Source organism: Bacillus sp. FSL W8-0102 (assembly GCF_038007225.1).
Classification (GTDB): domain Bacteria; phylum Bacillota; class Bacilli; order Bacillales; family DSM-4216; genus Bacillus_O; species Bacillus_O smithii.
The window spans coordinates 2,602,645-2,717,987 of record NZ_JBBOWT010000001.1; the positions used below are offsets into that span (position 1 = coordinate 2,602,645).

The window sequence follows — 115,343 nt, forward strand, 5'->3', positions numbered from 1 at the left end:
TTTTCGCTTATTAACACGCAACGAATTGGTGATTTTCACCGGAATCGAAAATTTATACATGAACTTTGCCTCTGGGTGGTATACAGTCCGTACGGAAGAAGTTGGATAATATTTTCTTCCATGAGGTCCAAGATAAGCCATTTTCCCTGATTGGATCAGGTCACACACATATTCATTCCCCAAAAGCTTCCTTGCCTGAAGCGGGTGAACTGGTATAAGAGAAAAACCATCTTTCTGACAATATTTTTCTTTAAAAGCTTTTGAAACCAAAGGATCATACAACAGTTCTTCTTTAATAAGAGTGGATGCCTTTTTTGCCAATACAGAATCTTCTTCCACCAGTTCATTCACAATTCGAAAATAATGAAGCTGAAAAGCTCCTTTTCGTTCAGGAGCAAAGATATGCTCTTCATCTTCATCGATTCCTTGTCGGCTTTTCGGCGTCGGATGGAGCTGGTGTCCGACGATCAATGACTGTTCCGATTGGAGGTAGGTTTTTTCTTTTTGATAGCATTCTTCTATATCCTTTCTTTCTGTAAGAATGGTTTTCATATTCTGATAGCTTAAAAGGATACGAAGGATCAGTTCGTCTGAATGAATGGGCTTGTCCGATTCGAGTCTGCATTCTTTTTGAATCAACAAAGCCAATGTGACATAGTCGAGTTCTTCCATTTCCCCATCTCTCAATTGATAATAAATAGGAGATGAATAGAGGTGGCGGCCTGTTGGCGACTTATACTGAACAGGAACATATACTGTAACAGACTGCTGACCAAAAGAAAGTACTAATACATAGGGAATATCTGGTATTTGGACTTGAACAGGAATGTCATCCGGATGCTTCCATTCCCCTCTTCCCGTCTCTTTTACATAACAATTAATTAAGTTTTGCATCGTAATGTGGCTCGTAATGAATGGAATATTCATGCCTTTTCTCTCCTTGCTCTTTCTCTATTTTTTCTCCCAATCTCTTCATCCGTTCTATATGTTGCTTCATATGATCGATCGTATTAAGCGGATTAAGCATCGTGCATTTTAAATATAGTTTTCCATTTTGTTTTGTTTTGGCTATAATCAACTCGCCGTTTTCGTAAAGGGCTTGCTGCATCTTACGGTTCATTTCATCCACATACTTTCGGTCTTCCATACGTTGTGACGGTAAATAGCGGAACAGAATGGCATTCATTTCCGGATGGACCGGTACTTCAAAACAAGGATCTTTTTTCATGAGCGATGCCGTTTCTTTCGCTAAATCAATCGTATAATCAATCATCTGCCCCAAGAGATCGGTCCCTAATAATTTGAAAGTCATCCATAATTTCAAAGCGTCGAAACGCCTCGTTGTCTGAACACTTTTTTCAACAAGGTGGATCATCCCTTTTTCCTGATCTTCCTCAGGATTCAAATAATCCGCATGATAAGCAATACGGTGAAAATCTTGCTTATTTTTCACAAAAAAAGCACCGCAGCTGATGGATTGATAGTATAACTTATGAAAATCGATGGTGATCGAATCAGCCAAATGCAATCCATCTAATAAAGACCGATATTGATGTGAAAAGAGAAGCGCTCCGCCATAGGCGGCATCGACATGAAGCCATAATCCTTCGTCCTTTGCCAATCGTGCCGTCTCACTTATACTATCAATGCTTCCAAAATCTGTTGTCCCTGCTGTCGCTACTATCATAAAAGGAATCAATCCTTCTCGACGAAGCTTTTTCAGTTTGTCCCTCGCATCATCTATGGACAGCTTCTGCTGATCATCTGTCGATACTGTCACTACGGCATTCGCTCCCAATCCAAGCTGTGCGGCCGACTGCTGCACAGTAAAATGAGCATGCTCCGAGCAAAGGATGCGCAGCTTATTTGCTTCATATGGCAAACCCTTTTGATGGGCATTCACCTTGAAGTACGTTTCACATGCTTTATTCCGAGCAAGCAGCAATCCCATATAATTAGATTGAGTGCCCCCGCTTGTAAACACACCATCAGCTTCATGAGAATAGCCAATTTTTTGAGTAAAAAATTTCACAAGCGCCTCTTCCACATAGGTAGCAGAGGGGCTTTGATCCCATGAATCCATCGACTGATTTAACGCTCCAATCATCGTTTCTGCCGCAATCGATGGAAGCAAAGGGGGACAATGCAGGTGTGCCATAGCGGAAGGATGGGAAATCCATAACGAATCTCCCACAATAACGTCTTGAATTTCCGCCATCACTTTCGCTACTTCTTGGCCGGCGATTGGAATGTGGAGCGCCTCCTTCACTTTTTCCTCTATCTCCAAACAGCTTGTCCCGGAAAACGGCTTTTTCGCCTTTTTCGTTTGTTCACATATTAATGTCATGATCTCATCCATGAGTAAGCGATAGGTTTTCTCGCTTTTACCGTCAGGATGAAGAAACCATTTTTGAAAATTGGAATTCATGCCCATCACCTTCTAGCGCAATCCAAAATAAGATTCAGCATTTATTACGGCTTCATAAAACCGCTGCAACACATCACCGATTTGTTCTTTTGAAATAATTAACGGCGGCAACAGTCGAATGACGGAGCTGAAACGACCCCCAACTTCCAAAATCAACCCGCGGTTAAAACATTCTTGCTGAATCTTCTTGGCAAGCTCTGGATTGGCAGGGTAACTTCCGATCGCATTTGGCTGTTTGGTCGGATCAATGATTTCAATCCCGATCATAAGACCCCTGCCTCTTACATCACCGATGGAAGAAACTTGTTTTTGCATTTGTTTTAATTGCCCCATGGCATATTGTCCTAATTCATGAGCATGCTCTGGCAAGTGATGTTCTTTCACAAACTGTATAGTGGCTTTTCCCGTTGCCATTGCCATTTGGTTTCCGCGAAACGTTCCAATATGGGCTCCCGGCTCCCATTGATCAAGACTTCTGTCATAAAGAACGACGGATAAAGGCAAACTTCCTCCGATGGCTTTGGATAAAACAAGAACGTCCGGTTCGATTCCTGCATGTTCAAAAGCAAACATTTTTCCCGTTCGACCGATCCCCGTTTGCACTTCATCAATGATAAGAGGAATATTACGTTCTTTAGTGATTCGTCGAAGTTCTCTGAGCCATTCGATCGGGGCTGGAATCGAACCTCCCTCTCCTTGAACCACTTCCACAATAATTCCTGCCGGAGAAACGATTCCACTCTCTGGATCGTCTAATAAATGTTCAATGTATGTGCTGCTGATACGGTGTCCTTCCGCTCCTATGCCAAACGGGCAGCGATATGCATACGGATACGGAAGAAAATGAGTATCAGGAACAAGCGCGTGAATCTTCTTTTTAGGATTTTTCGTTCCGGAGATACTCAACGTTCCATGAGTCGAACCGTGATACCCTCCTTGGAATGATAATATCGTTCGATTTCCCGTTGCTGTTTTCACAAGTTTCAAAGCAGCTTCGACTGCATCAGCTCCCGTTGGTCCACAAAAATGGATTTTTGACTTTTCAGCAAACGAAGAAGGTAAAGAAGCAAATAGTTCATCAATAAAGGCTTCTTTAATTGGTGTGGTTAGGTCAAGCGTATGTAATGGTACATACGCTTGCAGGACTTTTTCAATGGCTTCTCGAATCACTTCATGATTGTGACCCAATGCCAGCGTACCCGCACCTGCCAAACAATCAATGTACTGCTTGCCGTTCATATCTGTTATATAAATGCCTTCAGCTCTTTTAATCGCAAGAGGGAGTCTTCTTGGATATGACCTGGCATTCGATTCTCTTTTTTCTTGCATCGCCAATAGGTCTTGATTTCCTACATGTGTAAAAACAGGTGCTTTCATCCTTCACCACTCCTTTATTTTTCTCATTCTCCATTCATAACAGAAAGAGGGGGTTTCTATTCATATATTGAGAATGATTTTCATTATCGATTGCAAGTATTATCTTAATTGATAATGATTATCATAGTCAATATCTTTTTGAAAAAATGATAATTTTTTCCTTAATTAGAAAAAAGGGTATATTATTTAAAAAGGTTTTAAATCTTTTAATTTTTCCTAGTTTCTGTTGTTTTCAAGCTTCACTCTTAAAAATCAAATTCAAAACGGAAACCTAACCCCGTCATCCATTAATAGAATTGAATGACAAAGTACCTACTCTTGTCCTCTTCCAATAATGGAATGAGAAAATGAATTCCATATGATTGGGATAAAAGCCATAAAATAAGAAATGAATGATTCAAATTCGAATGTAAATCATCTAAAAACAATAAAGGGTAACCAAATATTGGCTACCCCTTAGCGAATTAAGCTTCCGGTCTAAATGTTTTACAATCTGTTTCTTCAGTACTCGATGCCTGTTTTCCTTTGTGACTGACCACATAAATAGTATCTGCACTGCATTTGTTTCCATTGCTCCAATATTTACAATTATGAACTTCACAAAGAACATCTTGAGCCATATTAGTATCCCTCCCTAATGGTTATGATTCGCCACTTTTCGGTTATCGATACTTATTTTTTGTCCTCATTATTTTGTGATGCATACAAGAAATGTCAAAAAGGCTTCCTTATCATATAAAAGGACTAGTTGAGTTTTTCTCCAATCCATGAGTAGGTGCTTATTTCGAATTTTACTAAAGTACTCCTTGCCCCAGAAACTATAAAGCATAACGGCTGAGAATGAAAATATCCACTTAAATTATCAAAATTTTCTAAAAATATATTGCGTATGGACCATTGTTTTTTTAAAATAAACTCATGGTTCTGATATATGTAAGCGATTTCAGAACTGAATCATTTATAAAGGAGTGACGAATATGGAAAACAAAGAGTTGCAATCATCATCCCCGCTGGAAAGCACAACGATCGACTACGAAAAAATCGCTGCCAGCGAACCATTTCAACATCTTGTTAAATCAAAAAGAAAATTTCTTGTACCACTCACAGTATTCTTTCTCGTTTTTTACTTTGCGCTTCCTTTTCTAACCTCATTTACTAAAATGTTAAACCACTATGCCATCGGCGATATTTCTTGGGCTTGGATTTTCGCCTTTGCCCAATTTATCATGACTTGGACGCTTTGTACGGTATATGTCAAAAAGGCAAACAAATTCGATGATATGGCAGGAAACATTTTGGAAGAATATAAAAACAAGGGGAGTAACGTATGAGTATAACGGCATTTATTTTATTTGTTATTATTGTAGGCATTACCCTTGTGATTACGTACTGGGCAGCGAAGAGAACCAAAACGGCTAGCGAGTTTTATACAGCCGGCGGCGGACTCAACGGCTGGCAAAACGGTTTGGCGATTGCGGGCGACTACTTGTCTGCCGCATCCTTTTTGGGAATTGCCGGAGCGATTGCCTTAAACGGATTTGACGGGTTTTTCTACAGTATTGGCTATCTTGTTGCCTATTTAGTTGTTCTGTACATCGTGGCGGAGCCATTGAGAAACCTTGGAAAATATACTTTGGCAGACATGATTACCGCTAGGTTCAACCAAAAGAAAATCCGCGCGGTTGCCGCCATCAACACTATTGCCATCGTGATCTTTTATATGATCGCCCAACTTGTCGGGGCGGGAGCACTCATCCAATTATTGCTCGGCATTGATTATTGGATCGCCGTTTTAATTGTCGGCATCATGATGACAATTTACGTGCTGTTCGGCGGAATGACCGCCACAAGCTGGGTGCAAATCATTAAAGCCGCCTTGTTAATGCTTGGAACGGTCATTATTTCTTTCTTAGTTTTAATGAAATTTCATTTTAACCTATTCAATATGTTTACTGAAGTAAAAAACGCTACACCTCATGGCGAAAACTTTTTGCATCCGGGAATTAAATATAAAGATCCGATCGATACGATTTCGATTACGCTGGCATTAGTACTTGGAACAGCAGGCCTTCCTCATATTTTAATGCGCTTCTTCACCGTAAAGGACGCAAAAACGGCCCGCAGTTCTGTCGCTGTGGCCACTTGGGTCGTGGGATTGTTTTACATTTTGACCATCTTTCTGGGCTTCGGCGCCGCTGCCTTTGTCGGGTCCGAAAAAATCATTCAAGCGAACGCAGCAGGGAATATGGCCGCTCCGTTACTGGCGCAAGTGTTGGGCGGAGACTTCCTCATGTCTTTCGTATCTGCCGTCGCTTTTGCAACGATTTTAGCGGTTGTAGCCGGGCTCGTTTTATCGGGGGCTTCCGCTTTTGCACATGATATTTACGGGCAGATTATCAAAAAAGGAAACATAACGGAAAAACAACAAGTGTCAGCTGCTCGTTATTCTTGTATTTCCGTCGCTGCATTATCCATCATTTTAGCTTTATTTGCTCAAAAAATGAATGTGGCCTTTCTTGTTTCATTAGCATTTTGCGTGGCAGCCAGCGCCAACTTGCCCGTCATTCTATTTACGATTTACTGGAAAAAGTTTAATACGGCAGGAGCCATTACAGGAATGCTTTCCGGTCTGGCTTCATCCCTTATACTCGTCATCATAAGTCCAAACGTGATCGCTCCGGAACCAGGCGCCGCGATTATAGTCGGAAAACCGCTTATTTCATTAACCAATCCTGCCATCATATCCGTGCCAATCGGATTTTTAGGAGCTTATTTAGGTACCGTTTTGTCGCCAAAACGAGATGACAAAAAATTCGCTGAAGTGACGGTCAAAGCCAATACAGGCTTAAAATAATTTTCTTTCATCTATAGGAAAGTCATCAATCCGTCACCAGAAGCTGTTCCCGTTTTGCGGCATTTCTTCCTTTGCTTTCGGAAAATCTATTTTCAAACGGATCTATATCTCGGTAAAAAGAAAACACGCAACCCTCTTCTTTTCTCTATACTTGAATCGACCTGAAGCAAGCAATAAAGAATGGGGTTGCGTGCAGTACGATTTTTACATGACTCTTCCCTGATTAAAAGATGGTCCAGTCATTTTGATAGAATGAACAAATTTCGGAGGATATACTTTCATTTCTGCGTTTCATACAAATAGTGCTTATGGACTCATCATTCCATGAAAAAAGCGGATTGATTTTACGATGAGGCTAAGTACTGAACAAAATAAGACAAAACAATGAGGAAGAAATTCGCTGCAGAGCACCTGTTGCCCATACCAACTCCTGAATGGTCTTATCATGATGTATAACACGGATTAGAATTTGAACCCAAAACCGCCATAACATGGAAAAATTATTCAATTTGCTTATATGTTTCGTAAACATAAGGATTTTTCGGTCGAGGAACAACGTGAATATCTTCTAACTTTAACTTAGGCAATATATTATTTTGATAATTCACTTTAGATAAAATACCGGTTACTTTGACCCATGTATCTTTTTTATAGTTGGCCAGATTGTCTCCCTCTACCAATAATCCATAGACAGAAGCATCGGCTATGCAGCAAGAAACAACAAACCGGGCAACTACTAATTGATTGGGACGAAATTGTTCTTCGCGATACACAAATCCTGTTATTTCCACTTTTCTCCCTACCATATGATCCAGGTTCTCATCGATCATACTGAGGGTGTCAACATAATGGGCATCATTTACAACGATTGTCCTTTTTCCTGCTGATCCATCGTTTGCAACGTTTAAATTTCCACTCTCGTTCTTTGCAGAATGGGCACTGCTGCTGCCGGAAAGATTTTTTGAATCATCTTTTTGCTTCACTAGGCTATATTGGATGCCTTTATTCTTCACAGCAGAGCTTTCCATAACATGGTTTGAAAAAACAAATCCTATAAGAAGAGGAAAAAACATCATGGAATACAGACCTATATTTTGGGCAAACGAAGAATTTTCTTGATGATCAATACCACACTGGCAATGATAATTTGTCTCCTCATCAGAAGTGCTTCGTACAATTTGAATAATGCCTAAAATCAAAAATAATAAAGTTGAACATGAGATTAAAGGTAACATTCTGGGAGAAATATAATTCAATATTTGATCGGTTAATAACAATTTCAGCCATAACAAAGCAAATCCTATTAAAATCAGCCCTCGAAGATAAGCATGAAATCTTTCGCTAAAAACGTTTTTCAAGCTCCTTCTCTCCCCTATAAATGCGCTGTTTGTAAATAAAGAACGGAAAGATAAACCACTGCAACCATAAACAGAATGAGAGTCAAAACAAACGGTGTTTTAAAGTAAGAAAATAACATAAGAGTATTCTTCAAATCTAACATCGGTCCAAATACTAAAAAGGCCAGAATCGAACTATAAGAAAATGTATTCACAAACGTTTTGGCTACAAAGGCATCAGACTCTGAACAAATAGAGAGAAGATAGGCCATTCCCATCATGATAATAGGAGACGCATGATCATGGTGACTTAACGATAACAGCCAATCTCTTTTCACAAAAGATTGAAAAATGACAACGCATAAAGATCCGATGATTACGTATTTGCTTGTTTCAAAAAACTCATCTATTGCGTGATATAGAAACTGTTTTCCTTTATTAGGATAATCCTCTATCTTTTCCTCTCCTTGTACGACTACCTCTCTCCTATTTCTTATAGGGTTGTAGCGGCGAAAACAGATAAACATCAAAATGCCAAGGACAATGGAAATGAAAAAAGCCAGTCCCATTCGGAGGTATACGATTTCTCGTTGACCTTGAAAAGCATAATAGGTAGAAAAGAAAACAATCGGATTTATAATAGGAACTGCCGTTAAAATCGTGACTCCGATATACGGCGGCATCCCCTTCTGAATGAATCGCCGAATGACCGGGATGATGGCACATTCGCATATTGGAAAAACTAGACCTAATAGTGCAGCCGGTAATAACATGAAAAGTCCTCGTTTATGAAATATCCTTTGGATGACCTTTTCAGGAATAAAAATTTGTATCAAAGCGGAAAAACAGACACCTATAAGAATAAAAGGAAAGGATTCCAACAAAATACTCAGAAAAATAGTCATTTGATTTTTGATAGAATCCGGCAAGGCAATGTCGATTTTGGATGGGTCATGAATAAACAAATAGATCAGACAAATAAATAGCAAAAAACCAATAATATTTCTTACGAAAGTGTACAAATAGGAAACGATCATTGTTTTTCCTCCGCCAATCTTGATCACTTTTTTAATAGTCTATGAAAAATCGGATAAAAAATGACCGAAACTAATAGAAGATTCCCTATCAAATCAAACATAGCTTTTCCCCAAGGAATAGAGCAAAAGCCGCATAACGATCAACCCATTTCAACGGACGGAAAAATCCCTTTAAATTTTATATATTGGTGTATGGAATTGTTTCCCTTGCCACCTCTCAAAAAAGACAAACCCAACTTGAGAAGATGAGTTTGTCGACATTTAGAAGAAAACCTTTTTAGGCAAAAGAAACCTCCAAATAGCTTCTCTCCCTATATGACAAAAAGTTATGGTCATGAAGAGAACTCATGTTCAAACTGTTCTTTTATTTTTTGAATAGCGAAATGTTCTCCAATGAAAATCATACTCGGAATCATATTTTGATTTCTTGTACGAATAGGGTACATTCTCACGTTTTTAGGTGCATATTGTACTTGATAGAAATCTTCTTTCCCCTCTAATCTGACAATTCCTTTGGCGCGATACAACTCATCGGGAAGAGAGTTCAGCCATTTCACCAACGTTTTTTTAGATGCAGCAGACACATTTTCAATTCTCACTGCTTCAATGAATGCATGATGATGAACGTATTCATGAACATCACCTTTTCTGTCATGAGACAAATGATTGATCGTAAAACGCTTCATAAATACTTCATTAATAGGAATTTTTCCAAAAGTAGTAAAGTGAATTGGAACTTCTTCTGACACCAATTGATGAAGCTTTTCTTCGATTTTATGAAGTTTATTTTTAGACACTTGGTCTAATTTATTCATAACAATATAAGTTGCACATTGAACTTGATCTTTCAGAAGCTGAATTAACTCTGAAGACGAGGAGAAAATGCTAAGATGGGATAAAAAGTTTCCTGCATCAATGACGCTAATAATGGAGAAAATGTCAAATACTTTACTATATGTTGGCTGTAACAGAACTTCCATTAATTCAATCGGATTTGCTACTCCTGTTCCTTCAATGAATAAAACATCAAACGTTTCCCGTTCTTTCATTAGCTGATCTAATGTTTCTTTAAAATTGGATTGAATGGTACAACAAATACATCCGTCTAATATTTCAATGACACGCTGATCTTCGAATAAATGGCTTTCGACATTGACCGACCCCAGTTCGTTCAGAATGATAGCCGGTTTTTGATTTCTTTTTTTGCATGCTTCCATTAGATTCAGAAGAACTGTAGTCTTTCCGCTTCCTAAAAATCCACTCATGATATAAACGGGTTTTTTCATTTTGCTGCTCCTTTTCCAATAAAGATTTAAATCGCATTTAGATTAGATGTTGATCGCAATACTTTCTTAAACTGAAAAAGTCTTCACCAAAGCAGTTTTAAATCGGAATGATTACTATTTACCAAACCTATTACTATATATATTCTTTTTTGCGGCTGACAGAACGAAAATAATCAATGAAAAACAATGTAAAGATTGAATGAAGAAAGCCATTTCTATATAAAATATTTTGTTTTTTCAGAAAATATTAAACAAGATTAAGTTAAACCTATCGGGCTTCTTCCATCCTTCTAATCAAACGGAGGCCTTGTTACCTGCATCTTTATAACTAATATCTTTCAAAAGAGATAGCCAGGCAGAATGCGAGCATAAAGTATAAAAGCTTAAGCAAGAGTTCTTGCTTAAGCTCCTTGACACATACAATACTTGATAAATCAAATATTTGAACAGAAAAAGTTGGAAAGAGCGTAATGAATTCATTTTGTTCTAGGAATATCAGGAATCCATATTTTTAGGTTGATGTGTTATGAATCTCTTCATTTGTAATAATAATTTTTGAATCACAAATCCAACCAATAAAATGACAACAAGCAATAATGTAATCGTCGCCCCGGGTGGAGTCCCCAGCTTATAGGATGAAATAAGTCCGGAAAAGATGCTGATTCCTGCTACTGCAATCGCTGTGATGAACACCATTTTAAATCCCTTTGCCATTCTGATAGCAAAAGCAGCGGGCAGAACCAATAGTGCTGAGACTAGAAGCACTCCAACCATGGGGATAATAATTGAAATGCACAATCCTGTCATGACGCTAAAAGACAGCGATAAAAGGTTCGTATTCACCCCACTGGTGAAAGCAGTATCTTCATCGAATGTAAGCAAATATAAAGGCCTTCTTAAAAAAAGAAAATAAAGCAACAAGAGTATTGTGACTCCTATCATTTCATATAACTGCCGATCCGTAATGGTCACAATCGAGCCAAACAAATATTGTTCAATATTTGTGGTCATTCCGCCTTCTGTCAAGCTTAACAGGAACAAAGCGAATGACAAACCTGCTGCCATTAAAATAGCGATGGATACTTCTGAGTAGGTTCGATACGCCCTCCTCATATATTCAATTCCAATGGCTCCTGCGATAACGACTAAAATACTGGACAGTATAATAGGCGAATGGATGAAATATCCAATGGCTACCCCGGCTAGAGAAATATGAGATAATGTATCAGCCATTAAAGCTTGTCTCCTTAAAACAAGGAAAACTCCGAGCATTGGAGCGATAATGGCAATTAATCCGCCAGCCCAAAACGCCCGTTGCATGAATTCCAGGTTAAACATTTCCATCCGCCTTGCTCTCCCCTTTCTAAATGGATGATTTTATCTAAATATGGTTCTACTTCATTCTGCTCATGAGTCACCATAATGACCGTGCGATGATGTTGTTTGACTTGGTGATGCATAAATTTATAAAAACCTTGCCGGCTTTCATAGTCCATTCCTGTTGTAGGTTCATCCAATACGAGTAAATCCGGATCAGATGCCAATACTCGTGCAATACAAATTTTTTGTTTTTGACCACCTGATAAATCCCCGATTTTATGATGGCGAAATTCCCACATTCCCACCATTTTTAACGCATTTTCTACTTTTTTATGATCGGTTTGACTCAATCTCTTTAACCACTTCCCGCGTCGAAACCTTCCCGATTGAACTAACTCTAATACGGTGCTTGGAAATCCAACATTAAATGAGGCGATTTGTTGAGGCACATATCCGATGGTTAATCGTTTTCCTTGAATATTTTGTTTGCTGATGGTAACCGTTCCTTTCCAAGGCTTTAGCAAGCCTAGCATCACACGCAGCATCGTTGATTTAGAAGCTCCATTTGGTCCTGTAATTCCTACAAATTCCCCACTATGAATCTCAAAGGACACTCCGTTTAAAACGGGAGTATGCGAATATCCAAAAACAACATGATCTAAAGATACTAATTTCAACAGCTTCTCCCCCTTTCCTATAGAACAAATAAAAAGTGGGCGCCTATTTTGAAAGACGCACACTTATAAAATTAATGACCTCTGCACAAAATTATGGATTCACTAATGATTTTTTCAAAGAGTCTAGATTTCTTTTCATGATTTTCACATAATTAAGACCTTTATCTTGCTCTTCTTTGGTTAAACCTTCTAAAGGACTTAATACCTCTGTTTTCGCACCTACCTCATTCGCCAAAGTCTGAGCTACTTTAGGTGAAGCAATCTCTTCAAAATAAATGATTTTCACCTGATGCTTCTGGGCAAATTTTTTGAGTTCCGCTAATCGTGCCGGACTAGGCTCTTGTTCAGGAGTAAGTCCCGAAATGGGAACTTGTTTCAGCCCATACTCTTTGGCTAAATAACTAAAAGCAGTATGTTGTGTAATAAATTCCTTTTTTGGTGCTTTTTCAAGTGTCGTGCGGTATAAATGATCAAGTTGTTTCAGTTGCTGAATGTATGCTTGACTGTTTTTTTCGTAATAGGCTTTATGTTCAGGATCTTTTGCCACAATGGCTTTCGTAATGTTTTCCACTTCTTTTTGAGCTAATACCGGATCCAGCCATACGTGAGGATCTAAATGAGATCCTTTATCTCCTTCTTCTTCCTCTTTAGCCCCTTTTATCAAAGAAATCCCTTTACTAGCATTCACAAATTTTACATTATTTATACTTTTTTGGAGATCAGGAGCCCATGTTTCCAGCTCAGGGCTGTTATAAATCAGCAGGTCTGATTTTTGAATTTTTTCGATATCTTTAGGAGATGGGTCCCAATCATGCGGCTCTACATTGGCAGGAATTAAAAGATCTACTTGCGCTTTGTCTTTTGTAATGTTTTTCGTAAATTCATACATAGGGTAGAATGTAGTCGCAATATGTAGCTTAGAATCTTTCGAACTAGATTGGCTTTCATTGTTGCTACATCCTGCAATCGCTAATGAACACATCAGCAATGCCAAGAAAACCTTGAATCGGAAGCGTTTCATCCTCTTTTCTCCTTTTTTATCGATTTATCTTAAATGGAATGGATATTCGCAAATCAAAATGATTACGATTTTGTCGTGTTAGAATAATACTATTAGAACTACAGTGTAGTCAAGTAAAAGTTCTATTCTTTATTCTTTTACTTTCTTGAAAAAGAAAAGAACACGATTATTCATTGCAAAAATGATTTCACTTCTAAATCTTAGTCCATTGAATCAAAGAAAATTACCAGCTTGATTTTTTCACGCCCGGAATCTGTCCTTTATGAGCATACTCACGAAAAGCAATGCGTGACATTTTAAATTTTCTTAAGTATCCACGTGGCCGCCCAGTTATTTCGCATCGATTTCTCAATCGCGTTGGAGATGAATCACGCGGTAACTTTCGCAATGCCTCATAATCTCCTTTTTCCTTTAATTCCTTGCGCAGGCCGGCATATTTCTCAACCATTTCTTGACGTTTTTTTTCTTTCACGATCTTTGATTTTTTAGCCATTTTTTTCATCCTTTTAAAAAATAAGTCTTTTCATCATCCAACATTCATTAATTGATAATTATAATCATTACGATTTACTAGATAGGCTGCTTACTTGCTTATTATGAAAATATACATACATAATGATCGTTTCAGAACCAGTACATTGAATCCCTCCTTTTTGTTATAAATCGTAATGATTACGATTTATAACGTATTATAAACGAACTTTGCTGCCATTACAATATATTCTCAAGAAAGATTTTTACGCATACAAACGCAAAGACAACAGAGAAAATGTCTTCCCTCTTATTATTGAAACGTCTTGGCTATTGAATAGCCTAATGGAAAACAACATCATGATTCTTACAAGGAAACAATGACACGTTTAAGATAAAACTTTTATTCATTGTGAATTAACCAATAATAAAAGGCTTGCAGACTGTCAAGCAATTTTGACTTTGTCGACAAGCCGTCATTTTAAAAACCAGATCGAATTCTGCTTTAAACTGTAAGTATTTTTTTAGTTTGAACCCTTTTCTTCTGAAAAAAATTGCTTCTTTAGAGGGCAATGTATAGCGTCTGACAAAAAAGCCGTTCAATATTCCCCTATAAAATGGTAAGAAATACACACCGATTGAACTCATCGTACCGTTAAATCAGCTCTAAATACTCCAGCCCATATCGAATACCCCCATCATTCACGTGCTTGGTCGTGAAATCAGCAAAAGGCTTTACCTCTTCATGGGCGTTTCCCATCGCAATGCCCGTTCCAACATAAGAAAGCATTTCTTTATCGTTTAAACCGTCTCCGAATGCTACCGCATCATCAGGGGATAGTTTCAAGTGCTGCAGCATAGCCGCAATCCCTTTTGCCTTCGATAAATCGGAAGGAAGCACATCCATCGACAACGGATGCCAACGAATAAAAGAAAGATCGTTAAATTTCTCAAGGTAATGAATCTCTTCATGTTCTTGGCAATAGAGCAATGCTTGATAGATACTAGTATCCTTCCAATAATGCGGTTGGAAACCAGGCGACTCCAGCTTGAGAAATTGAAAACTTTCGACTACATGGGGATGCTGTTTTTTGTTCGCATAGCATTCTTTATGGCTCAAATAAACGATGGGATGGTTGAACCGATGGGAATATTGCTCCAATTGTTCCAAACTGGCGGGATGAATCGGTTTTTCAAAGATGACTTTCCCTTTATATACAACATACGAACCGTTAAAGCTTACAAAAGAATCAATTCTTAATTCTTCAGCAATATGACGAAAATGAAATGGGGCTCTACCAGTCGCAAAAGACACTTCAATGTTTCGCTCTTTCAGCTTTCGAATGGCCTCTTTTGTGTCAAGAGGTATGGTCGAATCTTTATTGACTAATGTGCCGTCAATATCGAAAAAGACGATTTTATAAGACATAGTTTCTCTCCCTACGTATTTTTTGAAAATAGTATTTTTTCACCCAATCACGATTTATCTGACCATTTTCATAGCTTATTTCAATCATCCCGCGAACAGAAGCTCCTTCCATTCATTTTATAACAAGAACGCAGCAAGAATGTCCAAACACGACACAAAATTGCCCGTACAGGACTTGTATGTATGTAACCTTCCATTTTAAGCAGATGCCTATAAAAAGAGTTTAATAAATGCTTTATCATTTTGATGATGAGGAGGATTCAATGTCATTATACGCATGAAAAATGACTTGGGTAAGGTTCCTCTAAGCCTATCCAACATATTCGCCACTGTATTGAAGATCTCCTTCATATTTAAAACTTTTCTTTACCTATAAACCTCCCGCTTTTCCCGGGAGGCTGGAAATGGTTTGCTGAATGCGTTCTAAAACGAAAAAATCCTTTGAAACGTCAACTTTCATCAACACCAATCATCGTTCGGGATATCTATAGCTGTCATTTCAGCTATCATTTTCGGCATAATCCATAAAATTTTTTACACCATCTATTTCATATATAAAATAGTACTCATCGCACAGCGTGAGGGTTTTATGATATTCCGGCAAGTCGTCAGTACTTTATCATTCCCGTTCAGTTGGCCACATTTCCTCGTTGTAAGCCATCTCCCAAAACATGTATTCAAATCGAGTCGTGTTCAAGAAAATTTCTTCCAGTCTCGCAAGTTCTGATTCTTGTTTTCCTGCTGCAAGATCATCGAGAAGATGGATACACCATTGAGCGAGTTCTCCAAATTCCTCCGAGCTGTACATTTGAATCCATTCCCCATAAAGTTCATGATCACTTGCCCCCGGCAAACGGCTTAATTCTTTTCCAATCTCCCAATAGCTCCACATACAAGGAAGTATAGCGGATACAAGTTCCGCAAGCGTACCATTTTGGCCGACATGCAGCATATAATGCGTATATGCCAGCGTAGTGGAAGAAGGTTTGGCTTTTTCAAGCTCCTCTTCGCTAATGTTAAATCGTTTCGCATATTGGCGATGAAGAGACATCTCCTCATTGATGGTGGAGTGCAAAAGCGCTGAAAATTTCCCCATTGTTTCTACATCATCAGCCTTAACAGCACCCAATGCAAATAATTTGGAATATTGAATCAAGTATAGGTAATCTTGAATCATATAAAATCGAAATTTTCTTGGATCAAGAGAGCCATCCCCCATTTCCTGTACAAAGGGATGAGAATGATTCTTTCTCCAAATAGGTTGTATTTTTTCGTATAATCTTTTACTAAATTTCATCATAGCCACTCCTTTTGTCCATCGGATTTCGTATGACACCATTGATAAATAAAGGTCAACATGACTTTCGTATAATCGACCAATTGATCAATCGATAGATGTTCATTCACAGCATGAGCGTTGTGCAAATCACCCGGTCCATAAATCGCTGTAGAAATACCGGCTTCACCTAGCCATCCACCGTCAGTGACTGTTTGGGACACATCTATGATAGGATCGGTTTTACAAACGTCTCGGTGCGAACGGGCTAACAATTGTACTCCGGGATGCGTAGGATCCACTTCCAGCGATGGAAAAATTTCACCGCGATCTTCAATCATGGAAGTGCCTCCCCATTTAAAAGTGGGGGGATTTTCTCTTAACCACACATCTCCTTGAGCTACCATTTTTAGATGCTCCTCGATTTCTTTTGCAACCTCTTCATAAGATTCATTCGGATAATAATGGACCGTGATCCATAATCGGCATTCATCCGCAATAAAAGCGGCATGTCTTCCGCCCTCAATCACTGCCGGGTTAATGGTATTGGATCCCGGAGGGAATCCCGGATAACTTTTCGTTACGGCCCAATGACGTTCCAGCTCCTGTAACCCCTCTATTACTTTCATCATTTTTTCAATCGCGTTTGCACCAAACAATCTCCCACCGGCATGGATCATGTTTCTTCTCATTGCATCGTGAAACGTTTCTTTACTTTTAACAGTGATCCAGCCGGTAATAACACCGCCTTGTCCTTGAATATGTAAGTCGCTTGTATCTACAACAACTGCAAAATCAGCCTTGTACCCGCGTTTACAGCATTGCAGCGTTCCTGCTTCGCCTACTTCCTCCCCAATAACCGATTGAAAGATGAGATCCCCCGGCAATTCAATCTCTGCTTCACGAAGCAATTGAATAGCAAACAGTGCTCCGGCTAGCCCGCCCTTCATATCTGCAGCACCACGCCCCACTACTACTCCGTCTTTCACTACTGGTTTAAAAGGATTCACTTCCCAGTCCTCATTTTCATCCACTTCTGCGACGTCAATATGACCATTTACAATCAGACTCTTATAATTTTGGGAGTTCTTTCCTTTTAAAACTCCCACCACATTAGGATCACCGGGATAAACATCCCACATATCAATCTTAAAACCTAGGTTCTTCAAGAATTCTGCCACAAATGATTGCGCTTCTTTTGTATTTCTGGCCGGCGGGGCAGGAGTTCTAAAAGAAATAAGCTTTTTCAATAGATCAATCAATTCTGGTTTTCGTTGATCGACTTGTTCAACAATCCGATGTAAATTTTGGCTCACCGAATACTCTCCCCCTTATATGCATAAAAAAACCACTTCTTGTTCAAAGAAGTGGCGACGGCATCATCCAATCGAAAAACAAAGCATGTCTTTCGAAAAAGATGACGACAACACCGCTTCCCTACGCTAGTATTACCTAGTTCAGGTGATAAGGGTTAAGGCCATTATGCCTCTCTCAGCTTTTCAAAAGCACCCCTAGTGGTGTATAACGATTCGATTTTATAAAAATTTTCCCGAAAATCGTAATAATGACTATTTTTGTTCATTTTAACATATCAAGACTACTTGTTCAATTGCACAGGAGGATTAGTATGACCTAGCAGCCTCAAGATTTTTCCAATAAGCAAACTCTACTCTGATTTAGAATGAAATCCACACTGAAATGGATTATAGAAACCCTTCATCTTAAGAATTTTACGAGCTCACTTTCCCTTCAAAAACCAATTCTTTTAAAGGTTTTCTCGTATTTGGATTTTCACGCTTCTGCAAGTTTTCATCAAGTATTTCTTTTTCGCCTTGATAACCAATAGCAATCACGGCATGTAGATCAAAATTTTGCGGAATATTTAACAATCTGCGAGCCTCCTCTCGATCAAATCCTCCAATGGCATGTGTTACAAGACCGAGCAAAGTGGCCTGAATTGCTAAATATCCCCAAGCAGCGCCAGTGTCGAACGCATGTGCACCATTAGGATCACCATTCTCTCTTTGTTTGTTTGAAGCAACTAGAACAAGAACGGGAGCCTTTTCTGCCCAAGTTCGATTAAAAGGATGAAGAAATTGGTGGAAAGTTGTTAATTGCTCAGATGTTTTCGCCACAATAAAACGCCAAGGCTGGTCATTATAGGAAGAAGGAGCCCAATGAGCTGCTTCAAGTACACTATACAAATCTTCATCAGAAACTTTCCGATCGGAAAATGCGCGAGGAGACCAGCGATTTAAAAATAAAGGATTAACGGAATGCGCAGCTTTTCGAAATTCTTTCACTTCATTGTATAGCTGTTCGACAGGATTTACAGTTAAACTCATTTAATATACCCCTTTTCAAATTTAAATGATGATTACGAATCTTCGTTTCTGTTTTGTTCTAAAGCAGTTATAAACTGTCTATTCTTTCAGTTGGCCTATCTGCTGCTTAAAAGGCTTAAGGTTCGATAAAAAAATTTTTACCGGAATGATCTTTTAGAGGCTGATTTTTGAATATCAGTGACTCGATTTTTTGTAAGAGGAAATCTCTTTTTCTCCGTAATATCCAATTGGGTAATTTCTCCTTCATGTATCGTAATTAATATGGATCCATAATCTAAATTTTTAATAGCTACAAGAATTTCGTTTAGCTTTGAATCGTTATAAGTAGACATAAGTTTCCTCCTCATTCATTATAAATTCTATTATTCTTATTAATTAACTCGCCTTTAACGTAATAAAAGTGAAAACATTCTCTCTTAAGAATAAACCGTTATCGAATAACCAAAGTCTTGCGGGCGTTCTTTCGCAAATTCAATTGAGATAATAGAATCTTCTAACGATCGTTTGCTATAGGGAGTTTGAAAATGGGTCGTATAGCGGCTTCCACACTTCCGCAGGAAGAAAATAATTGAAATTTCCGTAAACGAAAGACATCTACGTTTTCACTTTTTAAAAAAGAAAACCCCCTATGTTGCCATTCTGATCCTTGCGGCAAATTATAGGAGGTTCTGGTTGTCCAGTCACCTATCAATAGAAAAAATGAAAATAATAAGGATGCTTTTCTGTTTATGACTTGAAATCGGCCAGTGATTTCTTTTTGAATATGCCAGGTGTCTTTATAATTCGTTTGAATTATTTAGTATGATTTACCCGAGTTCGACAGTTTTGAGGCCATTTTAGGCAAATGAAAATGGCCAAAATGCTGTTATATCAAAGATTTCGCGATGCGGATCCTAGAAAAAAACACTGAATTTCATAGGCACACGACTTGTTTATTTTAACTTTTAAAACAGCTGAATATCGGTTATAATATAGGCATGTACATACGGCGAGTAACACGCAAAAACAAAGATGGAACGACCGTGGCGTATCTCCAGCTTGCTCACAACGAATGGGATCCGAAGGCCAAATATGCGAAAGCGAAGGTGATTTATTCGTTTGGGCGCGAAGACGAGGTGGATCGCGCTGTCTTGGAGCGTCTGGCCAAAAGCATTTCGCGATTCCTTTCTCCTGAGCAGGCTTGGGAAATCGAGACGTTGACAGGAGAAGTGTCGGATGACTTTCAGTTTCAATCAAGCAAACGCCTTGGTGGCGCTTGGCTTTTGGATCAGCTCTGGAGACAACTGGGATTGGGAGAGATTCTCCACTCCTTGTTTGCCTCCCGACATCATCAGATTCCGTTGGAACGGCTGATTTTTGCCATGGTGGCGAATCGTGCCCTTCATCCGTCAAGCAAGTTGGCGATGGAGGAGTGGGTGGAGAAAGACGTGCATATCCCTCATCTTCCCCAAGTCGCCGGCCACCAGTTGTACCGGGCGATGGATGAGCTGCTGGCTGTGCAGCCGGAATTGGAACGCCAAGTGTTCCATGCCGTGGCCGATTTATTGAACCTGGAAGTCGATTTGATTTACTTTGATACGACTTCGTCGTACTTCGAAGTGGATCCATCCGAAACACCAGAAGGAGAATCGCTTCGAAAGCAGGGGTTTTCCAAAGATAAGCGTCCCGATTTGGTCCAAATCGTCATTGGACTGGCCGTTACCCGGGAAGGAGTCCCCATTCGCGCTTGGGTATGGCCTGGCAATACGATGGATATGACGGTCATCAAACAGGTGAAACAAGACTTGATTGGCTGGAAGCTTGGGCGTGTGATCAGCGTGATGGACCGCGGATTTTCGTCTGAAGAGAATTTGCGAATCTTGCAACAGGCCGGGGGACACTACATTGTCGGCGAAAAAATGCGGTCCGGCAAGGCCGCCGTCGAAGAGGCCCTAAACCGTCGCGGGCGCTACCAACAAGTTCGCGAGAACTTGCATATTAAAGAAATCATCGTGGGCGACGGAGAAGCGCGTCAGCGCTATGTTCTCGTGTACAATCCCAGCGAAGCCGAACGCCAACGCAAGGAACGGGAAAAGCTGCTCGAATCGCTGAAAGAGGAGTTGGAGGGGCTTCGCCAACTCCCCAATGAAGCTCATCATAAGGCCACCTGCCGGCTGCGTTCCCATCCGTCCTACGGAAAATACTTGCGTCAATTGAAGGATGGAACGCTTCGCATCGACAAGCAAGCGGTTCGTGAAGCGGAAAAGTACGATGGCAAATATCTCATCCGAACCTCCGATGACACCTTGTCTGCCGAGGATGTCGCGCTTGGGTATAAGCAACTGGTGGATATCGAGCAGGCCTTTCGGACGTTGAAATCAACACTCGAGCTGCGCCCCATGTATCATCGCTTGGAAGACCGTATCCGGGCGCATGTGCTGCTCAGTTGGCTGGCTCTCTTGCTGGTTCGGATCGTGGAGATCCGAACTCATGAATCGTGGCCGAAAGTAAGAGACGAATGCGAGCGTCTCATGCTTGGACATTTTTCTTCAAAAAACGGCGACCTTTATCAACGAACCGAACTGACGGCCAAACAAGCGCTATTCCTTGCGGCTCTAGGGCTGGAACCTCCTCCAAAGATTCTAGGCATCCACCCTCGCACCTAGATACACGCCCGAAGTGTGCCCAAATGCCTCCGATCCCTTTTGTATCAAGGGGCGAGAGGCATTTTGTTTGCCTAGTGACTGTCGAACTCGGGATTTAAATAAGTCAGTTGTTCCTCGAGAAGTCAAATTATTTTCTCGTTATTGGGAGAGGCATTAACCATAAAAGTCACCAATTTTCGCATATAAGTTAACGTTAGTATACCATAGCGAATGACAAAGCGGGATAAAAATATGCAAATTTAGAATACACCTTTTGGTGTTGGTTAATTGAATCAGCGTTGCTATATAAAATGAATAAAATATCACGGCTCTGTTGCTTGCTGTACAAAGTAACCCTTATGCAAATGGCGCCCGGGCTTGATGTAAAAAACTTAAGTTCATTTTATATAGTCCATCAATACCTTTCCGCATATCTGTTTTCCAGAAGTTTATATGAATGTTTTTCATGCTTGTGTTGTCCTATCTCATAGATTTTTCAAATCCTTCATGACCGTTTGAATGGTGTGCTTATCTACGTCGTTGAAGATGGAAATCTCTGCGATTGCCGTTTTGATCGTGCAAGCAGGCTTCGAGGACAGCACGGGCGGGGTTATTCCAGGAGTATTTTCATTTTCAGTTTGTAATGTTACGGGGACAATGGTTAGTTTTTGTTTTGGCAAAGAAAAGCACCTCCTTTAATTGATACGTTCATAGTACCAGGAGGTGCAGCCTCAAATTAATTTAGACAATATCCCAATTTATTGTGGCTAATCTCCATCCTATTAGTTAAAAAGTAATTTTGCGTTGATGGTTGAACAATATATTAGCCGAGTTCCTATAGGTTATTAGATTCCTAATTTAATCCATCTTTTTTTAGAAAGACTTAGGATAATAATATTTATAATAACAATAGAGGCTAAATATATCACAATAGACCAGATATCCTTGGTATCAAGTGTCATACTATCCCTTTGAAGCACCTTATCTATTCGTGCGTACATCGTGTTACCTGCTTCAAAGGGAGCGATAAATCCAAAAATTTTCGTACTTATGGCTACTAAAATAACGGACGTTATCCAATAAACAATACTTATGCCAATACTAATCAATATATTTGGGCTTAATATACTAAACGTTCCAATAATGACGATATATTGAAAAACAACAGCTGAAAATAAAAATAGCAACAAAGTAAAATGTGAAAAGTTGTGATATATTATTGATATCAAAAATAAGCCGAGCAATATAAACACAAAACATTCTATGAACAAAACCGCCACTTTTTTATAAAAGAAGGTAAAAATATTTTCCCCTATTAACTTATAAAATAAAATATTTTTATTAGTATACTCCCTGTTGATAAAGAAAGCTATAACGAATGAAAACAACATAAAACCAAACTCTGTAGCAACTGTATAGGAGCTAAAGAAGAATATATGATATGTAACTTTGCTAACCCTGTCTATTCCAATCGGTAGAAAATACCCGAGTAAAAAAACAAACAGAAACATAGATCCCAGTATAATTAAAACCTTGTTATTAATACTTTTTTTAAACTCCAGTTTCATCGTTGCCCTCCCACAATATACTTACTCATTTATATATACTTCGATCAACTTATCTATAGAATCATATTTTTGAATTGATTGATTATTGAATAAGTAATAATCTCCTGTAATGGCTTTCAAATCTGATAAGTTATGTGTAATATTTATAATAATTTTTTCCGGATTTTCGTGAATGTATTCATTCAGAAAACGATGTATTTCCATTACTGTTTTTTTGTCTAAGGCATTTGTTATTTCATCTAAAACGATAATTTTTTTATCTTCTAACAAAAAGCTAAGTAATTTTAGTTTTTGCTTTTGACCATCGCTAAGATTTTTAATTAGAACTTTTCCGTCAATATTTTCAAGGTTCAGTAAGACAGCAATTTTACTTATCAGTTTGGAATCAAATTTATTATTTAAAAAGTTTATTAAAAAGTCCTTGGAAACATCATTAGGTATATTAGATGAACTGGATATTAGAGAAATGTTCTGACTAATATCTTTTCCAATCCGTCCACTATTGTTTAATAGAAAGTCCTTGGCAAGTTGAGATTTTCCAACTCCGTTTTTTCCTAAGATGTGACTGATTCTTCCATTTGAGAAATGTAGGTTCGTGTTCTTAAGTAACGTCTTACCTTTTACTCTTAAAGTGTAGTTTGAAATGTTCATACACGAGCTCCTTTTAAACAAATAACTTTTTAAACAAAATGGGATGATTATTTCTTCTTTTCATTATTAATGATTGCTTTTATAAACACAATAAATTTTTTTGTTTATCTCTTTATCACTAGTTTGCAAAATACAATATCCAATGTACAATGGTGTTTGCTGCAATGCATACCCCAATAATTTGAATAGTAAGTACAAGCCAATGGTTTTTTTTAATACTATTATATTCGTCTAAATCAAGAAAGGCTAGAACAATTTTGTAACCATCAGAATTCAATACGGGGACTAAATTCCACAATAAAGTGCTTGAGAAAAACATATATGCTTTTGTTAAAGGTTCAAAAGAAAAAGTAAGTTGATTCACGGTCTCAACAATATTAACAAAAAGATAATTGATAAACAAACCGCTTGCATGAACAATAATCTTTTCATTCCTAGAAAGCATGTAAGTCTCATTCATTTGAACATAAAATGCAGGGAAAACGTAAAAATTCAGTTTAAATCCAAATTTATCAAACTTTTTCCCAAAGAATTTCAAAGACAAGATATGTCCCAGTTCATGAAAAAATATATTTACTATGAAATAACCGCCTATAACTATCCACATTTTCCAACCATAAATTAGAGGGGATAATTCATGTTGCAATTTCATTAAATGAGTATAATTAAATACAAATAATATAGCTATAACGCATAAAAAGGCGTAAAATAATTTTGTTGGTACTTTTTCTTTATAAGTCTTCAAGCGTGTTAATTGCTTCTCAGTAAGAGAGTCTAGCCTGTTTTTATAATATTCCCCACTTTTTTTGTCTTTTATAAAAACATGTTTTTGCACGAAAATTTCATAGTCTTCATCTTCAAATTTTAGCGGTTTCATGATCTTTATTTCCATAGTTTGCGTAGTAGTAATCTTCCATAAAATTATGAAAATAATTTATTTTGTCTTCGGAATTAAATAATGAAACACACAAACTGCAAATAGAAGAAAACTCATAGGGAATACCAAATTCCTCTATTTTTTTATTCTCTTTTAAAATATTTAAAAACCATTTAAATCCTTCTTTTCTTATAATAAACAGGAGTAGGTTAGACTGCAATTTTTCTACAGTTCTTTCATAAGTTTGACTATATTCCTCTCTTAAAGTTATTTTTGTTTCGAAAATAGCAGGGGAACAGCATGGATATATCTCTCCATCATGGTGATAAACAATTTCGTAGCCAGGGCATTGCAGAGAATCTTCATCATCAAGATTATAAAATTTATGTATATTTTCCTGGCTAATTCTATTTTTAGCAGCACCAACCGGGATCAATGGAAATTTTGTAATCTTAATTCCTAAGATTGAGTCACCCAATTCCTCCAAAATACGATTTGACATCTTATCTTTGGTGACTGCCATATTTAGAGAAACGTCAATATCTGGATATTTCCTACTGTGTTCAAATATTCTCTTGACACTGGATAATTTTACAAAAGGAGCATGGTACTCATCATAACTTATAGTTAATGCTACCACATTTAAAGAGTTCATGTCTTTAAAATATTCCTCAACTTTATTTTGGCTACCTCCCCAAAACCCGTTAGAAATCAATGTTATTTGTTTTTTGTAAGGCTTTATTATTTCCATTAATTCTTTTAAAAATTTATAATCTGAGCATTTTGCACATTTTTCAACCCAAGAGCCATAAGGTTTTCTAAAGCATAAAAAAGGACTTCACCCCTTATTTGTAGAATTTTGAAGTGACCAAACCACAAAAATCCACAAGGAGGAAGTCACTTTGTATATTCTACAAGAAAGTCTATTTTCCTTTGAAGAATTGCAAATTTTAGAGTCAAAAGAGAAATTACCGATCTTTTTTAGTGCTCTAGATTTGCGTCCTTATGCTAAACAATTGAAAAGTTCTTCACCCCAAGGGGCTGAAGGACATTCCAAAGAAGGGATATTAAGGGCTCTTATCGCTGCCCCATTAGAAGGTATTGATACTTTTACTTCTCTTCACAATCGATTGAAAAATGACCTGCGTTTTCGTTACCAATGTGGTTTAGATATTAGCAGGCCTGCACCATCCATCTCTACTCTTAGCCGAGTATTTTCTTCACTAACCAAAACTGGACTTGTGAAAAGAATCTTTCAAGATCTCGTCCAGTTAGCTCAAGAGGAAGGAGTAATTGATGGAAAACATCAGGCTATCGACAGTGCCGCCATTGATGCTTACGAAAAGAAGCAGCCTAAGAAGCGAAGTGAACAAACAGGCAACGCCAATTGGGGGGCAAAGTTTGATTCCTTCGGTAATAAAATTACTTGGTTTGGCTATAAGATGCATCTTTCCGTTGACACCAAAAGTGAATTACCAATGGCGATTGAAGTAACCCCTGCTCATATCAACGATGGGGATGTCGCACCACAATTAATTGAACAAGTAAAGAGTTGTACAAACTCTAAAATTGATTTCCTGATAATGGATGGTGGGTACGACCAGCTTAAAAACTACGAATCCGCCAAGAACATTGGGGCTCAAGCTATTATTCCACTCAATTTGCGTAATGAAAAGGAGCCTCCCGAAGGAATTGCCTCCAATGGAACCCCACGCTGTTCGATGGGGTACGAAATGACTTATTGGGGCGCCAATAAGGATCAGCTCAAATTCAGATGTCCACACGCAACCGGAAAAGTGGATTGCCCATTAGGAATGGCAGCCTGTTCATCCTCCAACTATGGAATGGTAGTAAAAATTAACGTGAATAAGGATCTTCGCCGGTACTCTAATCCACACCGCGATTCCAAACGTTGGAAAGAACTTTACAATGAGCGAACCAGTGTAGAACGGTGCAATTCAAGAATGAAAAGTTATCTTACAGCGAACTCCCTGCATGTGTGGGGAATCGATAAAGTAAAAACTCATATTTACTTGAACGCCATCGTATTACTGGTTTCAGCTCTCGCAATGGCAAAAGAGAGTAAAAAGCAACAAACCGCTTAAAAAATTTTTAAAGCGAAAAATTCTGCAAGTACGCCCAAAAAAGGACAAACAGAATATTTGTAAACCAAAGATACAAAATACCCCAATTTATTTGGGTTTCTTTTAAAACTCTTTTTAATAAAAATCTAATTTTGCAAAATGCTCAATCTAAAAAGATTTCCCCGCCTGTGAATGAAATTACCTCTATTGTTTTGCTTCTTGCAAATTCATTTACTAAATTCCTTATATAGTCTTTTTCCATTTTTACTTCAGAAGTTGGTGAGCTAGAAAAGCAGCAATGATCACAAGATGCATTACATTTTGAATCTAAATTAATTGCTACTGTCTTATTATACATTAAATATTCATCCCCTTTAATAGTCAAAAATTACTGACCATGTTAAGCTTAGAAAAACTAATCATTGTTTTCCTAAATTAGTCTTTGCACGAACAAAAAACAGCCGTTGTAAAAATATCAAATTTGTTGATAAGCCCCCGTGCCATAGACTCCAAATATCGTAAAAAAGCCTCATTCCTATTTAGAAGGAAACAGCTGCATAAAAATATGATTATACAGAATTGTTTTTTAGCTTTATGACGAATCCCATCAATTGAGTTTAATCGTTCTTCAATATGGATTGTTACAAGTGTGTATACTTTTAGTATCGAAAATATAAATAACTGTCTTTGCTTTAACAAAACAAAGATAGTCGGTATATAAAATTCCCGCTATATAATTTGAACTAAACATTACTACTCATGATGTGTAGCCAGAAGCAATGTCATCTGTCCTGACTATAACTGATTTTGACGCGAATAACTTAAGTTCGCTTTATATAGCAGAGTAAAGCTTCAAAATAAGATACTATTCGTCTTACTATGTTACTAGTGCTTTCATGTTTTGAGAATGACTTTTTTGTTATATAATTTGAACTAAATTTTGCCATTGCCTATGTATTGCCAGAAGTCAATATCTATCCGGGTCATGATTAATTTTGGCGCGAAAAACTTATCTAAATTTTATATTGTCATCTCTTCTTTTTGTGACAAAGATTCATAAGATACACTGGAGAATTTAGCTTAAAGCGATCTCGGATCCAATCGGACGATTTCCTCCTTATTCTTTGATTTAGACAGTGAAGTGTAGGAATCAAAATTAAAAACAAGTATGGCTCAGGGCTTTGATTTCTGCAAAGCCCTGGCCCTTTCTAAACTCATGATTTAAGAAAGAAATTTTTTGCTAGTTAAGTATAAGAGACAAAGTCTACTATATGTGACTTTTATCAATGTCCACTTCCAACTATCCAACGGTTCCCCTTTGATTTCACAAAGTACCAAAGATCGTTAACTTTGGCCAACTTTTGAGATTCTTCTACCAAGCTCTTAAATTCCAAATTTTCACATTACTATTTTGTGTATTTTCCTTACTCATTATCTATCACCTCCTTCTCTTATACTATAAATATTATCTCATTATATTCATTATTTCTGTGACTATAGTCACAGAAATAATATATTTTTCTAAACCTTATACTAAAGCAAAAATTTTCACAGAGAACTTTTTTCTCCAATAGAGAAATAGCTGCTTAATTGTTTGGACTTTAACAGATGGTGTTTTCTTTTTTAGCAATGTCTTTTACCACGTCTTCCAATGTCACTTGCTCCAAAACTTTCTCCATTGCAATCTGGGATGCTTCAAATATCGGTTCAATGGTGTTCTGAATATTTCTTCCCACAGGGCATTTCGGGTTCGAGTTACGGTGAATGCTGAATAACGCTTTATCCTGGACGACATTCACGGCCTTATAAACATCAAGGAGTGTAATATCGGACAGCGCTTTTGCCAGCTTTGCCCCTGCTTTTCCCGGATGGACTTCTATTAAGCCGGATTTTTTCAACATCCCCATGATTTTCCGGATGACAACAGGATTTGTATTCACACTCTCCGCTAAAAACTCGGAAGAACTCACGCCATCTTTATTCATTTCAATCAATGCCAATATATGGATTCCAACAGCAAAACGACTGCTGATCGACATTTCCAGTCACCATCCTCATGTAATTCATATAATTACAAGTATAGTATAACTCCTAAAGGAAATAAATATCATTGACATGCCTGCCATCTTGTAATTATAATAATTACATGTAATAAAGTTGATTACATATCACAGGAGGAATGCCATATGAAAATTGGAATTATTGGCGCTAGCGGGGAAGCCGGCAGCCTTATTCTCAAAGAAGCGGTTGACAGGGGCCACGAAGTGACGGCAATTGTACGGAATGCAGCGAAAATTCAAGACAAACGGGTTGATGTGGTGGAAAAAAATATTTTCGATATCAAATCCGGAGATCTTCAAAAATATGATGTGGTCGTCAATGCATTTGGTGCTGCTCCAGGAAAGGAACACCAGCATGTGGAAGCCGGCCGGGTTTTAATTGAAGCTTTAAAAGGGGCGCCCGGCACACGCCTCGTCGTTGTGGGGGGTGCCGGCAGCCTGTTTGCGGATGAATCAAAAACCGTTCGCGTCATGGACACACCCGATTTTCCCGCTGCATTCCTGCCAACTGCGAAAAGCCAGGCACAAAATTTAGAAGACCTGCAGCATTCCACCGGTATCCAATGGACTTTTGTAAGCCCGGCCGCGCTCTTTGATCCAGCAGGCAAACGAACCGGCTCCTACAAAAAAGGCGGGGATGTGCTGACGTTGAACTCAAAAGGGGAAAGCTACATCAGCTATGCAGATTTTGCGATTGCAATCCTGGATGAAATTGAAAATCCACAGCATAAAAACGAACGATTCTCTGTTGTCGGCGAAGCGGAATAACAACACTTGCTGTATAAAAAGACTATCACATTTGCGTGATTCTGACCTTCTACAGCCAATATCTTAGAAGAAAATCAAGTGAAGGCACTGAAAAAAGTGATCGTTTATTTTGATTTGTAAAAAAACGGTGAGACATGATGTCTCACCGTTTTTTGTTTTTGTGAGCTTTTCTGCTTATGAAAATTTTAGTTTTCCTGAGCGGATGTCATCGGCCATCGTTGCATAAGGTGCTTCTGAAATCACTTTTTCGTTGTTTATGCCTTCATTCTTAATGTAAGTGATATCCGCAAATTCCGGAACCACATATTTCGGGTAAGTTTCATATTTTTCACGGGATTCTTCCATTAAATCGATATGGTCATTTTGATAGCAGACCGTGATTTCCGGGTGTTCATGTACCCATTTCGGGAAAAAGATTACACCGTGCATCCGTTTATCATCCGGCATGAAGTTCAGGGAAACGTCTGTGCCTGTCGGTTCTGTCCAGGAAACTTTAAAAACGCCATCCGTGATCTTCACGATATCTGCTTTTTGGTCACGGACCCAGCGGCCGCCAACCATTCCGCTGTGGATACGATAATCAACGGTATCTTGATTTTTTATATAAAATTCATATTCCCAGCCATTTTCATAAGTATAGATCATGTGGGTGCCTAAAAATTCTTCTAATGTTTTCATCATAAACCTCCTGTATTTAACGAATCATTCAATATTAAACATGTCAATGTTTACATGTTTTATTTTATACCTATGCTATAATATTGTCAATAAAACGTGACGGAGGTTAGCCGATGGCAAAAAGAGTCCTTAAACACGCGATCTTGGGTTTGTTGAGAAAACAAGATATGAGCGGTTATGACATTACGTCCGAGTTTACAAAAGAAATTTCCCAATTTTGGAGTGCCAAACACAGCCAGATTTATACCGAATTAAAAAAATTGCTGGATGAAAAACTGATCGAACAGTATATTGAAATATCCGGCGTCAAATTGGAAAAAAAGATGTATACGCTGACAGAAGAAGGAAAGAAGGAACTGGCGCAGTGGCTGATGCATCCGGAACAAATTCCCGAGACGGAAAAAGACACGTTTGCTTTAAAAGTTTATTTTATCCAATACATTCCCGAAGAAAAAATTCTTCCGCTTTTCCAGGACCAATTGGATCAGCGGGAGCAAAAATTATCGGAGCTAAAATCCCGTTACCAGCTTATTTTTGCGCAAAGAGAAGAGGGGATTGGACTTGGATCGGATGAGTTAGGGCATTATCTTGTCCTGACAAAAGCGATCTCCCGGGAAGAAAGTTATGTAGACTGGCTGAAAAAAAGCATCCGGTTTATCAGGCAAAAAAAGTGAACGTTCCTTAGCCATAAGACAAACCGCAGTGAAGGCGGTATCCAAATTCAGCTGGCTATATTTTCAGGATAGGATCATTGAATCGTTGCCCCGGCTTGCGTAAAAAGGCATTTTGGTTTTCAAATAAGGCCCTGATTTCGTGAAAAATCTTTTCCGATTTCAGGGTCTTTTCGTTTGGGCTTGCCGGGTCAGCTCCGGAAAGAGAATATGCCGTTGACAGTACTGGAGGTGAAAAGGTGGAATTTAGCAGTTCTTTGCCCATTTATATACAGATCATGAATTTAATTAAGACAAAGGTGGTTTCCGGTGAAATCGATAGAGGGGAAAAACTGCCATCGGTCAGGGAATTATCAAAGGAATTGAGGGTCAATCCGAATACGATCCAAAGAGTTTATCAGGAACTGGAGCGGGAAGAGCTGGTGAAAACGCAAAGAGGAATGGGAACTTTTGTAACAGAGGACAGCCTTATCATCAGCCAGTTAAAACAAAGCATGGCTGCCGCGGTCATAGATCGTTTTTTCAGAGAAATGGAAAATTTGGGTTTCCAGCCCGATGAAATCAAAAAAATGATATCGGAAAGGTTTATGGAAGGGAATGAATAAAATGAAGAATATTGTAGAAATGAACGGGCTGACAAAGCATTATTTTCGTAAAAAAGCCCTCGATCAGTTGAATTTAACGATAGAGGAAGGAAAAGTCGTTGGAATATTAGGCCCGAATGGGAGCGGAAAAACAACGCTGATTAAAATTTTAACCGGCCTTTTACGGCAAACAGGCGGAGAAGTACGGATTGACGGACACAAAGTGGGCGTGGCAACAAAATCCATTGTTTCTTATTTGCCTGACCGTAATTTTCTGTATAAATGGATGCGGATCAAGGATGCTTTAAAATTATATCAGGATTTTTATGAGGATTTCGATGAAAAGAAGTTCGAAGCATTACTTGATTTTATGAAATTGGAAAAAGACATGAAAATTGATACGTTGTCAAAAGGCATGCATGAAAAACTGAACCTCTCGCTTGTCCTGGAAAGAAATGCAAAATTATATATTCTAGATGAGCCAATCGCCGGCGTCGACCCGGTTGCAAGAGACCAAATATTGGATGCGATTATCGGCAACTTTCGCGAAAACAGTTCGATGATCATTACGACGCATTTAGTCAGGGATATGGAAAGCATGCTGGATGAAGTGGTCTTTTTAAAAAATGGCCGAATTGTTTTGACGGGAAATGCAGAGCAATTACGGGAAGAAAAGGGCAAGCAAATCGACGGAATCTATAAAGAAGTATTCGGGGCATAGGAGGGAAACCGGATGTTGAAATATGTAAAGTATGAAATAAGAGGAACGTACAAGTTTATTTTGGGCATATTGGCTTTGGTGTTCATTCTTTTAACCAGCATGTATGCCTATTCTAATAAGGAAGGCTCGCTGTTTCATTCAGCGCAAATCTTTATGTCAATTGGTGTCATGCTATTATTTGGTGCGGCTCTCATTGCATTCCTCTACATCGTCGGCTCGTTTCGAAAAGAATTGTATGAAGACAGTGGCTACCTTACCTTTACATTGCCGTTGACAGGAAATCAAATTCTTGGATCTAAGAGCCTCTGCCAAAATAAAAATATACCCTTGAGCGAGGCTCTGGAAAATTAATTATCCCGATTTTTTTTGCCTTTTCATCCAGATTTTCAATTTACATCCAGATTTTTAATTCAATAGAAGTAAAACGGTCATTTTTCTTCAAAAAAAGGGCATACGTATCCCGCCTTCACAAAATGGTTTTTTTCACTACCCTTTGTGGAAAGAAAACGTTCATTTGAGTTATTCACATATCCACCTGTGAATAACTTAATTTGCTCTTTGCAGCCGATTGCGTGTCCATCCACAATTGGCCTTTCCTGTCTGATGGTACGCCATATTTGCCATGATATGCATAGATATCATGCATCGATCTACATGAGCTTCAACTGCCTGCTTCCCACGCTTGTGAACACGACGGAGACTGTATCCGTCTTTTAGAATGCCAAAGATTCTTTCGATGATCGTCCTGGCACTATATAACACTTCAAATGTGCGACCATGTTGCGGCAACTCGACATCTACTTGAGGCGTTTGATCAAAGTCTATCCTAAATACTCTTCCTTGTGCTGCCCCATTACAACATTCCGCGTGATTCGCTAGCGGGCAGGTGAGACCTTCTTGCTTGGCATTTGGATGAAATACAGGACAAGTGTAAATATATTGCCCCTTTTCCCGATCAGATCCTCTAAGTTCCATTTTATGTCCACTGATACAGATGGGAGTGCCGTACCGGTTGATTTTTTCAATCCCTCGGGCGGTAGTTGGTTTATCTTTACGGTTCCGTGGATTGATCGGTGCCACCAATTTCGCCTGTAATACATCCTTTGTCACTTTTTGATTTTCCGGCGTTTGGTAGATTCCATCTGCCAGGATAAAGCTCAACTGCTCAGCCATCTCGGGGTGCTCTGCCTTAAACGTTTCCAATGTCGGTTCTAATGTTTTCCCATCGGGTGTATTTCCTTTAAATACTTCCCGCGTCAAAGGCAAACCGGATCTCACCCCGCATACCATTGATAATTTATGCGCAATATAGGAGACTGCATTACTTTTACGCATTACCCCTACATTGTCGTCCGTAAGGACTCTGGGGCAATCGCAATTACCCTCACAAGAACACGTCTTCCTTGTTTTATTCAAGGTTGCTTCTGCCTCTATATGCGATGTATCCACGGCGGCTGCTTCCTCATTCGTTTCAACCACGCCTTCCCCTTTATTATATTCAACAACCAATAGCCGGGCTTTTTCCCAAAGACCATTTGTTGTCATGATTTGATCAAAACGAGCAAAGGAACGGTAGCTCGGAATTTTCTCCGTAAATCCACACATGGTGGCAAATAGCGGGTTTGATTTCACTTGCAAATAGACACTCTCCACCATCACTTCAATATACTGTAAAGAGGCCAGTTCAAAAGCACGAAAAAAGGGCATGAAAGGATGCGGTTTTCTCCCAGTGGAAGGGAGATGAAATAATGAAGACGCAGACTTGTCTTCTTCCTCCGTTATTGAAAATAGTGCCGGTTGTATTTCATTAGAAGGATCATGTGCTCTTTCATTTTTTAGGTGCAAATATAAAAGGGTGTAGTATTCTCGTTCAATCGGCTTAAAAATCTCCCATGGGAAACACATGGCTGGAATGACAAATGGTATATCGGCATAGTCTTGCCAATTGTGGGGAATCAAATTTTGTTGTATTGAAAAGTCTCTGGTTTGTGTTAGAATAGAAATAGTCATGAAATCACTCCCTGGATATTTGGGCGTACTTATATCTTAACAAAGGAGTGGCTTTCATGGCTCTTTTTTTTTCAAAAAAAATCATCCTTTTCCGTTTTACAATATTTACCACAGGAATGAGTAGCCTAATCTATTGAAACTCGCCCAAAGCCTCAAAAAGTGATAAAATTCTGGCACTTATAATAAGCAAATTTATCCTATTAAAATCAAAAACTCACAATTTCTTTTTATATTTGTCATAATGTTCCTACAAACGTCTTTTTTCTTTAGTGGAATAAATCAACGAACTTTAATTGTCTGACTGCTTACAGTTTCAGGGGATATAGCATTTTGGCAAGGGCTCTGAAAAAATTCAATCAATTTTTTTGTAAGTCCCCCATTTCCAAAACGGATAAATTTATGCTGCCCGGATCCATTTTCTGTCTCCCTGACAAATTTAAGAAAAGCTAATATATAGATTCGTCGAGAAATAATCTCTTCCAACCCATGTTCATAAAACCAGTGATCAATGGTGTTATAGACCCCTCTATTGATGCCGTATTGTTGATGGCACCAATGAAAAAAACTCAAATCCGGCATATTTAAATACTTGTTCTCCCTTAGGGAGTTTTTCTTTTCTTTTCGAACGGGTGGCTCCCAATAGATTAGATTATACCCGTGGTGCTAGATAAAACTCAGACAAGCATAAAAATAGCCCTTGCTGGCGGATCTCCAGTAGAATGAAAGTGTCACCCAACATTCGAAAGGAGAGATCCCCCATGCAAGAGCACTTTCATTTTACTACAGATCCAGCCAAACTTCAAAAACAATATGCCGCTATTTTCTGTTTTGTTTCTGCCCAACTGTCGTTGATTCAAATGTATCTTCATCGCCGCAACCGTCACTTGGTCAAGCAAGAAGACGAAGTGGTCATGGCGGTTCACCTTTTGGGGAAGCTGCTGGGCTTTTCTTCCGAACGAGCCTGGCATCGTTTTGTCACGGGAAATTTGTTCACAAACGGCTCGTTTCTTGAACGCTCCCGATACAACCGCCGCTGCCGAGCGCTTGGTTTCGCCATCAAATGGATCCGTCATGAGCTGGCGAAACGTGGCCAACACCATGCTTATGCGGTCGTCGACAGCTTGCCTCTTCCGTTGTGCCATCCCGCAAGAATGCAGCGCGTCAAGCGGTTTCGAGGGATCGCGGATATGGGGTATTGTGCTTCCAAAAAGCAATGGTACTACGGTTTCAAGCTGCATCTTCAAGTGACCAATCAAGGGCTGGCCATGGGCTATGTCGTGACGGAAGCGTCCTGCCACGACGTCAAAGCCGCTGAAACGGTGATGACTCAAATCCCTCATCCCTACAACTTTGGGGACAAAGGGTACATCAGCCACGCTCTTCGAGAAAAGCTGTACGAAGAACACCAAGCCGCGTTCTGGACACCGTCTCGACACAATCAAAAGCACGGCCCATCCAAGGCATGGGAAGAATGGATCAGGAAAAAACGCAAAGTCATCGAGACGGTGTTTTCGATTCTCGTAGACCAATACCGGATCACCGACATTCGAGCGAATTCCATTGCCGGGTTTGAAGTGGCACTCGATGGCATCTTGTTGGCTTATTCCTTGGTCACACTAGGGCTGGTTGAGCGCTGACACTCAACTAGCACCACGGGTTAGATTATTGTTTGGCATATAGATTTCCTCCCTAATGTAGTGATTAATAAGCTAAAGAGATTCAAATACGCCTTGTAAAAAGGAACTCAGATGTTATGCTGGAATACTATAATCAATACTATTCTTATCGGAATTAATTGATTTATTTTTCTAAATATTAGCAACAGACCATTTAAAAGTCAATACCTTAAAGTTTTATTTTCATTTTTTCCATTCTATATTAAAAACCAACTTGATTTATAGGAATAATGTGTTTAAAATAAATCTCAAACTTTATTGGAAAGGAGTAAGGAGATGAGTATTCGGGAATACAAGATTCATTCCAGACAGGATATTATTGACTTTGTCAATTCCAATCCCGTCACCCCAAAAGGAAAGAAAATTATTTTAGTCGCATTAGGAGGGATTTTTGTAGATGCCTATGATTTCACTAGTCTGGGCATTGGAACAGATCAATTAAAAGAGCAATTTCATCTCTCCCCCACGGAACTAGGGAGTCTTACGGCGATTATGGCTTTAGGTGCTTTGTTAGGCGCTACACTCGGAGGATATTATACAGATAAGTTTGGAAGAAATAAGATGTTTCTTATAGACTTGTTTTTTATGGTATTTTCTGCTTTAGGAGCAGCACTTTCCCCTAATTTATTCTGGCTCGCCATCTTCCGTTTTTTGATGGGGATAGGCGTCGGGTTAGATGTGCCAGTTGCTTTAAGCTTTATTGCTGAGTATAGCAATTTGAAGAAGAAAGGACAGTATGTAAACTTGTGGTGCCCGTTATGGTACTTAGCCGCCACCGTTACAGGCTTCGTTGTTTTCCCTTTTTATTTTTTTGAACAACAAGAAGACCTTTGGAGATGGTCGGTTGGTTTTGGAGCAGTAGCCGCTCTTATCGTCTTGATCACAAGATATCTGTTCATGAATGAAAGTCCGATGTGGGCAGCCTATCACTTGCCTCTAAAGGATGCAGCAAATGTTTTGGAGAAAACTTATAAAATAAAAGCTGTGATTGTTCCCAACAAGGACCAGAACCTTGAAATTCCTGCAAAAAAACGATCGTATAAAGCGATTTTCCATGGAAAATATAAAATTACGTACATTATTAGCCTCTGTAATAACTTGCACACAAAGCATGGAATATTTCGCTGTTGGTTTTTATATCCCTACCATTTCTTCTATGATTTTTGGAAAAGATTTGATTTACGCCATTATTGGAACGATATTTTTTAATATATTTGGGGTCATAGGGGGATTTACTCAATCATACCTTACAGAAAAATTAGGAATTCGAAGACTTGCGATTATAGGTTACGTTATCGCTGCGGGCAGTTTATTGACCTTAGGTATAACGGGTAATCAATTCTCTGTCATATTACCTACAATTTTTCTCGCTTTATTTATATTTGGTCACTCTTTTGGTCCAGGTTCACAAGGAATGGCGATGGCGACTCTTTCCTATCCTACGGAATTGCGTGGTTTAGGAACGGGCTGGGGACAAGGTACAACCCGTGTCGGAAGTATATTAGGGTTTTTTATATTTCCTGTCGTCCTGTCTTTGGTAGGTTTTCAAACTACCATCCTTTTCTTGACGATTATCCCCACGATTGGATTGATCGCAACCGTTTTAATAAAATGGGAACCTATCGGAAGAGATATCGAAAAGGAAGCAGTTGAAAACACAATCTTACCACTAAGTGAAGGGAAAGCTTTTTAAAGGAAGTATCAGTTTCCATAATACAAGCTGATTGGTATTATGTCGCTTACAGACAGATAATTAAGAATATTCCGTTTTTTAAGCGATATTATGATGACGCTCACTAGTGTTTGAGGTGCTGAGGCTGTATAACATTTGGGGAATGGAAGATTCACGTTTTAGATTTAGGATGGACATCAAGATATCCATTCCCCTTAGCGTAAAGTTTCTCATTTGCTTTATGACCATATTATTTCAAACAAAAAAATATATATAATCCCATGTTATTGGCTTATCCTTGTTTTTTACAATAAAAAAAGCATGTAGACAAAGCTGTAAGTGCTTCGCTTTGTCTGCATGCTGATCTGTCCGTCATATGGATGCATTTGTAGGACTAAAACTTCTTCTCATTTATTCGTCTTGCAAGAAAGCGTTTTTCTAAATTTGTCCCTATTCTTTTCTAATTGTTCTAATTCTCTTTTCGTTATATTGTTTTTAGATTCTTCCATGAATCTTTCATAAGAAACAAATTTTCTTAACAGCATAACTTCTCCTTTCTATTATTATATGAATATAAGAAAGAGTGAACCGATCATTGCTCATAAAATTCTATAAACTCCTGAATCCGTGATGAATTGAAATCGACTTTGATTTTGTTGTAATTTTGATGGATTGATAATCCATAAAACCCTTTTTATGCTTATGACCTATGTCATCTCTATTTCCGAAAATGGAACAAATCTCTTTTTTAGGTATACGAACCAAAAAAATAGACAAAAAAGCACAGGGAGTGACGTTGGACATTAGTGCCCGAACATTCGTTCGTTATCTTGCCTCTCTCCATTTCTGATAGACGTTCAGTAGGGGCTCGCTATAACCACTCCTTCGCGTCAGTTTCATCCAGATCTGTCGTGATCGACGGACGAGTCGCCCTGCCATCGTGATCACCGTCTGAATAATCGTCTTGATGCGGCGGCGTTTCACTTTGTGGTGCAACGGATGTCTCGGATCGCTTAATAGATCTTGTCCAATCAGACGAAGAAGATTGTAAACGAAGGCTCCCATGACCAACACGAGCGCATTCGTTTTCATCTTCCCAGATGGAAGCCGCTCTAAATCTAAGTCGCTCTTCAGTTCGCTATGAAACTGTTCGCATGTCGCATGGTCATGATACAACGCGAGCACATCGCTCATTCGAACATGCTCGTATCCTTTGAGCCGCACCCAATAGCTTTCCACTTCATAATCAGGAACGAGCATCAGCTGTCCATTGCGTTCCATCGTCCGTTCCGTTACTTGGGTGACTTGAACGTACGTATACGTGTTTCCATCGATCGCTGCCTTCTGTGGAAGGCATAGCTCATAGGTTTGTACTCCTTCGCTTTGTCCATCATCGACACGTTTGCCCTTTTGCGAAGCGATCTGGAACCAAAGCGCTTTCGATTCTCGGCGTAAGTTTCGCTTGATGACAAAGTCCACGTCTTCCTTTAGGCATACGTGCACATTCGCTTCTGCATCGTTTCCTGCATCCATGCGAACAAGCAGACGAGATGAAGTCAGTTGACGAGCTCGACGGATAGCGGTGACTAAAAACGAGGGCATGTTGTCTTGCACATGTTGTTTCCCTGGACGCAACTCGGCATGAACGAGATACCCTTCCTTCCCTGCATACGCAAACAACGGTGTAAAACCGTCAAATCCTTTATACGTTCGACTGACTCCTTCTTTTTTCGTATCGGAGTTGTCAAATGGGGAACCATCTATATCAAGGGGAAGCCATGTCGTCTTTCCTTTGGTCCAACAAGGGGACAAAGTGGCATGTCGTTGAATCAACAGACGTATGGACTCCTCCCAAAGAATCGTTTCGGTCATCGGAAGACAAGCGAGCTGATCGAGTCGTTGTCGCAAGGTTGGAGAGGAAGGCACGTGCTGAATCCCCATCGATGCCGAAAAGATATCGTCCTGACGATACGCTTCGATATGATCGAAATCCGTTTTTCCTGTGGCAAGCAAGCCAATCATCGAGCGAATGACATCGCTATGGGAAATGTGCACTTCTCGACGAACCGTTGGAAGCCGAAGTGCGTTTACCCGTTTATCCAGTTTCGTTCGATGGAGTAAGTAGCCAACGAGAGCAAGCCCAGCACTTGGGGTAATCGCTTCATCTGTCAATACAAACCGAATCGGGAAATCTTTCATCACATCACCTACTTGATGAAGAATCGTCAACGTCGTTTTTCCTTATCGTATCAACGGTTTGCGACCATTGTAAAGATGTTTTGTCACGGATTCAGGTAAACTGTCTATTTGGCAAAAAAACACATTCTTTTTATCGCTGCTGCAAATTCCAATGAAATGGATCTTCTAATGATTTCCAATCACGATCAAACTCATCAGGAGTTAGAAGGCATTTATCTAAATCTTCTATCAATTCAGGTGGATTTAAATCTCTACCTATGAAAACAAGTTTCGTATGTCTATCTCCAAACTGAGTATCCCAATCATCTAATAGTTGAGGCTCTTCTCTAAAAATCTGTTCTTGTTCCCGCTTAGGCAGGGAGGCTACCCAATAAGAAATAGGTTCTATGGATACAGAAGGACCCGCCTGCGACAGCAGCAATGCCAAATCATTTCGAGTTGCACACCAGGCAATCCCTTTCGCTCTCACGATATTTTTGGGCATAGAGTGGATCCAATTGTTAAATCGTTCTGAGTGGAAAGGAAGACGCCTTGCATATACAAAAGAAGAAATGCCATATTCCTCTGTTTCCGGTGTGTGATTTTGATGTCCACTTGTTAATTCTTTTATCCAACCAGCGGAAGAACTTGCTTTTTCAAAGTCAAATAGACCCGTATTTAATATCTCATTTGGTCTGATAACTCCATTGATCGTACGGATGATTTTAGCATCCGGTTGGAGAGTTTTCAGCACATTTTCAAGTATGTCCAAATCCTCTTTCGTCACAAGATCACATTTATTGATGATCAGAACATCACAAAATTCAATTTGATCAATCAGTAAGTCTGCGATTTCTCTCGTATCGTTTTCTCCTACCGCTTCCTTGCGATCCAGTAAACTGTCGCCTGATTGAAAATCGTGCCAAAAACGATAAGCGTCTACTACTGTTACCATAGTATCTAATCGGCAAAATTTAGTTAAATCAATTCCCATTTCTTCATCAATATAAGAGAAAGTTTGGGCAACTGGTACAGGCTCGCTAATCCCGGTAGACTCGATGAGAATATAGTCGATGTTTCCTTCGTTAGCGATTCTCTCAACCTCTATTAATAGATCTTCTCGAAGTGTACAACAAATACAGCCATTAGACATTTCAACAAGCTTCTCATCTGTTCGAGACAACCCTCCACCCTGCTTTACCAGATCTGCATCTACATTAATTTCGCTCATATCATTTACTATTACGGCAACTCTTAAGCCATCCCTATTGTTCAAAATATGATTGAGTATCGTGGTTTTGCCAGAACCTAAATACCCGCTCAATACTGTAACCGGTATTTTCTTTTTATTCATCATCATTCCTCCTGAACATTGAAAATGATTTGAAGCGTTCTTTTCGACCAATAAATTCAAAGAAACGAATACTTTATTTTCCATTTCGTCGCAAGAACTGTTTATTGATAAGGAGATCACCATTGTTGCCGTTTTAATTTATAAATGAAAACGCGGGATTTTTTCTAAACCACGAATCCGTTTATCATTATTTTTGAACGGTAATGGAAGCTATAGCATCATGCAGATGAATAGATTCCTCATTTCTGCATTCGATTGTAAACGATTCTATCCACTCTATTTCGTAAAGATCTGCCGCCACAAGACGTACCATATCTTCTACAAAACGAGGATTTTCATAAGCTTGTTCGGTTACTATCTTTTCATCTGTTCTCTTCAATACAGGATGAATACATGCACTCGCATTAGATTCTGCTACATGTAATAAAACTTTCTTCCAGTCCGTTTCATCTTGATAACGAGGTGAAAGTTGAACCTTCATGGTCACATATCCCCGCTGATTATGAGCTCCATACTCACTTATTTCTTTTGAACAAGGGCATAACGTTGTAATTCCGCAAGTTAATGCCACTTCATTTGTAAAGCCCGATTCCTGATGGTATTGAGTCACCATTTTTGCATGGGCATGGTTAAGACCTGTTAACTCCGAAGAAGGTCCTGTACGTTCATAAAACCACGGGAAATTCACTTCTATTTTCGTATCTTTTTGCTCTAATCGTTGTGACAACTCTCGTGCAAAATCATGTAAAGTAGAAAAATTCAACGTAAATCCTTTATGCCTGTATTGTTCTAACTGTTCCATAAACCGACTCATGTTGGTCCCTTTCTGGTTATGCGGGAGACTGGAAGTTAAAGAAAACGTCGCTATGGTCGTTTGTTGTTTCGGAGGCAGTAGACTATTTACGTTAACAGGCAGTTTTACGTTGCTGATTCCAACTTGATCGATAGAAAATAAGAAATGATTCTTTTGACTTTGTACATCTGCCATCTCGTGTTTTTGAGTTGGTTTTATTTTTGTACCTGGTGAGACAGATCCAAACAATCTATGCCTTTCTTTTTTTGGCGGAAGTTGAATATTCATGTTTTTCACCCTGTCTTGCGATGATTGTAAAGCGATGTCGTCTTTTCATATAATTCCCACATAAAGAAACATCCTAGCGATAAGAGAATCGATACTACGTTCATTTCTTGAAAAACTGAGTTTGACGTTATTTCGTTTCCCGATGCAATGTATATCTTTTTAAACGCGGTGAATACTTTCTTAATTCTAAACGCTCTGGATGTGTACGTTTATTTTTCGTAGTAATATAATTTCGATCTCCAGTTTCTGTGCAAGCTAATGTAATTTTGACTCTCATTTTCTCTCCTCCTTTAGGTTAATAAGATGCTAAAAATGGTGGAATTGGATCCTTAAATAAAGACCAATCTTGTTGACCCTCTTCTTCCGTTAGCAAACACTGACCCAACGATTGTTCAATGGCTGATTGGTTCATATGAATACCAATCATGACCAATTCCGTCATTCGATCACCTTATGTTTCACCCCAACTTATTTGAATACTTTCTCCATAATTGTCCCATCCACTACTTAGAAATACTCTTTTTGATAATCGAAATCATTACGATTTAATGATTGTCACGATATCCCCTGTTTGCTGAAAATACAGTTTTCCCTCCGGCTCTGTCAAATTCCCCTGCTAATCAAAAATTTTAAAAGAAACATCTCTTCGATCCGATAGTTCCTTATCTAAGTAAATGCGGCTTTCTGTTGCCTTTAGCTGTATGAATGAATTTTATCTATTTGAGACTCCCCCCTCTTTTTATCCAGCAACCATTCCCAGAATCACAGTAACGCCAAGTAAATGTTTATGTATTTGGGCACTCATTTTTTCAAAGCGATACTTCTATCTTTGGAATGTTTTCATTGGACTAACCTGTTTATTCCACCAATAGATAATCGATCCTTACTAGCACATTTTAAAACGTAATGATTACGATTTGCAAGATAAAAATGAAAAAATGTGAAAAATTTCATAAAAAGGTGTCATTCATCTATAAGATCGGTTCCACTTACATAAAAGATATGATCATTAAAAAATAAATTTCTTTCAACGAAAAGATAAGACTTCGATTCCGTGAATAAAATACTTTATTAAAGCATATAGTGTTCCATTTGTACTACTCCCAGATTCCTCTCTTTTCGAAGCAGTTGCTCACTTGCCTTATGAACAGAATGAATATAATTTTCCAAATTCACACTTTTAAGGCCTTCCCCTTCTAAATCATATGAAAAAAGGAAAAGATACTGCCAACATGTGAATGATCATTTCAAAAATGAGTGATTACTCACTTTACAAAATCCTCTTTTCCATGAACTATAAAAGTGAGTAATCACTCAAGAAAGGAAGGAGACTCTATGCCCGAAAAACCGTGTATTTCTTTGGAACACGTCTCTAAACGTTTTGGGAAAAAGAAAGTCATTGAAGATGTATCATTAGAAGTTTTCAGAGGGGAAATTTTTGGAATGCTTGGACTTTCTGGGGCTGGAAAAACGACAATTGTCAAAATGATCGCTGGAATCGATGAACCTACCGAGGGAACGATCGATGTGTTGAATACAAAAATGCCAAACCTTCATGTCATGAAACAAATTGGTTTTATGGCTCAGTCTGATGCCTTATACAATGAATTAACAGCCTTGAAAATTTACAGTTTTTCGCTTCTATTTATGGATTAAAAGGGAAAAAGCAAAAGCAGCGTATCAACGAAGTCATGCAGCTGGTGAATTTAACAGATCATTTAAAAAAGAGCGTCAGCCAATTTTCCGGTGGGATGAAGCGGCGTTTGTCACTTGCCGTTTCTTTATTACATGAGCCGGAAGTTTTAATCCTAGACGAGCCAACAGTCGGAATTGACCCATTGCTTCGCCAAGCCATTTGGGATGAACTGGACCGAATTCGACAAAACGGAACAACGATTGTCGTAACTACTCACGTCATGGATGAAGCAGACAAATGTGGACGTCTTGCCATGATTCGCGACGGTTGTCTCATCGCGTTAGGCAGTCCGGAGGAATTAAAGAACCGGACGAATTCTCGAACCATTGAAGAAGCATTTTTATATTTTGGAGGTGCACGACAATGAGAGTCCGCGCGATCGTCATTCGTATCATTCGCCAATTTTTCCGAGACAAACGTACACTTGCGCTCATGATTGTGGCTCCCATGTTTATCCTTTTTTTAATGAATCTTGTGTTTAATGGAAAAGATTATAAACCAACGATTGCGGTTGATCCCAACGTTCCTGAAGTTGTTGTTGAGAAGTTAGCTAAACATGATGCGGATGTTAAAGAAATGACAAAAACGACCGCTCATCACCAATTAAAAACGCAGCAAGTGGATGCGTTTTGTATAAGGGAGCTCCAAAGATGACGTTAGAAGGAAGCGATCCCAATGTGAATAAAGCTGTCCTTTTGACGGTGCAAAAAGCGATGCAAGAATTAGCTCCTCAAACACCATCCATGCATTTAAAAACGTCTTATTTACACGGTTCCGAAGATATGGCGTTATTCGATTATTTCGGACCGGTGTTAATCGGCTTTTTCATATTCTTTTTCGTATTCTTAATCGCAGGTGTTTCTTTCCTTCGCGAGCGCACAGGAGGAACATTAGAACGAATACTAGCCACTCCTTTAAAACGTTGGGAAATCGTAGTAGGGTATGTCATCGGATTTGGGATTTTTACCACTTTTCAGGCGAGCTTAATCTCTTGGTTTGCGATTGATATTCTTGACATGATAATGGAAGGCTCATTCTTATACGTCCTTTTTATTACATTTTTATTGGCCATGACCGCTTTGACTTTGGGAACGTTGCTGTCTGCCTTTGCTAATAATGAACTGCAAATGTTTCAATTTATACCGTTGGTCATTGTCCCGCAAATTTTCTTTTCCGGGTTGTTTAACTTAGAAACCATGCCAGAGTGGCTTCGTTCATTAAGCGTTGTTATGCCTCTCACATACGGAGCGGATGCGCTTCGGGAAATTATGATTCGCGGCAACGGCTGGAATGAAATTGCCCAAGACGCCTATGTATTACTTGGTTTTTCCGTTTTGTTTATGATATTAAATGTGATAGCATTAAAAAAATACCGAAAACTGTAAGGGGTAGTATGAATGAACGAGCAACAGTGGATCAAAGAGCTGTTGAAAGTGAACGGTGAAGACGTCAAACTGAGCGAAAAGCAAATAAAAATTTTAGAAGCGGCCATTGAAATTTTCGCTGAAAAAGGATATGCCTCTACTTCGACGAGTGAAATCGCCAAACGGGCAGGCGTGGCTGAAGGAACGATTTTTCGCCATTATAAGACGAAAAAAGACTTATTATTAGCGATTGTGAATCCAACACTGATTAAATCCGTTGCTCCGTTTTTGGCAAAGGAATTTGTGAAAGAAGTATTTGAAAACGAATATCAACATTTCGAAGATTTTATTCGAGTGCTTCTCAAAAATCGTTATGATTTTGTTAAGAAATATTTGCCTGCAATTCGTGTATTCTGGCAGGAAATTGCATTTCTTCCTGAAATCAAGGAGCAATTGCAGTTTATTTTTACGAAACATGTGTATGAGAAGTTTAAAAAAATTATTGAACATTTCCAAAAAAAGGGAGAGGTTGTCATGATCCCTCCAGAGTCTGCCATTCGGATGATTATTACAACCATAGTTGGATTTTTCATCACTCGGTTTATCGTATTGCCGCATCACAACTGGGATGATGAAACGGAAAAAGCAGAAATTGAACGAACCATTCAATTTTTGATGCATGGGCTTCAGCAAAAATAAAAGGACCGTGAAAGTTTATCACAAATGACAAAAACAAAATCTTTTCACTTATGACGATCCTTCCATTCTTATTTAAAATCAAAAGAAAAACGGATCTTGCATAAAGAAAGGCTGGTTCAACATCGCTAAAAGAATATTGAACCAGCCTGTTTTTTCATATATCGGGTGTGGAAGCAAATGCCTGATGGTTGAAATTAGAATGTATGAGCTAAATCTTTTGCACGAGCAATCGCTTTTTCTTTGATTTCTTGCGCTTTTTCAGGCATAGCATTTTGTCCTTCAATAAATAAACCTTCAAAAGAAGGAACACCAAAGAAATTCATTACCGCTTGCAAATAACGATGACCCATTTCCATATCGGCTGCAGGGCCTTCTGAATAAATACCGCCCCGTGCTTGGATATGTAGTGCTTTTTTGTCTGTTAGCAAACCGATAGAACCTTCTTCGGTGTATTTAAATGTTTTTCCAGCTACTGCAACCGAATCAATGTATGCTTTCATAACGGGCGGGAAAGAAAAATTCCACATTGGAGTGACGAACACATATTTATCAGCGGCTACAAATTGGTCGCATAACTCAGCGAGGCGTCCCACTTTTGCTTGTTCATCTGCAGAAAGTTCTTCAAATTTTTTCCAGAGCGAAGTTTTTCCCATCCGTTTAATACATCCGCATCAATTTGTGGGATATTTTCTTTGTAAAGGTCAATGTGTATAACTTCATCATTTGGATTTACTTCTTTATAAGTGTCGATAAACGCTTTTCCTGCAGCCATGCTGAAAGATTTTGTTTCATCAAATGGATGTGCAGTAATGTATAAAACTTTTGCCATTTTTGTTCCACCTTTCTTCATTTATATTAAATTAAAGATATTTTATTGTTGTCTTAATAACAGCAATTTCATACCAATGAAATTGTCTCTAAATTAAATATCTTTAATTCGAGATTATAATACCGTACTTTTATTTTTTTGTCTACCAATTTTATTTAAAAAATGATCAAACGAATAGAACGATTCATTAAAAACATTTTTATCACAATGAACGCTTCCTGCATCTTTTGGGGGCTTACTTCCTTTAAAGAAATGAACCAACACATGGATCCATTCAAGCGAAATGATCTTTTTTATTCCTGTCTACAGGTTGGTGAAATTTCTATGGCTCAACCTGCCACTTGGACCCCCTCTATAAGAAAGCTCATCACCCCTCTTATAAAAGTTCCACCCTTGTATGTCATTGCTTACAACTTGATGGAATATTCCATTTCCTCTAAACAAATACTAATTTCATCATGGAAACATCCAGAATATGTTGCCACGAACCAACACAAAACAGGTGATAACGATGAAATTATTCCTACCATTAGTTGTCCAGATCCTATCATCTTTTTATTTCATGATTTGGAGTAGACGACATGAAATAAAATAAGATCAGAAACTTTACATTCGGTTAATGATTGGCGGATTTATCTGGTCACAACTTCAAACCGAATACTTGATTTGGCGTATCAATAAAAAGATAGAGCAGGATTGTAATAAATAAAGCTTCGATGGAAGAAATAACTTCTTCCACTTCAATGTCTCAATTGGCTCAAAGACTACAGACCACCGTCCAGCGATTCAAAATTTAATGGTTTAGCACCCTAATGGGGTGTGCCGTTCGAACATGGGGCCTGACCCCCATTGGGTGACATATCGTTGGACGGAGAGAAGTATTCAATACACTTCTCTCTTTTTAAGGACGGGAAGTACAATAGTGCGCAAATTGACAAAACTCTGGCGGCGGCAGGCGCTTAAAAATCATGGATGTGAAACAACTAATTCACAATCTCCCTCAATTGTAAATCTCCCTAACCCTACAGGAATAATAAGATGAGTTCCCTTTTTCAGCTCATATTTCTGATCTTTATGAACAATATTTCCTTCGCCCTTGATTACACTAAGAAGTAAATATTGATCTGGAAATGAAAAAGTAGCTTTTCCCCTAACGTCCCATTTATAAACCGAGAAAAAGTCAGACTGTACGAACGTGGTAATGGCGACATTCTCTTTTTTCTCCACTGTGGGGATAATCGAAGCATCATGATGCGGTACATTGATCACATCAATCGCTTTTTCTAAATGCAGCTCCCGCAAGTTTCCGGCCGCATCCCTGCGGTTATAATCATACACCCTATAGGTTGTGTCAGAGCTTTGCTGCGTCTCTAAAACAAGCGTCCCTTCACATAGGGCATGAATGGTACCGCTTGGCACATAGAAAAAGTCACCAGGTTTGATGCTCACCTTTCGAAGTAACTCATTCCATTTTCCCTCATTTATTTGCTGTCTTAATTCTTCCTTCGTTTTAGCATTGTGGCCGAAAATAATGTGGGCATCCTCTTTGCAGTCAATCACATACCAACACTCTGTCTTTCCCAGTTCTCCATTTTCATTAGCCATCGCATAGGTATCATCCGGGTGAACTTGTACCGATAAATCCTTATTCGCATCTAAAATTTTTGTTAATAAGGGAAATACCTTTTCCGTTGAATTCCCAAAAAGTTCCGGTTGTTCTCTCCATAGCCTGTCCAGAGTCATTCCAGCATAATCTCCATTTTCTATGACAGAGGGACCATTCGGATGAGCTGAAATTGCCCAACATTCCCCTGTTTGATCGGAAGGAATAGCATAGCCAAATTCTTTTTGTAATGTAGTTCCTCCCCAAATTCTCTCTTTAAAAACTGGTTTTAAAAACAATGGTTGCAAAATAACTGCCTCCTAATCATATTAGCCTAATCTAACTTTCTTCTCTTCTTGAAGGGCTTGTTGTGCAAGCAAAAGCGCTCCCGTGATTCCAGCATCATTTCTCAGACCAGGACTGACAATATAATCTGAAAGATCGGGTAATACGACATACTGGTTAACAAGTTCCGGCAAATACTTAAAAATTGAAGAAAATACTGTCTTTTGGTTCATGACTCCTCCACCAAGGATAATCTTCTTTGGAGAAAGAATGATAATACCCGTGGTGCTAGTTGAGTGTCAGCGCTCAACCAGCCCTAGTGTGACCAAGGAATAAGCCAACAAGATGCCATCGAGTGCCACTTCAAACCCGGCAATGGAATTCGCTCGAATGTCGGTGATCCGGTATTGGTCTACGAGAATCGAAAACACCGTCTCGATGACTTTGCGTTTTTTCCTGATCCATTCTTCCCATGCCTTGGATGGGCCGTGCTTTTGATTGTGTCGAGACGGTGTCCAGAACGCGGCTTGGTGTTCTTCGTACAGCTTTTCTCGAAGAGCGTGGCTGATGTACCCTTTGTCCCCAAAGTTGTAGGGATGAGGGATTTGAGTCATCACCGTTTCAGCGGCTTTGACGTCGTGGCAGGACGCTTCCGTCACGACATAGCCCATGGCCAGCCCTTGATTGGTCACTTGAAGATGCAGCTTGAAACCGTAGTACCATTGCTTTTTGGAAGCACAATACCCCATATCCGCGATCCCTCGAAACCGCTTGACGCGCTGCATTCTTGCGGGATGGCACAACGGAAGAGGCAAGCTGTCGACGACCGCATAAGCATGGTGTTGGCCACGTTTCGCCAGCTCATGACGGATCCATTTGATGGCGAAACCAAGCGCTCGGCAGCGGCGGTTGTATCGGGAGCGTTCAAGAAACGAGCCGTTTGTGAACAAATTTCCCGTGACAAAACGATGCCAGGCTCGTTCGGAAGAAAAGCCCAGCAGCTTCCCCAAAAGGTGAACCGCCATGACCACTTCGTCTTCTTGCTTGACCAAGTGACGGTTGCGGCGATGAAGATACATTTGAATCAACGACAGTTGGGCAGAAACAAAACAGAAAATAGCGGCATATTGTTTTTGAAGTTTGGCTGGATCTGTAGTAAAATGAAAGTGCTCTTGCATGGGGGATCTCTCCTTTCGAATGTTGGGTGACACTTTCATTCTACTGGAGATCCGCCAGCAAGGGCTATTTTTATGCTTGTCTGAGTTTTATCTAGCACCACGGGTTGATAATATATTGCATTAAGGCCTGAGCAAGATAGAATCCTTCCATTTCCCACACTTCAACTCTGTCCGCTAAATGAATCCCTTTATCTCCCCAGCGCTCTTCAATCGCCGGACCTGATGCAAGCCCCTCCAAACAATCACGGTGATAGGGGCACTTTCCTTGATATGTATCATTTGGATGGCGTCTTACCAAGATATGCCCCATTTCCGGATGTGTCAATCCTTGAAGGAGTTTGCCCTGTACTACGGCTCCGGCGCCAATTCCCGTACCAACGGTAATATATAAGCAACTGTCCAAGCCTTTGGCAGCGCCACGGGTGACCTCTCCCAACGCTGCAGCGTTGACATCCGTATTAAAACCAATTGGCAAAGAAAAGGCTTCTTTCATAGCCTCAACAAACGGAAAATCACGCCACGCTACTTTTGGTGTAGACTTAATGTACCCATAGGTTGGACTCTCCCTATTGACATCAATTGGGCCGAATGATCCAATCCCAATCGCATCCAGTTGATATTTTTTAAAAAAAGCTATTACCTTTCCGATTGTTTCCTCCGGCACTGTCGTTGGGATCTGAATCCGTTCGGCAATATTTCCCTTTTCATCCCCAACAGCGCAAACAAATTTTGTCCCGCCTGCTTCAATTCCGCCAAATATCATGCATTCCTCCAAAAGATATTTTTTATGTGTCAATGTACCACCTGCGATGGCTACATTTTACAATTTTGTTACGTCTCCTGTATCATCCCTCTAACACTAGATGCGCCTATTGATTCTGCCTAATTCAAGGAGTAAAAGACATCGTCCCCTGCTTTGGTTTTTTCCAAATAAAATATAAAGCTGGAACCATCAAAACGTACACAATCGGAAAAAGACTAAACGAAACTGGCAGAAGCTGATCAATATGAAAGTATTTTCGCATCGCCAAGAATAAAAAAATTCCAAACATTCTTCCCACGCCAAGAGGTATTTCACGAATGATAATATAATCGAGCCGTTTTTCCCTATATTGAGGATCCCTTTCAATCGCTTCATAAATCATAGCATTCATTGAAGTAGTGATTATGTTCATGGCAACCGGTTGGATAACTGCAAAGATTACTAACGTTAGTAATACAGGGAGGATTGATATTAAAACAGAACTCAATAAGATACTAACCGAACCGATCGCAAAAATAGCAACCCGATAATCCGAATTGGAAAACCTGGCAAGTGCAACAAACGCCAGGATGGATACAATTTGCGCCGCACTATTGTAAATGCCTAAATTCAGTTCGCCCCCAGCTATTTTAAATGTCATCATGGTAATGAGGAACGTTGAGTAAGTGCCGGATACAATTCCATCAGCAAGCATAACTTTGTACATTTTTTTCCATTCCCGAGATGGATTCTTGATAACATCCCAAAAATAGCTTTTAGCTGTAACCGGACTTCCTTTGACTTTTAAAGAAGTTAAAAAGGCCAATAAAAAGAATACACAAGTAGTAATAAAAACAATATAATAGCCTGTCATACTCTTAAATTGGGAAATTAAAATGCCAGATAGCAGCGGTGCAATGACGCCTCCGATGGTAAGTAATATCCCCTGTACGTATAAAAATGTATCCCGCTTTTCATTTGAGGTTAAATCCAAAACGGCCATATGCACGCCTACATAGTATAGACTCATGGCCAGGCCATTCGTAGTACCTAATAGAATAATATGTTCTCTTAATGATTCATGGAAAATAAGCATGATTAGGTAGGTAAGGAGGTAACCAATAAACCCCAGTCTCATTGTAAACATCGGGTTTGTCTTCCTGGCCAGCCATGCACAAAGCCCAAAACAGATAATGATCATAACGGACCAATACAAACTATAATAGGCCAATAATGAATAAGTTTTATCCATTTTCCACAGAAAGACATTTTGAAATACACCCGATAACGAAGTACCAAAGGTAAAAAAGGTATTCATCATCAAATAAAATTTCAATTCTGTGGAAAAGGATTTAAAAATAGATGACATGCAATGAAATCTCCTTTTAGACATACTCGCAAAATAGGAAACTGTCCTGCAAAGGCAGCTGAACCCGTACTATTATAAATGAAAGTTACTATAGCTAAGATATACAATGAATCTCCCAAGTTAGCAATGGATTGGCTAATCCAAAGCAACCGGAACGATGAAAGTTGATTCACTTCGCTCCCTCTTTCAATAGAATTTTGTTTAGTACTACTACATAGCTACCGTAGGAAGATTGTCGCCATTCTTAATCCCAAACATCAGTGAAAAGCACTACACTCTACTGTTGTATCAAGAGTCTTTGATGGAATAAGAACCGTTTGACCATCTACCTTCAAGATGAATACATTCGTTTCCCAAATTATAGGATCTATCGCGATTCCTATTTGTTGTTTTCTTCTTATTCAACCAGCTGGAGCCATTCCATTGATCATTCTTATTCGTCAGAAAAACAAACGAATTATCATATGAAAAGGGGTTCTATATGATTTTCCTTTAAAGTAAAATATTTACATACAAAAGAGGGTCTTTTGGAAGAAGTTTTTTCACTTACCGTCTTCAGTTTTAAGATCATTATAATGAAATATTCAAAAAGTTGGTGTTAGAATGACTCTTTTGCATGATTTAAAAATACTAGATTTTTCAAGTCTACTGCCTGGACTCTATGCATCCATGATGTTAGCAGATTTAGGGGCTGATGTGTTGCGAGTCGAGTCTCCAACAAGGCATGATTTGATAAGGCAATTTCCTCCAATGGATGGTGAACAATCAACATCTCACTGTTATTTAAATCGTTCGAAGCGCTCGATCGCACTGGATTTAAAAAAGCAAGAAGCTGTGGAGATAGTAAAGCGCCTAGTGAAAGAATATGACATTATCATTGAACAATTCAGGCCAGGTGTGATGGATCGGTTAGGTGTTGGATATGAAGCTTTAAAGAAAATCAATCCCCGAATCATTTATTGTTCCATTACAGGATTTGGGCAATCAGGCCCTTACAAAGATCGTCCTGGACATGACAACAATTATCTATCTCTATCAGGTGTAGCCGACGGTATGAGAAGAAATGGAGAAAAACCAATTGCTTCAGGTATACAAGTAGCGGATGTTGCGGGCGGGTCGCTGCATGCCGTCATTGCCATTTTAGCAGCCGTTTACTATCGAGAAAAAACCGGGGAAGGTCAATGGCTGGATATAAGTATGACGGCTGCTGCATTCGCCTTAAATGCCATTTATGGTTCAGGAGTTTTGGCAGGAGGTGTGGAAATAAAACCAGAATCAATGCTGTTAAATGGTGGGACTTTTTATGATTATTATGAAACAAAAGATGGCCGCTATTTTTCAGTTGGGAGTCTTGAACCACCGTTTCGGAAAGCATTATGTGAAGGGATTGGGAGACCTGATTTAATCCATCTTGCAATGAGCGAAAATCTAGAAGACATTCATGTTTTCAAAGAAGAGGTTCAAAAGACATTTCAACAAAAAACGTTTAACGAATGGTGTGATATTTTCTACGACTTTCAAGCATGCGTAGAACCAGTCCTTACCTTTTCTGAAGCAAGTGAACATCCCCAATTGAAAGCGCGAGAAATGATCGTAGAAGTTCCTAAAAAGGATGGAACGACTCAAAAGCAAATCGCATGCCCGATCAAATTTTCAGCTGGAAAAGCTCAATATAAACATGTAGGGAGTCTATTAGGAGAACATACAGAGGAAGTATTAGAAGAGTTAGGTTATACGAGAGAAGAAGTGCTTAAGTTAAAAGATAAAGGAATTTTTGGCTAATTTATAAAAAAGTTGAATAGTGTTTTAAATATGCTTACATGTGTTTCAAACTAATTTTTTTGCAAAAAACTTTTTCATGGAAGCAATATGCTTTCTCTCAAGGAGGAGTTAAACTGTGAACCGCACAAGCCAGCTTGTTCAATATTTTTTGGCCCATCGCAGCGTTACAGCGGAACTAGTGAACAAAATCGAAAAGGAACATTATGACTATAAACCAACGCCGACCTCCATGTCAGCAAAAGACCTCGTTACACATATACTTGTGACATTTTATAAACTTGCAAAAGTCGCAAAGAGCGGCAATCCAGCAGTGCTCAAAGAAAAAATCGAGGAAACCGAATCAGACTTGCGCAAAATGGCAGAAATCTATACAGAAAAAACTAAAAGCTTATTAAAATCGCTTACAGGTGAAGAATTAGACCGCATCCTTGACCTTACGGAAAGTTTTGGCATGAAAATCCCTGCCCATCAATTTCTTCAAACAGCGATGGATCATGAAATTCATCATAAAGGGCAGCTTTTCGTGTACGTACGTGAAATGGGACATACCGAACTTCCTCTTTTGTGAAACGAGGTTAAAACAGTTGAAAAAAGGGCTGACTAAACATCTCCTTTTTCGATGTAGAGTCAGCCCCTCATTATTATAGTGACAAGTTATTTGCCACGTGATTCACTCTGCAATAATACGGATTAGCCCAATTTCGGTTCGGATTTCCGTCACCATATCTTTGCCTAGAACCCTGTTGACTTTCGAATCATTTCCAAGCATGCTTTTATCTTCTGCTCCTAATAGCGGGATAGATCCGTTTATTTCATCCAATTCGGGAAAGCAGAGATTCATTTGATTATCATTTTATCTCTTTTGATCATGACTATTTAATAGAAATGATGGTGGGTTATTTTTTTGTTTATGATATTATTTTCTTAAATTGCAATATTAAATGCAACAAGTATTGAAAGACCAGATAACCCATGATTAAGTAGAATCGGGACACTCTGCGCGACTTGACGTGGAGTGGTGGGCATGGTAGCCTGGTTGGCCCAGCCAGTACCGTATACCTGGCTTCATGGCTGGTAGCCATGCCCGCAGAGGCTCTTTGTCAAGTTGCTAAAAACCAACCCTTTGGGTTAGCTGGCTTAAGGTTAAGAAGCTAAGCCAGCTAACTCTATTTGGAAACACTCCTCAGGTGTACGATAATTGAGGATCTTCCTTGGAAGATGGTTACACCAATTTTCAACATAGGTAATGGTTTCGTCTGCCACAGAGGAAATGGGTCTCCCCTTTGGTATGAAGCGCCTAATAAGGCCATTATGACGCTCGTTGGTTCCTCGTTCACAGGATGTGTAAGGGTGTGTAAAATAAACCTCTGTTAGATCTTTTTCAACACTAAGGCCGAGGTCAGCAAATTCAGAACCGTTATCAGCCGTAATGGTTTTAAACACTTTAGAGAACCGATTACCATAAGACACTTTCAACTGAGATATGACTTCTGAAACGGATAGACTATCCTTGGCTGTCACTCTCAAAATTATTTCTTTACGGGTTTTGCGCTCAGTAAGAGTCAATAAGGCCTGATCTTTAGTCTTCTTGCCTATAACCGTATCAATTTCCCAGTGACCAAACTCTTGGCGTTCATTGACTTCAATTGGTCGCTCATCGATACTGCGTCCTAAGATCTTCTTATTCTTCCGGTTACGTTTTTTCTTGGTGTTCAGGGTAATTTTCATAGGTAGGTCAATGTTTTTAACGCCTATAAGTCCTAGATCAATATAGTTATAAAGGGTCTTGGTGCAAACCATTTTGTCTTTGAATTTCCCATCACGTTTGGCTCTCCCACATACCGCATCAGGAGACCATTTCTTATCAAGGATCTGAGTTTCGGCATACTTAATAAACTCGATGGCATCGTCTAGTTTTAGCTTGCGGCCACAGGCTTTCCTGTTTCTCTCATAGAGAAGTTGACCTGTGTCTGGAAAATAGACATGAACAATTTTCCCGTTGCTTTTTCTTTGTGGCACTGTACCTCTTCTTAACTCACGGGAGATGGTGCTTTTGTGACAACCAACATAATCTGCAATCTCCTGTTGAGTCTTACCAGCAGCGTGTAAGGCCGCAATTTTCCCACGGTCATAAGCCGTTAAGTGTTTGAAATGCCGAGCTCCTATGGTAGAATTAGTAATTGCCATAGATAAATCCTCCGTATCGATATTGTTTTAGTCGACTTAATCATACGTGGTTTATCTATGGTTTTTCATTTTTTATGCTTGTTGCATTTGATTATACAACTAGCCATGATATTATTTTTTATATTTTAAAAAATTAAGAAATGGAGGATCCAAAATGGAAAATTTACGATATCCGATCGGACGATTTGAATTGCCGCAACATTTCGATCAAGAAATAAGAAAGCATTTTATTCAAGAATTAAAAGAATTTCCAAACGTCTTGAACCAAACTGTCAAAGATTTAAATCCTGAGCAATTAAATACTCCTTATCGGGACGGCGGTTGGACAGTGCGGCAAGTCATCCATCATCTAGCAGACTCCAATATAAACGCATATACTCGGTTTAAATTCGCTTTAACAGAAGATCAACCAACGATTAAGCCTTTTAACGAAAAAAAGTGGGCAGAACTTCCGTAAGCGTAAAATAATCCCCACCTTTTAATGATAGGGATTAAATACTATTATTGTGATAAGTTATTAAAAACCCGACAATTCAAAGGAATTGTTTTGGACCAAGGAAGTAGTTGATCAAGCTCATCCATATTGCTTATATCCATATTGGGAAGCCTTTCAAATAAGTAGCGAAGATAATAAAATGGATTTAATTTATTCTCTTTTGCTGTCTCCACAATACTGTAAATGATTGAGCTGGCCTTAGCTCCTTTCGGAGTATTGCTAAAAATCCAGTTCTTCCTACCGATCACAAATGGTTTAATGGATCGTTCACTTCGATTATTATCGATTTCTAAACGTCCATCCTCTAAAAATGCCACGAGTTTTTCCCATTGGTTGAGGCAGTATGTAATGGCTTGACCTAATAGACTCTTTGGTAAAACATTGCTTTTCTCTGTTTTTAGCCATGCTGAAAAAGCCTCCAACAATGGTTGGCTGTGTTTAAGTCGTTTTTTATATCGTTCTTCTGGTGTACATTCTTTCAAATCACGCTCGATGGCAAATAGCTGATTACAGAAATTGAGTCCTTCCCGAACTGTGACTGCTGAATGACGTTTGGATTCAGGAAGTACGTTTAAAGCCTCATCGAACTTTCTGCGGGCATGAGCCCAACATCCAACTAATGTTACGCCGGATACCTTATGGTATCCTGCATATCCATCGACATGCAGGTATCCTTTAAACCCTTTTAGGAATTCTTTGGCATGTTCTCCTGCTCTAGTTTCCTGATAGTCATAAAGGACAAGTGGTGGATCCTCTCTTCCAGTCCGATAAAGCCACATGTAAGATTTCGATGTACTTGACCTTCCAGGTTCATGTAAAACCTGAACAGTTGTTTCATCCGCATGTAGAATGTCTTTAGAGAGGAGATGCTCTTTCATTCGTTGATAAATTGGCGCAAGCCATTTTTCGGCACCATAAAGCATCCAATTGGCCATGGTTTGCCTGGATAAGATCACACCTAATCGTTTGAACTGTTGTTCTTGGCGATATAGAGGTAGCCCCTCTACATATTTTTGATTCATAATATATGCCATGCTTGACGGTGAAGCTAAACTTTTTGGATACACAGATTTTGGGGCAGGTGCTGTAACGATTGGTGTCTCTATTTCATTACGCTCACAATGACGGCATCCATAGACATATCGAACGTGTTTTAAAACTTTGACTTGAGCCGGAATAATCACTAATTCTTGTCGTACTTCTGTGCTCATTTCGTGTGTTTTTTCACCGCAACACGAACAGACCTGCTCTTCTTCGGGTAAACGATATTCAATCGTTTCCATAGGCAGGTTTTCAAACGTAGCTTGACGTTGACCACGTTTCTTTTTACGACGATATGTAATTGTTTCAACAGTTGGCTCTTCGGCTTTTACATTAGACTCTACCTCTGCTTCATTGAATAAAGGTAGTTCTAATTGATTAGGATTTGTTTTTTCGCTTGAAGAGCCAAATTTTCGTTTTTGACTAAGACGATACTGTTCTTCATACCATCGTAATTTCGCCGTCAATTCAACGATTTGCTGTTGAAGTTTTTCAATTAATTCAAATGGGTTTTGGGTAGGATTCTTTAAATTTTTCATCATGTAGTAATAATTCGACGGTTTTAGCTATTTTCCTCCAAGGTTTTTGTTAAAAGTAAAAAATTCATATAACTGTTCTAGCCTTTACTTCTGGGTGTGCTTTCTTTTGCTCCATTGCAAGACCATCCAATAACCAGCGTAATTGCCGATAACTAATTTGTATCGTTCCAGTGTCATTTTCATTTGGCCATTGAAATTTTCCTTTTTCCAATCGACGATAATAAAGCCAAAAACCATTATAGTCCCAGTGAAGAATTTTTAATTTATCTCGCTTTCGATTACAGAACACAAAATAGCTTGATGAAAAGGGATCTAAATCAAATCCCTCTTTCACCAAAGCAGCTAATCCATCAATGGATTTTCTCAAATCAGTACTTCCTTTTGCCAAGTAAACTCGTTCAGCTCTTGTACCAACTAACATGTTGATTTCAACGTCCTAACCACTTCTGAAAGAAAGGCCGGATCGAAACCAGGTTTTACTTCAATTGAAATCCCACTAATTTCAATCCGTAATGAATTTTCAACTGTTTGTGAATGATCTTCTAGGGTAACGGATGCCCATTTTGTAGACTTTCCTTGATTTTTTATTGGATTTTCAATTTTTCTTAACCAGTATTTAAACTGGTGAATACTCCATTGATTTTCCTTGCACCAGTTTACTTGAGTTTGACCGCTTTTACGATAGTCAGCGATTCGTTGTTCCCAAACCTTTCGTAATTCAGGATTCTTAGGCATAAAAAAACCTCCTTCAATTTCATCTTGAGGAGATTATCTCATGAAATTAGCACATCAAGAAGGTGTCCAAGATTTGACGCTTACGAACTTCCTGACAGTTTGCAAACAGATCCTACTGTTTCCATCACCTTGCTGAAAGCCGTACATAGCCGCTGGGTTGATTTGCTTCTCTCGATGGATGAAAAAGATTTCTCACGTTGTTTTATACATCCAGAAAATGGAAAAATGGATTTAAACCAAGCCCTTGCATTATATGCTTGGCATTCGAAACATCATCTGGCTCATATAACTTCTTTACTGGATAGAATGGATTGGAAAAAATGAATATTAGTATGCTTTTATCCCTTATTCTTGAAAAAATTATTCATCATACTTTATCTTCCTAGAACCCTGTTGAAAATAGGGTTCTTTTTCTCTTTGGTTGATTTTTTCCTTTATAAAATTAAAGTGATTGGTTCCTATCAACAAGATGGATTGGCCATGTACATAACTTGATAGTGTTTCAGACGCTTTAATTTTCATGGGCAAATACGAATAAAAGAGAAATAAACTATACAGTTTTTCTTCCTCATGACTTACGTGTGTTTGATAAGTTTATGGCAAACGAAAAATGTACAGTTTTGGCCATTACATCCTACATCTCTATAACTATAACTTGATACGGAGTGGTGGTCATGACAGCCGCTTTCCTGCAAAATGATGTAATTTTCTCTTTTTCCACAAAATCATGGCCATAGAAGTCCCTGTCAAGAAGCGTGGTGATATATATATTCAGTCGAACGAATTCTCTTATTTGCCGTTTAGTATATTGTTAAACAGCCAAGTAGATTTGAAATATGATAGAAAGTATGTTTACAATAATAAAGGGGTGATGTTAAAAATAAACAATAACTTTTATTTTGTCTTATTTCATTTTGAATTTTTTAAAGGGGGAAGATCGTGAAGAAAACAACAAACATTTTTTGGATTTCGCTGATCATTGGAGTTTTTTTTGTCCTTTGGGGAGTCGTCACTCCAGACAATTTAATACGTGTGATGACAACAGTACAAAGTTATTTACTTGACCGTTTTGGCTGGTTCTATGAATATACGACTACTTTCTTTTTAATTTTTTCTTTACTCCTAGCTTTTAGTCGTTTTGGAAATATTAAACTTGGAAAACAAGACGAAAAACCTGAATTTAGTACTCCCTCATGGTTTGCTATGTTATTTGGTGCTGGAATGGGAATTGGACTTATATTTTATGGAGTGTCAGAGCCCATCTCACATTATGCAAATCCTCCATTTGGAAAATCTCAAACAACTGAATCTGCAAAAATAGGCTTACAATATACGTATCTGCACTGGGGTTTTCATGCATGGGCCATCTATGCAGTCGTAGCGCTTGCCTTGGCTTATTATAAATTCCGAAAAAATTCTCCCGGTTTAATGAGTGCAACTTTATATCCTCTACTTGGCAATAAAGTCAACGGTCCAATTGGATATATAGTGGATATTGTGTCAGTATTTGCTACTGTATTTGGTGTTGCTGCATCTTTAGGGTTAGGGGCAGCACAAATCAATAGTGGATTGCACTATTTACTTGGATTACCTATTAACTTTAAAGTTCAATTGATTATTATTATGATCACAACTTTCCTTTTTATAACCTCTGCAGCGACAGGAGTTTCAAAGGGAATTAAATATTTAAGCAACATAAATATGATCTTGGCAGTTATCTTGTTTCTATCTATCCTATTCATAGGCCCGTCACAATATTTAATAGAGTTATTCACCACAACTTTCGGTGCATATCTTCAAAATCTGCCAAGCATGGGATTGCGTTTTGCACCATTTAATTCACAACACAATCAATGGGTAAAAGACTGGACAATTTTTTACTGGGCTTGGTGGATTTCATGGACGCCATTCGTTGGAACTTTTATTGCTCGTGTATCCAAAGGACGTACGGTTCGTGAATTTATTATTGGCGTATTAATCGTCCCAAGTTTGGTTTGTTCACTATGGTTTGGAGTAATGGGTGGAACTGGCATTTACTATGATTTTATAAAAGGATTAGATGTTGCAAAACAAAGTTTAGAAACTTCTTTATTTTTTGTATTACAACAAATGCCTTTTGGAGGACTTCTTTCCGTCCTTTCAGTCATTCTAATTATGATCTTTTTTGTTACATCCGCTGATTCCGCTACATTTGTTCTTGGAATGCAAACGACGAATGGAAGTTTAAACCCTCCTTTCCTCGTTACATTTACTTGGGGAATCATTTTAGCTGCAGTTTCTGCAATTTTACTATGGACAGGGGGTCTAGTTGGTATGCAGGCCGCCATTATTGTGAGTGCTTTACCGCTAGCGATTATTCTTCTGTTTATGTGTTATGGACTAGTCAAATCTTTTCGTCAGGAATATTCTACAATAAAAGAAAAAAAACAGTATCAAAATTCGGTTGAAACACCAAAACAAAAAACCTCTTAAATTTTTTCCGATTATCGTTCCTATCTGTTTAAGGAACCCTGGTCAATTCAGATAATAAGGAAGCTGGGTTTCCTACCCCAGTTTCCTTTTTGATTCTTTTATACTATTTTCCGGCCAATGATCATATTAGGTTTCAAAATCCTTTATTTTGGCATTTGGGTGTAAAAATTTTTCTGGTACAAATTCTTTCAACGTTTCACCGTTTTTCACTTTGTTCACCCAATCACTATTTGCAAGGGCATCACGACCAATGGTAACGACATCCGCTTCTCCTTTTTCGATCATTTCATTTGTTTTTTCAGGATCATGAAGATTCCCATTGGCCATTACAGGCAATTGGCCATATTTCTTTGCTAATGCCAGCAAGGGTAGGACCACCATTTTCTTTTCCTTCTCCATCAGAAAATGCAGGGGTCCATGCCACATCTGAAAGGATTGTAGGAGCAATGACATTCCCCTCAACTTTTCCTCGTAAAGCGTATCGTGCCCCTTGTTCAATGCTTTGGTCAATTAAATTTTGGATCACCTCTACTTGTTTATGGTTAATAAGTGGACCTACCACTACATCTTTCTTTCTTGGGTCTCCATATTTAATTTGAGAGGCTTTATCCACAAAAGCTTTTATAAATGCATCATATACCGGGCGTTCGACAATGATCCGATTCAAGGCCATACATATTTGTCCACTGTTTAGAAATTTGCCAAATGCCGCAGAACTAGCAGCTCTTTCAACATCCGCATCTTTCAGTACAATCATGGCGTCATTTCAGCCCAGTTCCAATGCCACACGTTTAAGATGTCTTCCGCAAAGTTCCCCAATATGGCGTCCCACACGTGTGGAACCTGTAAACGAAATAATCTGAGGGATAGGATGTTCGACAAAAGCATCTTTAATTTCTGAAGAACTACAAACAGCGATATTGAGCAACCCTTTCGGAATTCCTGCATCCTCAAAAAATTTGCCTATAAACAATCCGCCAGAAATCATCGTTTGCAAATCCGGCTTTAGCACAACGCCATTCCCTGCTGCCAAGACTGGAGCAAGAGAGCGCATGGTTAAATGAAACGGAAAGTTAAAAGGACTAATAATCCCTACCACTCCTGCAGGGTCGAGATAAATTCGATTTTCTTTTCCCGGAATCACAGAGGGCATGATTTTTCCCTGCATACGAAGAGGAAATATTGCGGCTTCTTTCATAATGCCGATTGCTGCATCAATTTCAATATTCGCTTTTGTATGGGCCGTTTTCTTCCACTAAAATTTTCACCAATTCTTCTCTTCGTTCTTTCACCAATTCTATCGCTTTCTTCATGATGGCTACCTTTTGGTAAGCATTGACCTGTTTCCATTCTTGTTGCGCTTTTTGAGCCGAACGATAAGCTTCATCAATATCCTCAACACTAGCCAATCGAATCTCAACTAGGGTTTCTTCAGTTATATGGATTTTTATCTGCATAAACGGTTTTACCTTTTCCCTCTCTCCATTGACCATTTATAAATTGTTTATTCCATTGTTCATACATGTCCTATCTTCCTTTCGGTGTGTTTCTATGTTGAGTTTGTGCTAGTAGGAATATTGGTTAAAATCACAATATTCCTAACTTAGGTGACACTCATTATACACCAGCTTTTCTTATTATCAAAGGAAGAAGCCTTATACCTCAGAGGCTTTCTTGGAAATGTTTTATTTTTATCTATTGAAACCCTCCCATTGTTATAAGTAAAAGAAATAGAAATGAATATCATTAAACATCAGAAGACACTTCTTATGGAGCCTTAATATGATAGTCATCTACGACATTGGAACTTGTGAAACAACTCGTCCTTCAATTCGATCAAAAATGTCATCCAAATTATGACCTGTAATCGTAAGACCATGATTTTTTAGCCCGATGATAGCTCTAGATGGATCATCTGCCTTCCTTACTAAATCGGCTACCGTTTCAGCTAATTGAATGGTACCACAGGGGTAATTAATTTCGGTTGCCTTTACTCCATCCATCCAAGCATGTATGTGAACATTAATAACCATTATTTTTTGTTCATTTCTTCTAAGGCCTCTTCATAATCAAATTCAACTAATGCCACGATCATTTTTCTTATTTCTTCCACAATATCCTTTATCATTTGCACCATGACTGTTTTGAAAAACTCCTTTCTTATATTTATACATAAAGCGATATATACATCCCATAAGAAAAAAGAATAGGTAAAAAATAATTTACTCAAAAGGTTTTTTTACTATGCAGCTTTTTTTGACAGCTGCCTTTTTCCTTTCAAAACAGAATTAAGAAGTGTATCCAAACGTTGATTGTCCCGTAAACGAATAGTTAGGTTGTCATTTGCCATACTATAACTTGAACTAAACGAAACAGATAACTATAAAAAGGGTTGAGTCACTTTGAAAATAATCATTTTAATACTATCGTTAACAGGATTGATTCTCCTATTATTTTTCTTGTTCTCAAACAACTCCTCTAACTCCAATTTTACAAAAGTTGAAAACCAGGTTACACAGCCTAAAAGACCTGTCATTTTCTTAATGATTGACTCTTTGATGGATGAACCTTTACAGAAAGCGATGAAAGAAAAACAAGTTCCGGCGCTTGAATTTCTTATACAGAATGGACAATATTATCCAAATGTGGTTAGTTCCTATCCCACCATGTCCGTCACGATCGACAGTACATTGCTGACCGGAACGTATCCGGACCATCATAATATCCCCGGGCTCGTCTGGTACGATGAAAAAGAAAAACGGATTGTCAATTATGGCAGCGGAAAAAAAGAAATTGTTGCTCTTGGTACCAAACAGGTTTTAAAAGACATTTTGTATCATTTAAATAATCAACATTTAAGCAAATTGGTTACAACGATTCATGAAGAGTTGGAAAAGAATAAAAAACATTCTGCTTCGATTAACGGTCTTATATACCGCGGCGATTATGAGCAAACTCTTGACGTTCCAAAACCTATTTCCTTCTTTCGTTTATTGCCTAAACAATTAAAGACAAATGGACCGATCTTGTTTTCGTTCGGACGGTTTTCACAATTTGATCCGAACAACCGTTATAACCATTTCTGGCAAAATGTTGGATTTAATGATCACTTTTCCGCACAAGAAGTCAAATACCTGATTCAAAAAAAGAAACTTCCTGCTTTTACAATTGCCTATTTGCCAAGCAATGACCATACTGTTCATAAAATGGACCAATGGCTATAAAGGGAATTGAAAAAGCCGATAAACAGCTTCAAAACATTTTAAATTCTTATGACTCGTGGGACGAAGCGCTCAAAAAAGCAGTGTGGATTGTCATGGGAGACAGCGGTCAATCCCCAATCGGAAAAGACAAAAACCAATCCCTCATTTCATTAAACTCCTTATTACAGAATTACCGAATTTCTAAATTGGGTGAACCCATCAAGGAAAATGATCAAATTGTCCTTGCTGTGAATGAGCGGATGGCTTTTATCTACTCATTGGATCAAAACATCCCTCTTTCTGAGATTGCTTTTAAATTAAAAACGGATTCAAAGGTCGCATTTATCGCATGGAAAGAAAATGATTGGATTCATGTGACGGATGAGAAAACGAAAGAAACATTTAAATATCGCCCGAACGGTAAATTTACGGATCCGTATAACCAGTCTTGGACGTTGGAAGGGGACTCTTCGATCTTGGATCTGGCGATAAAGGAAAATGACATCCAATACGGAAATTATCCTGATGCCCTTGCCCGTCTTTATAGTTCTTTTCATTCCCACAATGGACGATATCTGATCGTTGATGCAAAACCGGGACACGAATTCATTAGCGAAAAATCTCCTACCCATATTGGCGGAGCCGCACACGGTTCGTTACACAAACAAGACTCAATAGTTCCGATGATTGTCGTTGGAACAGATGCAAGACCTCAATCCCTTCGCCAAGTTGATTTAAAAGATTATTTCCTGCAGCTCACCCAATAACCCAAAGGGCTGAAACAAAAGGAAGATACTTTTGAAATTCAGCCCTTTTTTTCTAAACCAGCATCATTTTCTTCCGAACCGACCCCTAATCAGACAACAGCATGAATACTACGTAATGAAAAAAGACAGCCGGCAAGCTGTCTTTTTTAACTGTTTCTTTCTGATTTTAAAGCAGTTTGGTACGCATGATCTCTTTCGGAGGTTCTGATATGCCCTCTCTTCCTCCCTCGGCGCTTTTGTCACACTCCATGCTCTCTTTTCTTCCTTATTGTACTAATCAACTGTTTCCTTCATTATAATGTTAATTATTTCCCGTGCAAAAGTTCCTTACTCGAACGAATAGACCCTTTAGCTAATGAAACAGCCGTTCATTTTCTTCGACCAAGCCTGAAATTTGCATGAGAATGCTTGAAGGATGTTTTTCTGCGATCCGTTCGCGATACTTTTGAACTTTACTTTGATACTCCTGGACTTTGATCTTGTCTTGAAAAAAATCAGATAAACGATCCTCCAGAGATTGATTGTCGGTTTTCCAATTTTTCAAATGAATAATAAGCTTTGATTCCTCTAATTTTTCTAAATTGATTTCTTCTTGCCCCGGCAATGCATGATAAATAAAAATAGGAATTCCCTTCAAAAGGCATTCACTCACCGTTACACCGCCGGGTTTCGTGATAATGGCATCCGCTTTGTCGTACAAATCGTTCATTTGCTCTCTGGATTGAATATACTTTAAGGGGGTAATGTTGTTCTTACGCAGCTTTTGGATTTTTTGAAATAATCGTTTATTTGTACCGCACAATATATAAAAATGAAACTTGTTGTCACCTTTAATCTTGGAAATTAAATCTTCTATTGGTCCGACGCCCAAACTCCCGCCTGTAATGAGAATGGATAAGAGTGACGGTGGTTCAAAGTTTTTTTGTTCTCGTGGTTTTAAAATTTTAGGATGTGTGGGAATGCCTGTGAGAAAATCCGGTTTTCTTTTACTCCTTTTTGCTTCAAAAATTCTTTTGTTTCGTATGTAGGTGCAAAGTGATAGTCAATTTGCCGTATTCCCCAAACATGATGAATAAAATAATCTGTATAAACATTAATAATAGGGATCGATATTTCTCCTTTTTCTTTTAAAGAATTTAACAGATAAGACGGAAGAGCATGGGTGCAGACTATGAGATCAGGCTGTTTTTCCACTAAAAGTCTTCTCATTTGTTTTAAAAATAATCGTTCGTAAAGTCGGAAGCGTTTGTTTTCGGATAGGTTGTTATACACATTGTTGCGGTATATCCTGCCGTAAAGATCAGGGAAGGCTTTAATCCATTTCAGATATGTTCCGGAAACTAGACCTTCTATTTTCCCGTAGCTGTAAGAAAGAATATCGGCTACCTCAAAATGGATAGGAGGCTGTTTTTCTTCCATTCCTTCAATCAATGCTTTAGCAGCTTGATAATGACCTGATGGAATTTGCAAAAATGGCAAAAACAAGATTTTTTTCCGTCGTTCCATATCACACCTCTAATAGTCTCATAATATACCTGCTTTTTTCTTTTCCTGTTTTTTGTTAAAAACCTCCATGTCAATTGTTCCATCAATTACCCATGAGAAATGAAGTTATTTCCCTATATAATGAAAGAGCGGGGGTGACAATTTTGAAATTTATTTTTTTCGGAATAGTTTTTTTTCTCTATTGGTTGATTCAGCGGGCATATAAAAATACGAAAGATGTTGTGTTTAATAAAATTGTGATCGGCGAAAAACATGATTATGGAGATTCACAAGTTTTAAATATCTTGCAGCTTTCAGATCTTCATCTTGAAAATATCTCCATTCCCCCAGATGAACTATATGAAACGTTAAAGGATGAAAAAATCGACCTGATTGCATTAACCGGAGATTTCCTCGACCGCAAGCGAACCATCCCAAAGCTTGGTCCATATTTAGAATCCCTTCGTCAATTAAAGGCAAAATACGGAATGTACGCTGTGTTGGGGAATCACGATTATATTTTGAAGGAAAATGATTTACAGCAGCTTGTCCATACTCTTGAACAATACGACGTCATCGTTCTTCAAAACGATCACAAACCGATCATCGTAAACGGAAAAACGGTCAATATTATTGGGATTGATGATTTCTGTACCGGACGCAGCAATCTGGTCTCTTCTTATACAAACTTGCCTGACGGAATAAACCTGGTGTTAACTCATGACCCCAATATTGTCCTTCATATGAAAAAATTCCATTTTGACTATTTATTGGCTGGCCATTTCCATGGCGGACAAATCTGCTATCCTAAAGCCTATCACCTATTGAAAATGGGGAAATTGGCCAGGATGAACATGATAAAAGGCTTACACCTATATGAAGGAAAACCTTTTTATATCAATGAAGGACTTGGCCAAACAGGAGTAAATCTCCGGATTGGAAGCAGGCCGGAAATCACATTGCATCGATTCTCCCTTTCATCCGTAAAAACCGAGACTTTACCTGCCATATAAGCCGGACTGTTAACATAAGGTTAACAGTCTCAGAGTGAGTTCATGCACCAAGGCCAAATTTGTATGTCACTGAATCGGATTATCGTTCATCGAAAAATCTACGATGATTTTATCGCTGATTTTGCCAAAAAAGTCGAGAAGTTGAAAGTGGGAAATCCGGCTGATAAAGATGTATTTATCGATCCCATCATTAATCAAAAGCAAGTAGACAAAATCCAAAAGCTGATTGACGAATCCATTCAACAAGGCGCACGTGTCGTAAAACGAGGGAGCGTGAAAGGAAACCTTATGGAACCTGTCATTTTGGCTGATGTCAAAAATGATATGGCCATTGCCCAAAACGAAGCATTTGGTCCGGTTGCTGCCATCCTGCCCGTCGAAAGCGAGAAGAAGCCATCCGCATAGCCAACGACAGTGAATACGGTCTCAGCGGATCCGTTTACACCCGCAACCTGGAACACGGCGTGGACGTGGCTTTACAGATTGAAACAGGTATGATCCACGTCAATGACCAAAGTGTAAACGTTGAACCGATCACTCCTTTCGGCGGAGAAAAATCATCAGGATTAGGTCGCTATGGCGGCGAATGGTCATTAGAAGAGTTTACCACCGTACGCTGGGTGTCCGTGCAAAAACATCCACGGGAATTTCCTATTTAAATTTGAGCCAATCTTGTACTTCCCCCTCTTTATGGAAAAATTTCGTTAATAAAGTTCCCCCTTTTGGCTGCATCCATTTGGGGATTTTTATGTTTAAATTTCAATTGCAGAATATGCCTAGGCAATTCATTCTCCTAAATAAATTGGTACTATCCAAGTTTTCTTTAGCTGTGATATGATGAATGGCGTATCGGCAAAAGCCAGACTCAAGTGTGAGTAAAATGTTTGTGGGAGAAATTCTTAGAATTCCCCGATGAGGGGGTTGGGAACGTAGGTTCGCAATCCCCCTCATCGGGGCCACCAAGCGAAGCGCGGTAGGATCCCAAGCAGGAAACATGAAAAAAGGACTCTCTCCCTGGTAAGATGATCATTGCCAAACCATCAAACAGGAGGAGAGAGTCCCATGAATATTCAACAACATCTTACCACAAATTCGTTGTCATGGAAAGAGATCGAACTTGATTTGTTTCGAGCCTTGCAAAACGCCTTCGCCGAACTGTTTACGGCTTTGTTGGAGGACATCGACCGACAATTGGCGGAAACCCGGGACAAGCGCCGGTACCACTTGAAAGACAAACGACGCATCACGATTCAAACCCTGTTTGGCGAAGTTACCTTTGAGCGGAACTACTATTTAGACCGGGAACAAAACCGTTACACGTTTTTGCTTGATTCCTTTTTAGCGTTTGATGGATCGCAGTCAATCAGCCCTTGTCTAGAAGAAACAGCGGTGGGATTGGCGGTGGAGTGCTCTTCTTATCGCAAAGCGGCTCGTACGCTTGCCCAGATGGTCGGGTATCCGGTGATGAGCCATGAGGCGATCCGCCAGTTGGTGCTCGAAGCTGAAGCTCCGCTGCACTGCCCGGTCAACCAGCGATATGGACGGGTGCTGTTTGTGGAGGCCGATGGACTGTTTGTTTCTCGCCAAGGGAAGGGAAAACGGGCCAAGGAAGACAAGATCCTAACCGTTCACGAAGGGTGGAAGCGCAACGGCTCACGGATCGAATTTGTCAATCAGCGCCATTACGTCCATGAGGGCAAGGGGGAGGTGTGGGAAGGCTTCGAGGAATTTTTGATAAATGAATATGCCTATGATCCGTGTCGGGATCTTCTTGTCATCAACGGGGACGGCGCTCCATGGATTACCGCGTGCCGGGAGTATTTCAAGGGACGGGTCTGCTTCCAATTGGATCGATTCCACGTGGCGCGTGAGTTGCGCCAATGCCTCTCGGGCCATCCACGGTGGCAGGCGATTCGGCAAAAGCTGGCGAAGCAGGATGAAGAGAAGCTGCTTGTGGAACTGAACAGCGCCCTCGGCACGCTGGGGGACGAAGCGAAAGAACAACAGCTGGCTGCCTTGATCCACCGGATCGAATCGATGCCGGGATGCATCCGTGATTACCGGGAATGGCTGAAGGAGCAAGGAGTGGACACAACGGGCATGTATCCGATGGGGAGGGCTGAAAGCGTGATGAGCCAGCTGGCGTATCGGGTGAAATACCGCCGCAGTTGGACAGACAAGGGACTCAGGGCGTTTTTCAAGGCAATGATTGCCCGGATGGATGGGATTCGTCTTTTCGGACGTCGTTTAGGAGAAGAATCGTCGCATCCGGCGGAGGAAACGGTGTCGACGGCATCCACCAAACAGACGATCGTGAACAAGGCGAAACAACGCGTCCGCCGTCTTTGGCCGGAGATCACGCGGAATAACGTGCCATATTTACAGCAATCGTCCGGGACACCGATCTATCATGCCCTGTCTGAACTCAAGGGATGGTAAAAAAAGGTATACATATCGGTCTGTCATGGCAAGGGATGAGAGTCCGAAAGCGCTTACGGATGAAATTTAAAAAAATGGTTCGCTAACCTATGACTTACATCTATTTTCAGCGAACCAAAAAAATTCCCACAAAGTCTTGACTGACTCCTGAAAAACGGTCATAGTTCCCCTAAGATTATTGCTGTGATATGATTTTCTGCATTAATGAAGGAGACACGTTCTAGTCATAGTTCCCCTAAGATTATTGCTGTGATATGATTTCTTTCACGTATACAACCCAGCCGAACTGGTCATAGTTCCCCTAAGATTATTGCTGTGATATGATCTGAATATTTGAAACTACCTAAACGAGAACGTCATAGTTCCCCTAAGATTATTGCTGTGATATGATTTCCTTACAGTGCTTATGCAGGCTTTAATCGTCATAGTTCCCCTAAGATTATTGCTGTGATATGATATGGAGGAGTTAGAATGTATCAACCGTCGAGTCATAGTTCCCCTAAGATTATTGCTGTGATATGATAAATACAAAAACGAAGACGGCTCGCTTACGGTCATAGTTCCCCTAAGATTATTGCTGTGATATGATATGTTTTTTCTGAAAAAACTCTATCAGTAGGTCATAGTTCCCCTAAGATTATTGCTGTGATATGATTGAGCATTCATGAAGGTCGCTTGACGATCCGTCATAGTTCCCCTAAGATTATTGCTGTGATATGATGAATGATCTGCTGTATTTGCCGGAATCCATGTCATAGTTCCCCTAAGATTATTGCTGTGATATGATCATGATTGCAAAAGGCTTGGTGGAGAAGTGGTCATAGTTCCCCTAAGATTATTGCTGTGATATGATCAATCCGTACCTGTTACAGCGCCAACAAGCGTCATAGTTCCCCTAAGATTATTGCTGTGATATGATCGAGCTGACGTTTTAAAAGTTGGCCATCATGTCATAGTTCCCCTAAGATTATTGCTGTGATATGATCACTTTTCGGTCTAAATGCAACGATACCATGTCATAGTTCCCCTAAGATTATTGCTGTGATATGATTGAATGTTGGTGAAGCCTTACAGTTCTTAGGTCATAGTTCCCCTAAGATTATTGCTGTGATATGATTCCAAGCGTATAAAGCTGCTCTTGCACATTGTCATAGTTCCCCTAAGATTATTGCTGTGATATGATGCAGCCAATCCACCATTAGACAAAGCCGCAGTCATAGTTCCCCTAAGATTATTGCTGTGATATGATGGAAACGTGATTTGAGCGATGATGGAGTCGGTCATAGTTCCCCTAAGATTATTGCTGTGATATGATGAAATGATAGGGTGGGAAAAAGCCCGTCTTGTCATAGTTCCCCTAAGATTATTGCTGTGATATGATTGAATACGATTTAAGTACTGTTCTCGTTCTGTCATAGTTCCCCTAAGATTATTGCTGTGATATGATGGAGGATGGTGAAAAATGGCCAAAACATATGTCATAGTTCCCCTAAGATTATTGCTGTGATATGATCGCCATTTTCGTCGGTAAAGCCAGCAGTTTGTCATAGTTCCCCTAAGATTATTGCTGTGATATGATTTGCGTATAACAATAACAACATCACACGGGGTCATAGTTCCCCTAAGATTATTGCTGTGATATGATTGTATTGGATTCAAAATCATATGCAGATTGTCATAGTTCCCCTAAGATTATTGCTGTGATATGATTTGCTCCTATTGTGCTAGTGAATGTTCTAGGTCATAGTTCCCCTAAGATTATTGCTGTGATATGATATCATCGATGATTTACGAATATCATCTCGGTCATAGTTCCCCTAAGATTATTGCTGTGATATGATACGTGATCGAAAAAGCCTGTAATCTCAAGGACTACAGGCTTTTTTCATTCGAAAAAAATAAGGAGTAAAGGTCAATAATTGGGTAAATGTATTTCTTTTTTTAAAAAAGTGTAAGCTGTGTTGAAGCCAATACTTTTTCTTTTTGAGTAGGTTCTCCTAATAGTAATTGCATTTTTGCATATTGTTTTTCTGTTACCATCATTGCCCGTATAGATCCTTGAGGTGGAAGGTTTCTTTTCAATCTTGCCAAGTGTTTGTCGGCTGCTTCATGTCCGTTGCAAATGCGGCTGTACACGGAATACTGTAACATGTCGTATCCTTCATTTAATAAAAATGTACGAAAGCGTCTATATTCACGCTTCTCCCTATTCGTAATAACTGGTAAATCAAAAAACACGAGCAATCTCATGTATTTACTCATACACGTGTAATTGAATAGGGAGCAGTTCAGGAAGTTTTAAAAATGAAGGATTTTGACTTTTACTGGCCGTGACAAAGCTTTTGGCCATTTCTTCCACAGCATTGACTACCGTAAGTTTTTCGTTATTTATTAATATATCCGCATTTGCTAAATTATATAAGTCTGCTCTAATTTCCGGAGAAAATTCGTCATCAATATTGATTTTTTGTGCAACATATAGATCGACAAGAGGACGCAGAACTTCCATAAAATCATCTGCAAGGTTAAACTTATTTAAATCATTATCATGGTAAATCCCTAAGCAGGGAAAGAAACCGTAATTGACCAGCGATCTTGCGACGATTCCCCGCATGATCGCATATCCGTAATTTAATGCAGTATTGATCGTATTATCGCTTCTGCGGGTAAATTGATCGCCAAATAAGTACTGAAAATACTTTTTGGCTCCATATGCTTCACGGTTATTCATATCTCCTGAATCGACGGTCTTACTGATGCGGTATAGTTCTTCCGTCCCCTCTTTGTTTAGCAACTCCAGGCATTTCCCTTGGTTGACCAATTTTTGAATAACGATTTGTTGCCATATGCGTTTTTTGAATGGTTTGGAATAAGCGTACTGCATCTGCAGCACGCTTAACTGTCTCGAGTGTTTTTGAAATGGTTGTAATATCCCGTTCGGCAGGCGCTTTTTGTCACATGTAAATAAAGCAATGTCGTATTCGGCCATCTTGCTTAATGCGACAGACGTAATAGTCACAGCAGGTTCTTCAATAATAATTGAGCATATATCCTCTAAAGGTATTGCCACTTTTTCTTCCTGCTCAATCACTAACTGATTGTAACGAATCGACAGTTTTCCCATTTTTCTGATTAGTAGGTGTCGCCAACCCAACCCTCTTTTCTCCTTTCACCTTATGGATGTTTCCAAGTACATCCACTTGATATTTCTCGAATCGTTTGAGGGTTTTTGAACCAACGCCTCTTAAAGAAAATCTTCTATCGTGGCTGATTAAGTCTAGTCCTCCATTTGCAGAATCTATCGTTTTATAGTAAGCGAAAATGTCTTTGATGACTATTTCCTCGCTGGACGAGGTTTTGATTGTTTTTTCTCTCGGAAGATCGATTCTTACTAGATCGTTTGGAAAAAGACTAAACTTAAATGTATACTCTTCGGTCATTTCTTTCCATTCGGAATAAGGCTTATTTGCCTCAATAGCTTTGTTGGGAAGTGTGCCTTTCATTATATCCATTGTATATACTGGGACACAATAATATTTTCCGTCTTTTTCAAATACATCCGTACGTACGATATTGCTATTGTAGGCGACCGTTTTGCTCCCATCTAGATGAACGACTTTGTTTTTCGTGTCAATAATTTTCACAGTTCGAATAACCGGACCAGGCTCCCCATTCTTCTTTGGTTTATACAATGGTTCTTGAAATGCTTTTTTCGGATCGTTGTTGTGTTCAAGAAGCCGCTGACGAATTGCCTCGTAAGTGCGTGGATCGCTTTCCTTTTGATACATAGGGAAATGGCCATCTTTATCTAGCTTTATATCAGATAATTTTGTTTTGACAGCTGTCTGAATCTTGCCGCTCTGTCGATCAACGCCCACAAACCTACGTAATGTTTCCTGGTGAGCTGCCCCAGTTACACTTCGTTTTGGCATACGTGATACAAAAACCGGCCGTAACGATTCGAGTTTCTTTCTATCATAATTTCCAAGTGCCAAAGCTTCTATACTTTCTTGTGGAAATCTTGATAGTCTTGCCTTTAATTCATCAGAAAAATGTGGCCAAGGTTGCGGGAAGAACGGCTCTTTTTTCTTTGCGCTCTCTTTATTTTGCTCTCTAGCTTTATAAAATTCGGTGATTTTTTTTATCATCCCTTGAGTAGCGCAAGCAACGATAACAGCATCAACAGCATGGTGCAAATCCGACTCTTCACGATTTTTGTTAAAGTCCCAGCGGCTGCGCAGGTGCGCTGTAATTTTTCCATTTATTGTATATACTTTTTGTCCACCATCCCCATCAGCAAACTTTAAATGCTCTTTAATAAAGTTGGCAAAAAATTTAGAGATGTATCTTGTATCATTTAAATTTCGCTCTTTGAACTCTTTTTCTTCCGTTTCTTCATATCGAAGGCGAAGCAAATTTTGTTTCTTCTTTTTAGAAAATTGTTTATTGGTAAGTACAAATGTTTCAAATTTCTTCCAACGTTCTGATCCTAACCCCAAATACTCAACAGGGGTGTGATTTCCTTTTTCACGATTCTCTTTTGTTAAAACAAGCACTTTATTAGCGTAGCTGTCATCTAAACTTCTGCTGTACGGTAAAATATGATCAACTTCAACATAGCCTGGTTCCAACAAACGTTCAAGTTCGATGGGTTTAAGTGAATACATACATCTTCCTTGCTGTTCACTCCAAAGTTTAAATTTGACAATATCTAAGCCTGTTGGATTTTTTGTTAATTCGTATTCTATAAGTTGTTTAATTGCTGTTTCGTTTTTCTTTCGATTTTCCGTTTGATCTTTTTGTATCTTTTTTCTCTCATCGAACGAATGAGACAAATCTCTGGCCAGTTCAATATGAATCGATACAGGTGAACCATATTTTTTAATGATCGCATTAACAACTTTACGTGATTGTGTTAAAGCTCTCATTACGACAGGATTTGCAATGTTTGGAATAACAGGTAATAATAAAGCCTTTTCTTTTTTCTTAGGTCCAGTGAAATTGTATCCTGCTAATTCACATGCTTTTGAATAAATTTCCCCTTGTTTCATGTAAGGCAGTATGTTTCGAATTGCTTTCATGGAAAGGTGAGCAAATTTTGAAAAAGATAAATTAAGAAGTTCATCAATTAGCGACTTATCATATACTTTATTAGCAAGATTGCTCACTCTTTTCCCATTTTTTGTTATATATTCGTTTTGTAAGTATGCAACAATATCTTCGTCATCTTTAAAGATTGTGAGCGCATAACCAAATGTATCAATATCGGTTTCGTTAAACATCCGTATGCCATCTTTCCCGTAAACATTCTCAATACATTTACGAATTTTATGATAAGAATCCAGCTCTAAAAAACGAATGTTTTCAATTTGCTTTAAAGAACTCTTCGGATCGTAAAGAAGTCCTTTAAAATGTATATCGTCAGATAGATTCAGCAACTTACGGATATCATAGTAAGTCATTTTATTTTTCGAAAAGGCCTGTTTATACAAAAGGTTGCGCTCTATTTCTGTCAAAGCTCTTGTTTCGTCTGGAGAAACTAAACGCAATTTGTTGATATGTTCCCAAACAATAAAAGATTGGAATGTATACGTTGCTTTTGGAGCACGCTTTTCTTTTGGTTCAAATGTACAAAATCCCACTTTCTTTTCAATATCCTCTTTAGAAGCAAAAGGTCTTTGCGACGACCATATGTTTAAATACTTTTCCTCCAATCTTTCAGTGCAAACAGGATTGTTAAATTCGCGTTGTTTTTCAAAAATGAGTTTGATTTCCCGTTCAAGGTCATCTCTAGCAATCATATTTGAATAACTATCCAACTTGTTGCGTTTATGATAAGCAAATTTGCTGTCTTTTACAATCATTTCACCTACTGAGCGATATTGTGCCAAAATGCTCTGATTTTCTTCTATATTTTTAAGAAATTCACTGCTTTCTTTACTGTTGCGCTCACTTTTTCGATTGGATTTAAATCCTCTTCGTTTCGCTAAGTGCAGGAGCACGCGTGCAAGTTCATCATTATTTAGTTTTCGTTCCAATGCATCGACGCGTAACTGCCATACATCTATTTGCTTTTTTTGTTTAAATAGTAAATTCATCTCTTCTTTTGTTAAAACGTTTTCGCTAACGAGCAGGCGGCGAATGCGCTCGAGCCGATGTTTTCTACGGCGAAGGCGCCGTCTTGCAGAACGGGCAATACGGCGAGGGAGCGCTAATGATTCCCCATTTTGAGGGTGCTCAGCTTTATCGAAAATACGAACTCCTAAATCTTCAATTCTTTTCAGGTCAAGGTTAATCACTGCCCAGCCGACGGATGCGATCCCAATGTCTAGACCCATTTTATAATTCATAGAAATTCCCTCTCCCTTTAAAATGATGAAATAAAAAAGACCTCAGCACTTTCGCTAAGGTCTAGGTTTGCATAGAAATTAAAATGGGGAGTGCCCTTTAAGGGCAATAGGCGATCCCCAACGCCGCGGGACATCTCTACCCCTAAAGTAGAAAGCCCTTATCATAGTAACCCTAAGATCATTGCTGTGATATGATCTTAATTTCATAGTAAATCATTTAATTGGAAAATTCAATAATAAAGTTTAAATTTTTCTATTTTCATGGGTTATTAGTTCTAGTTTCGTTTTCCTAGATATTTTTTTGAATCTGTTCTAATTTACCTGTTTCTCGAAATTTTAATATCATCATTCAAAAAATTTAAGAATTCCGTATTTCTTTTTCTTACCGCCATAACATAACTACTTTCGGCACATTCTCTTTTTCATTCGGGAAGTAGACAGTTCCATTAAAATAAGTATGTTTTAGAGAAATCTGTTTTTTTACTGTATATTCCTGGAATAACATTGACATCTCTACGATGTAAGGCAATAGTCACATCTCAAAGGTTAGAATTATATTCCATTGATAACAATTACATTGAAGTTTTTTTTACATTTTGTCAGCGACACAGGAGAATCCCAACTTAAAAAATTTATTTTTTTGTAAAGAATGTTAAATTTTAAAAATTATGTCTTTTCAAACGAATTTTCAAGTAAAATGTGAAATAAGGCGTGTATTGTAGGGGGAAAAATAATGAAACAGTTTACAAAAGAAGAGAACAGCTGGGTTTTCTATGATTGGGCAAACTCTGCTTATTCTCTTATTATTACGACAGCTGTCTTTCCTTTATATTATAAAGCGGCTGCCCAAAATGCCGGGGTCAGCGCTGCTGATTCTACGGCTTACTTAGGATATACCATCTCCATTTTCACCTTTATTTTAGCCATGTTAGGGCCTATTTTAGGGACCATTGCCGATTATCAAGGATTGAAGAAACGGTTTTTTGCGTTCTTTTTTGCCCTAGGTGTATCCTTTACGGCTTTATTGGCTTTTATCCCAAGTGATCAATGGCTTATCTTGTTAATCATTTATACCATGTCTGCCATCGGATCGAATGGGGCCACTGTGTTTTATGATGCTTTTCTTGTCGACGTAACCACAGATAAACGCATGAATCGTGTATCTGCTCGCGGCTTTAGCTTTGGCTATATCGGCAGCACAATCCCGTTTATCGCAATCATTGCGATCATTATTTTAGCTCAAAGTAAAATAATTCCGCTTTCCACCGCATCTGCAAGCAAAATAGCCTTCCTTATCACCGCCATCTGGTGGGGATTATTCACCATACCGATGTTTCGAAACGTCCGGCAGCGCTTTTATATTCAACGTGAAGCGAATCCCATTGCAGAGAGCTTTAAACGGCTTCTGAAAACACTAAAAGAAATCAAAAAGTACCACACTCTGTTTTTATTCTTACTCGCGTATTTTTTCTATATTGACGGTGTCGGTACCGTCATTACGATGTCCACAGCGTATGGAACGGATTTAGGCATCCGTTCTTCCGATCTGTTAGTGATTTTGTTTGTCACCCAAGTCGTTGCTGCTCCGTTTGCCATTCTGTTCGGGAGATTGGCCGAAAAATTCACAGAGAAAAAGATGCTTTATGCAGGCATTTTCGTCTATATCATCGTTTGCATCTATGCCTACTTCTTAAAAACAACGTTGGACTTCTGGATATTAGCGATGCTTGTTGCGAGCTCTCAAGGAGGCATTCAATCGTTAAGTCGCTCATATTTTGCGAAGCTTGTTCCCAAAAAGAACGCCAATGAATTTTTCGGTTTTTATAACATCTTCGGAAAGTTTGCTTCTATTTTAGGTCCATTATTAGTCAGTTTCACAGCACAGCTCACAGAAAACACCAATGCAGGTGTGTTTAGCCTTGTTATTCTCTTCATCATTGGCATGATCATTCTTGCCCGTGTTCCCGACTCCGACGTTTCCAATTAAAGAAACCAAGAAGCTCTTCATGTAAGTAAAACTATGACTATTAAGATGAGATTATATTCATTCCTTCATACAGCTGAATAAAAGTTTCATTATATATCTTTCGTTTGTGAACTACCCTCCACTTACCACCCTTGCGGGTCGCTTGAAGTGGGGGCTTCTCGGGTAATCCTATCTAACGATAAGAAATTGACCGAGCTTACCCTCTCGTTCCGAAAGTTATTATTCTTTATGCTAATATGCGTAATCCTTCATTTTTGATATTGATTGCTGAATTGTGATCACGATCTAATACAAAACCGCAAGAACATTCATATACACGTTTAGATAATGGCATTTCTTTTTCCTTGCCACAACAAGAACATTTCTTAGTAGAAGGGAACCACTTATCGATTTTTACAAGTTGTTTCCCTTGTTCTTTTAGCTTGTATTCTAAGAAAGTAGTGAACATACCCCAGCCATTATCATGAACACTTTTTCCAAAATTGAGGGCTTGAGACATTCCTTTCATGTCTAAGTCCTCAATGATAACTGCGTCATAGGTTGATGCTAATTCTTTTGATTTATGGTGAAGAAAATTCTTGCGTTGATTGGCAATTTTCTCTTGTAACTTTGCTACTTTCAAACGTTGTTTTTCCCAACGTGCAGAACCTTTTTTTCTGCGAGAAAGAATTCGTTGTGCTTTTGCCAGTTTGTCTAATGCTTGTCGATAGTACCGTGGGTAATTGGCTTTCTCACCCTGTTCACTCTCGACATATAGACCGTCCATAGCAAAATCTAAGCCAACTACTTTTTGAATCTTTACTGACTGAATATCTTTCTCGTATTCTGTCAAAATCGAAATATAATATTTACCTGTCTTTGTTTTAGAAATAGTACAAGATTTGATTTTATAATCAGCAGGTATTTCTCTATGTCGGTTCATTTTCATTGGCTTTTTGATTTTTGGTAGTTTGATATGACCATTTTCTAGCTTAATATTGCCGTTGACCATATTGGTTGTGTAAGATTGTTTATTTTTCTTGCTTTTGAATTTAGGAAACTCCGCACGACCTTCAAAAAAGTTCTTATAAGCATTTTGCAAATTGATCTGTGCGTTTGCTAAAGCTAAAGAATCCACTTCTTTTAGGAATGGAAATTCATCTTTGTATTTCGCTGGTGTCGGGAATGCTTGTTGTTTAAGCGTTTCTTTATCGTTTTTGAATTTCTCATACGTTTCCTTACGTTCTTCCAGCATCTTATTGTAGACAAAGCGAACACAACCAAATGTTTTGGCTAATTGGATTTTCTGTTCTTTATTCGGATACAAACGAAATTTGAAGGCTTTGTTTTGTTTGGCCATATCAAATCACCTCACTTCTGACCTTGATTTTCAATGTATTTTTTTATGACTTCTATTGGTGCACCGCCTGTTGTAAGCAGGCAAAAGCTTCTTGACCAAAACATCTCTTTCCATAGTCTTTTTCGGATATGAGGAAAGTTTTTCTTTATCAGTCGAGAACTTGCACTCTTATAAGTATTGATGAACTTCGATAATTCAGAATTAGGATGTGCTTTGAATAGGATGTGGATATGATCCTTATCATGATTCCACTCTGTCAAAGTAATGTTGTATTTTTTTCCGATCTCAATGAACATATCTTTTGCAAAATCAGATATTTTATCGGTGAACACTTCTCTGCGATACTTTACAACTAATACAAGATGATAATGTAATAGGAACACTGAATGATTATTACTATCCAATTTCATTGATATATCAATCCTTTTTTATATATAAGACTGATTATATCAAAACCTTTGGCTAAAGCCAACCGAAATTCATCTCCCACCTACTCATTGGGCTACGCCCTGCACATTCCTTGAGGATGGGAGACTTCTTTCGGAAATCCGTTAAAATCCCCTCTACTTCTATTTTCCGTTTCAAGTAAATCCTCTTTTTCCTTCCTTTATTGGCTGTCATATGTACTAACTATATTTATAGTAGTTCAACTTGATAGATTTTAGTTGGAACGCAAAAAAGCGCCATAAACGTTATGCAAATGAAACCAACCTCCACCGTGGTAAGCAAAAAGACCAATAGGAGATATGGATCAAAATAAAATTTTTAGGCATTTTGATTGATTGACATTTTTTGCATAATATGTCTGTTGATAGTAATTTTTTAGAATGTTATGGTAAAAAGGAAAAACATTACTAGCAAATATTTCCCGATAAAAACTAAAGGAGAGATGAAATCATGACCACTGCAAAGAAAACCACCTACGAAACAAAACGTTACGCAAATCTGATTCCTATGAAAGAGATTCAATCTATACAAGATCAGTTATTTCCTTTTACTATTTATAACACTTTGCGAAGAACAACACGGTAAGATATGACCCTATTCGAGAATGTTGGGATGTATTTCGATACGAAGATGTTCATTTCATCTTAAAAAATCCAACATTATTTTCATCTAATCGTGGGATCGGCGACAAAAGAAACAGTATATTGATAATGGATCCGCCTAAACACACAAAAATGAGAAATCTTATTAATAAAACGTTTACTCCCAAAGCTGTCAACGAGCTCTCTCAACGAATTCAGGACGTTACAACCTCCCTGTTGGACCAAGCAAAGGAAAAAGAAACATTGGAAATGATTTATGATTTTGCCGCTCCGCTTCCCGTCATTATCATTGCGGAATTATTGGGAGTCCCGGCAAAAGATAGGGAACTTTTTAAAAACTATTCTGATATTCTTGTGTCTGGAGCCAAGGATGGTTCGAACGAGGCCTTCAATATGATGATGAAAAGAAGACGAGAAGGAGCCAAGTTTCTGAATGCCTATTTTAAAGAGATCATACAGGAGCGACAAAGAAGCCCAAAAGATGATTTAATTTCTTTACTATTGGCAGCAGAAGTGGACGGAGAAAGACTAAAAGAAGAAGAGTTGCTCGGATTCTGTATTTTATTATTAGTCGCGGGTAATGAAACAACAACGAATCTCATTGTGAATGCTGTTCGATATATGGTAGAAGATACAAATACTCAAGAAACAGTCCAAAAAAATCTTTCTTTGGTTCCCAACTTAATTGAAGAAACTCTTCGATTCTATCCTCCAATTCAAGCAATTGGACGTACTGAGACGGCAGATGTCGAAATTGGAGGCCATACGATTCGCAAGGGATCTCAAGTGATTAGCTGGGTAGCGGCAGCTAATCGGGATGAGCAAAGGTTTGAACAACCGGATCGTTTTATGCTGGAACGCCACCCAAATCCACATTTAGGTTTTGGATATGGCATCCATTTTTGTTTAGGCGCTCCTTTAGCTCGACTGGAAGCAAAAGTTGCTCTTTCAGTATTATTAACCACTTTCTCTAAACTAGAACTAGCAAAACATACAGAACTTGAGCCCATTCAAAGTCCATTTGTATTCGGCGTGAAAAGCTTCCCAATACAATTTAGTCTCTAATTTTATAGCATTTTTTATCCAGTTGTGTATCAACTTAAAAGGCCCTCTCATAAGCCGGTTTAACCGACTTATGAGAGGGCCCCATTTTCATTCCTCTCTACATTTTTTCTCATTAAGAGGATTACTTTTGAATTAACCCCTCCTCCTTTAAAAATTGTTCAGCCACGTCATCATAATCTTTCTTTTTCAAATCGACTTCTGCATTTAACTGCTGCATTTTTTCATTTGTGATCTTTCCTGCAAGTAAATTAATCACTTTTTCCAATTCCGGATGTTTTTTCAGCACTTCTTCGCGTATAACCGGTGCTGCATTATAAGGAGGAAATTGATGCTTATCGTCTTTTAGCACATATAAATGGAAAGCTGGTATGCGTCCGTCTGTTGTATAGGCATCAATCACATCTACTTTATGATTTTTTAATGCACTATACATAATTCCCGGATCCATCGTCGATGTTTTCTTAAAATGAATTCCGTATTTCTTTTGTAAACCGGGATAGCCATCTTTTCGTTCTAAAAATTCAGGATCGGAAGCAAGAGTTAATTGGGGTGCTTTTTTTGTAAGATCGGAAATGGTTTTCACATTCCATTTTTTCGCATCCTCATTGCGGATTGTAAGAGAATACGTATTATTAAATCCGATTGGTTTTAACCATATTAAATGATATTTTTTCTCATATTGTTGTTTTACATGATGATAGACTTCATTTGGATCTGTTGTATGGATTTTTTCTTTTAGGATGTTCATCAAACCAGTTCCAGTGTATTCAACAGCTAAATCATAATCGCCCTTTCGCATTCCTTCAAATACCGGCACCGTTCCGCTAAGAAAAGATTGGTACTGAACATGTAGTTTCGTACGATCTTCAATTAATTTACCATATATATGGACTAAAATTTCTTGTTCTGTGAAGCTTTTCCCCGTAATGACAATCGTATTTTCTCTCTGTTTTGATTGATAAATTCCATATCCTGAAATGCCTGCTATCGCAAGGATTATAGCGGAAAGTAAAGAAATCCGAACACTTCTGGGCCATTTTTTTCTTCTTGTTCCCGGTTTCGCCCAATTTTCAATTCGCTTCAAAATTTGGTCAAAAACAATCGCAAGAATAGCTGAAGGAATGGCACCTGCCAAAATAAGGGCTGAATTATAGGTTTGCAGTCCTCTAAAGATGAAATCGCCTAATCCACCAGCACCAATTAAACCGGCCATCGTTGCCACTCCGATAACCAATACGGACGCTGTACGGATTCCTCCCATAATGACATTCAGTGCCAACGGCAATTCCACGATCCATAATACTTGTCTATTGGTCATTCCCATACCAATACCAGCTTCAACGGTGCTGCGATCTACACCTAATATTCCTAAATACGTATTGCGAAGAATGGGAAGAAGCCCATATATCGTTAATGCTACAATGGCGGGCAGCTTTCCCGTTCCAATAAAAGGAACTAAAAATACTAACAAAGCTAGACTTGGTATGGTTTGAACGGCTGAAGCTATGCCAATAATGGGATCTGCTAATTTCTTGTGTCTCGTTAAATAAATCCCAAGCGGTACCGCTATGACAATGGCAATCGCAATCGCCACAAACGACAAATAGATATGCTCAAACAACAGTTTTCCAATCTCATTCCATTTATTCGAAAATACATTGACAGTTTCTTTCCATAGATTATAAATGTAAATCACTCTCCTTTATTCATCGCCAATTGACTGACAACATAACTGACAATGCTTGAGCGATTTATGATCCCTTTCACTTTATTTTTTTCATCTAAAACAGGCACAAATCCCGTTTTGGATTCGTTCACCATTTGCAGTGCTTTTTCTGGAGAATCGCTTGTTTTCAAAGTAGGGAAGTCTTTCTGAACGATATCAATAAGATGCAATTGTTCATCTTTATAAGCTTTTCTCATATCCCAAATGTTCACGACGCCGTAATATTGATTGTATCGATCGACTATCACCAAATGGTCTACCCGTTTGTTGCGCATATATTTTAACGCTTCCGCTAATCCTCTTGTCGGATAAGCTGTAATGGGCGGAATCATCAATTCTTCTAAATCAGGTATATTAGAGGCATCTTGCAAACGTTCCTCTCCAATAAATTGGCGGACAAATTCATTGGCAGGGTGGCGTAAAATGACCTCCGGCCGATCTAATTGAACAATTTCTCCATCTTTCATGAGACAGATGCGATCCCCGATTTTGATCGCTTCATCCATGTCGTGAGTCACAAAGACAATCGTTTTTTTTAATTCTTGCTGAAGTCTGGTCAGCTCCTCTTGCAATTGTTCACGACTGATTGGATCGAGGGCGCTGAACGGTTCATCCATTAAAATCACTTCAGGATCGGCAGCCAATGCCCGTATTACACCAATTCTTTGTTGCTGCCCGCCCGATAATTCATCCGGATAACGGTCCCCCACTTCCTTAGGATCTAAACCAACCATTTCAATTAATTCATCCACTTTTTTCATGTAGCGTTTTTCGTCCCATTTTTTTAGCTTTGGAACGAGAGCTACATTTTCGCGAATGGTCATATGCGGCATTAATCCGATTTGCTGAATGACATATCCAATATTTCTCCTCAGCTTCACCGGATTTTTCTTTGCAATGTTTTCGCCATTGATGAAAATCTCACCGCTTGTAGGTTCAATCAAACGATTCATCATTTTCATTGTCGTCGTTTTCCCGCTGCCGCTAGGACCAATCAACACAAACAATTCGTGGTCATGAACGGTCAAGTTAAGGTTTTTAATGGCGACAAAACCGTCCTCATACTTCTTTGTCACATTCTTAAATTCAATCAACAACAACACCTCCCCTTTTTCTATACCCTTCTAACAGGTAGATTAAACGACAAATTTTTTGCTGTTCCCCCATTCACGAAAGCCAGTTGCTATTATTTTTCGACATTCGTATGGTCCGCATGTATGAAATTGTCATGAATCTTTTTCGAAAGAGCGCCTATTTCAAATTTTTGATCAAATCAACATCATCGAGATTGGAATTCGAGTGGTCTGAATGACAAGGGCACTTGCAATGAATAGGGGAGCCTATCATCACAGCGGACTTTCTTGATCGGGATTAAAAAACAAAACAGCAATAGCACCACCAGTCGACCATTTACGGCCATTCTCCCGCTTTCATTCTCTGTCCATTGTCATTTGCTTGTGGTCTGCCCATTCTTCCATTTATTTTTTGCATTTGTATGCTTCTCTTGAGGAATTGGTGCTTGGCTTGATTGATGTGCATCGAGGAGAGAAATGCAAATAGGAGCCTGTCCTTTGTTGAGACAGACTCTTTAATGATGATCGATTGTCTATTTCCAAACTTCAAATTTCAACGCAGACACTGCAAACGTTTACCCTGATTATTCAGATTCCGAAACTACTGTAAATCTTTCATTGATATGTTGCGGATTTTCAATTTCATCTACAAGCGCAATGGCAAAATCAGCATAACTTACATAACTTTTTCCTTTGGAATTGAAAATCAAATGATCTTTTCCTTTTTGATAGCTGCCTGTTCTTTTCCCTTCATAGTCAAATTCAGCAGCCGGGCTGATAAACGTCCATTTAATAGAATCCGTTTGCTGCAAAATTTCCAAACTTTTCGCTGCGTTTTCAGCAGTAGGATAAATAAAGTCCGGGAAATCAGGAGTTTTGTATAATGGAGTTGTTTTTTCTTCATCTACATATAAGCTGCCTGCGCCGCCGATCACTATTAATCTCGTATTCGGAGCGTTTTTCAAAACCTCAATCAAAGCGTTGGTTGCATCAATATAAAGATGTTCTTGTCCAATGGGTGCAGCAAATGCATTGACAACGACATCATATGCTTTCAAATCTTCTGTAGTAAGATCAAAAAGATCTTTTTCAATCACGCTCACATTTTCTTTCACTTTCGATGCATTTCTAACAATGGCTGTCACATCATGGCCTCGATTTAAAGCTTCTTTCAAAATAAGGTTCCCTGCTTTTCCAGCTGCCCCAATAATACCAATTTTCATTATATTTTCTCCTTTCAAGTCGTTTTTTTGTTTTTCTTTATTCCAACGATGAAGGTCAAACTTTAGATGTAAACAATTTGGATACAACTTAATTAAAAAAATTAGCATGAATCAGCGCTAATTTTTTTCCCCAGTTCTTCCGTTAATTCCTTTAAAGTGGTTCGTGCCAGTTCTTTTTCCATGGCTAATTGGGCTTTCCTTACATGGGAACGAAAAACCGATTCCACATGCGCTCCGACTTCACAATTCGGATTAGGATGTTCGTGAAAATGAAACAGTTCATTCTGTTCTACTACCTCAACAGCATGATAAACATCCAGCAACGTAATGTCATCGACATCCTTTAAAAGATAAGTGCCACCCACACCGGGCCGCACATCAATCAATCCCGCTTTTTTTAATTTCGATTGGATTTTTCGAATGAAAGCTGGATTTGTATTGACACTGCCTGCAATTTCTTCAGAAGTAAGCATAGGAAACCGATGCACCAACAACAAGATGTGTACCGCTACCGAAAAACGGCTGCTGATTCTCTTCATGATTGTCCCTCCATCGTCGTTGTAACCATTATAAATACAACATGTCGATTGTGTCAATTAATTGGTTTATTCATTATAAAGATAAATTTTTCATTATGAACAATAAACATTTCCAAAAAAGCCCCTTCACTTTGATTCCGTACTTCACACTAAAAAATACCATCTAGATGAGAAAAGAATGCGGATCACATTTTATAAAAAGCGCTACCTTTTGGACAATATCAACACAAAGGAAAGCGCCAGAATCGTTGGGTCCATAACATTCTGACAGTTCGCCATTCCGTTTGGTCTCAAAACAGCGCCCCCTATCCTGTCAAGGCTGACAATCTACGATCGATAATAGTATTAAAAGTTGCTTTTTCCATTTTTTGAAATTCGTAGTTTCTGTGCAAAAATGAAGATTGCTGACTATTTTCGTCAACAATCTCGTCAATGCTGAAAGATGGAATATACTTTTGTTTTAACATAGATCAAATGTATAATCATTACAATACTGTAACTATTTGTAGGATAGGAGCTTAAAATGAGCAATAAGAAAAAAAATATGGCGATGCCATAATTGCCATTATACTTGTCGCAATCCTTTGTCTAGTCATTTTATCAATACCGGTTTCAATATTTTTCTTTCGTTTTAAATTTTTAAATTCCCTTCCTGAAGTGAACATTGAAAATGGAGGATTCATAGGAAATTTATGGTTCATCCTGAATTTTATCGGTTATGTGACCGCATTTTTTTTCGTTGCAGAACTATTGTCTAAAAATTTAAATGAAATTAAAAATAAGTTCTTATCTACAGTTGTTAAATATGCTTTCACATTCACTTTATGTTGGTTATTTGCCGCTATTTACACACTGTTCTCCGAGAAGTTGTCAGCAAGCAATCTAGGCGTCTTGTACATAGCCATATTCTAATTCGCACTTGGGATAATAGTGGAAATACTATACTTCTTTGTTTACCAGTTACCTAATAAAAAAGAAAAGTAATTAAATCTATTATGAAAAAAGAACTGACCGTAATTTAGGTCAATTCTTTTTGTTCATTAAAAAATCAACACTTATAAACTTAGATTACTTTTAATCCAGATCATAATATTGAATGAATGAAAGGCTCTAATGTCAATCCGTTGGATGCACTATCGAGCGCCCTCTTTTTTGTAGTTGACTGGATGACATAAAGCTTTTCAAGGTGCAGCTTCGGGCTGTCGGGCTGAATAAATCAGCTTTTATTTTTGATAAAGCCGTATTAAATGATCTTGGCTAGTTGTATAATCAAATGCAACAAGCATAAAAAATGAAAAACCATAGATAAACCACGTATGATTAAGTCGACTAAAACAATATCGATACGGAGGATTTATCTATGGCAATTACTAATTCTACCATAGGAGCTCGGCATTTCAAACACTTAACGGCTTATGACCGTGGGAAAATTGCGGCCTTACACGCTGCTGGTAAGACTCAACAGGAGATTGCAGATTATGTTGGTTGTCACAAAAGCACCATCTCCCGTGAGTTAAGAAGAGGTACAGTGCCACAAAGAAAAAGCAACGGGAAAATTGTTCATGTCTATTTTCCAGACACAGGTCAACTTCTCTATGAGAGAAACAGGAAAGCCTGTGGCCGCAAGCTAAAACTAGACGATGCCATCGAGTTTATTAAGTATGCCGAAACTCAGATCCTTGATAAGAAATGGTCTCCTGATGCGGTATGTGGGAGAGCCAAACGTGATGGGAAATTCAAAGACAAAATGGTTTGCACCAAGACCCTTTATAACTATATTGATCTAGGACTTATAGGCGTTAAAAACATTGACCTACCTATGAAAATTACCCTGAACACCAAGAAAAAACGTAACCGGAAGAATAAGAAGATCTTAGGACGCAGTATCGATGAGCGACCAATTGAAGTCAATGAACGCCAAGAGTTTGGTCACTGGGAAATTGATACGGTTATAGGCAAGAAGACTAAAGATCAGGCCTTATTGACTCTTACTGAGCGCAAAACCCGTAAAGAAATAATTTTGAGAGTGACAGCCAAGGATAGTCTATCCGTTTCAGAAGTCATATCTCAGTTGAAAGTGTCTTATGGTAATCGGTTCTCTAAAGTGTTTAAAACCATTACGGCTGATAACGGTTCTGAATTTGCTGACCTCGGCCTTAGTGTTGAAAAAGATCTAACAGAGGTTTATTTTACACACCCTTACACATCCTGTGAACGAGGAACCAACGAGCGTCATAATGGCCTTATTAGGCGCTTCATACCAAAGGGGAGACCCATTTCCTCTGTGGCAGACGAAACCATTACCTATGTTGAAAATTGGTGTAACCATCTTCCAAGGAAGATCCTCAATTATCGTACACCTGAGGAGTGTTTCCAAATAGAGTTAGCTGGCTTAGCTTCTTAACCTTAAGCCAGCTAACCCAAAGGGTTGGTTTTTAGCAACTTGACAAAGAGCCTCTGCGGGCATGGCTACCAGCCATGAAGCCAGGTATACGGTACTGGCTGGGCCAACCAGGCTACCATGCCCACCACTCCACGTCAAGTCGCGCAGAGTGTCCCGATTCTACTTAATCATGGGTTATCTGGTCTTTCAATACTTGTTGCATTTAATATTGCAATTTAAGATTAAATGATCTTGTGGATTTTTACAAACAAAATCACAGCCATCAACGCTTACGGCGAATAATAAAACCATTATCAACCTTATCAAAACCAACTTTTGGATAATAATCCATTGCACTTGGTGCCGATAACAGGATGAGGGCGACCTCTTCACCGATAATTTTCCTTATCCTCTCTATGAGTTCCTTGCCAATCCCTCTTTTTTGATAATCTTTATCGACAGCCAAGTCAGAGAGGTAGCAACAATAACTGAAATCCGTTAATGCGCGGGCTATTCCAACCCATCTATTATGGTCCCAAGCCGTCAGAATAAGATTGGCATGATCCAACATCTTCTGAATCCGCTCTTTTTGGCCAATCGGGCGAGTGATGCCACTATTCCTAAATACTTGTATAACGTCTTCCGCTTTTACCGGTTCATTGTATTTATAAACTATTTCCATTTAAATATACCCCCTTAGACAGCATTATACGGAATATTCAAGCAGTTAGAATCAAGCCGATTTTTCATTATACCTTTCTTTTGTTGTATTATTTTTTTCAAGCTGCGATCAATACTGATTGCAAAATCCTTTTCTTGCCCACTATATAAATTGAAATAAAGGTTTTCTCCCGTTCCACGGCGAATAAATACAAAGAGAAAATAGGGGAACGGAGAGAAAATATGATGCCAAATCACAAAGACGAGATCGAAAAGTTGTCCACTGCCATGAAAGAAGCAAAAAGTAAACGAGCATATGAACGCTACCAAGCGATTTATCTTCATTTGCAGGGATATACCAAAGGAGAAATCGCAACGATTATTGGTCGATCCAAGAAAACTATTTATAACTATATTCATGCCTACGCCCAGCGCGGTCTTGATGGACTGGAGATGAAATACTCACCTGGCGCCCCACGTCGATTGACCCCTGAGCAGGAAAAAGAGCTGGCTTTGATCATTGAACATCAGCTCCCCGTAGATGTGGGATTCGAAGCAAAATATAATTGGACGCTTGCGATAATCGCTGAACTCATTCAACAAAAGTGGGGGCCAACATACACGCTTCGCGGAACAATTGACATTCTGCATCGGTTAGGGCTAAGCTATACGAAACCGACCTATACACTAGCCAATGCCGATGAAGAGAAACAAAAAGAATTCGTCGAAATCACCTTCCCTGAAGTAAAAAAAACTGGTAGATGGGAACATCGCCCATGTCCTCTTTCAAGATGAGTCGATGATTCGTGATTACCAAGCGATTCAAAAAACATGGTTTGTCAAAGGAAAACAACGAATCATTCCGACGTTTGGAAAACATCAAGGGCTGAAGCTGATTGGCACGTTGAACTACGAAACAGGGGAAGTGTTTTGCATCGAAGAAGAACGCTATGACGCGGAAACATTTCTTCGATTTCTTCAACTTGTGTTAGAACGCTATCCCACAGGCAAAATAGTGATGATTTTAGATAACGCTCGAATTCACCATGCCAAACTCATTCAGCCATTTTTAAAAGAACACGAAGATTGGTTAGAGCTCGTCTTTTTGCCACCATACAGTCCGCAATTGAACTTGATTGAAGGGCTATGGAAATGGCTGAAATCAGACGTGATTTACAACGTGTTCTATTCGAGTGTGCAAGAAATTAGAAAGAATGTCCAAGCCTTTATTCAGCGAATCAACCAGAAACCAGAACAAACGATCGATCGTTTGTGTGTTCAGTTGTAAATCTTTAATTCAACTTATATAGTTACATCGTTAAGTTACCTATTAACCCCTTCTTCTGTCATCAATTGACTTCTGTCGACTAAACCAATCAAGGTACTTGAAAAAACGAAAGGAAGCCTCCATTTGCTAAAATGGATGCTTCCTTTCACATACGGGTTTTTCGGTTATGCCGGATTTGCTTGTTTTTTTTCCTCTAATGCAAGCGTCCGCGCTGTATATGCATGAATTTCATGAATAAGTTCTGGGTTTTGCAAAAGTGACACGCCGTAAGAAGGAATCATTTCTTTTATTTTCGGTTCCCACGCATTTAGATGTTGCGGGAAGCATCTTTTGATAACCTCAAGCATGACGTGAACGGCAGTAGAAGCACCCGGAGAAGCACCGAGCAATGCAGCGACCGAACCATCAGCGGCGCTAACAACTTCTGTACCAAATTGAAGCGTTCCTTTGCCGCCGGTCTCCGTATCTTTGATCACTTGTACACGTTGACCCGCTACTACAATATCCCAATCTTCGCTTTTGGCGTTCGGGACAAACTCTCGCAACTCTTGAATACGCTTTTCTTTCGATAACATAAGTTGTTGGACCAGGTATTTTACCAACGACATATTTTTGACGCCTGACGCCAACATCGTTACGAGATTATGCGGTTTTACGGAAGCAAATAAATCCAGATTTGAACCGGTTTTTAAGAATTTTGGCGAAAAGCCGGCAAACGGTCCAAAGAGCAATGATTTTTTGTTGTCGATATATCGTGTATCAAGATGCGGAACAGACATTGGAGGAGCACCAATTGCAGCTTTGCCGTATACTTTTGCATGATGCTGCGCTACAACCTCCGGATTGTTACATACCAGGAATAATCCGCTTACCGGAAATCCTCCAATATGTTTACTTTCAGGAATGCCGGTTTTTTGCAGTAAAGGCAGACTTCCGCCGCCGGCGCCGATAAAGAGGAATTTTGCAGTATGGAGTTCGACAGTACCGCTATCGAGATTTTTTACTTTCAATTCCCATAATCCGTCGCTGGTACGTTTAATATCTTGGACTTTATGTTTGTAGTGGATATCGACGCCTTGATTCTTTAAGTGGTCAAACAACATGCGCGTTAATGCGCCAAAGTTGACGTCAGTTCCGGATTCGATTCTTGTTGCCGCTATCGGTTTATTGATTGTCCGGTCTTTCATCATAAGTGGAATCCATTCCTTCAGTTTTCCCGGATCATCGGAAAATTCCATCCCTTGAAACAGAGGGTTGTCGGACAATGCTTCAAAACGTTTTTTCAAAAACTGTACGTTTTGTTCCCCTTGTACGAAACTGATATGGGGCAATGGCCGGATGAAGTCCTGAGGATTACGTATCAGATTGTTTTTTACAAGATAAGACCAAAATTGTTTTGAAACCTGAAACTGCTCATTAATTCTGATAGCCTTGCTGATATCTATGGATCCATCCGGTTTTTCGACAGTGTAGTTCAACTCGCACAATGCAGAATGTCCTGTTCCCGCATTATTCCATTCGTTAGAGCTTTCCTCACCTGCCTTGTCGAGCTTCTCAAAAACTGTAATTTCCCAATCCGGTGCTAATTCTTTCAGCAGCGTTCCCAACGTCGCACTCATGATGCCGGCACCAATTAAGATAACGTCTGTTGTAGTATGTCTGTTACTCATATTTAAAGTCCCGTCCTTATACCCTAAGATTTACAGAAAAGATGTATGCGCTCACAACAAGCCATAGAGCAACCTTGTCACACATCTTTTCTGGATCAAATATAACCAATTATAGTGTATCACTATTATCAAAAGATTAAAATATTTATTTACAATTATATGATCAGTTATAACCTATTTAAAAGCTGGTAAATTTCAATGGTGACATACTGTTGCAGTTAAGAAGTGATAAGCAAGGCCCCGGGAAACACAAAAACCAAGGCTTTTAACCAACTTTTTTCATAGGCTGAGTTTTGATTCGCTGTTACTTCTTTAGTTCCTTAGTTGCGCTGTACTGGTTTATTTTGCACATGAAAAATGATCTCTTTTCCGGCAGCAGGTTTTTCGATATCAATTTATAAAGCTTTCGAGCAATTGGTAGCTTTTCGAGGATAACAAAGAACAACTCTTTCGCATTACGATGCGATTAAAGCCGTAATTAGAGTGTTTCTTGTATTCTTCCAACGAGATGTTCTTTTTTCGCCCACGTTTTGTACCCGCTTTCATAAATCAGCATTATTGCCGGCAAAGCTACGTGGCAGCCACTTTTAATCGATACGCCGCAAAGGACCCATGCTGCTTGCCGCATATTGAAACCAACGTCTTCTTGGTCCGTCCGATATGTTTTTTGAAGCAGCAATTCCATCAATATAATATTTCTTCTATTTCATATCTTTATAGCTACGCCATCAACATCTTTATAAATTTTGAATCCGTTTTGATTCACCTTTATATGGGTTGAAAGAGTTTTTCGTCTAACAGGTTGATCAGTGCATGAAAAAAAGATCACTTTATTTTCTAAAAACATTTTACCATCAACCTCGTTCATTGGAAACCGGACAAAGCGGTTCAATCATCCATTCATCATTTCCAATTTATTTGCATTCCCATTAGGAGAACCGATCCTTCTCGAGCATCAGGGTCTGAAAAAATAACCGCAATCCGTATTGTCGCGGGGATAATATCCAAAGAATTCCATTGAAGAATCAGCATATATTCATAAAAATCAATGCTCCCTTTTATTGATTCTTTCTCTCTTGTAACCAAATAAACAATTAACATCTAGAAGGACACAAATAATAAACCCCGTTATCTAATTGCATTTCATTCAAAAAAACCACCCTCTTGCTTGTTTAGCATATACCAAATGAATATCGTCAGGATCAGGATGAATATTAGTGAAAAAAAGTACCAACTATTGCTGGCAAAAACAGAGGGAAACAATAAAAATACGACCGGTATTTCTTAAAGTCACTCCATAATTTTTGTTCTGTCTCCCAATCGAAATTTGGTCTATATTCATCTGCTTTTAGACGGATAAATGCTCCCGCTAGAAGCAATTCTACACATTGTGCTATACTCCAAAATGAAATAGATGGTGTAAATAATATGGAAAAAACTAAAATAATTGAAACATATCCAGTCAGCAGCAATCCTATGTAGAAGGCATATTTCTGCCAGAATAATGACCATTTCTTAATAGGCAATGCTAATAATAGTTTTCTATTATGTTTTTCAATCGAATAAAGCAATGCAATTGGTGAACTTGTTAACAATAATGCAACAGCAATGAAAAAAACCGTAGCCGATCCAACCATATTTAATTTCATTAGGTTATAGGAGAAGAAAACAATAAAAGCAACCATTACGGCATAGTTTAAAATCATTGCTTTAGATGAAAGAAATCTGTTCCATTCCCTTTTATAAAAGGAAAATTCGATATGTCGTGATTTTAAATTTTTATCAGACTGGTTGGAAACCTGCAAGAATTTCGGAAAATCTACAACGATCACCCAGCCTATATGAATGATGCATAACAATATATACAATATTGGCAAACGGCACATGGAGCAAAACACAAGCAGCAGAGCTGCAATATGAGAGAACATATACAGTGTTTGTTTTCTATTCAACAAATTTCCCAATGCAATGCCAATCACAATAGAATATATGCTTAAAAACAAAAATTTGCATAACCAAACCAATAGATCGTTTGCAGATAGATGGTGGTCAACAAATAAAACAATAGGGAGTATAATGAAAAACAATGTTCTTCTTAAACACATATCAATATAAAGAAAAAGTATTTGCGAAGTCCAAAAAACACGTGGCCGAATAGGCATGATGCAAATGACATCCATAAATTTTTCTTTCCACTGCGTGTTTACGGATAAAAGTGTGATATATACGTTTATAAAAAGAAGAGCTCCCACAATATAACCCTTTAATAAAATACTTTCGTTTATATGCGCCTGTTTGATTAAACCAATTTCAAATAGAACAAGAATGCCAAGACCAATTATTGTTTGGATGAAATCTTTTCTCTTATATTTTCCATAGTACTGTTTAATGAATAATTGAAAGATGAGCAAGAAATCAGTCATTTCGGATTACCTCAAAAAATTCCTTATGTAAATCTAAATTTTCATTAATTTTTGCTACAGAAAGGATTTTCTTATTATGAGCATTTTGCAAAATTAGATTTTTTGGATAAAAGTATAAAAAATAAAGCACTCGACAAATAGCTACCAGCTTGTTATTTTACAAAATATTACAATAATCTTGTTTTCGGGCATGCCTACAGAATTTTTCACATTGAATTTTTTTTAAGCGGCTTTCTTCCCTTTATTTTCCTTTGCCATCGCTAGCGCTGAAACAAGTAATACAATAGCGTTCAGGTAAATATGGGTCTTTACTTTTTCAATTCCCCATACATGTAGGGAGTTCGCCGTAAGGTAGCTTTTCATTCTTGAATTACAGCGTTCTACACTTGTCCTCTCGTTGTAAAGCTCTTTCCAACGTTTTGTATCACGGTGCGGATTGGAATATCGGCGCACATCCTTTTTGATGTCGACTTTTACCACCATTCCATAGTTGGAAGATGAACAGGCTGCCATTCCTAATGGGCAATCCACTTTGCCGGTTGCGTGAGGACATCTGAACTTGAGCTGGTCCTTATCAGCTCCCCAATAAGTCATTTCATAACCCATGGAACAACGCGGAGTTCCATTGGAAGAAATCCCTTCAGGAGGCTCTTTTTCGTTGCGCAAATTGAGCGGGATAATGGCTTGCGCTCCAATGTTTTTGGCTGATTCATAGTTTTTTAGTTGGTCATATCCGCCATCCATGATCAGAAATTCAATTTTGGATTTGGTACGCTCTGCCACTTGCTCTATTAATTCTGGTGCGACTTCTCCATCGTTCACATGGGCAGGGGTTACTTTTATGGCCATTGGCAGTTCGCTTGCGGTATCGACTGAAAGATGCATCTTATAGCCAAACCAGGTAATTTTATTGCCGAAGGAATCATATTTTGCGCCCCAATTGGCATTACCCGTTTGTTCACTACGCTTTTTGGGCTGTTTCTTTTCATAGGCATCAATGGCGGCACTGTCGATGGCCTGGTGGCTGCCGTCAATTATTCCTTCCTCCTGAGCTAACTGTACCAAGTCAAGGAAGATCTTTTCAGCCAGCTTTTTTTTGGTAAGTGCCGCAAAAACCCGGCTGAGAGTGGAGATAGACGGTGCGGGGCGATCAATCGATAAACCGCATTGATAACGGAAACGAAGGTCTTTATCCAATCGATGATGAAGGGCGGTAAAGGTGTCGATGCCTTCGAGTGGGGCAGCGATGAGAGCCCTTAGAATCCCTTCTCTGGAATGACCGTCAGCCCCTCGGGGTGAAGAACTTCTCAACTGTTTAGCATAAGGGCGTAAATCAAGCGAGCTAAAAAAGATAGGTAATTTCTCTTTTGACTCTAATTTTTGCAGTTCTTCAAAGGAAAATAGGCTTTCTTGTAGAATATACAAAGTGACTTCCTCCTTTTGAATTTTTGTGGTTTCGTCACTTCAAAAATTCTACATTTTAGGGGTGAAGTCCTTTTTTGTGTCTTTGAAATCCTTATGGCTCTTGGGTCAAAAAATATGCAAAATGCTCATTATGCAAAATAATTGCATAGTCACAAAACCTTTTTACGATTTCAAGAAGATGGGATGAAAAGAGAATAGTTCCTCCATTCTTACAATACTTTTTCATTTTTTGATGAAATACTTCTATGGACTCTACATCTAAACCGACAAGTGGTTCATCGAGAATAAAAAGAGGAACTCTCAGCAACAGACCTGTTATTAGAACAACCTTTTGTCGATTTCCAAGCGATAATTCAGAAATACGCCTGCCAACATATTTCGTAAAATGAAACTCTTCAGCTAATTGAAGAAATTCTTCTTCTTTAAATATTTTTTGATAAAGCTTATGAACGAATTTAACATATTCACGAGCAGACATCTCTGTGAACAGCATTGGATAATCAGCGGCAAAATATCGTTTTTTTTTAGATTCATGCCATTGATGTAATTTTGCATCAGGCTCCACTTTTATATCCTCCATTTTAAAAAAGCCACTAAAAGAACGATTTATTCCGGTTAAAGTATTCAACAAAGTTGTTTTTCCAGCGCCATTGACTCCTAGCAATCCGTAAACATACCCCTGCTTCAAAGAAAGATTGATATCCTCCAAAACAAAGTTGTTTTTTTCATACCATACGGATAGATGTTGAATGTCTAAAATAGGATTCATCGTTTCACATCCTTTGTTGCTCGAACGACAAACACAATGGCTATAATGAGAGAGAAAACGGCTAAACCCCAATTACCTTTTACGAAATAAGTAATAGCTGCCGCAAAAAAGATCAATGAAATAATATATAGAAATACCTTCCGTTGACTTCCGCGATTTTGTCGATTTTCTGACATGAAAAGCCCTCCTAAACAAGCTGGATAATATCCTTCAGATTCTCATTTTTTGCCCATCGGAATGAAAAGTTCCTTTTCATGAATAAAAACTTTTGATATACATCTGCGTTCATAGTGGGAAATTCTATATTTTTCCTCTTTCAAAATCATTCACCCAACTATAAGTGACGGGTACAATCTAATGGTAAATTTTTAAAATTACCAATTCAATATAATAATTCGAAAAATCTGTTAACCTTTTTGACCAAAAAAATCCCCTACCAGATAGACTCCTAAAAACAATCTACCTGTAGGGGATAATGCAGAGCTTTAGCGTTCTTTTTTATAAAAAGATATAGATTGATTGAATATATCCATACCTTTCTTTTATCTATTAAAAGTCAAAATTATCAGGATCCGGACCAACACGGTGATTCTGATTCAAACTGTCAATAAGTTCCATATCTTCTTTAGATAACTCAAAATCAAATATCGATGCGTTTTCCACAATTCGATGTTCTTTTGTCGATTTAGGAATGGTGACAACGCCGTTTTGCAAGTCCCAGCGTAAAATAACTTGAGCGACAGTTTTATTATACCTTTTCCCGATCTCTTGCAGTACTTCATTATCTAATAATTGACCTTGCATTAATGGAGACCAAGCTTCCAACTGGATTCCTTGTTTCTGACAAAACGCCTGAAGTTCTTTTTGTGTTAAACGAGGATGGTATTCTACTTGGTTCACCATTGGTTTAATGTCGGCACCTTCCATCAAGTCTTCAAGATGGTGAATTTGGAAATTGCTTACTCCAATCGCTTTTACTCGTCCTTCTTTATAAAGATCCTCCAAAGCTCTCCATGCCTCTTTGTACTTGCCTTCTACAGGCCAGTGAATCAGGTACAGATCCAGATACTCTAAGCCGAGTTTATTTAAGCTCGTTTCAAATGCCTTTTTAGTAGATTCATATCCTAAATCGGCATTCCAAACTTTCGATGTCACAAATAGATCTTCTCTGAAAATACCTGCTTCTTTCATCCCTTCACGGATGCCTGTCCCGACTCCCGCTTCATTTTTATAAATAGCTGCTGTGTCTATACTACGATAACCATGTTTAATGGCCGTTTTCACAGCATTCACCAACTCAGGGCCTTCATCTACTGTGAACTACCCTCCACTTATCAACCTTACGGTTTGATTGAAGTGGGGGCTTCTCGGGTAATCCCGTCTAATGACAGAAAATTGACCGAGCTAACCCTCTCGTTCCGAAAGTTATTATTCTTTATGCTAATAAGCGTAATCCCTCATTTTTGATATTGATTGCTGAATTGTGATCGCGATCTAATACAAAGCCGCAAGAACATTTATATACACGTTCAGATAATGGCATTTCTTTTTCCTTGCCGCAACATGAACACTTCTTAGTGGAGGGAAACCACTTATCAATTTTCACAAGTTGTTTCCCCTGTTCTTTTAGCTTATACGCTAAGAAAGTAGTGAACATCCCCCAGCCGTTATCATGAACGCTTTTTCCAAAGTTGAGGGCTTGAGACATGCCTTTCATGTCTAAGTCCTCAATAATCACAGCGTCATAGTTTGTTGCTAATTCTTTTGACTTATGATGAAGAAAGTTTCTGCGCTGATTCGCTGTCTTTTCATGTAGCTTAGCCACTTTCAGGTGTTGTTTTTCCCATCTTGCAGAACCTTTCTTTCTTCGAGAAAGAATTCGTTGTGCTTTTGCTAATTTATCTAAGGCTTGCCGATAGTAACGTGGGTAATTGGCTTTCTTACCCTGTTCACTCTCGACATATAGACCATCCATAGCAAAATCCAAACCAACAACTTTCTGTATTTTAACTGGACGAATATCTTTCTCATATTCTGTCAAAATTGAAATGTAGTATTTGCCTGTCTTTGTTTTAGAAATAGTGCAAGATTTGATTTTATAATCAGCAGGTATCTCTCTATGCTGTTTCATTTTTATTGGCTTTTTGATTTTTGGCAGTTTGATATGACCATTTTCTAGCTTAATATTTCCGTTGACCATATTAGTTGTATAGGATTGTTTTGCTTTACGATTTTTGAACTTTGGAAAATCCGCATTTCCTTCAAAGAAATTCTTATAAGCAGTCTGTAAGTTCATTTGTGCATTTGCCAAAGCTAAAGAATCCACTTCTTTTAGGAATGGAAATTCACTTTTATATTTTGCAGGGGTCGGAAACTTTTGCTTTTTAAGCAATTCTTTATCATCCTTGAACTTTTCATACGTTTCTTTGCGTTCAGCTAACATCTTATTGTAGACAAAGCGAACACAACCAAATGTCTTAGCTAATAATGCGGATTGTTCTTTGTTTGGTAACAAACGAAACTTGAAAGCTTTGTTTTGCTTGGCCATATCAATTCACCTCACTTTGTGCGGAAAAATTTCGTATATATTGATTATACCGTAAAAAATCCGTACAATCAATATGAGGTGATAATCATGAGAGAAGAGAAAGAACGTGTAGAAATTCGTATGCCTAAGACGATATTAGAAAAATTGGAGCAATATCAAAAAGAAAATGGGATTCCAACTAGAACAGCCGCAATCTTAGAATTGTTGAGAAAGGGATTGGAAAAATAACTTTGGCTAAAGCCAACCGAAATTCATCTCCCACCTACTCATTGGTGCTATTCGCACCTTCACATTCCTAGAGGATGGGAGACTTCTTTCGGAAAGACGTTAAATTCTTTTTGCCACTAAGTAATTGAGTAAACTTGACTACCCCAAACATTGCCATTGCAAAAAACAATACAGATACTATGCTTGAAACGATCATTCCAGTACCTCCCTTATTTTATGGAAGTATACAATGTTTTCCTTTAATTGTTGCTCTTACCCACTAAAAAATCCCAGAGTTATCTACTTTTAATTTACTTGATTTTACTCACCGTTTAAGCGACAGAACATCAAAAACCAGATCCTTATCGAAGCGAATTCAATACTGCATCCAACTGACTTTCCGTTTTGACGGACACCTTGCAAAGAATCAAAAACTACTTTGCCGAGGAATAGGCGCCGATAAATTTCAACAGTTGTTCTTGGGCATCAATGCCTTTTTGTCGATCCGCTTGCTTGCTTAAATGAGTGATATCCTTTCCAGCCTCTAATAGTGATTTTTGCATGGTTTTTAAAGCAGTTGTTTTAGGAGTTTGTTTTTCTACTTTTTGCAAATCAGATTGAATGATGTCTCGATTGGCTAAATCGGCTCCTTTGTTCAGAACAATATTGGCACTCTCCGCCGAAAGCAGCTGAAACAAAGAAACGTATTGCTCCACCAAGCCAGTGTCGCTTTTAGCAGCTTGGATCTTTCTTTCCGGTATCGTAAAAGTTTTCGCATAAACATCCACTTTTTTTTCTTTCCAAAGACTGCCTAACTTCTTTGCATCTTCAATCGATCCAGCCGTACCCAATAGAAGAACGTATTGTCCATCCTGCATGAACGTTTCGGCAGGGACCCCTTTATCTTTCACTTTTTTCAGCACCTCTTGCGCTGCTTCTTCTTTGCTGAAAATACCTCCCTGAACAATCGACGCCGAAAGTTCTGGAAGTACAAGCGTTTCCTCCTTATTGCTTTTTGCCGGCACAGTTCCTTGCTGGGAAGAGCGGACCTGCTTAACCGGTGTTCCCGCATCCGCATTCGTGACAACTTTAACAATCACAAAGCCAAGCATGATGCCGACAATCATAGCGCTGACTATGGATAACGCAAGCGATGCAGCCTGTTTTCCTCCCACTGATCTTTTTCCGCTTTTTTTCTTTCCTTTAGAGGTTGAAACATATTCTATTTTATGAAAGCCTTGATCCTCTCCCATTTTTTGAACTTCTTCTTCTGGAAGGACCCACGCAAAAGATTCATTTTCTTCGCCACTGTTTTTTTCAATCGCCGCAGCAGTCTCCTTTTGACTGGTATTCCAACGATGAGTGATTGAGTTCTTCTTTTCCGATTCTTTCCCATCTAGTACAATTTTGATCGTGCGATTTTTTTGCTCGTCCAATTTGCCTGCCCTCCCCGTGCATTCTTATTGCCTTATCCTAGCACACTCAATCAAAAAAAGAACAAGAGTTTTGTCGTCTTTTAAAGGCAGCTTGTCGTCAAATTTTTTCACTGCTTTTCTATTTTCGCAAGGCATGCATGAGAAAACGGTCGTAAATTTTCTAAAATATTCGCTTGCCCACTCGAAATGTCCCTTATTTTCCGCCAAAAATGTTAAGATCACGAATCATTCTCTCAAGATCATTACAAAACTTTATTTCAATAGCAAGCAAAAATTTTTTCTTATGTATAGTTGATGAAGTCTCTAAGTTATGGCATCGCCATTGACTTATAAACGTTATTTTGAAGGGTAGTTGTTGCATCACGGGAAGGCCGCATATGTAGATTCCCTTGCTATCATCAAAATGGATTTATTGACTCGTTATGACGACAAATCTTTAATCAAGAAAATACGTGTCGAATGGTAGAATAATCGTTGGATAAAAAAGCTATCAAAAAATAGTTTCTCCTTCGCCCGGACAGTCGATTTTTATATGAGAATAACAATTTTGATTCAACAACAAGAAAACTATTTCGAGCAAAAAAAGAAGACCCGCTACGAGTCTTCCTGATCGTTTTTCCTGCAAAGGGCAGTAAGACCTCTTCTCAATAAAGCTAACTGTCCCTGATGCCGATTGGTTTCACTAACCATTCGTGTTCCACGAATGGAAGTGTCACCTTATCCCGCATGAAGGGGCAGTAAGATCCTTCCTCTCCAGAACATATAGGACTAATAGAGCTCCAATTGGAGGACAACTGCCCCTAATGCCCGATTGGTTCCACTAACCATTCATGTTCCATGAATGGAAGTGTCACCTTATCCCGCATGAAGGGGCAGTAAGATCCTTCCTCTCCAGAACATATAGGACTAATAGAGCTCCAATTGGAGGACAACTGCCCCTAATGCCCGATTGGTTTCACTAACCATTCGTGTTCCACGAATGGAAGTGTCACCTTATCCCGCATGAAGGGGCAGTAAGATCCTTCCTCTCCAGAACATATAGGACTAATAGAGCTCCAATTGGAGGACAACTGCCCCTAATGCCCGATTGGTTCCACTAACCATTCATGTTCCATGAATGGAAGTGTCACCTTATCCCGCATGAAGGGGCAGTAAGATCCTTCCTCTCCAGAACATATAGGACTAATAGAGCTCCAATTGGAGGACAACTGCCCCTAATGCCCGATTGGTTCCACTAACCATTCATGTTCCATGAATGGAAGTGTCACCTTATCCCGCATGAAGGGGCAGTAAGATCCTTCCTCTCCAGAACATATAAGACTAATAGAGCTCCAATTGGAGGACAACTGCCCCTAATGCCCGATTGGTTCCACTAACCATTCGTGTTCCACGAATGGAAGTGTCACCTTATCCCGCATGAAGGGGCAGTAAGATCCTTCCTCTCCAGAACATATAGGACTAATAGAGCTCCAATTGGAGGACAACTGCCCCTAATGCCCGATTGGTTCCACTAACCATTCATGTTCCATGAATGGAAGTGTCACCTTATTTGTTTTTTTGGAATGCTTTTTTCACTTCTGAAAGAAAATACAGAGAGCCTGTAATCATGAGCATTTCGTTTTCTTGAAGAGAGGCTGTTTTTTCCTTCAAGAAAGACGGCCACCCTTCTCCAATATACGTTCCGTTGCAGCCTGAAAATTCTTCTTGTCCGGCTGCTTTCGGAAAATCAAATGTGGCAAAAACAAGTTCATCCGCGATTTCTTCAAGCGATCGCACCATGTCGTCTATTTTTTTCGTTTTCAGCGCCGCAAAAAGAATCGTGCGTTTATATTCCGAATAACGCTGCTTTATCGTTTCGGTAAGTGCCTTGATCCCATCAGGATTATGAGCGCCGTCCATCATGACTAAAGGCTTCTCGGACAAAACTTCCATTCTTCCTGGCCAAAACGCATTTTTTAATCCGTCGCGAATATGCTCCTCTTCAATTAAGAAAGAAAAGAACGTTTTCAAGTAGGAAGCCGCCATTAATGCAAGAGCAGCATTTTCGACTTGATGGACTCCTTTTAATCCGACAATTAAATCTTCCCAGCTTCCTAAAACGGATGAGAGGTTGATCTTTTCACCCTCCGGAACAGAAGCAACATGTTCGACCGAGAACTCTTTCCCCAATCGATAAAGGCTGGAACGGCCTTTTTTGCTTTTATTTTGAATGACAGCAAGAGCATCCTCTTGATGAACTGCCGTGATCACAGGGATTCCGTTTTTAATGATTCCTGCCTTTTCAAATGCAATTTTTTCAACAGTATCCCCCAAATACTCCATATGGTCCATTCCAATATTCGTAATCACCGTCAATATCGGAATAATCACGTTGGTGGAATCAAATCGTCCTCCCATTCCCACCTCAAAAATGACTAAAGGAACCGGGCGGATTTTGGCAAAATAATAAATAGCCATCGCCGTAATGACTTCAAATTCTGATGGACCACCCCATTCTGTATTTTCCAGTTCTTCCGCCAATGGTTTAATCACATTGGTCAGCTGGACAATCTCTTCATTGCTAATGGGTTTGCCGTTCACGCTGATTCGTTCGTTAAATTGTTCGATATACGGGGAAGTAAAAGTTCCGACATGATAGCCCGCTTCTTGCAAAATGGAGCGGATCATTTCAACCGTTGACCCTTTGCCATTTGTCCCTCCGACATGTACGGCTTTCAAGCGGCGCTCCGGATGATCAAGCTTCTCCATCATCCATTCCATTCTCTTTAAACCCGGTTTGATTCCAAGCTTCAATCTTCCATGAATCCATTCTAACGCTTCTTCGTATGTATGAATCATTTTTCAATCCCCCCTTTATTACAATACTACTTGAGAAAAACGATTTCAAAAAAGAATACAAAAAAAGACTGGAAGCAAGGAGGAATACTTGCTTTGCAGAAGCAAATCCATCCCTCCTCATTTTCCAGTCCTTTTTCTTTTACGGAAAGCACATTCTGCTGGCTATTATAAATTTTGTAATTCGTTAATTCTTTCTTCGACAGCTTTTCGTTTTTCGAGATAGTCTTTTTCTTTTTGATGCTCTTCCTCAACCACTTTTTGAGGCGCCTTTTTCACGAAGTTTTCATTGCTGAGTTTTTTCTGTACTCTTTCCACTTCTTTATTCCATTTTTCCCATTCTTTTTTCAATCGGGCAATCTCTTCTTCTAAGTTGATTAAGCCTTCAAGCGGCAAGAAAATTTCCGCTCCCGTTACAACCGCCGTCATCGCTTTTTCCGGAGCCTCTATGTCCGTTGCAATCGTCAACGTTTCTGGATTGCAGAAGCGTTCAAGATACACACGGTTTCTTTCCAGAACAGACAAAATATGTTCATCTTTTGCTTGTACCACCATTTTAATCGGCTTGCTGAGAGGCGTATTCACTTCCGCGCGGATATTGCGGACAGAACGAATGATTTCCACTAGAAGCTTCATTTCATCAGCGGCTTCTGGATCAGAAAGTTCAGGACGAACGACCGGCCAGCTCGCAACGGTAATCGATTCTCCTTTATGCGGAAGATTTTGCCATATTTCCTCGGTAATAAACGGCATGAACGGATGCAACAACCGCATCGTTTGATCCAATACGTACGCCAAAACGGAACGAGTCGTTTTCTTGGACGCTTCATCATCGCCATAAAGAGGCAATTTGGCCATTTCGATATACCAGTCGCAGAAGTCATCCCAAATAAAATTATATAATACCCGGCCGACTTCCCCGAATTCATAGCGTTCAGCAAGATTTGTCACAAGCTCGATGGTTTCATTCAAGCGGGTTAAAATCCATTTGTCCGCCACTGATTTCTCTCCGGTTAAATCAATTTCTTCATACGTGAGCCCGTTCATATTCATCATGGCAAACCGGGAAGCGTTCCAAATTTTATTGGCAAAATTCCAGACAGACTCAATTTTTTCAATGCTGAAACGCAAATCTTGTCCCGGAGAACTTCCCGTTGCAAGGAAATAGCGGAGTGAATCAGCTCCGTATTGATCGATGACATCCATCGGGTCTACCCCGTTTCCAAGTGATTTGCTCATTTTTCGACCTTCCGCATCACGGACAAGTCCATGAATAAGAACGTCCTTAAACGGCCGTTTTCCAGTGAATTCCAAACCTTGGAAAATCATTCTTGAGACCCAGAAGAAAATGATATCATATCCAGTGACAAGAGCATCAGTCGGATAATAGCGTTTGTAATCCGATGCTTCTGTATCCGGCCAACCCATAGTGGAAAATGGCCAAAGCGCCGAGCTGAACCATGTATCAAGAACGTCCGGATCCTGCTCCCAATTCTCAATATCTTTAGGCGATTCCATATCAACGTAAATTTCACCGGTTTCTTTATGATACCAAGCTGGAATTCGATGACCCCACCATAGCTGACGGGAAATGCACCAATCGCGGATGTTTTCCATCCAATGCAAATACGTTTTTTCAAATCGTTCGGGTACAAAGTGAACTTTGTCTTTTCCTTTTTGCCATTCAATAGCCGCTTTGGCCAACGGTTCCATTTTCACGAACCATTGTGTTGATAAAAATGGTTCAACAACCGCGCCGCTTCGTTCAGAATGCCCAACTGAATGCATGTGTTCTTCAATTTTGAAAAGAACACCTTGTTCCTTTAAGTCTTTAACAATCTGCTTACGGCATTCAAAACGGTCCATTCCTTGATATTGAAGGGCATTCTCATTCATGGTGCCGTCTTCGTTCATGACTAATATCCGTTCCAAATTATGGCGGTTGCCCACTTCAAAGTCATTCGGATCGTGCGCCGGCGTAATTTTTACGGCTCCGGAGCCAAATTCCATATCGACATATTCATCGCCGATAATCGGGATTTCCCGGCCAACGATCGGCAAAATCACCGTTTTGCCAATAAGATGCTTATACCGTTCATCATCCGGATGAACAGCTACCGCCGTATCACCCAGCATCGTTTCCGGACGGGTAGTCGCCACTTCAATATAGCCAGAACCGTCTTTGAGCGGATATTTCATATGGTAGAAAGCGCCTTTTACTTCTTTATAGACGACTTCAATATCAGACAAAGCTGTTTTCGTCACCGGGTCCCAGTTGATGATGTACTCTCCGCGATAAATGAGACCTTTGCGGTAAAGAGAAACGAACACTTTTCTAACCGCTTTTGAAAGTCCTTCATCGAGAGTAAAACGTTCACGGCTATAGTCCAGGCCAAGGCCGAGTTTAGCCCATTGTTTACGAATAAAATCGGCATACTCTTTTTTCCATTTCCAAACTTCCTCTAAAAACTTTTCCCGACCTAGATCGTAGCGGGACTTTCCTTCTTCCCGAAGTTTTTGCTCCACTTTTGCCTGCGTAGCAATTCCTGCATGGTCCATGCCCGGAAGCCAAAGGACATCGTAACCTTGCATGCGTTTCATACGCGTTAAAATGTCTTGCAAAGTGGTATCCCAAGCATGCCCCAAATGAAGCTTTCCGGTCACATTGGGCGGCGGGATCACAATCGTATAAGGTTGTTTTTCTGGATCATCTTTTGCTTCAAAAAATTTACCGTTTACCCACCACTCGTATCTTCCCGCTTCTACAGCGCGCGGGTCATACTTTGGCGGCATCTTCACTTCGTGATTCTCCACAGCGTTTCCTCCTTTTCAATTCAAAATAAAAAACTCCCATCGCCAAAAGGACGAAAGGAGTTGTCTTCGTGGTACCACCTTTTTTCCGGATCGAAATCCGGCACTCTTTCGGATAACGGGTTTTCCCGGCTTCGGCTACTAAATCGTTTCACAGAAGCAGCTCAAGGGCGACCTTCCGATGAATCCGCTCAGGAATCTTTCAGCCATGGATTCCCTCTCTAAAAGAGCGGTGATCACCATACTCCTCCCTTTCCAAGCTATTAATCGATACTATATTATCATTCAGCTTTTATCTTTTTTCGTTGTCGCAAATAACAGCGTTCCTTCTGTTTCAACCATTATATTAGCGAATTTGCTACCAGTTCGTCAATGATTATCGCCATTTTTCCTGTTTTTTAGACAATGCTGTTGTCTTTTTCGATATAAAAATTAAAACGGAAGTTGAGAAGTTTAAACTATTTTTCGAATATTTCGTTTCGATAAAAATTTGCAAAAAATATTATTATATAGTAATGACGAATGTTCAAACCTGTTATATAATAGATTTTGAAAGCGATCACGAAAAGGGGGAACACCAAAGTGAGGATCAACTTCAATAATTTAACCGTAAGGGTTATTATTGGAATTTTATTAGGAATCATTGTCGGTATCCTATTTCCAGAATTTGCATCAAAGCTAAAAATTTTAGCTGATTGGTTCATTAAATTAATTAAAATGTTGATAGCGCCTATTATCTTCTTGACCGTTGTCACAGGAATCGGCGGCATGGGAGATATGAAAAAAGTCGGACGGATCGGCGGAAAGGCCCTTATTTATTTTGAAGTCGTCAGCACTATCGCATTAGCGATCGGCATGATCGTCGTCAATATCGTCCAACCAGGCAAAGGCTTTGATTTATCCGGTGCTAAACACGAAGATATTTCCCAGTATGTATCACAAGCAAAAGAATCAGGGCACGGTTTTATTGATTTTATTTCCAGCATCATTCCGGACAGCGTTGTAGGAGCGTTGGCTAAAGGCGATTTACTTCCTATTTTATTTTTTGCTGTCTTATTTGGACTCGCAGCAGCGTCCTTGGGAGAAAAAGCATCACCTGTCATCAAATTGTTTGAACAATTAACAGATATTTTCTTTAAAATTGTCAATATGATTATGAAATTTTCTCCGATTGCGGCATTTGGAGCCATGGCCTACACCATCGGACAATTCGGAGTCGGATCCCTTGTCAACCTCGGAAAACTGATGGGTTCCATCTACTTAACTATGTTCCTATTTGTTTTCATTATTCTCGGATTGATAGCCAAATTGTTTAAATTTAATATTTTGAAATTTATCGCTTATATTAAAGAAGAACTGCTGCTCGTTTTAGGTACGTCTTCTTCTGAATCCGCTTTACCGACTTTAATGAAAAAATTGGAAAACTTCGGCTGTTCTAAATCCGTTGTGGGTCTTGTCGTTCCAACCGGCTACTCCTTTAATTTGGATGGAACAGCCATCTATCTATCGATGGCAGCGATGTTTATTGCCCAGGCTTACGGGGTTCATTTAACCATCGGACATCAAATTATGCTGCTTGCTCTTTTGATGTTGACCTCAAAAGGAGCAGCTGGGGTGACCGGCTCTGGTTTTATTACGCTCGCAGCGACGCTTTCAGCTTTTCCGATGATACCCGTTGAAGGAATCGCATTGTTAATCGGCGTCGATCGATTTATGTCAGAAGCGCGCGCCATTACAAATATCATTGGAAATGCAGTTGCAACGGTTGTCATATCCAAAACAGAAAAAGAATTTGATCGCTTCTCCACTCATCCTGTAGTAAGTACGGAAAAACATTGGGGGACGAATTCAGAACAGTCTATAACCAAATAAAACAAAAAGCTGGCATAAAAGTTCAATCTTTCTGCAACAGGGAGCATATCGGTTCTAACAAGAATCATAAGTGCTCGTAGAAAGAGTGTTGAACTTTAAGCCGGCTTTTTTTGTTTTCTCACCAATTATCCCGATTGACATAGGATATAGTACACTACTCAGGAAGGTGTCCAGTATGCGAAAAAAGTATAATCCTCTCCTCTTGCCGCCATGGCTCCAAGTCGTAAGAGCAGTTGCTCGGCAATTAATCATTCCCTTTACCATTTTCCAAGCGATTCGGACGATTTTTTTGCCGACCACTTTTGATGTTATTTTACTCTCAATATTTGTCCTTCTTGCCATTGCCTTATATTGGGAATGGATTTAGAGTCTTCATTTCTAAAAGAAGGCTGCTATGCTCATTCCAACGAAAAGCGGGGAGCCGTTGTTAAAGACTTCCATCCTCACATGAAACAAAACGAAAAAAGTTCCTTCCAAACAACCGCAGCAAAGCTCACCGTTTCATGCCACTTTACATTTTTTATGAAGAATTGCCTCCCTGTTTTTCTTTTTTTGCTTGTTCATTCTCCAATATCCGCATGACGATATATTCTACATTTCGAAGCTGCCAATAGTCATGTTGAAGAGTGCGGACAAACTGTTTTTCATCCTTATTCACATCGGTTTCCGAATACTTTTCCAGAGTCGATAAAATTTGTCCGGGATAAGATAAATAACTAAGAAATAACGACATTTCATCTTCTTTCAACGGAAAATAGGCAAAATAAGTCATAATCCATTCCAAACATTCGTCGTGCTTTGTTGGATACGTTTTTAGGGTCCGGGATAAGAACGGAAGAAGATCCCGAATCGGAAGGGCCGTTTGTGAACGTTCAAAGTTGGAGAAATAACCTAGTCCGTCTTCATTATAAAGAAAATGTTCCGGCGACAGTTTTCCGTGTATGATCACCGTACGCACCGTTTTATTTTCTTTTGACGCTTCATACCACTCTTCCAACTTTTCTTTTGAGAATTGAAGAGCTTGCAAAATTTGAATATAGTACAAACTGGATAACAGTTGAAAAGGCGACATATAAATTTCTTGTTCACAGCTTGTGATCCATTGTTCTAAAAATTCTTCCTGTTTCTCCCACTCTGCTTTCATTCTTTCAAAGTGCTGCTTTCTTTCCTCCTGATCCACCGGTATTTCCCGTGTGGACAAAGTGTGGAGTCTTGCGAGCTCACGGAACATTTGCTGATGGCGTTGGCTTCTCCCTTCCTTTTCATTGCCGGTTAGCCAGGGCATTAAATAATAAAGATGATGGCCATGAAGAACCCCGTAGCGTCCATCCAATGTCGGATAAACCGGAACGAGGCGATGATAGCCTTTTTGAAACAGAAGTTGAAGCGAGCGGATAAATTCCATCCCCTCGTTTGCTGGAATTCTTTTGACGGCGAACACTCCTTTATCGGTATGGACCTTCGCCACTTTCCCAAAAAGCTCATAGAAGGTCAGAGATAATCCATAGTTTTGAAGTATCGCTTGCATATCCTCCATACCTTCACCTGCTTTAAAAGAAGCGAGCAGGAATAAACCTGCTCGACGTCTAATGTTTTGCCGTTTTGGATTCCGGAATATACAGAACTTGACCACCGGAGACACTTTGTGTCGTTTCTAACTGATTTTCCTTTATAATTTGTTGAACGCTTACTTCATACCGCTCCGCAATTTGGTCAATCGTTTCACCATTTTGGACAATGCAAACTTTTAATTTTGCAGGCTTCTCTTCATCCTTCCTGGCAAAAAATTCTTTGAGCGATATGGATTCATAATGCTTTTTCTTTTTGAAAATCTTTTGTTTAGGCTTTTCCTCTTCTTGTTCTTTCGAATCCTCTTCTTCCGTCGATTCGTTTTCCTCCGCTTCACTTTGATGAGACGTTTCACCTTTGTATTCGGCTGCATTTTCAATGAATATGTTTTCTTCTTCCGAATCAAAAAATGCTGGTTCTTTCTCGGAATACCCTTCCTTTCGATCAGCTTGCTCTTTACGTGGCGCCTCTCCTGATTGATTTTTCAGTTCTTTCCATTCTTCCTCTTCCGAAAACCTTTCTCCTATAGAAGCTTCTTCTTCCTCCTCTGGAAAGTCTTCTGTTTTTTCCTTTCTTTTTGCTTCAGCATAAAACGTTCCTTCTTCTTCCTCTAGTTCTGCATCTTGTTCCGAAAAAAGCGGGTAAATTCTTTCCTGTTCGTTCTTTTCCTCTTCTAATATATCTTGATGCCGTTCCCGAGGAAACACCTCCACTTCTTCTATTTCTTCTTCCAATGAGAACGTCTCGTTATCTGTCTGTCTTGCGGCTGTACCGTCAATCGTTAAATCCACTGTCAGCTTTAAGCAAGATTTTTCCGGTATTTCATAATCGAACGTTTCAATGCTTACTTCAATATCTTCCAATGAATGCACCCTGCTTTTTGGAATCGATATATCAATGGGGAAGCCGTGGAAAAACTCCATCCCTCCTTCGTCGTCCACCCTCACTTCTTGAACATACTTCCCATTGGTTAACTGATCTTCCTCTTCGATTGCTTCTTCTACGGAAAGATATTCACCCGACAGCCTTAACTGCCCTCGAATGACAACGAAATGTTCTTGTTCTTCAACTACAATCTCTGGATCCAAAGAAATGGATATCAATTCCTCTACTTCCTGTCCCTTTCGAAACCAAAGCGTTTCTTCCAAAGAAAAGCGCAAACTTGATTGATCATTCTGTGCCAAATGGATTCCTCCTTTCCAAGTTCAAACTGTTTTATAAAAGAACTTACTATCAGCAAAAATCCGGTATCCTTTGATTCTGCTCAAGTACGTCATCGAAGTTTTCCATCCAGTAGCCGATTTTTCATCAGCCCTAAAACAAAGACCCGCTGCTCTCAAGATTCGCTTTATTTTCAATCTATGCTCAAGTTTTCTGGAATATGTTTATTTGCGTAATAATTGATTCTTTATCAAAGAAGGAAATAAACTGCCCCAAACCTCCTTTGAAAAGCTCGTAACTTTTTTAGAAATTCATTCTCCATTTTTAAGATTCTATTTTCTTCTTCTACGGACATAGGTTTGGTTCTGGGTCTGCCTTTCAGAGGTGATCGTGATATTCCACGACGTTCTTTAAGACCCTCTACACCAAATTCCCTATAATTTTTTACCCAACGACGTATATAGGAGTGATCGAATAAACCAAGTTCCTTAGCAATAGCTGTGTATGCCATTTCACCTTCCAAATACTTATTTACAGCGAATAGTTTGAACTCAACTGAATAGTTTATGAATTTTTGTCCCTTTTTAGCCAAAATAAATCCCTCCTATGCAAACAGTATAGGTTTTTTTCCAACTGTCTACACAAGAGGGTTAATATCAGAATGATATCATCTCGTCGGGTTTTCTTGTTTTTAAAAGGGGGCTTTTAGGCCACCCCATAATAATTTTTATTTGAAACAATCTTAACTTGCATCCTTTAACGAGCATTTGAACCATATTGCGGTTCATTTAGCAAAGCTTGATTGTCGCTCTCTCTGCTCAAGCGCTTTATCCTCTAATCTTTTTGAACGCTTTTTCAGCAGCAGCAATCGTTTTTTCAATGTCTTCGTCCGTATGGGCAGCCGATAGGAAAATTCCTTCAAATTGAGAAGGAGGCAGAAAGATCCCTTCATTGGCCATTTCCCGATAATAGCTGGCGAACAGCTCTAAATCAGATGTTCTCGCTGTTTCATAGTTGATCACCTTTTCGTTCGTAAAGAACAAACCAATCATCGAACCGGCACGATTGATAGTATGCGGAATTTCGTATTTTTCAGCCGCTGCGTGAATGCCTTCTTCCAGCCGGTCTGCTTTACGGACAAATTCTTTGTAAAGATCAGGAGTAAGCTGACGAAGGGTTTCATATCCTGCTGTCATCGCAAGAGGATTTCCGGAAAGTGTTCCGGCTTGGTAAATTGGGCCGCTCGGTGCTACTTTCTCCATGATGTCCGCTCGTCCACCGAAAGCGCCAACAGGCAGTCCGCCTCCAATGACTTTTCCTAAGCAAGTGAGATCCGGCGTTATTCCGAAATATCCTTGAGCACAATGGTAATCAACACGGAAACCTGTCATCACTTCATCAAAAATCAAAAGCGATCCGTATTCCTTCGTCACTTTCCGCAGCCCTTCCAAAAATCCTGGAACCGGCGGAACAACGCCCATGTTCCCTGCCACCGGCTCCACGATCACGCAAGCGATGTCCTCACCGTATTTTTCAAAAGCTTGCTTAACAGCTTCCAGATCGTTATAAGGGACAGCAATCGTATTTTCAGCTATTCCTTTAGGCACTCCCGGACTGTCAGGAAGCCCGAGAGTAGCCACTCCTGAACCCGCTTTGATCAGCAAAGAATCGCCGTGTCCATGGTACGATCCTTCAAATTTTACAATTTTATTTCGTCCCGTATATCCCCTTGCCAGCCGCAGCGCGCTCATCGTGGCTTCCGTACCGGAAGACACCATCCGAACGATCTCTATAGATGGAACTCGTTCTTGAACGAGTTTTGCCAATTTATTTTCCATAATCGTAGGCGCACCAAAGCTCGTTCCATTTTCGGCCGTTTTCTTAATGGCTTCAATCACTTGATCGTTTGCATGTCCTAAAATAAGCGGACCCCAAGAAAGAACATAATCAATATATTCATTTCCATCAATGTCATAGATTTTGGAGCCTTTTCCCCGCTCCATGAAGATCGGATCCATATTGACCGATCTAAAAGCACGGACCGGACTGTTGACTCCACCGGGCATGAGTTTAACGGCATCTTTATAAGCTTGTTTGGACTTTTCGTAAGAACGCATGTTTATCCCCCATTTTCTTAATTACAAAACAGAATCTTCTTGAAGGTAACGGCAGACATCTTTTGCAAAATAAGTAATGATGAGATCGGCACCTGCACGTTTCATGCTCGTTAATTTTTCCATTACAATGGCTTTTTCATCGATCCATCCGTTTTGAGCGGCCGCTTTGACCATCGAATACTCACCGCTGACATTATAAGCGACAATCGGCACATTAAAGCTGTTACGGACGTCTCTAACAATATCCAAATAAGACATCGCAGGCTTCACAATTAAAAAGTCTGCGCCTTCTTCAATATCTGACTCCGCTTCCCGAAGCGCTTCACGACGATTGGCCGGATCCATTTGATAAGTTTTGCGGTCGCCAAACTGCGGAGTAGAATCGGCAGCATCGCGAAAAGGTCCGTAGAAACTGGAGGAATATTTCACCGCATAAGACATAATCGGCACATATTCAAATCCTGATTCATCCAGACCTTTGCGGATAGCCGCCACAAATCCATCCATCATATTGGAAGGAGCGATAATGTCCGCCCCTGCTTTTGCTTGGCTTATTGCTGTTTTGGCCAATAAATCAAGAGACGGATCATTTAATATTTGACTGCCTTCTACAACGCCGCAATGGCCGTGGCTTGTGTATTCGCATAAACAAGTGTCCGCCACTACGACGATGTCCGGGTAATGGCTTTTAATATAGCGAATCGCTTCCTGAACGATGCCATGGTCATGGTAGGCCCCTGATCCCACTTCGTCTTTTTCTTTCGGTACACCAAAAACGATCACCGATTTAATCCCTAATTCCACAATTTCATCCATTTCTTCTTTTAGACGATCGATGGAATATTGGTAAACACCAGGCATCGATTTCACTTCGTTTTTTATATTGACTCCTTCAACCGCAAAGATTGGATAAATTAAGTCTTCTTTTCGAACGAAATTTTCACGCACTAAAGCACGCATATTCGACGATTGACGAAGACGGCGATGACGTTTAAATTGCAGTTCCATATTATGTCTCCTCCTTTTTGAAAAAAGCGCAAATTTCTGCCAGCAAGGCATCCATCGTATACTCTCCTGGACAAATATGCACAGGAAGATGGTATTGCTTAAGCTCTTTACTGGTGACCGGACCAATGCTGGCAAACAAAATCCGTGTTAAGTGTCGTTTTAATTGATGCTCTTCTACTACTCTCATAAAATGGCGAACGGTCGATGGACTTGTAAAACATGCGACATCCAAAATATCGTGATTCAACAATGAAACGAGCTTCTCTTCCGATTCTTTTGGGAAAATCGTTTCATAGACTATCCATTCTTCCGCAGACGCACCAGTTGACCGCAACGCTCTTGCGATGGATTCTTTGGATAAATTTCCTTTTGGTATGAGAGCGCGTTCCGCACGAAAACGTCCGTTTTGAATGCAGCGGACAAACTCATCTGCCGTATACCGGTCGGGAACAAAATCCGCATGAAAGCCATGTTTATTTAAAGCTTGTTCTGTTTTTGCCCCTACCACGGCAAATTTGGCTAATAGGCTTTTTTGCGGTTTAACGGCTCTTTCCGACAGAATTTGAAAAAAGAAATCCACACCGTTTTTGCTTGTGAAAATCACCCAGTCAAACATCTCGAGCCTTCGCAAAAATTCTTCTTCCCTTTGATCGTGAACAGGTTGAAACGCGATTAACGGTACAACATGGGGAATACCGCCAAGCTGTTCAATTTCGGCAGCAAAACCAGTTGCTTGCTTTTGGCCGCGGGTAATCAAAATTTGCTTTCCGG

Annotated in this window: 90 protein-coding genes, 14 pseudogenes, 1 CRISPR repeat array, 1 riboswitch and 1 other annotated feature (2 of these 107 only partly in view); of the genes and pseudogenes, 31 read left to right on the top strand and 73 right to left on the bottom strand. The window is 39.1% G+C overall.

Features of this window, described 5'->3' with window-relative positions:
* From N1I87_RS12425 to N1I87_RS12440, 4 genes are all read right to left on the bottom strand, one after another.
* On the bottom strand, window positions 1-927 hold the 5' portion of the coding sequence (locus N1I87_RS12425; RefSeq protein WP_341102032.1) for an IucA/IucC family protein. Its footprint begins 873 nt before the window's first position; the window shows 927 of its 1,800 coding nt (coding positions 1-927); the start codon lies at window positions 925-927; its stop codon lies off the left edge, out of view.
* Entirely contained in the window at window positions 878-2,428 is a 1,551-nt protein-coding gene (locus N1I87_RS12430) for a pyridoxal phosphate-dependent decarboxylase family protein (protein ID WP_341102034.1), read from the bottom strand. Before N1I87_RS12430 ends, N1I87_RS12425 begins: the two co-directional genes overlap by 50 nt.
* A 12-nt stretch (window positions 2,429-2,440) precedes the next feature.
* Window positions 2,441-3,805: an aspartate aminotransferase family protein gene (locus N1I87_RS12435; RefSeq protein ID WP_341102037.1), complete on the bottom strand. Its 1,365-nt coding sequence runs from the start codon at window positions 3,803-3,805 to the stop codon at window positions 2,441-2,443.
* Between the two features lie 464 nt (window positions 3,806-4,269).
* Window positions 4,270-4,425, bottom strand: a complete 156-nt coding sequence (locus tag N1I87_RS12440) for a DUF1540 domain-containing protein (protein ID WP_082142263.1) — start codon at window positions 4,423-4,425, stop codon at window positions 4,270-4,272.
* Between the two features lie 357 nt (window positions 4,426-4,782).
* Between N1I87_RS12440 and N1I87_RS12445 the strand changes: the two genes are divergently transcribed.
* Window positions 4,783-5,136, top strand: coding sequence for a DUF485 domain-containing protein (locus N1I87_RS12445; RefSeq protein WP_003354225.1), 354 nt, complete (start codon window positions 4,783-4,785; stop codon window positions 5,134-5,136).
* Complete coding sequence (locus N1I87_RS12450; protein ID WP_341094996.1) at window positions 5,133-6,659, top strand: solute symporter family protein; 1,527 nt, start codon at window positions 5,133-5,135, stop codon at window positions 6,657-6,659. Before N1I87_RS12445 ends, N1I87_RS12450 begins: the two co-directional genes overlap by 4 nt.
* Before the next feature lie 500 nt (window positions 6,660-7,159).
* Here N1I87_RS12450 and N1I87_RS12455 read toward each other — a convergent pair whose 3' ends face one another.
* The 12 genes from N1I87_RS12455 to N1I87_RS12510 all read right to left on the bottom strand — a co-directional run bounded on the left by N1I87_RS12455 (window position 7,160) and on the right by N1I87_RS12510 (window position 19,190).
* Complete coding sequence (locus N1I87_RS12455; protein ID WP_327804423.1) at window positions 7,160-8,017, bottom strand: TIGR03943 family putative permease subunit; 858 nt, start codon at window positions 8,015-8,017, stop codon at window positions 7,160-7,162.
* 14 nt (window positions 8,018-8,031) lie between these two features.
* Window positions 8,032-9,033: a permease gene (locus N1I87_RS12460; RefSeq protein ID WP_327804424.1), complete on the bottom strand. Its 1,002-nt coding sequence runs from the start codon at window positions 9,031-9,033 to the stop codon at window positions 8,032-8,034.
* Between the two features lie 332 nt (window positions 9,034-9,365).
* Window positions 9,366-10,319, bottom strand: coding sequence for a CobW family GTP-binding protein (locus tag N1I87_RS12465; RefSeq protein WP_341102039.1), 954 nt, complete (start codon window positions 10,317-10,319; stop codon window positions 9,366-9,368).
* A gap of 495 nt (window positions 10,320-10,814) precedes the next feature.
* Entirely contained in the window at window positions 10,815-11,663 is an 849-nt protein-coding gene (locus tag N1I87_RS12470) for an iron chelate uptake ABC transporter family permease subunit (RefSeq protein ID WP_327797594.1), read from the bottom strand.
* A complete protein-coding gene (locus N1I87_RS12475) occupies window positions 11,609-12,316 on the bottom strand; it encodes a metal ABC transporter ATP-binding protein (protein WP_340404733.1) in 708 nt (235 codons plus the stop codon). Before N1I87_RS12475 ends, N1I87_RS12470 begins: the two co-directional genes overlap by 55 nt.
* A gap of 91 nt (window positions 12,317-12,407) precedes the next feature.
* Entirely contained in the window at window positions 12,408-13,337 is a 930-nt protein-coding gene (locus tag N1I87_RS12480; protein ID WP_341102042.1) for a metal ABC transporter substrate-binding protein, read from the bottom strand.
* Window positions 13,338-13,560: 223 nt separating this feature from the next.
* Window positions 13,561-13,830 (bottom strand): 30S ribosomal protein S14, encoded by a 270-nt coding sequence (gene rpsN / locus N1I87_RS12485; RefSeq protein WP_341102045.1) that lies wholly within the window; start codon window positions 13,828-13,830, stop codon window positions 13,561-13,563.
* Between the two features lie 633 nt (window positions 13,831-14,463).
* Window positions 14,464-15,237: a Cof-type HAD-IIB family hydrolase gene (locus N1I87_RS12490; protein ID WP_341102048.1), complete on the bottom strand. Its 774-nt coding sequence runs from the start codon at window positions 15,235-15,237 to the stop codon at window positions 14,464-14,466.
* 619 nt (window positions 15,238-15,856) lie between these two features.
* Window positions 15,857-16,534, bottom strand: coding sequence for a thiaminase II (gene tenA, locus N1I87_RS12495; protein WP_340396597.1), 678 nt, complete (start codon window positions 16,532-16,534; stop codon window positions 15,857-15,859).
* Window positions 16,534-17,829, bottom strand: coding sequence for an acetylornithine deacetylase (locus tag N1I87_RS12500; protein ID WP_341102050.1), 1,296 nt, complete (start codon window positions 17,827-17,829; stop codon window positions 16,534-16,536). Before N1I87_RS12500 ends, tenA begins: the two co-directional genes overlap by 1 nt.
* A 101-nt stretch (window positions 17,830-17,930) precedes the next feature.
* Window positions 17,931-18,036: riboswitch (TPP riboswitch) on the bottom strand.
* A gap of 207 nt (window positions 18,037-18,243) precedes the next feature.
* Window positions 18,244-18,858, bottom strand: coding sequence for a nitroreductase family protein (locus N1I87_RS12505; RefSeq protein ID WP_048622961.1), 615 nt, complete (start codon window positions 18,856-18,858; stop codon window positions 18,244-18,246).
* A 137-nt stretch (window positions 18,859-18,995) separates the two neighbouring features.
* Window positions 18,996-19,190: a YezD family protein gene (locus tag N1I87_RS12510; RefSeq protein WP_341102052.1), complete on the bottom strand. Its 195-nt coding sequence runs from the start codon at window positions 19,188-19,190 to the stop codon at window positions 18,996-18,998.
* A 645-nt stretch (window positions 19,191-19,835) separates the two neighbouring features.
* Between N1I87_RS12510 and N1I87_RS12515 the strand changes: the two genes are divergently transcribed.
* Window positions 19,836-21,503, top strand: coding sequence for an IS1634 family transposase (locus N1I87_RS12515; RefSeq protein ID WP_341102054.1), 1,668 nt, complete (start codon window positions 19,836-19,838; stop codon window positions 21,501-21,503).
* Window positions 21,504-21,967: 464 nt separating this feature from the next.
* Here N1I87_RS12515 and N1I87_RS12520 read toward each other — a convergent pair whose 3' ends face one another.
* The 5 genes and pseudogenes from N1I87_RS12520 to N1I87_RS12540 all read right to left on the bottom strand — a co-directional run.
* Window positions 21,968-22,162, bottom strand: coding sequence for a hypothetical protein (locus tag N1I87_RS12520; protein WP_029142980.1), 195 nt, complete (start codon window positions 22,160-22,162; stop codon window positions 21,968-21,970).
* Window positions 22,163-22,327: 165 nt separating this feature from the next.
* Window positions 22,328-23,050: a peptide ABC transporter permease gene (locus N1I87_RS12525; RefSeq protein ID WP_029142979.1), complete on the bottom strand. Its 723-nt coding sequence runs from the start codon at window positions 23,048-23,050 to the stop codon at window positions 22,328-22,330.
* 21 nt (window positions 23,051-23,071) lie between these two features.
* Complete coding sequence (locus N1I87_RS12530; protein WP_029142978.1) at window positions 23,072-23,701, bottom strand: ATP-binding cassette domain-containing protein; 630 nt, start codon at window positions 23,699-23,701, stop codon at window positions 23,072-23,074.
* A 118-nt stretch (window positions 23,702-23,819) separates the two neighbouring features.
* Window positions 23,820-24,578, bottom strand: a complete 759-nt coding sequence (locus N1I87_RS12535) for a hypothetical protein (protein ID WP_035181029.1) — start codon at window positions 24,576-24,578, stop codon at window positions 23,820-23,822.
* A pseudogene (locus N1I87_RS12540) lies at window positions 24,559-25,353 on the bottom strand (YydG family radical SAM peptide epimerase); the annotation flags it as partial. The gene N1I87_RS12535 and the pseudogene N1I87_RS12540, both read right to left, overlap by 20 nt.
* Before the next feature lie 127 nt (window positions 25,354-25,480).
* On the opposite strand from N1I87_RS12540, the gene N1I87_RS12545 reads away from it, so the two are divergent.
* Window positions 25,481-26,683: a transposase gene (locus N1I87_RS12545; protein ID WP_027725900.1), complete on the top strand. Its 1,203-nt coding sequence runs from the start codon at window positions 25,481-25,483 to the stop codon at window positions 26,681-26,683.
* A gap of 145 nt (window positions 26,684-26,828) precedes the next feature.
* Here N1I87_RS12545 and N1I87_RS12550 read toward each other — a convergent pair.
* The 3 genes and pseudogenes from N1I87_RS12550 to N1I87_RS12560 form a co-directional block, all read right to left on the bottom strand.
* Window positions 26,829-27,020: pseudogene (locus tag N1I87_RS12550) on the bottom strand (radical SAM protein); the annotation flags it as partial.
* A gap of 925 nt (window positions 27,021-27,945) precedes the next feature.
* On the bottom strand, window positions 27,946-28,056 hold the full coding sequence (locus tag N1I87_RS12555; RefSeq protein ID WP_341102056.1) for an epipeptide YydF family RiPP: 111 nt from the start codon (window positions 28,054-28,056) through the stop codon (window positions 27,946-27,948).
* Between the two features lie 207 nt (window positions 28,057-28,263).
* Complete coding sequence (locus N1I87_RS12560) at window positions 28,264-28,701, bottom strand: Rrf2 family transcriptional regulator (protein WP_029142964.1); 438 nt, start codon at window positions 28,699-28,701, stop codon at window positions 28,264-28,266.
* 147 nt (window positions 28,702-28,848) lie between these two features.
* Here N1I87_RS12560 and N1I87_RS12565 point away from each other — a divergent pair, with 147 nt between their 5' ends.
* Complete coding sequence (locus tag N1I87_RS12565) at window positions 28,849-29,490, top strand: NAD(P)-dependent oxidoreductase (RefSeq protein WP_035190971.1); 642 nt, start codon at window positions 28,849-28,851, stop codon at window positions 29,488-29,490.
* Between the two features lie 174 nt (window positions 29,491-29,664).
* Here the strand turns inward: N1I87_RS12565 and N1I87_RS12570 are convergent, their stop codons facing one another.
* Window positions 29,665-30,168 (bottom strand): phenolic acid decarboxylase, encoded by a 504-nt coding sequence (locus tag N1I87_RS12570; protein ID WP_035190973.1) that lies wholly within the window; start codon window positions 30,166-30,168, stop codon window positions 29,665-29,667.
* 113 nt (window positions 30,169-30,281) lie between these two features.
* On the opposite strand from N1I87_RS12570, the gene N1I87_RS12575 reads away from it, so the two are divergent.
* From N1I87_RS12575 to N1I87_RS12590, 4 genes are all read left to right on the top strand, one after another.
* The gene (locus N1I87_RS12575) at window positions 30,282-30,842 is read left to right on the top strand and encodes a PadR family transcriptional regulator (RefSeq protein ID WP_026684637.1); all 561 of its coding nucleotides are present in this window, start codon (window positions 30,282-30,284) and stop codon (window positions 30,840-30,842) included.
* Between the two features lie 236 nt (window positions 30,843-31,078).
* Window positions 31,079-31,444 carry a GntR family transcriptional regulator gene (locus tag N1I87_RS12580; RefSeq protein WP_029142962.1) on the top strand — a complete coding sequence of 122 codons (366 nt, stop codon included), beginning with the start codon at window positions 31,079-31,081 and terminating at the stop codon, window positions 31,442-31,444.
* A gap of 1 nt (window position 31,445) precedes the next feature.
* The gene (locus tag N1I87_RS12585) at window positions 31,446-32,144 is read left to right on the top strand and encodes an ABC transporter ATP-binding protein (protein WP_341102060.1); all 699 of its coding nucleotides are present in this window, start codon (window positions 31,446-31,448) and stop codon (window positions 32,142-32,144) included.
* A gap of 12 nt (window positions 32,145-32,156) precedes the next feature.
* Window positions 32,157-32,495 carry a hypothetical protein gene (locus N1I87_RS12590; protein ID WP_341102066.1) on the top strand — a complete coding sequence of 113 codons (339 nt, stop codon included), beginning with the start codon at window positions 32,157-32,159 and terminating at the stop codon, window positions 32,493-32,495.
* A 195-nt stretch (window positions 32,496-32,690) separates the two neighbouring features.
* On the opposite strand, the gene N1I87_RS12595 is transcribed toward N1I87_RS12590, so the two are convergent.
* Window positions 32,691-34,154: a transposase gene (locus tag N1I87_RS12595; RefSeq protein WP_328192315.1), complete on the bottom strand. Its 1,464-nt coding sequence runs from the start codon at window positions 34,152-34,154 to the stop codon at window positions 32,691-32,693.
* Between the two features lie 758 nt (window positions 34,155-34,912).
* On the opposite strand from N1I87_RS12595, the gene N1I87_RS12600 reads away from it, so the two are divergent.
* The 3 genes from N1I87_RS12600 (at window position 34,913) to N1I87_RS12610 (ending at window position 37,523) form a co-directional block, all read left to right on the top strand.
* On the top strand, window positions 34,913-35,791 hold the full coding sequence (locus N1I87_RS12600) for an IS982-like element ISGsp1 family transposase (RefSeq protein WP_011231214.1): 879 nt from the start codon (window positions 34,913-34,915) through the stop codon (window positions 35,789-35,791).
* A 315-nt stretch (window positions 35,792-36,106) separates the two neighbouring features.
* On the top strand, window positions 36,107-37,039 hold the full coding sequence (locus N1I87_RS12605; RefSeq protein ID WP_341102069.1) for an MFS transporter: 933 nt from the start codon (window positions 36,107-36,109) through the stop codon (window positions 37,037-37,039).
* On the top strand, window positions 36,924-37,523 hold the full coding sequence (locus N1I87_RS12610) for an MFS transporter (protein ID WP_341103383.1): 600 nt from the start codon (window positions 36,924-36,926) through the stop codon (window positions 37,521-37,523). Before N1I87_RS12605 ends, N1I87_RS12610 begins: the two co-directional genes overlap by 116 nt.
* A gap of 804 nt (window positions 37,524-38,327) precedes the next feature.
* Here N1I87_RS12610 and N1I87_RS12615 read toward each other — a convergent pair.
* The 5 genes from N1I87_RS12615 to N1I87_RS18090 all read right to left on the bottom strand — a co-directional run bounded on the left by N1I87_RS12615 (window position 38,328) and on the right by N1I87_RS18090 (window position 42,557).
* Entirely contained in the window at window positions 38,328-39,701 is a 1,374-nt protein-coding gene (locus N1I87_RS12615; protein ID WP_044899598.1) for an IS1380-like element ISGsp2 family transposase, read from the bottom strand.
* Window positions 39,702-39,831: 130 nt separating this feature from the next.
* Window positions 39,832-41,034 carry a GTP-binding protein gene (locus N1I87_RS12620; RefSeq protein ID WP_270584119.1) on the bottom strand — a complete coding sequence of 401 codons (1,203 nt, stop codon included), beginning with the start codon at window positions 41,032-41,034 and terminating at the stop codon, window positions 39,832-39,834.
* Between the two features lie 187 nt (window positions 41,035-41,221).
* A complete protein-coding gene (gene folE2, locus N1I87_RS12625) occupies window positions 41,222-42,115 on the bottom strand; it encodes a GTP cyclohydrolase FolE2 (RefSeq protein WP_341102072.1) in 894 nt (297 codons plus the stop codon).
* Window positions 42,116-42,242: 127 nt separating this feature from the next.
* Window positions 42,243-42,392: a 50S ribosomal protein L33 gene (gene rpmG / locus N1I87_RS12630; RefSeq protein WP_048622957.1), complete on the bottom strand. Its 150-nt coding sequence runs from the start codon at window positions 42,390-42,392 to the stop codon at window positions 42,243-42,245.
* A gap of 18 nt (window positions 42,393-42,410) precedes the next feature.
* Entirely contained in the window at window positions 42,411-42,557 is a 147-nt protein-coding gene (locus N1I87_RS18090) for a hypothetical protein (protein WP_445285695.1), read from the bottom strand.
* Between the two features lie 893 nt (window positions 42,558-43,450).
* Between N1I87_RS18090 and N1I87_RS12635 the strand changes: the two are divergent.
* The 3 genes and pseudogenes from N1I87_RS12635 (at window position 43,451) to N1I87_RS12645 (ending at window position 45,874) form a co-directional block, all read left to right on the top strand.
* Window positions 43,451-44,178: pseudogene (locus N1I87_RS12635) on the top strand (ABC transporter ATP-binding protein).
* A pseudogene (locus N1I87_RS12640) lies at window positions 44,175-45,196 on the top strand (ABC transporter permease). The pseudogenes N1I87_RS12635 and N1I87_RS12640 overlap by 4 nt, the downstream one beginning before the upstream one ends.
* A gap of 12 nt (window positions 45,197-45,208) precedes the next feature.
* Entirely contained in the window at window positions 45,209-45,874 is a 666-nt protein-coding gene (locus tag N1I87_RS12645) for a TetR/AcrR family transcriptional regulator (RefSeq protein ID WP_341102075.1), read from the top strand.
* Between the two features lie 194 nt (window positions 45,875-46,068).
* Here N1I87_RS12645 and N1I87_RS12650 read toward each other — a convergent pair.
* The 6 genes and pseudogenes from N1I87_RS12650 to N1I87_RS12675 all read right to left on the bottom strand — a co-directional run bounded on the left by N1I87_RS12650 (window position 46,069) and on the right by N1I87_RS12675 (window position 51,658).
* Window positions 46,069-46,703 (bottom strand): annotated as a pseudogene (locus tag N1I87_RS12650) (FMN-dependent NADH-azoreductase).
* A gap of 966 nt (window positions 46,704-47,669) precedes the next feature.
* A complete protein-coding gene (manA, locus tag N1I87_RS12655) occupies window positions 47,670-48,617 on the bottom strand; it encodes a mannose-6-phosphate isomerase, class I (RefSeq protein ID WP_341103386.1) in 948 nt (315 codons plus the stop codon).
* A gap of 18 nt (window positions 48,618-48,635) precedes the next feature.
* Window positions 48,636-48,869, bottom strand: a pseudogene (locus tag N1I87_RS12660) (ROK family protein); the annotation flags it as partial.
* Between the two features lie 21 nt (window positions 48,870-48,890).
* Window positions 48,891-49,769, bottom strand: a complete 879-nt coding sequence (locus N1I87_RS12665; RefSeq protein ID WP_011231214.1) for an IS982-like element ISGsp1 family transposase — start codon at window positions 49,767-49,769, stop codon at window positions 48,891-48,893.
* 106 nt (window positions 49,770-49,875) lie between these two features.
* Window positions 49,876-50,532 (bottom strand): annotated as a pseudogene (locus N1I87_RS12670) (ROK family protein); the annotation flags it as partial.
* A 124-nt stretch (window positions 50,533-50,656) separates the two neighbouring features.
* Window positions 50,657-51,658 carry an MFS transporter gene (locus tag N1I87_RS12675; RefSeq protein ID WP_341102077.1) on the bottom strand — a complete coding sequence of 334 codons (1,002 nt, stop codon included), beginning with the start codon at window positions 51,656-51,658 and terminating at the stop codon, window positions 50,657-50,659.
* Between the two features lie 825 nt (window positions 51,659-52,483).
* Here N1I87_RS12675 and N1I87_RS12680 point away from each other — a divergent pair.
* Both N1I87_RS12680 and N1I87_RS12685 read left to right on the top strand, forming a co-directional pair.
* On the top strand, window positions 52,484-53,662 hold the full coding sequence (locus N1I87_RS12680; RefSeq protein WP_341102079.1) for a CaiB/BaiF CoA transferase family protein: 1,179 nt from the start codon (window positions 52,484-52,486) through the stop codon (window positions 53,660-53,662).
* A gap of 115 nt (window positions 53,663-53,777) precedes the next feature.
* Window positions 53,778-54,230 (top strand): DinB family protein, encoded by a 453-nt coding sequence (locus tag N1I87_RS12685; RefSeq protein WP_341102082.1) that lies wholly within the window; start codon window positions 53,778-53,780, stop codon window positions 54,228-54,230.
* A 575-nt stretch (window positions 54,231-54,805) separates the two neighbouring features.
* Here the strand turns inward: N1I87_RS12685 and N1I87_RS12690 are convergent.
* Window positions 54,806-55,849, bottom strand: a complete 1,044-nt coding sequence (locus N1I87_RS12690; protein ID WP_048622401.1) for an IS30 family transposase — start codon at window positions 55,847-55,849, stop codon at window positions 54,806-54,808.
* Window positions 55,850-56,003: 154 nt separating this feature from the next.
* Between N1I87_RS12690 and N1I87_RS12695 the strand changes: the two genes are divergently transcribed.
* Window positions 56,004-56,306 carry a DinB family protein gene (locus tag N1I87_RS12695; RefSeq protein WP_341102084.1) on the top strand — a complete coding sequence of 101 codons (303 nt, stop codon included), beginning with the start codon at window positions 56,004-56,006 and terminating at the stop codon, window positions 56,304-56,306.
* Between the two features lie 44 nt (window positions 56,307-56,350).
* Here the strand turns inward: N1I87_RS12695 and tnpC are convergent, their stop codons facing one another.
* The 3 genes from tnpC to tnpA (N1I87_RS12710) form a co-directional block, all read right to left on the bottom strand.
* A complete protein-coding gene (gene tnpC / locus N1I87_RS12700; RefSeq protein ID WP_048623352.1) occupies window positions 56,351-57,928 on the bottom strand; it encodes an IS66 family transposase in 1,578 nt (525 codons plus the stop codon).
* Window positions 57,929-57,989: 61 nt separating this feature from the next.
* Window positions 57,990-58,346, bottom strand: coding sequence for an IS66 family insertion sequence element accessory protein TnpB (tnpB, locus tag N1I87_RS12705; RefSeq protein WP_003352857.1), 357 nt, complete (start codon window positions 58,344-58,346; stop codon window positions 57,990-57,992).
* Window positions 58,340-58,660: an IS66 family insertion sequence element accessory protein TnpA gene (gene tnpA, locus N1I87_RS12710; RefSeq protein ID WP_003352856.1), complete on the bottom strand. Its 321-nt coding sequence runs from the start codon at window positions 58,658-58,660 to the stop codon at window positions 58,340-58,342. The genes tnpB and tnpA (N1I87_RS12710) overlap by 7 nt, the downstream gene beginning before the upstream one ends.
* A 24-nt stretch (window positions 58,661-58,684) precedes the next feature.
* On the opposite strand from tnpA (N1I87_RS12710), the gene N1I87_RS18095 reads away from it, so the two are divergent.
* On the top strand, window positions 58,685-58,984 hold the full coding sequence (locus N1I87_RS18095) for a DinB family protein (RefSeq protein ID WP_445285696.1): 300 nt from the start codon (window positions 58,685-58,687) through the stop codon (window positions 58,982-58,984).
* Between the two features lie 615 nt (window positions 58,985-59,599).
* Window positions 59,600-61,132, top strand: a complete 1,533-nt coding sequence (locus N1I87_RS12715) for a glycine betaine uptake BCCT transporter (protein ID WP_341102087.1) — start codon at window positions 59,600-59,602, stop codon at window positions 61,130-61,132.
* Between the two features lie 126 nt (window positions 61,133-61,258).
* On the opposite strand, the gene N1I87_RS12720 is transcribed toward N1I87_RS12715, so the two are convergent.
* The 4 genes and pseudogenes from N1I87_RS12720 to N1I87_RS12735 form a co-directional block, all read right to left on the bottom strand.
* Window positions 61,259-61,498 carry an oxidoreductase gene (locus N1I87_RS12720; protein WP_244878044.1) on the bottom strand — a complete coding sequence of 80 codons (240 nt, stop codon included), beginning with the start codon at window positions 61,496-61,498 and terminating at the stop codon, window positions 61,259-61,261.
* Window positions 61,437-62,330: pseudogene (locus tag N1I87_RS12725) on the bottom strand (aldehyde dehydrogenase family protein). The gene N1I87_RS12720 and the pseudogene N1I87_RS12725 overlap by 62 nt, the downstream one beginning before the upstream one ends.
* A 22-nt stretch (window positions 62,331-62,352) precedes the next feature.
* The gene (locus N1I87_RS12730) at window positions 62,353-62,589 is read right to left on the bottom strand and encodes an aldehyde dehydrogenase family protein (RefSeq protein ID WP_341102090.1); all 237 of its coding nucleotides are present in this window, start codon (window positions 62,587-62,589) and stop codon (window positions 62,353-62,355) included.
* 336 nt (window positions 62,590-62,925) lie between these two features.
* A pseudogene (locus N1I87_RS12735) lies at window positions 62,926-63,153 on the bottom strand (class II aldolase/adducin family protein); the annotation flags it as partial.
* 522 nt (window positions 63,154-63,675) lie between these two features.
* Here N1I87_RS12735 and N1I87_RS18100 point away from each other — a divergent pair.
* Window positions 63,676-65,102 (top strand): annotated as a pseudogene (locus tag N1I87_RS18100) (alkaline phosphatase family protein).
* Between the two features lie 352 nt (window positions 65,103-65,454).
* Here the strand turns inward: N1I87_RS18100 and N1I87_RS18105 are convergent.
* Window positions 65,455-66,608: pseudogene (locus tag N1I87_RS18105) on the bottom strand (MGDG synthase family glycosyltransferase).
* A gap of 143 nt (window positions 66,609-66,751) precedes the next feature.
* Between N1I87_RS18105 and N1I87_RS12760 the strand changes: the two are divergent.
* From N1I87_RS12760 to N1I87_RS12770, 3 genes and pseudogenes are all read left to right on the top strand, one after another.
* The gene (locus N1I87_RS12760) at window positions 66,752-67,600 is read left to right on the top strand and encodes a metallophosphoesterase (protein ID WP_341102102.1); all 849 of its coding nucleotides are present in this window, start codon (window positions 66,752-66,754) and stop codon (window positions 67,598-67,600) included.
* Window positions 67,601-67,663: 63 nt separating this feature from the next.
* Window positions 67,664-68,259: pseudogene (locus N1I87_RS12765) on the top strand (aldehyde dehydrogenase family protein).
* A gap of 403 nt (window positions 68,260-68,662) precedes the next feature.
* Entirely contained in the window at window positions 68,663-70,039 is a 1,377-nt protein-coding gene (locus N1I87_RS12770; RefSeq protein ID WP_341100208.1) for an ISLre2 family transposase, read from the top strand.
* Window positions 70,040-70,196: 157 nt separating this feature from the next.
* Window positions 70,197-71,880: a CRISPR direct-repeat array (repeat unit 36 nt; unit sequence GTCATAGTTCCCCTAAGATTATTGCTGTGATATGAT).
* 100 nt (window positions 71,881-71,980) lie between these two features.
* On the opposite strand, the gene cas2 is transcribed toward N1I87_RS12770, so the two are convergent.
* Genes cas2 through cas9 form a run of 3 tightly spaced genes read right to left on the bottom strand, consistent with a single transcriptional unit; the run spans window position 71,981 to window position 76,389 of the window.
* Window positions 71,981-72,289, bottom strand: coding sequence for a CRISPR-associated endonuclease Cas2 (gene cas2 / locus N1I87_RS12775; RefSeq protein ID WP_341102104.1), 309 nt, complete (start codon window positions 72,287-72,289; stop codon window positions 71,981-71,983).
* A gap of 4 nt (window positions 72,290-72,293) precedes the next feature.
* Window positions 72,294-73,193, bottom strand: a complete 900-nt coding sequence (gene cas1 / locus N1I87_RS12780) for a type II CRISPR-associated endonuclease Cas1 (RefSeq protein ID WP_341102106.1) — start codon at window positions 73,191-73,193, stop codon at window positions 72,294-72,296.
* A complete protein-coding gene (gene cas9 / locus N1I87_RS12785; protein ID WP_341102108.1) occupies window positions 73,123-76,389 on the bottom strand; it encodes a type II CRISPR RNA-guided endonuclease Cas9 in 3,267 nt (1,088 codons plus the stop codon). The genes cas1 and cas9 overlap by 71 nt, the downstream gene beginning before the upstream one ends.
* 733 nt (window positions 76,390-77,122) lie before the next feature.
* Between cas9 and N1I87_RS12790 the strand changes: the two genes are divergently transcribed.
* Window positions 77,123-78,376: an MFS transporter gene (locus N1I87_RS12790; RefSeq protein WP_341102111.1), complete on the top strand. Its 1,254-nt coding sequence runs from the start codon at window positions 77,123-77,125 to the stop codon at window positions 78,374-78,376.
* A gap of 226 nt (window positions 78,377-78,602) precedes the next feature.
* On the opposite strand, the gene N1I87_RS12795 is transcribed toward N1I87_RS12790, so the two are convergent.
* Both N1I87_RS12795 and tnpA (N1I87_RS12800) read right to left on the bottom strand, forming a co-directional pair.
* Complete coding sequence (locus N1I87_RS12795; protein ID WP_003353586.1) at window positions 78,603-79,715, bottom strand: RNA-guided endonuclease InsQ/TnpB family protein; 1,113 nt, start codon at window positions 79,713-79,715, stop codon at window positions 78,603-78,605.
* Between the two features lie 11 nt (window positions 79,716-79,726).
* Window positions 79,727-80,125 carry an IS200/IS605 family transposase gene (gene tnpA / locus N1I87_RS12800; RefSeq protein ID WP_003352529.1) on the bottom strand — a complete coding sequence of 133 codons (399 nt, stop codon included), beginning with the start codon at window positions 80,123-80,125 and terminating at the stop codon, window positions 79,727-79,729.
* A gap of 487 nt (window positions 80,126-80,612) precedes the next feature.
* Here tnpA (N1I87_RS12800) and N1I87_RS12805 point away from each other — a divergent pair.
* Window positions 80,613-81,829, top strand: a pseudogene (locus N1I87_RS12805) (cytochrome P450).
* A gap of 121 nt (window positions 81,830-81,950) precedes the next feature.
* Here N1I87_RS12805 and N1I87_RS12810 read toward each other — a convergent pair.
* The 4 genes from N1I87_RS12810 to N1I87_RS12825 form a co-directional block, all read right to left on the bottom strand.
* On the bottom strand, window positions 81,951-83,525 hold the full coding sequence (locus N1I87_RS12810) for a glycine betaine ABC transporter substrate-binding protein (protein ID WP_341102113.1): 1,575 nt from the start codon (window positions 83,523-83,525) through the stop codon (window positions 81,951-81,953).
* Window positions 83,522-84,649 carry an ABC transporter ATP-binding protein gene (locus tag N1I87_RS12815; protein WP_003354191.1) on the bottom strand — a complete coding sequence of 376 codons (1,128 nt, stop codon included), beginning with the start codon at window positions 84,647-84,649 and terminating at the stop codon, window positions 83,522-83,524. Before N1I87_RS12815 ends, N1I87_RS12810 begins: the two co-directional genes overlap by 4 nt.
* Before the next feature lie 563 nt (window positions 84,650-85,212).
* Entirely contained in the window at window positions 85,213-85,851 is a 639-nt protein-coding gene (locus tag N1I87_RS12820; RefSeq protein WP_048624403.1) for an NAD(P)-dependent oxidoreductase, read from the bottom strand.
* A 101-nt stretch (window positions 85,852-85,952) separates the two neighbouring features.
* A complete protein-coding gene (locus N1I87_RS12825) occupies window positions 85,953-86,390 on the bottom strand; it encodes an Rrf2 family transcriptional regulator (RefSeq protein ID WP_003354189.1) in 438 nt (145 codons plus the stop codon).
* Window positions 86,391-87,750: 1,360 nt separating this feature from the next.
* On the opposite strand from N1I87_RS12825, the gene N1I87_RS12830 reads away from it, so the two are divergent.
* Window positions 87,751-88,794 (top strand): IS30 family transposase, encoded by a 1,044-nt coding sequence (locus tag N1I87_RS12830; protein WP_048622401.1) that lies wholly within the window; start codon window positions 87,751-87,753, stop codon window positions 88,792-88,794.
* A gap of 262 nt (window positions 88,795-89,056) precedes the next feature.
* Here N1I87_RS12830 and N1I87_RS12835 read toward each other — a convergent pair whose 3' ends face one another.
* Window positions 89,057-89,455, bottom strand: coding sequence for a GNAT family N-acetyltransferase (locus N1I87_RS12835; protein WP_341102116.1), 399 nt, complete (start codon window positions 89,453-89,455; stop codon window positions 89,057-89,059).
* 221 nt (window positions 89,456-89,676) lie between these two features.
* Between N1I87_RS12835 and N1I87_RS12840 the strand changes: the two genes are divergently transcribed.
* Window positions 89,677-90,721 (top strand): IS630-like element ISBs2 family transposase gene (locus N1I87_RS12840; protein ID WP_341100260.1). Its coding sequence is split into 2 segments (ribosomal slippage): window positions 89,677-90,180 and window positions 90,182-90,721, totalling 1,044 coding nucleotides; the frame shifts between segments, so codons are not numbered across the junction.
* Window positions 90,722-90,885: 164 nt separating this feature from the next.
* On the opposite strand, the gene N1I87_RS12845 is transcribed toward N1I87_RS12840, so the two are convergent.
* From N1I87_RS12845 to N1I87_RS12880, 8 genes and pseudogenes are all read right to left on the bottom strand, one after another.
* A complete protein-coding gene (locus N1I87_RS12845; RefSeq protein ID WP_341102119.1) occupies window positions 90,886-92,391 on the bottom strand; it encodes a malate:quinone oxidoreductase in 1,506 nt (501 codons plus the stop codon).
* A 478-nt stretch (window positions 92,392-92,869) separates the two neighbouring features.
* Window positions 92,870-93,079 (bottom strand): hypothetical protein, encoded by a 210-nt coding sequence (locus tag N1I87_RS12850; RefSeq protein ID WP_341102121.1) that lies wholly within the window; start codon window positions 93,077-93,079, stop codon window positions 92,870-92,872.
* Window positions 93,080-93,605: 526 nt separating this feature from the next.
* Window positions 93,606-94,814 carry a bacteriocin biosynthesis protein AlbD gene (locus tag N1I87_RS12855; RefSeq protein WP_341102123.1) on the bottom strand — a complete coding sequence of 403 codons (1,209 nt, stop codon included), beginning with the start codon at window positions 94,812-94,814 and terminating at the stop codon, window positions 93,606-93,608.
* Between the two features lie 222 nt (window positions 94,815-95,036).
* Window positions 95,037-96,239 carry a transposase gene (locus N1I87_RS12860; protein ID WP_063210481.1) on the bottom strand — a complete coding sequence of 401 codons (1,203 nt, stop codon included), beginning with the start codon at window positions 96,237-96,239 and terminating at the stop codon, window positions 95,037-95,039.
* 91 nt (window positions 96,240-96,330) lie between these two features.
* Complete coding sequence (locus tag N1I87_RS12865; RefSeq protein ID WP_341102126.1) at window positions 96,331-97,008, bottom strand: ABC transporter ATP-binding protein; 678 nt, start codon at window positions 97,006-97,008, stop codon at window positions 96,331-96,333.
* Window positions 97,005-97,184, bottom strand: a complete 180-nt coding sequence (locus N1I87_RS12870) for an antibiotic biosynthesis protein AlbB (protein WP_270583578.1) — start codon at window positions 97,182-97,184, stop codon at window positions 97,005-97,007. Before N1I87_RS12870 ends, N1I87_RS12865 begins: the two co-directional genes overlap by 4 nt.
* A 373-nt stretch (window positions 97,185-97,557) precedes the next feature.
* Window positions 97,558-98,328, bottom strand: a pseudogene (locus tag N1I87_RS12875) (aldo/keto reductase); the annotation flags it as partial.
* A 115-nt stretch (window positions 98,329-98,443) separates the two neighbouring features.
* Entirely contained in the window at window positions 98,444-99,556 is a 1,113-nt protein-coding gene (locus N1I87_RS12880) for an RNA-guided endonuclease TnpB family protein (RefSeq protein ID WP_003353982.1), read from the bottom strand.
* Between the two features lie 87 nt (window positions 99,557-99,643).
* Here N1I87_RS12880 and N1I87_RS12885 point away from each other — a divergent pair, with 87 nt between their 5' ends.
* Entirely contained in the window at window positions 99,644-99,784 is a 141-nt protein-coding gene (locus tag N1I87_RS12885) for a ribbon-helix-helix protein, CopG family (RefSeq protein WP_003352379.1), read from the top strand.
* A gap of 413 nt (window positions 99,785-100,197) precedes the next feature.
* Here N1I87_RS12885 and N1I87_RS12890 read toward each other — a convergent pair whose 3' ends face one another.
* From N1I87_RS12890 to N1I87_RS12900, 3 genes are all read right to left on the bottom strand, one after another.
* The gene (locus N1I87_RS12890; protein ID WP_327804079.1) at window positions 100,198-101,199 is read right to left on the bottom strand and encodes an SPOR domain-containing protein; all 1,002 of its coding nucleotides are present in this window, start codon (window positions 101,197-101,199) and stop codon (window positions 100,198-100,200) included.
* Between the two features lie 1,545 nt (window positions 101,200-102,744).
* Window positions 102,745-104,037: a bifunctional folylpolyglutamate synthase/dihydrofolate synthase gene (locus N1I87_RS12895; RefSeq protein ID WP_341102133.1), complete on the bottom strand. Its 1,293-nt coding sequence runs from the start codon at window positions 104,035-104,037 to the stop codon at window positions 102,745-102,747.
* A 165-nt stretch (window positions 104,038-104,202) separates the two neighbouring features.
* A complete protein-coding gene (locus tag N1I87_RS12900; protein ID WP_445285717.1) occupies window positions 104,203-106,827 on the bottom strand; it encodes a valine--tRNA ligase in 2,625 nt (874 codons plus the stop codon).
* A 64-nt stretch (window positions 106,828-106,891) separates the two neighbouring features.
* Window positions 106,892-107,112, bottom strand: a binding site (T-box leader).
* A 315-nt stretch (window positions 107,113-107,427) separates the two neighbouring features.
* Here N1I87_RS12900 and N1I87_RS12905 point away from each other — a divergent pair.
* Entirely contained in the window at window positions 107,428-108,717 is a 1,290-nt protein-coding gene (locus N1I87_RS12905) for a dicarboxylate/amino acid:cation symporter (RefSeq protein ID WP_341102138.1), read from the top strand.
* A gap of 175 nt (window positions 108,718-108,892) precedes the next feature.
* The gene (locus N1I87_RS12910; protein WP_040341825.1) at window positions 108,893-109,084 is read left to right on the top strand and encodes a hypothetical protein; all 192 of its coding nucleotides are present in this window, start codon (window positions 108,893-108,895) and stop codon (window positions 109,082-109,084) included.
* A 153-nt stretch (window positions 109,085-109,237) separates the two neighbouring features.
* Here N1I87_RS12910 and ysxE read toward each other — a convergent pair whose 3' ends face one another.
* The 6 genes from ysxE to N1I87_RS12940 all read right to left on the bottom strand — a co-directional run.
* On the bottom strand, window positions 109,238-110,254 hold the full coding sequence (ysxE, locus tag N1I87_RS12915; protein ID WP_003355537.1) for a spore coat protein YsxE: 1,017 nt from the start codon (window positions 110,252-110,254) through the stop codon (window positions 109,238-109,240).
* Window positions 110,255-110,303: 49 nt separating this feature from the next.
* Window positions 110,304-111,470 carry a LysM peptidoglycan-binding domain-containing protein gene (locus tag N1I87_RS12920; protein ID WP_341102141.1) on the bottom strand — a complete coding sequence of 389 codons (1,167 nt, stop codon included), beginning with the start codon at window positions 111,468-111,470 and terminating at the stop codon, window positions 110,304-110,306.
* A gap of 227 nt (window positions 111,471-111,697) precedes the next feature.
* A complete protein-coding gene (locus N1I87_RS12925) occupies window positions 111,698-112,039 on the bottom strand; it encodes a helix-turn-helix domain-containing protein (RefSeq protein ID WP_003355539.1) in 342 nt (113 codons plus the stop codon).
* Between the two features lie 235 nt (window positions 112,040-112,274).
* Window positions 112,275-113,564 carry a glutamate-1-semialdehyde 2,1-aminomutase gene (hemL, locus tag N1I87_RS12930; protein WP_003355540.1) on the bottom strand — a complete coding sequence of 430 codons (1,290 nt, stop codon included), beginning with the start codon at window positions 113,562-113,564 and terminating at the stop codon, window positions 112,275-112,277.
* Window positions 113,565-113,585: 21 nt separating this feature from the next.
* A complete protein-coding gene (gene hemB / locus N1I87_RS12935) occupies window positions 113,586-114,572 on the bottom strand; it encodes a porphobilinogen synthase (protein ID WP_003355541.1) in 987 nt (328 codons plus the stop codon).
* A gap of 1 nt (window position 114,573) precedes the next feature.
* Window positions 114,574-115,343: the 3' portion of a uroporphyrinogen-III synthase gene (locus N1I87_RS12940; protein WP_341102145.1), read on the bottom strand. The gene runs 22 nt beyond the window's last position; the window shows 770 of its 792 coding nt (coding positions 23-792); its start codon lies off the right edge, out of view; it ends in the stop codon at window positions 114,574-114,576.

Coding starts and splice junctions, on each gene's coding strand:
- N1I87_RS12570 (WP_035190973.1), bottom strand. CDS start 30,168: ATGAAAACATTAGAAGAATTTTTAGGCACCCACATGATCTATACTTAT.
- N1I87_RS12675 (WP_341102077.1), bottom strand. CDS start 51,658: ATGTTTACAATGAGACTGGGGTTTATTGGTTACCTCCTTACCTACCTA.
- N1I87_RS12900 (WP_445285717.1), bottom strand. CDS start 106,827: ATGCCGCCAAAGTATGACCCGCGCGCTGTAGAAGCGGGAAGATACGAG.
- tnpB (WP_003352857.1), bottom strand. CDS start 58,346: ATGTTAGTTGGTACAAGAGCTGAACGAGTTTACTTGGCAAAAGGAAGT.
- rpmG (WP_048622957.1), bottom strand. CDS start 42,392: ATGAGAGTCAAAATTACATTAGCTTGCACAGAAACTGGAGATCGAAAT.
- N1I87_RS12795 (WP_003353586.1), bottom strand. CDS start 79,715: ATGGCCAAACAAAACAAAGCCTTCAAATTTCGTTTGTATCCGAATAAA.
- N1I87_RS12440 (WP_082142263.1), bottom strand. CDS start 4,425: ATGGCTCAAGATGTTCTTTGTGAAGTTCATAATTGTAAATATTGGAGC.
- N1I87_RS12645 (WP_341102075.1), top strand. CDS start 45,209: ATGAACGAGCAACAGTGGATCAAAGAGCTGTTGAAAGTGAACGGTGAA.
- N1I87_RS12535 (WP_035181029.1), bottom strand. CDS start 24,578: ATGAAACCGCTAAAATTTGAAGATGAAGACTATGAAATTTTCGTGCAA.
- N1I87_RS12430 (WP_341102034.1), bottom strand. CDS start 2,428: ATGAATTCCAATTTTCAAAAATGGTTTCTTCATCCTGACGGTAAAAGC.
- N1I87_RS12790 (WP_341102111.1), top strand. CDS start 77,123: ATGAAACAGTTTACAAAAGAAGAGAACAGCTGGGTTTTCTATGATTGG.
- N1I87_RS12615 (WP_044899598.1), bottom strand. CDS start 39,701: ATGAAAGATTTCCCGATTCGGTTTGTATTGACAGATGAAGCGATTACC.
- N1I87_RS12835 (WP_341102116.1), bottom strand. CDS start 89,455: ATGGAAATAGTTTATAAATACAATGAACCGGTAAAAGCGGAAGACGTT.
- N1I87_RS12605 (WP_341102069.1), top strand. CDS start 36,107: ATGAGTATTCGGGAATACAAGATTCATTCCAGACAGGATATTATTGAC.
- N1I87_RS12445 (WP_003354225.1), top strand. CDS start 4,783: ATGGAAAACAAAGAGTTGCAATCATCATCCCCGCTGGAAAGCACAACG.
- N1I87_RS12460 (WP_327804424.1), bottom strand. CDS start 9,033: ATGATCGTTTCCTATTTGTACACTTTCGTAAGAAATATTATTGGTTTT.
- N1I87_RS12680 (WP_341102079.1), top strand. CDS start 52,484: ATGACTCTTTTGCATGATTTAAAAATACTAGATTTTTCAAGTCTACTG.
- N1I87_RS12490 (WP_341102048.1), bottom strand. CDS start 15,237: ATGTCTTATAAAATCGTCTTTTTCGATATTGACGGCACATTAGTCAAT.
- N1I87_RS12525 (WP_029142979.1), bottom strand. CDS start 23,050: ATGAAACTGGAGTTTAAAAAAAGTATTAATAACAAGGTTTTAATTATA.
- N1I87_RS12510 (WP_341102052.1), bottom strand. CDS start 19,190: ATGTCTACTTATAACGATTCAAAGCTAAACGAAATTCTTGTAGCTATT.
- hemL (WP_003355540.1), bottom strand. CDS start 113,564: ATGCGTTCTTACGAAAAGTCCAAACAAGCTTATAAAGATGCCGTTAAA.
- N1I87_RS12895 (WP_341102133.1), bottom strand. CDS start 104,037: ATGATTCATACATACGAAGAAGCGTTAGAATGGATTCATGGAAGATTG.
- N1I87_RS12435 (WP_341102037.1), bottom strand. CDS start 3,805: ATGAAAGCACCTGTTTTTACACATGTAGGAAATCAAGACCTATTGGCG.
- tnpA (WP_003352529.1), bottom strand. CDS start 80,125: ATGAAATTGGATAGTAATAATCATTCAGTGTTCCTATTACATTATCAT.
- N1I87_RS12565 (WP_035190971.1), top strand. CDS start 28,849: ATGAAAATTGGAATTATTGGCGCTAGCGGGGAAGCCGGCAGCCTTATT.
- N1I87_RS12885 (WP_003352379.1), top strand. CDS start 99,644: ATGAGAGAAGAGAAAGAACGTGTAGAAATTCGTATGCCTAAGACGATA.
- N1I87_RS12620 (WP_270584119.1), bottom strand. CDS start 41,034: ATGAATAAAAAGAAAATACCGGTTACAGTATTGAGCGGGTATTTAGGT.
- ysxE (WP_003355537.1), bottom strand. CDS start 110,254: ATGGAGGATATGCAAGCGATACTTCAAAACTATGGATTATCTCTGACC.
- N1I87_RS12590 (WP_341102066.1), top strand. CDS start 32,157: ATGTTGAAATATGTAAAGTATGAAATAAGAGGAACGTACAAGTTTATT.
- N1I87_RS12585 (WP_341102060.1), top strand. CDS start 31,446: ATGAAGAATATTGTAGAAATGAACGGGCTGACAAAGCATTATTTTCGT.
- N1I87_RS12910 (WP_040341825.1), top strand. CDS start 108,893: ATGCGAAAAAAGTATAATCCTCTCCTCTTGCCGCCATGGCTCCAAGTC.
- N1I87_RS12665 (WP_011231214.1), bottom strand. CDS start 49,769: ATGCAAGAGCACTTTCATTTTACTACAGATCCAGCCAAACTTCAAAAA.
- folE2 (WP_341102072.1), bottom strand. CDS start 42,115: ATGAATATTCAACTTCCGCCAAAAAAAGAAAGGCATAGATTGTTTGGA.
- N1I87_RS12600 (WP_011231214.1), top strand. CDS start 34,913: ATGCAAGAGCACTTTCATTTTACTACAGATCCAGCCAAACTTCAAAAA.
- N1I87_RS12865 (WP_341102126.1), bottom strand. CDS start 97,008: ATGAATCCTATTTTAGACATTCAACATCTATCCGTATGGTATGAAAAA.
- N1I87_RS12595 (WP_328192315.1), bottom strand. CDS start 34,154: ATGACTATTTCTATTCTAACACAAACCAGAGACTTTTCAATACAACAA.
- tnpC (WP_048623352.1), bottom strand. CDS start 57,928: ATGATGAAAAATTTAAAGAATCCTACCCAAAACCCATTTGAATTAATT.
- tenA (WP_340396597.1), bottom strand. CDS start 16,534: ATGAAATTTAGTAAAAGATTATACGAAAAAATACAACCTATTTGGAGA.
- N1I87_RS12470 (WP_327797594.1), bottom strand. CDS start 11,663: ATGGAAATGTTTAACCTGGAATTCATGCAACGGGCGTTTTGGGCTGGC.
- N1I87_RS12450 (WP_341094996.1), top strand. CDS start 5,133: ATGAGTATAACGGCATTTATTTTATTTGTTATTATTGTAGGCATTACC.
- N1I87_RS12480 (WP_341102042.1), bottom strand. CDS start 13,337: ATGAAACGCTTCCGATTCAAGGTTTTCTTGGCATTGCTGATGTGTTCA.
- N1I87_RS18090 (WP_445285695.1), bottom strand. CDS start 42,557: ATGACGGAATTGGTCATGATTGGTATTCATATGAACCAATCAGCCATT.
- N1I87_RS12825 (WP_003354189.1), bottom strand. CDS start 86,390: ATGAAGAGAATCAGCAGCCGTTTTTCGGTAGCGGTACACATCTTGTTG.
- N1I87_RS12695 (WP_341102084.1), top strand. CDS start 56,004: ATGGAAAATTTACGATATCCGATCGGACGATTTGAATTGCCGCAACAT.
- N1I87_RS12870 (WP_270583578.1), bottom strand. CDS start 97,184: ATGTCAGAAAATCGACAAAATCGCGGAAGTCAACGGAAGGTATTTCTA.
- rpsN (WP_341102045.1), bottom strand. CDS start 13,830: ATGGCTAAAAAATCAAAGATCGTGAAAGAAAAAAAACGTCAAGAAATG.
- N1I87_RS12820 (WP_048624403.1), bottom strand. CDS start 85,851: ATGAAAATTGGTATTATTGGGGCAGCTGGAAAAGCAGGGAACCTTATT.
- N1I87_RS12515 (WP_341102054.1), top strand. CDS start 19,836: ATGTACATACGGCGAGTAACACGCAAAAACAAAGATGGAACGACCGTG.
- N1I87_RS12530 (WP_029142978.1), bottom strand. CDS start 23,701: ATGAACATTTCAAACTACACTTTAAGAGTAAAAGGTAAGACGTTACTT.
- cas9 (WP_341102108.1), bottom strand. CDS start 76,389: ATGAATTATAAAATGGGTCTAGACATTGGGATCGCATCCGTCGGCTGG.
- cas2 (WP_341102104.1), bottom strand. CDS start 72,289: ATGAGATTGCTCGTGTTTTTTGATTTACCAGTTATTACGAATAGGGAG.
- N1I87_RS12855 (WP_341102123.1), bottom strand. CDS start 94,814: ATGACTGATTTCTTGCTCATCTTTCAATTATTCATTAAACAGTACTAT.
- N1I87_RS12575 (WP_026684637.1), top strand. CDS start 30,282: ATGGCAAAAAGAGTCCTTAAACACGCGATCTTGGGTTTGTTGAGAAAA.
- N1I87_RS12465 (WP_341102039.1), bottom strand. CDS start 10,319: ATGAAAAAACCCGTTTATATCATGAGTGGATTTTTAGGAAGCGGAAAG.
- N1I87_RS12770 (WP_341100208.1), top strand. CDS start 68,663: ATGAATATTCAACAACATCTTACCACAAATTCGTTGTCATGGAAAGAG.
- tnpA (WP_003352856.1), bottom strand. CDS start 58,660: ATGCCTAAGAATCCTGAATTACGAAAGGTTTGGGAACAACGAATCGCT.
- N1I87_RS12505 (WP_048622961.1), bottom strand. CDS start 18,858: ATGAGTTTAACTGTAAATCCTGTCGAACAGCTATACAATGAAGTGAAA.
- N1I87_RS12880 (WP_003353982.1), bottom strand. CDS start 99,556: ATGGCCAAGCAAAACAAAGCTTTCAAGTTTCGTTTGTTACCAAACAAA.
- N1I87_RS12845 (WP_341102119.1), bottom strand. CDS start 92,391: ATGAGTAACAGACATACTACAACAGACGTTATCTTAATTGGTGCCGGC.
- N1I87_RS12690 (WP_048622401.1), bottom strand. CDS start 55,849: ATGGCAATTACTAATTCTACCATAGGAGCTCGGCATTTCAAACACTTA.
- hemB (WP_003355541.1), bottom strand. CDS start 114,572: ATGGAACTGCAATTTAAACGTCATCGCCGTCTTCGTCAATCGTCGAAT.
- N1I87_RS12560 (WP_029142964.1), bottom strand. CDS start 28,701: ATGTCGATCAGCAGTCGTTTTGCTGTTGGAATCCATATATTGGCATTG.
- N1I87_RS12830 (WP_048622401.1), top strand. CDS start 87,751: ATGGCAATTACTAATTCTACCATAGGAGCTCGGCATTTCAAACACTTA.
- N1I87_RS12730 (WP_341102090.1), bottom strand. CDS start 62,589: ATGCAGATAAAAATCCATATAACTGAAGAAACCCTAGTTGAGATTCGA.